The organism is Sphingopyxis microcysteis (genome assembly GCF_012274265.1).
Classification (GTDB): domain Bacteria; phylum Pseudomonadota; class Alphaproteobacteria; order Sphingomonadales; family Sphingomonadaceae; genus Sphingopyxis; species Sphingopyxis microcysteis.
This window is the reverse complement of the sequence record NZ_JAANYY010000003.1, coordinates 494,975-609,872: the sequence shown is the minus strand read 5'-3', so window position 1 is coordinate 609,872 and position 114,898 is coordinate 494,975. Positions and strand designations below refer to the sequence as shown.

General features: G+C 66.2%; 103 protein-coding genes and 1 tRNA gene. 49 read left to right on the top strand and 55 right to left on the bottom strand.

Features of this window, described 5'->3' with window-relative positions:
• Positions 1-105: 105 nt before the first annotated feature.
• The 6 genes from yihA to G9408_RS10650 form a co-directional block, all read right to left on the bottom strand.
• Positions 106-768: a ribosome biogenesis GTP-binding protein YihA/YsxC gene (yihA, locus tag G9408_RS10675; RefSeq protein ID WP_168453958.1), complete on the bottom strand. Its 663-nt coding sequence runs from the start codon at positions 766-768 to the stop codon at positions 106-108.
• A complete protein-coding gene (gene yidC, locus G9408_RS10670) occupies positions 765-2,519 on the bottom strand; it encodes a membrane protein insertase YidC (protein ID WP_168453957.1) in 1,755 nt (584 codons plus the stop codon). Before yidC ends, yihA begins: the two co-directional genes overlap by 4 nt.
• Positions 2,520-2,566: 47 nt before the next feature.
• On the bottom strand, positions 2,567-2,779 hold the full coding sequence (gene yidD / locus G9408_RS10665; protein ID WP_168453956.1) for a membrane protein insertion efficiency factor YidD: 213 nt from the start codon (positions 2,777-2,779) through the stop codon (positions 2,567-2,569).
• Between the two features lie 139 nt (positions 2,780-2,918).
• A complete protein-coding gene (gene rnpA / locus G9408_RS10660) occupies positions 2,919-3,257 on the bottom strand; it encodes a ribonuclease P protein component (protein ID WP_168453955.1) in 339 nt (112 codons plus the stop codon).
• 29 nt (positions 3,258-3,286) lie between these two features.
• Complete coding sequence (gene rpmH / locus G9408_RS10655) at positions 3,287-3,421, bottom strand: 50S ribosomal protein L34 (protein ID WP_037517054.1); 135 nt, start codon at positions 3,419-3,421, stop codon at positions 3,287-3,289.
• 101 nt (positions 3,422-3,522) lie between these two features.
• The gene (locus tag G9408_RS10650; RefSeq protein ID WP_168453954.1) at positions 3,523-3,858 is read right to left on the bottom strand and encodes a hypothetical protein; all 336 of its coding nucleotides are present in this window, start codon (positions 3,856-3,858) and stop codon (positions 3,523-3,525) included.
• A 209-nt stretch (positions 3,859-4,067) separates the two neighbouring features.
• On the opposite strand from G9408_RS10650, the gene G9408_RS10645 reads away from it, so the two are divergent.
• On the top strand, positions 4,068-4,202 hold the full coding sequence (locus tag G9408_RS10645; RefSeq protein WP_168453953.1) for an Entericidin EcnA/B family protein: 135 nt from the start codon (positions 4,068-4,070) through the stop codon (positions 4,200-4,202).
• Positions 4,203-4,244: 42 nt separating this feature from the next.
• Here G9408_RS10645 and G9408_RS10640 read toward each other — a convergent pair whose 3' ends face one another.
• From G9408_RS10640 to G9408_RS10595, 10 genes are all read right to left on the bottom strand, one after another.
• Complete coding sequence (locus G9408_RS10640; protein ID WP_168453952.1) at positions 4,245-5,039, bottom strand: alpha/beta hydrolase; 795 nt, start codon at positions 5,037-5,039, stop codon at positions 4,245-4,247.
• A gap of 87 nt (positions 5,040-5,126) precedes the next feature.
• Entirely contained in the window at positions 5,127-5,786 is a 660-nt protein-coding gene (locus G9408_RS10635) for a glutathione S-transferase family protein (RefSeq protein ID WP_168453951.1), read from the bottom strand.
• A gap of 4 nt (positions 5,787-5,790) precedes the next feature.
• Positions 5,791-6,273 (bottom strand): VOC family protein, encoded by a 483-nt coding sequence (locus tag G9408_RS10630; RefSeq protein ID WP_168453950.1) that lies wholly within the window; start codon positions 6,271-6,273, stop codon positions 5,791-5,793.
• Positions 6,274-6,297: 24 nt separating this feature from the next.
• Positions 6,298-7,095 carry a VOC family protein gene (locus G9408_RS10625; RefSeq protein WP_168453949.1) on the bottom strand — a complete coding sequence of 266 codons (798 nt, stop codon included), beginning with the start codon at positions 7,093-7,095 and terminating at the stop codon, positions 6,298-6,300.
• A 138-nt stretch (positions 7,096-7,233) separates the two neighbouring features.
• Positions 7,234-7,953, bottom strand: coding sequence for a DUF1428 domain-containing protein (locus G9408_RS16740; RefSeq protein ID WP_168453948.1), 720 nt, complete (start codon positions 7,951-7,953; stop codon positions 7,234-7,236).
• Positions 7,954-7,982: 29 nt separating this feature from the next.
• On the bottom strand, positions 7,983-8,651 hold the full coding sequence (locus G9408_RS10615) for a glutathione S-transferase family protein (RefSeq protein ID WP_168453947.1): 669 nt from the start codon (positions 8,649-8,651) through the stop codon (positions 7,983-7,985).
• Positions 8,652-8,680: 29 nt separating this feature from the next.
• A complete protein-coding gene (locus tag G9408_RS10610; RefSeq protein WP_168453946.1) occupies positions 8,681-9,658 on the bottom strand; it encodes an alpha/beta fold hydrolase in 978 nt (325 codons plus the stop codon).
• A gap of 28 nt (positions 9,659-9,686) precedes the next feature.
• A complete protein-coding gene (locus tag G9408_RS10605) occupies positions 9,687-9,905 on the bottom strand; it encodes a DUF4287 domain-containing protein (protein WP_168453945.1) in 219 nt (72 codons plus the stop codon).
• A gap of 71 nt (positions 9,906-9,976) precedes the next feature.
• Complete coding sequence (locus G9408_RS10600) at positions 9,977-10,414, bottom strand: VOC family protein (protein WP_168453944.1); 438 nt, start codon at positions 10,412-10,414, stop codon at positions 9,977-9,979.
• 69 nt (positions 10,415-10,483) lie between these two features.
• On the bottom strand, positions 10,484-11,170 hold the full coding sequence (locus tag G9408_RS10595) for a TetR/AcrR family transcriptional regulator (protein WP_168453943.1): 687 nt from the start codon (positions 11,168-11,170) through the stop codon (positions 10,484-10,486).
• Positions 11,171-11,346: 176 nt separating this feature from the next.
• Here G9408_RS10595 and G9408_RS10590 point away from each other — a divergent pair, with 176 nt between their 5' ends.
• Positions 11,347-12,855, top strand: a complete 1,509-nt coding sequence (locus G9408_RS10590; protein ID WP_168453942.1) for a YifB family Mg chelatase-like AAA ATPase — start codon at positions 11,347-11,349, stop codon at positions 12,853-12,855.
• Positions 12,852-13,151: a DUF1905 domain-containing protein gene (locus G9408_RS10585; protein ID WP_168453941.1), complete on the top strand. Its 300-nt coding sequence runs from the start codon at positions 12,852-12,854 to the stop codon at positions 13,149-13,151. The genes G9408_RS10590 and G9408_RS10585 overlap by 4 nt, the downstream gene beginning before the upstream one ends.
• Here G9408_RS10585 and G9408_RS10580 read toward each other — a convergent pair.
• Genes G9408_RS10580 through G9408_RS10570 form a run of 3 tightly spaced genes read right to left on the bottom strand, consistent with a single transcriptional unit; the run spans position 13,138 to position 14,993 of the window.
• Positions 13,138-13,359, bottom strand: coding sequence for a hypervirulence associated TUDOR domain-containing protein (locus G9408_RS10580; RefSeq protein WP_168453940.1), 222 nt, complete (start codon positions 13,357-13,359; stop codon positions 13,138-13,140). The genes G9408_RS10585 and G9408_RS10580 overlap by 14 nt on opposite strands.
• 22 nt (positions 13,360-13,381) lie before the next feature.
• Positions 13,382-13,792, bottom strand: a complete 411-nt coding sequence (locus G9408_RS10575; RefSeq protein WP_168454120.1) for a bactofilin family protein — start codon at positions 13,790-13,792, stop codon at positions 13,382-13,384.
• A gap of 1 nt (position 13,793) precedes the next feature.
• Complete coding sequence (locus G9408_RS10570; RefSeq protein WP_168453939.1) at positions 13,794-14,993, bottom strand: M23 family metallopeptidase; 1,200 nt, start codon at positions 14,991-14,993, stop codon at positions 13,794-13,796.
• A 286-nt stretch (positions 14,994-15,279) separates the two neighbouring features.
• Between G9408_RS10570 and G9408_RS10565 the strand changes: the two genes are divergently transcribed.
• Complete coding sequence (locus tag G9408_RS10565) at positions 15,280-16,632, top strand: methyltransferase family protein (protein ID WP_168454119.1); 1,353 nt, start codon at positions 15,280-15,282, stop codon at positions 16,630-16,632.
• On the opposite strand, the gene G9408_RS10560 is transcribed toward G9408_RS10565, so the two are convergent.
• From G9408_RS10560 to G9408_RS10545, 4 genes are all read right to left on the bottom strand, one after another.
• Positions 16,629-18,002, bottom strand: coding sequence for a glutamate--cysteine ligase (locus G9408_RS10560; RefSeq protein WP_168453938.1), 1,374 nt, complete (start codon positions 18,000-18,002; stop codon positions 16,629-16,631). The genes G9408_RS10565 and G9408_RS10560 overlap by 4 nt on opposite strands.
• A gap of 52 nt (positions 18,003-18,054) precedes the next feature.
• Complete coding sequence (locus tag G9408_RS10555) at positions 18,055-20,112, bottom strand: hypothetical protein (RefSeq protein ID WP_168453937.1); 2,058 nt, start codon at positions 20,110-20,112, stop codon at positions 18,055-18,057.
• A gap of 45 nt (positions 20,113-20,157) precedes the next feature.
• Positions 20,158-22,140: a proprotein convertase P-domain-containing protein gene (locus G9408_RS10550; RefSeq protein ID WP_168453936.1), complete on the bottom strand. Its 1,983-nt coding sequence runs from the start codon at positions 22,138-22,140 to the stop codon at positions 20,158-20,160.
• Positions 22,141-22,229: 89 nt separating this feature from the next.
• Entirely contained in the window at positions 22,230-22,979 is a 750-nt protein-coding gene (locus tag G9408_RS10545; protein WP_168453935.1) for a 16S rRNA (uracil(1498)-N(3))-methyltransferase, read from the bottom strand.
• 206 nt (positions 22,980-23,185) lie between these two features.
• Here G9408_RS10545 and G9408_RS10540 point away from each other — a divergent pair, with 206 nt between their 5' ends.
• From G9408_RS10540 to ubiA, 4 genes are all read left to right on the top strand, one after another.
• Positions 23,186-25,168, top strand: coding sequence for a TadE/TadG family type IV pilus assembly protein (locus G9408_RS10540; protein ID WP_168453934.1), 1,983 nt, complete (start codon positions 23,186-23,188; stop codon positions 25,166-25,168).
• Entirely contained in the window at positions 25,165-25,758 is a 594-nt protein-coding gene (locus G9408_RS10535) for a TadE/TadG family type IV pilus assembly protein (protein ID WP_168453933.1), read from the top strand. The genes G9408_RS10540 and G9408_RS10535 overlap by 4 nt, the downstream gene beginning before the upstream one ends.
• Positions 25,755-26,435 carry a TadE/TadG family type IV pilus assembly protein gene (locus G9408_RS10530; protein WP_235957683.1) on the top strand — a complete coding sequence of 227 codons (681 nt, stop codon included), beginning with the start codon at positions 25,755-25,757 and terminating at the stop codon, positions 26,433-26,435. The genes G9408_RS10535 and G9408_RS10530 overlap by 4 nt, the downstream gene beginning before the upstream one ends.
• Before the next feature lie 63 nt (positions 26,436-26,498).
• The gene (gene ubiA, locus G9408_RS10525) at positions 26,499-27,407 is read left to right on the top strand and encodes a 4-hydroxybenzoate octaprenyltransferase (protein ID WP_168453932.1); all 909 of its coding nucleotides are present in this window, start codon (positions 26,499-26,501) and stop codon (positions 27,405-27,407) included.
• A gap of 1 nt (position 27,408) precedes the next feature.
• Here ubiA and smc read toward each other — a convergent pair whose 3' ends face one another.
• From smc to G9408_RS10505, 4 genes are all read right to left on the bottom strand, one after another.
• Positions 27,409-30,852, bottom strand: coding sequence for a chromosome segregation protein SMC (gene smc / locus G9408_RS10520; protein ID WP_168453931.1), 3,444 nt, complete (start codon positions 30,850-30,852; stop codon positions 27,409-27,411).
• Between the two features lie 243 nt (positions 30,853-31,095).
• Positions 31,096-31,836, bottom strand: a complete 741-nt coding sequence (locus G9408_RS10515; RefSeq protein ID WP_168453930.1) for a thioredoxin domain-containing protein — start codon at positions 31,834-31,836, stop codon at positions 31,096-31,098.
• A 36-nt stretch (positions 31,837-31,872) separates the two neighbouring features.
• Positions 31,873-32,589 carry a thioredoxin domain-containing protein gene (locus G9408_RS10510; protein WP_168453929.1) on the bottom strand — a complete coding sequence of 239 codons (717 nt, stop codon included), beginning with the start codon at positions 32,587-32,589 and terminating at the stop codon, positions 31,873-31,875.
• A 17-nt stretch (positions 32,590-32,606) separates the two neighbouring features.
• A complete protein-coding gene (locus G9408_RS10505; protein ID WP_408021871.1) occupies positions 32,607-33,179 on the bottom strand; it encodes a DUF721 domain-containing protein in 573 nt (190 codons plus the stop codon).
• A 184-nt stretch (positions 33,180-33,363) separates the two neighbouring features.
• Between G9408_RS10505 and G9408_RS10500 the strand changes: the two genes are divergently transcribed.
• From G9408_RS10500 to nudC, 3 genes are read left to right on the top strand one after another with little or no spacing between them, the layout of a single operon-like run.
• Positions 33,364-34,383 carry an A/G-specific adenine glycosylase gene (locus G9408_RS10500; RefSeq protein WP_168453927.1) on the top strand — a complete coding sequence of 340 codons (1,020 nt, stop codon included), beginning with the start codon at positions 33,364-33,366 and terminating at the stop codon, positions 34,381-34,383.
• Entirely contained in the window at positions 34,380-35,666 is a 1,287-nt protein-coding gene (locus G9408_RS10495) for a serine hydrolase domain-containing protein (RefSeq protein WP_168453926.1), read from the top strand. The genes G9408_RS10500 and G9408_RS10495 overlap by 4 nt, the downstream gene beginning before the upstream one ends.
• A complete protein-coding gene (gene nudC / locus G9408_RS10490) occupies positions 35,666-36,535 on the top strand; it encodes an NAD(+) diphosphatase (RefSeq protein WP_168453925.1) in 870 nt (289 codons plus the stop codon). Before G9408_RS10495 ends, nudC begins: the two co-directional genes overlap by 1 nt.
• Positions 36,536-36,996: 461 nt before the next feature.
• On the opposite strand, the gene G9408_RS10485 is transcribed toward nudC, so the two are convergent.
• The 3 genes from G9408_RS10485 to G9408_RS10475 all read right to left on the bottom strand — a co-directional run bounded on the left by G9408_RS10485 (position 36,997) and on the right by G9408_RS10475 (position 39,680).
• Positions 36,997-37,419, bottom strand: a complete 423-nt coding sequence (locus G9408_RS10485) for a DUF2497 domain-containing protein (RefSeq protein WP_168453924.1) — start codon at positions 37,417-37,419, stop codon at positions 36,997-36,999.
• A gap of 77 nt (positions 37,420-37,496) precedes the next feature.
• Positions 37,497-38,978, bottom strand: a complete 1,482-nt coding sequence (locus G9408_RS10480; protein WP_168454117.1) for a TolC family outer membrane protein — start codon at positions 38,976-38,978, stop codon at positions 37,497-37,499.
• A gap of 36 nt (positions 38,979-39,014) precedes the next feature.
• Entirely contained in the window at positions 39,015-39,680 is a 666-nt protein-coding gene (locus G9408_RS10475; protein ID WP_168453923.1) for a protein-L-isoaspartate O-methyltransferase family protein, read from the bottom strand.
• Positions 39,681-39,931: 251 nt separating this feature from the next.
• Between G9408_RS10475 and G9408_RS10470 the strand changes: the two genes are divergently transcribed.
• Positions 39,932-40,005: transfer RNA gene (locus G9408_RS10470), tRNA-Cys, on the top strand.
• 210 nt (positions 40,006-40,215) lie between these two features.
• Here the strand turns inward: G9408_RS10470 and rtcR are convergent.
• Entirely contained in the window at positions 40,216-41,820 is a 1,605-nt protein-coding gene (gene rtcR, locus G9408_RS10465; RefSeq protein WP_168453922.1) for an RNA repair transcriptional activator RtcR, read from the bottom strand.
• Positions 41,821-42,133: 313 nt separating this feature from the next.
• On the opposite strand from rtcR, the gene G9408_RS10460 reads away from it, so the two are divergent.
• From G9408_RS10460 to rtcA, 3 genes are read left to right on the top strand one after another with little or no spacing between them, the layout of a single operon-like run.
• Positions 42,134-43,360: an RtcB family protein gene (locus tag G9408_RS10460; protein WP_168453921.1), complete on the top strand. Its 1,227-nt coding sequence runs from the start codon at positions 42,134-42,136 to the stop codon at positions 43,358-43,360.
• A gap of 33 nt (positions 43,361-43,393) precedes the next feature.
• Positions 43,394-43,864: a hypothetical protein gene (locus G9408_RS10455; protein WP_168453920.1), complete on the top strand. Its 471-nt coding sequence runs from the start codon at positions 43,394-43,396 to the stop codon at positions 43,862-43,864.
• Between the two features lie 9 nt (positions 43,865-43,873).
• The gene (gene rtcA, locus G9408_RS10450; RefSeq protein ID WP_168453919.1) at positions 43,874-44,896 is read left to right on the top strand and encodes an RNA 3'-terminal phosphate cyclase; all 1,023 of its coding nucleotides are present in this window, start codon (positions 43,874-43,876) and stop codon (positions 44,894-44,896) included.
• A gap of 553 nt (positions 44,897-45,449) precedes the next feature.
• On the opposite strand, the gene G9408_RS10445 is transcribed toward rtcA, so the two are convergent.
• The 4 genes from G9408_RS10445 to G9408_RS10430 form a co-directional block, all read right to left on the bottom strand.
• A complete protein-coding gene (locus G9408_RS10445; protein WP_168453918.1) occupies positions 45,450-45,902 on the bottom strand; it encodes a thiol-disulfide oxidoreductase DCC family protein in 453 nt (150 codons plus the stop codon).
• Positions 45,895-47,010, bottom strand: a complete 1,116-nt coding sequence (locus tag G9408_RS10440; RefSeq protein ID WP_168453917.1) for a saccharopine dehydrogenase NADP-binding domain-containing protein — start codon at positions 47,008-47,010, stop codon at positions 45,895-45,897. Before G9408_RS10440 ends, G9408_RS10445 begins: the two co-directional genes overlap by 8 nt.
• Positions 47,004-47,474, bottom strand: a complete 471-nt coding sequence (locus G9408_RS10435; RefSeq protein WP_168453916.1) for a DUF2269 family protein — start codon at positions 47,472-47,474, stop codon at positions 47,004-47,006. The genes G9408_RS10440 and G9408_RS10435 overlap by 7 nt, the downstream gene beginning before the upstream one ends.
• A gap of 65 nt (positions 47,475-47,539) precedes the next feature.
• The gene (locus G9408_RS10430; protein ID WP_210423312.1) at positions 47,540-48,169 is read right to left on the bottom strand and encodes a TetR/AcrR family transcriptional regulator; all 630 of its coding nucleotides are present in this window, start codon (positions 48,167-48,169) and stop codon (positions 47,540-47,542) included.
• 93 nt (positions 48,170-48,262) lie between these two features.
• On the opposite strand from G9408_RS10430, the gene G9408_RS10425 reads away from it, so the two are divergent.
• The 4 genes from G9408_RS10425 to G9408_RS10410 are packed head-to-tail and all read left to right on the top strand — an operon-like array spanning position 48,263 to position 52,518.
• Positions 48,263-49,399 carry an ABC transporter permease gene (locus G9408_RS10425; protein WP_168453915.1) on the top strand — a complete coding sequence of 379 codons (1,137 nt, stop codon included), beginning with the start codon at positions 48,263-48,265 and terminating at the stop codon, positions 49,397-49,399.
• Positions 49,396-50,124: an ABC transporter ATP-binding protein gene (locus G9408_RS10420; protein WP_328804442.1), complete on the top strand. Its 729-nt coding sequence runs from the start codon at positions 49,396-49,398 to the stop codon at positions 50,122-50,124. The genes G9408_RS10425 and G9408_RS10420 overlap by 4 nt, the downstream gene beginning before the upstream one ends.
• Before the next feature lie 4 nt (positions 50,125-50,128).
• Positions 50,129-51,127, top strand: coding sequence for an efflux RND transporter periplasmic adaptor subunit (locus G9408_RS10415; protein ID WP_120215109.1), 999 nt, complete (start codon positions 50,129-50,131; stop codon positions 51,125-51,127).
• Entirely contained in the window at positions 51,124-52,518 is a 1,395-nt protein-coding gene (locus tag G9408_RS10410; protein WP_328804441.1) for an efflux transporter outer membrane subunit, read from the top strand. Before G9408_RS10415 ends, G9408_RS10410 begins: the two co-directional genes overlap by 4 nt.
• Before the next feature lie 50 nt (positions 52,519-52,568).
• Here G9408_RS10410 and G9408_RS10405 read toward each other — a convergent pair whose 3' ends face one another.
• A complete protein-coding gene (locus G9408_RS10405) occupies positions 52,569-54,182 on the bottom strand; it encodes an N-acyl-D-amino-acid deacylase family protein (RefSeq protein ID WP_168454113.1) in 1,614 nt (537 codons plus the stop codon).
• A 216-nt stretch (positions 54,183-54,398) separates the two neighbouring features.
• Between G9408_RS10405 and G9408_RS10400 the strand changes: the two genes are divergently transcribed.
• From G9408_RS10400 to dacB, 7 genes are all read left to right on the top strand, one after another.
• Positions 54,399-55,283 (top strand): LysR family transcriptional regulator, encoded by an 885-nt coding sequence (locus tag G9408_RS10400; RefSeq protein WP_168453914.1) that lies wholly within the window; start codon positions 54,399-54,401, stop codon positions 55,281-55,283.
• A gap of 96 nt (positions 55,284-55,379) precedes the next feature.
• Complete coding sequence (dgcN, locus tag G9408_RS10395; RefSeq protein WP_168453913.1) at positions 55,380-56,414, top strand: N-acetyltransferase DgcN; 1,035 nt, start codon at positions 55,380-55,382, stop codon at positions 56,412-56,414.
• 11 nt (positions 56,415-56,425) lie between these two features.
• Positions 56,426-57,418 carry an N-acetyl-D-Glu racemase DgcA gene (dgcA, locus tag G9408_RS10390; protein WP_168453912.1) on the top strand — a complete coding sequence of 331 codons (993 nt, stop codon included), beginning with the start codon at positions 56,426-56,428 and terminating at the stop codon, positions 57,416-57,418.
• A gap of 22 nt (positions 57,419-57,440) precedes the next feature.
• Positions 57,441-58,679: a dicarboxylate/amino acid:cation symporter gene (locus G9408_RS10385; RefSeq protein ID WP_168453911.1), complete on the top strand. Its 1,239-nt coding sequence runs from the start codon at positions 57,441-57,443 to the stop codon at positions 58,677-58,679.
• Positions 58,676-60,256 (top strand): MFS transporter, encoded by a 1,581-nt coding sequence (locus G9408_RS10380; RefSeq protein WP_235957679.1) that lies wholly within the window; start codon positions 58,676-58,678, stop codon positions 60,254-60,256. Before G9408_RS10385 ends, G9408_RS10380 begins: the two co-directional genes overlap by 4 nt.
• Positions 60,253-61,266 (top strand): serine hydrolase domain-containing protein, encoded by a 1,014-nt coding sequence (locus G9408_RS10375; RefSeq protein ID WP_168453910.1) that lies wholly within the window; start codon positions 60,253-60,255, stop codon positions 61,264-61,266. The genes G9408_RS10380 and G9408_RS10375 overlap by 4 nt, the downstream gene beginning before the upstream one ends.
• A complete protein-coding gene (dacB, locus tag G9408_RS10370) occupies positions 61,263-62,741 on the top strand; it encodes a D-alanyl-D-alanine carboxypeptidase/D-alanyl-D-alanine endopeptidase (RefSeq protein WP_168453909.1) in 1,479 nt (492 codons plus the stop codon). Before G9408_RS10375 ends, dacB begins: the two co-directional genes overlap by 4 nt.
• A 148-nt stretch (positions 62,742-62,889) precedes the next feature.
• Here the strand turns inward: dacB and G9408_RS10365 are convergent, their stop codons facing one another.
• Positions 62,890-65,277, bottom strand: a complete 2,388-nt coding sequence (locus G9408_RS10365) for a penicillin acylase family protein (RefSeq protein WP_168453908.1) — start codon at positions 65,275-65,277, stop codon at positions 62,890-62,892.
• A 421-nt stretch (positions 65,278-65,698) separates the two neighbouring features.
• Between G9408_RS10365 and G9408_RS10360 the strand changes: the two genes are divergently transcribed.
• The 5 genes from G9408_RS10360 (at position 65,699) to G9408_RS10340 (ending at position 77,019) form a co-directional block, all read left to right on the top strand.
• Positions 65,699-68,740, top strand: coding sequence for a TonB-dependent receptor plug domain-containing protein (locus tag G9408_RS10360; RefSeq protein WP_168453907.1), 3,042 nt, complete (start codon positions 65,699-65,701; stop codon positions 68,738-68,740).
• A 152-nt stretch (positions 68,741-68,892) separates the two neighbouring features.
• A complete protein-coding gene (locus G9408_RS10355; RefSeq protein ID WP_168453906.1) occupies positions 68,893-69,504 on the top strand; it encodes a TetR/AcrR family transcriptional regulator in 612 nt (203 codons plus the stop codon).
• A 260-nt stretch (positions 69,505-69,764) separates the two neighbouring features.
• Positions 69,765-71,129 (top strand): PAS domain-containing protein, encoded by a 1,365-nt coding sequence (locus G9408_RS10350; RefSeq protein WP_168454111.1) that lies wholly within the window; start codon positions 69,765-69,767, stop codon positions 71,127-71,129.
• A 164-nt stretch (positions 71,130-71,293) separates the two neighbouring features.
• Positions 71,294-76,015, top strand: coding sequence for an NAD-glutamate dehydrogenase (locus G9408_RS10345; RefSeq protein ID WP_168453905.1), 4,722 nt, complete (start codon positions 71,294-71,296; stop codon positions 76,013-76,015).
• Between the two features lie 146 nt (positions 76,016-76,161).
• A complete protein-coding gene (locus G9408_RS10340; protein WP_168453904.1) occupies positions 76,162-77,019 on the top strand; it encodes an ATP-grasp domain-containing protein in 858 nt (285 codons plus the stop codon).
• Here G9408_RS10340 and G9408_RS10335 read toward each other — a convergent pair.
• From G9408_RS10335 to G9408_RS10295, 9 genes are all read right to left on the bottom strand, one after another.
• Complete coding sequence (locus tag G9408_RS10335) at positions 77,016-77,252, bottom strand: ribbon-helix-helix domain-containing protein (RefSeq protein WP_168453903.1); 237 nt, start codon at positions 77,250-77,252, stop codon at positions 77,016-77,018. The two genes, G9408_RS10340 and G9408_RS10335, sit on opposite strands and share 4 nt — an antisense overlap.
• Before the next feature lie 8 nt (positions 77,253-77,260).
• On the bottom strand, positions 77,261-77,428 hold the full coding sequence (locus G9408_RS10330; protein WP_168453902.1) for a hypothetical protein: 168 nt from the start codon (positions 77,426-77,428) through the stop codon (positions 77,261-77,263).
• 56 nt (positions 77,429-77,484) lie between these two features.
• A complete protein-coding gene (phbB, locus tag G9408_RS10325) occupies positions 77,485-78,207 on the bottom strand; it encodes an acetoacetyl-CoA reductase (protein WP_120215124.1) in 723 nt (240 codons plus the stop codon).
• A gap of 97 nt (positions 78,208-78,304) precedes the next feature.
• Positions 78,305-79,873, bottom strand: coding sequence for a DUF1963 domain-containing protein (locus G9408_RS10320; RefSeq protein ID WP_210423311.1), 1,569 nt, complete (start codon positions 79,871-79,873; stop codon positions 78,305-78,307).
• A gap of 82 nt (positions 79,874-79,955) precedes the next feature.
• Complete coding sequence (hemH, locus tag G9408_RS10315) at positions 79,956-80,951, bottom strand: ferrochelatase (protein WP_168453901.1); 996 nt, start codon at positions 80,949-80,951, stop codon at positions 79,956-79,958.
• Positions 80,948-83,236 carry a xanthine dehydrogenase family protein molybdopterin-binding subunit gene (locus tag G9408_RS10310; RefSeq protein ID WP_168453900.1) on the bottom strand — a complete coding sequence of 763 codons (2,289 nt, stop codon included), beginning with the start codon at positions 83,234-83,236 and terminating at the stop codon, positions 80,948-80,950. The genes hemH and G9408_RS10310 overlap by 4 nt, the downstream gene beginning before the upstream one ends.
• A 221-nt stretch (positions 83,237-83,457) precedes the next feature.
• The gene (locus G9408_RS10305; RefSeq protein ID WP_168453899.1) at positions 83,458-84,054 is read right to left on the bottom strand and encodes a hypothetical protein; all 597 of its coding nucleotides are present in this window, start codon (positions 84,052-84,054) and stop codon (positions 83,458-83,460) included.
• The gene (locus G9408_RS10300) at positions 84,051-84,473 is read right to left on the bottom strand and encodes a CoA-binding protein (RefSeq protein ID WP_168454109.1); all 423 of its coding nucleotides are present in this window, start codon (positions 84,471-84,473) and stop codon (positions 84,051-84,053) included. Before G9408_RS10300 ends, G9408_RS10305 begins: the two co-directional genes overlap by 4 nt.
• Positions 84,473-85,462 (bottom strand): Mrp/NBP35 family ATP-binding protein, encoded by a 990-nt coding sequence (locus G9408_RS10295; RefSeq protein WP_168453898.1) that lies wholly within the window; start codon positions 85,460-85,462, stop codon positions 84,473-84,475. The genes G9408_RS10300 and G9408_RS10295 overlap by 1 nt, the downstream gene beginning before the upstream one ends.
• Positions 85,463-85,553: 91 nt before the next feature.
• On the opposite strand from G9408_RS10295, the gene hflK reads away from it, so the two are divergent.
• The 4 genes from hflK to G9408_RS10275 all read left to right on the top strand — a co-directional run bounded on the left by hflK (position 85,554) and on the right by G9408_RS10275 (position 89,683).
• Positions 85,554-86,723 carry a protease modulator HflK gene (gene hflK, locus G9408_RS10290; protein ID WP_168453897.1) on the top strand — a complete coding sequence of 390 codons (1,170 nt, stop codon included), beginning with the start codon at positions 85,554-85,556 and terminating at the stop codon, positions 86,721-86,723.
• Positions 86,723-87,574: a protease modulator HflC gene (hflC, locus tag G9408_RS10285; RefSeq protein WP_168454108.1), complete on the top strand. Its 852-nt coding sequence runs from the start codon at positions 86,723-86,725 to the stop codon at positions 87,572-87,574. The genes hflK and hflC overlap by 1 nt, the downstream gene beginning before the upstream one ends.
• 127 nt (positions 87,575-87,701) lie before the next feature.
• Positions 87,702-89,195: a trypsin-like peptidase domain-containing protein gene (locus G9408_RS10280; RefSeq protein ID WP_120215132.1), complete on the top strand. Its 1,494-nt coding sequence runs from the start codon at positions 87,702-87,704 to the stop codon at positions 89,193-89,195.
• A 119-nt stretch (positions 89,196-89,314) separates the two neighbouring features.
• A complete protein-coding gene (locus G9408_RS10275; RefSeq protein WP_168453896.1) occupies positions 89,315-89,683 on the top strand; it encodes a VOC family protein in 369 nt (122 codons plus the stop codon).
• A gap of 30 nt (positions 89,684-89,713) precedes the next feature.
• Here G9408_RS10275 and G9408_RS10270 read toward each other — a convergent pair whose 3' ends face one another.
• On the bottom strand, positions 89,714-90,373 hold the full coding sequence (locus G9408_RS10270; RefSeq protein WP_168453895.1) for a hypothetical protein: 660 nt from the start codon (positions 90,371-90,373) through the stop codon (positions 89,714-89,716).
• A 606-nt stretch (positions 90,374-90,979) separates the two neighbouring features.
• Here G9408_RS10270 and G9408_RS10265 point away from each other — a divergent pair.
• The 3 genes from G9408_RS10265 (at position 90,980) to G9408_RS10255 (ending at position 94,569) form a co-directional block, all read left to right on the top strand.
• Entirely contained in the window at positions 90,980-92,575 is a 1,596-nt protein-coding gene (locus G9408_RS10265) for a helicase HerA-like domain-containing protein (RefSeq protein WP_408021870.1), read from the top strand.
• A gap of 116 nt (positions 92,576-92,691) precedes the next feature.
• Positions 92,692-93,141: a globin gene (locus tag G9408_RS10260; RefSeq protein WP_168453894.1), complete on the top strand. Its 450-nt coding sequence runs from the start codon at positions 92,692-92,694 to the stop codon at positions 93,139-93,141.
• Positions 93,142-93,282: 141 nt separating this feature from the next.
• Positions 93,283-94,569: a cytochrome P450 gene (locus G9408_RS10255; protein WP_168453893.1), complete on the top strand. Its 1,287-nt coding sequence runs from the start codon at positions 93,283-93,285 to the stop codon at positions 94,567-94,569.
• A 141-nt stretch (positions 94,570-94,710) separates the two neighbouring features.
• Here the strand turns inward: G9408_RS10255 and G9408_RS10250 are convergent, their stop codons facing one another.
• The gene (locus tag G9408_RS10250; protein WP_168453892.1) at positions 94,711-95,121 is read right to left on the bottom strand and encodes an acyl-CoA thioesterase; all 411 of its coding nucleotides are present in this window, start codon (positions 95,119-95,121) and stop codon (positions 94,711-94,713) included.
• Positions 95,122-95,166: 45 nt separating this feature from the next.
• The gene (queF, locus tag G9408_RS10245) at positions 95,167-95,637 is read right to left on the bottom strand and encodes a preQ(1) synthase (protein WP_168453891.1); all 471 of its coding nucleotides are present in this window, start codon (positions 95,635-95,637) and stop codon (positions 95,167-95,169) included.
• 111 nt (positions 95,638-95,748) lie between these two features.
• Between queF and G9408_RS10240 the strand changes: the two genes are divergently transcribed.
• The 4 genes from G9408_RS10240 (at position 95,749) to G9408_RS10225 (ending at position 100,363) form a co-directional block, all read left to right on the top strand.
• Complete coding sequence (locus G9408_RS10240) at positions 95,749-97,011, top strand: hypothetical protein (RefSeq protein ID WP_168453890.1); 1,263 nt, start codon at positions 95,749-95,751, stop codon at positions 97,009-97,011.
• A 183-nt stretch (positions 97,012-97,194) separates the two neighbouring features.
• Positions 97,195-98,037, top strand: coding sequence for a 3-mercaptopyruvate sulfurtransferase (sseA, locus tag G9408_RS10235; RefSeq protein ID WP_168453889.1), 843 nt, complete (start codon positions 97,195-97,197; stop codon positions 98,035-98,037).
• A 212-nt stretch (positions 98,038-98,249) separates the two neighbouring features.
• Positions 98,250-99,443, top strand: coding sequence for a cystathionine beta-lyase (metC, locus tag G9408_RS10230; protein WP_168453888.1), 1,194 nt, complete (start codon positions 98,250-98,252; stop codon positions 99,441-99,443).
• Positions 99,440-100,363, top strand: coding sequence for a mechanosensitive ion channel family protein (locus tag G9408_RS10225; RefSeq protein ID WP_168453887.1), 924 nt, complete (start codon positions 99,440-99,442; stop codon positions 100,361-100,363). The genes metC and G9408_RS10225 overlap by 4 nt, the downstream gene beginning before the upstream one ends.
• A 110-nt stretch (positions 100,364-100,473) precedes the next feature.
• On the opposite strand, the gene ppa is transcribed toward G9408_RS10225, so the two are convergent.
• Positions 100,474-101,010 (bottom strand): inorganic diphosphatase, encoded by a 537-nt coding sequence (ppa, locus tag G9408_RS10220; protein ID WP_168453886.1) that lies wholly within the window; start codon positions 101,008-101,010, stop codon positions 100,474-100,476.
• 203 nt (positions 101,011-101,213) lie between these two features.
• Positions 101,214-103,139, bottom strand: coding sequence for a M61 family metallopeptidase (locus G9408_RS10215; RefSeq protein WP_168453885.1), 1,926 nt, complete (start codon positions 103,137-103,139; stop codon positions 101,214-101,216).
• A 221-nt stretch (positions 103,140-103,360) separates the two neighbouring features.
• Between G9408_RS10215 and hisS the strand changes: the two genes are divergently transcribed.
• From hisS to G9408_RS10185, 6 genes are all read left to right on the top strand, one after another.
• Positions 103,361-104,704, top strand: coding sequence for a histidine--tRNA ligase (hisS, locus tag G9408_RS10210; RefSeq protein ID WP_235957677.1), 1,344 nt, complete (start codon positions 103,361-103,363; stop codon positions 104,702-104,704).
• Between the two features lie 270 nt (positions 104,705-104,974).
• Positions 104,975-106,042, top strand: a complete 1,068-nt coding sequence (gene prfA / locus G9408_RS10205) for a peptide chain release factor 1 (protein ID WP_168453884.1) — start codon at positions 104,975-104,977, stop codon at positions 106,040-106,042.
• Positions 106,035-106,886 (top strand): peptide chain release factor N(5)-glutamine methyltransferase, encoded by an 852-nt coding sequence (gene prmC, locus G9408_RS10200; protein WP_328804438.1) that lies wholly within the window; start codon positions 106,035-106,037, stop codon positions 106,884-106,886. Before prfA ends, prmC begins: the two co-directional genes overlap by 8 nt.
• A gap of 256 nt (positions 106,887-107,142) precedes the next feature.
• On the top strand, positions 107,143-108,048 hold the full coding sequence (locus tag G9408_RS10195) for a DUF4167 domain-containing protein (RefSeq protein WP_168453883.1): 906 nt from the start codon (positions 107,143-107,145) through the stop codon (positions 108,046-108,048).
• Positions 108,049-108,124: 76 nt separating this feature from the next.
• Complete coding sequence (locus G9408_RS10190) at positions 108,125-109,540, top strand: DUF4139 domain-containing protein (protein WP_168453882.1); 1,416 nt, start codon at positions 108,125-108,127, stop codon at positions 109,538-109,540.
• Positions 109,541-109,550: 10 nt separating this feature from the next.
• Positions 109,551-111,104 (top strand): DUF4139 domain-containing protein, encoded by a 1,554-nt coding sequence (locus G9408_RS10185; protein ID WP_168453881.1) that lies wholly within the window; start codon positions 109,551-109,553, stop codon positions 111,102-111,104.
• A 10-nt stretch (positions 111,105-111,114) separates the two neighbouring features.
• On the opposite strand, the gene G9408_RS10180 is transcribed toward G9408_RS10185, so the two are convergent.
• A complete protein-coding gene (locus G9408_RS10180) occupies positions 111,115-111,507 on the bottom strand; it encodes an acyl-CoA thioesterase (protein WP_168453880.1) in 393 nt (130 codons plus the stop codon).
• Positions 111,504-111,806 carry a hypothetical protein gene (locus tag G9408_RS10175; protein ID WP_168453879.1) on the bottom strand — a complete coding sequence of 101 codons (303 nt, stop codon included), beginning with the start codon at positions 111,804-111,806 and terminating at the stop codon, positions 111,504-111,506. The genes G9408_RS10180 and G9408_RS10175 overlap by 4 nt, the downstream gene beginning before the upstream one ends.
• Before the next feature lie 125 nt (positions 111,807-111,931).
• Here G9408_RS10175 and G9408_RS10170 point away from each other — a divergent pair, with 125 nt between their 5' ends.
• Entirely contained in the window at positions 111,932-112,357 is a 426-nt protein-coding gene (locus G9408_RS10170) for a CBS domain-containing protein (protein ID WP_120215151.1), read from the top strand.
• Here G9408_RS10170 and G9408_RS10165 read toward each other — a convergent pair.
• Together G9408_RS10165 and G9408_RS16580 are read right to left on the bottom strand one after the other, a co-directional pair.
• The gene (locus G9408_RS10165; RefSeq protein WP_235957674.1) at positions 112,342-113,859 is read right to left on the bottom strand and encodes a lipopolysaccharide biosynthesis protein; all 1,518 of its coding nucleotides are present in this window, start codon (positions 113,857-113,859) and stop codon (positions 112,342-112,344) included. The genes G9408_RS10170 and G9408_RS10165 overlap by 16 nt on opposite strands.
• Positions 113,856-114,872, bottom strand: coding sequence for a glycosyltransferase family 2 protein (locus G9408_RS16580; RefSeq protein WP_235957673.1), 1,017 nt, complete (start codon positions 114,870-114,872; stop codon positions 113,856-113,858). Before G9408_RS16580 ends, G9408_RS10165 begins: the two co-directional genes overlap by 4 nt.
• Positions 114,873-114,898 lie beyond the last annotated feature (26 nt).

Genomic DNA, 114,898 nt, shown 5'->3' with positions numbered 1-114,898 from the left:
TCCCCCTCCCGCTTGCGGGAGGGGCTAGGGGAGGGCCTGTATGGCCCTATGGGTGACGCAACATGCCCTCCCCCGACCCCTCCCGCAAGCGGGAGGGGAGAAGGATTATACCTCCACCGCCTCCAGCACTGCGGTGCGCAGCTCGGCGATCCCCAAGCCCTTCTCGGACGAAGTCACAATCACTTCCGGATGCGCCGCGGGGTGCTTGCGCGCCTCGGCCTCGGTCGCGGCATGGATCGCGGCGAGGTCACTCGCCTTGACCTTGTCGGCCTTGGTCAGCACGATGCGATAGCTCACCGCCGCGGTGTCGAGCATTTCCAGGAACTCGCGGTCGACATCCTTCAGTCCGTGGCGGCTGTCGATCAGCACCAAAGTGCGTTTCAGCACCTGCCGCCCGCGCAGATAGTCGTTCACCAGGAAACGCCATTTCTTGACGACATCCTTCGGCGCCTTGGCAAAGCCGTAACCCGGCATGTCGACCAGCCGGAATACCAATGGCTCGCCGACGTCGAAATAATTGAGCTCCTGCGTCCGCCCCGGGGTCACCGACGTGCGCGCCAGCCCGTTGCGGTTGGTCAGCGCGTTGAGCAGCGACGATTTGCCGACGTTCGAACGGCCCGCAAAGGCGATTTCGGGCATCGTCGGGTTCGGCAGATGCTGAAGCGCCGGGGCCGATTTCAGAAAATTGATCGGCCCCGAAAACAGCTTGCGCGCGCGTTCCGCCCTTTCGGGATCGGCTCCCGGCGCAAGGTCGTCGCGATCGCTCACGTCGTCGCCTGCGCCTTCAGCGCCGGGAACTTCTGGTACATCCACTGCTGCTGCGCGATCGACAGGATGTTGTTGGTGATCCAGTACAGCAGCAGGCCCGCCGCGAACGGCGCCATGATGAACATGAACAGCCACGGCATGATCTTGAACACCTGTTGCTGCACCGGGTCGGCCGGGGCGGGGTTCAGGCGGAACTGGAGCCACATCGTCACACCCAGGATCACCGCCAGCACACCGATCGCCAGGATCGACGGCGGGGTAAAGGGCAAGAGGCCGAACAGGTTCAGGATGTGCAGCGGATCGGGCGCCGACAGATCCTTGATCCACAGGATGAACGGCTGGTGGCGCATTTCGATCGCCAGCATCAGCACCTTGTACAGCGCGTAAAAGATCGGGATCTGGATCAGGATCGGCAGACAGCCGGCCAGCGGATTGATCTTTTCGTCCTTGTAGAGCTTCATCAGCTCCTGCTGCATCTTGGGCTTGTCGTCCTTGAAGCGTTCCTGCAGCGCCTTCATCTTCGGCTGGACGACGCGCATCTGCGCCATCGACGAGAATTGCCGGTTGGCGATCGGGAACATCAGCAGGCGGATGATCAGGGTCAGCGCCATGATTGCGACGCCGAAATTGCCGACCTGCAGGAACAGCCAGTGCAGCAGCTTGAAAATCGGTACCGCGAAAAATTCGAACCAGCCCCAATCGATCGCGTTCGACAGGCGGGTGATGCCCAGCTTGTCCTGATAGGTTTCCAGGATATCGACTTCCTTCGCACCGGCAAAGATGCGGCTGGTCGTCGCGATCTGCTGGCCGGGGGCGACCTGCGCGAAATCGCGCGCGAACAGGGTCTGGTAATTGTTGGCGCTCGGCGAGCTAATGGCTGCGGTCACGCGTTCGCCCTTGGCCGGAACGACCGCCGCGAGCCAATATTTGTCGGTAAAGCCGAGCCAGCCTGCCGAATTATAACGCACGGTGCGGTTCGGCGCCTCCTCCAGATCCTCATAATCGGTGTCGAACACCGACTTGCCGTCGAGATAGCCGGTCGGGCCGACATGGATCGTGATGCTGTCCTGCTCGTGCGGGTCGGTCGGCTTGCCCAGCCTGTCAAGCAGCGCAAAGCTGCTCGCGCTCACCGGCGCGGTGCCGGTGTTGGCGATCGTCTGCTTGGCGGTGATCAGGTAATTGGCGTCGATGCTATATTCGATGCGGAACGTCTGGCCGGTGCCATTGGCCCAGCTGAGCGTCACCGGCGTCGTCGGGGTCAGCTTGCTGCCGCTCGCGGTCCACAGCGTCGTCGGCCCCGGCACCTGAACGCCCTGCGCCGACCAGCCGATGCTGGCGAAATAGGCGGCCTTGGTACCGCCCGGGGCGAACAGGCGCACCGGCGGCGAATCCTTGGCGATCGTCTGGCGATATTTGGTCAGCGTGATGTCGTCGATGCGCGCGCCGACCAGGTTGATCGAACCCGCCAGCGCCGGGGTGGCGATCGGTATCCGGTTGCCCTCGGCCAGCGCCGCTTCGACCGGGCGGATCGCCTGCGTCGCGGGGGCAGCGGGGGCGGTGGCGGTCGGCAGCGCGCTCGGCTGGCCTCGCGCGGCGGGCGTGGTTGCCGGGGTGCCGTTGGCACCCGCGACCGTGGTCGTCACGTCGGGCTTGGCGGGGGTCGGGAAAAACTGCGCCGAGACGAAGTTCCAGCCGATCAGGATGGCCACCGACAATAAAATTGCCGCGATCAGATTACGCTTGTCGTCCACGCTCTACGGTCTCTCTTCGTCTCAAAAAATGTCGGGGAAAACGGCAGCTACGGCACCGGATCATGGCCATGCCCGCCCCAAGGATGGCAGCGCAATAGCCGCTTTGTCGCGAGCCAGCCACCCTTGATCGCACCATAGCGTGACAGCGCCGTGATCGCATAGGCGCTGCACGAGGGAGAATAGCGGCATGTCGGCGGCAGCAGCCGCGACGGGCCAAGCTGCCAACCGCGCGCGATCAGGATGAGCAGTTTGGCGATCATCGCAAAAGCCCGGAAAACTGCGTAACTTTACGCGCGATTTCGCCAGTTTCGTCACCCCGGACTTGATCCGGGGTCGATGACGTCGGGGCCGGAATGGACCCCGGATCAAGTCCGGGGTGACGAAGCAGGGGGGGCGGCCTCATCGCGCCAATTTCTTCGCCGCGCGCGCGAGCGCCGAATCGAGCTGCTCGCCGAGCTCGGCAAAGAGGATGTCGTTGCCGCCGGGCCGTCCGATCAGCACATGGTCGGCGCCCGCTATCCCCGATTCGGGCAGCGCGGCGCGGCTCAGCTCGCGCAGCCGGCGCTTCATCCGGTTGCGGGTGACGGCGTTGCCGACTTTCTTGCTCACGGTGTAACCGATGCCCATCGCGCTATCGTCGTCGCCGCGGGCGCGGACGAGCAGAACAAAGCCGGGCATGGGAAAGCGAAGGCCGCGGTTGGCGGCCAGAAATTCGCTGCGTTTTGAAAGCGTTCGCACCAGTTTCACTGGCGCCTAAGCGTCAGCGATCAGGCCGACAGCTTCTTGCGGCCCTGGGCGCGGCGGTTGGCCAGAACCTTGCGGCCGCCAACGGTTGCCTTGCGGGCGCGGAAGCCGTGGCGACGTGCACGCACGAGGTTGCTGGGTTGAAAGGTGCGCTTCATCGCGGTTGTCCCTAAATCTCTTGCAAGGCTTTAACAGAAAAGGGCCGCCAAACGTGGGCGGCCACCGATGGAGGCGCGGATAGGCGAGAGTCGAGGCAAAGTCAATCGGCATTGGCACGGATTTCCGGCGTTTCGCGGGCGCCCTTCGCCAGCGCCTCGCGTTCGCGCCGCCGGGCCGCGCTGGTTCGCCGCATCACCCGGTCGGTCCACGCGGCATAGCGCGGGTGGCGCCGCTTGAACCGGACATAGATGCGCTTTGCCCAGGCACTGTTCTGGAGACACAGCATCAATCCGATCGGGAACAGGATCAGAAAGCCCGGACCGGGCAGGACGCCGACGATCGGCGAAATCAGGATCAGCAACACGCCCAGCACGAACAGCGCCAGCCGCACCTGCGCGGTCGACCGCAATCGCTGGTAGAGGCTGCGCTTTGCCATGGGGGTCGATGTGGGGAGGAGGGCGCCGCGCGGCAAGACCAAAAGCTTTCGGGCGCGGCAGCGCCATACCCCCTATTCACCCCGGCCCAGCGGTCTTTTGGAACGCTTCGGCCAGCGCGCCACCGACACCAAGGAACGATCCTTTCACCCCACCGTTGCCGAAAGCATCGAAACGAGAGGGCGGTCGGCCCTTTTGTCGGAGAGAGAGAATGAAAAAGCTTCTGACGATTTTTGCGATCAGCGGGTCGATGTTTTTCCTGTCGGCGTGCAATACCATTGACGGTGCAGCGAAGGATGTTGAATCGGTCGGCGACTGTGCCGATGGTGTCCAGGGCAACTGCTAGGATCCTGACCCTAGGCCGCTGCGAGCGCCCTACCGCCGATGATCAGTGCAGCGTGACGAACCGCGCCATGTCGTCGCGGGTCAGGTAACGCACTTCGTCGAACGGGGTGCTGTTGGTCAGCGCGTAAAAGGCGCGCGCCTTGGCGTCATCCATCCCCAGCTCGCGATAAAGCCCGAGATATTCGGCATGTACCGGATCGTTCGCGGCATAGTCGTTTGCCTCGCGCCCGCTATCGTCGGCCCAGCTATGCACCCCGAATTCGGCGTCGGGCGCGGCGCGGCGGGTGCTGCCGGCGAGCCATAGCTCGACCGCGCCCGAGCGCACCGAACCGCCACTCGGCACGACGGTTTCCAGTCCCGCGCGGCGGATTGCGCGCGCCAGGATCAGGTTTGCATCCTCGTCGAGGCTGCCCGGACAGTCGATCATCTCGAGCCGCTTGAGCCCCGGGAAGGCGGCGAGCATCGCCGCGAACTGGCGCGGGGTCGCCGATGTCACGTCGCCAGCCATCCGCGCCGTGCTAGCGTCGATCACCGCAAAGGGACCATAATGCGCCTTGGCGCGGCCGAGTGTCGCGAGCGTCGCGCTCGGCGCATAGCGCCGCGTCGCCGTCAGGTCGGCGTCTTCGGCCAGCGCTTCGTCGTCGAGCAGTGCGGCCTCATCGTCCAAGACCTCGTCGTCAAAGGCGGCGTTTTCGTCGTCACCGCCCACCTCTTCCCACGTCCAGCTGACGGTCGTGGTGACGGTGATCCCCTGCTGCGCATGCGCCGGGGCGAACGCGAGCACCGCCGCGCAAAGCGCGACGCACAGCGTGCGAAACAAGGCGGTCGGCAAAACCATGCCCCCGCCCTCGCGCACGTGCGATGACCAAATCGCAAAGCGCCAGCGTCAGCGCGCCGTTAACCCCGTTGCGGGACGGTCATTTTGTCAGTCGCGGTCCGGCACCTCTAACGGGAAGAAGCTGCGATAGGGGCGGGCTTCCTCGATACACCGCGCCACGCTCGGCCGCGCCAGCAGGCGGGCACGATAGGCACGCACCCGCGCATGGCGTGGATCGATCGGATGCACCCAGTCGGCGTAGAAGAGGGCCGGTGCCGCCGAACAGTCCGCCAGCGAAAAGCCGTGCGGCGTCGCCCAGCCGTCATCAGGCAGCCTCGTCTCGAGCCAGCCATAGGCCTTCTCGAGCAGGTCACGCGCGCGCGCTATGCGGGCAAGGTCCGGTTTCTCCGTGATAAAAGGAAGATATTCGGCAACCACCGCCTGAAAACGCGCCTGAAAATGATTGTCGAAAATCCGGTCGAGGAAGCGGACGTCGAGTGCCACCTGCGGGTCGGCGGGGATCAATTGCGGTTCCGCGATTTTCTGGTCGAGATATTCGATGATGATCGACGATTCGAAATGTGGCACGCCATCGTCGACGATCAGCGGAAATTGCCCGACCGGCCAATGCGACCGCAGTTCGTCATAGTGCGTGAACGGCTCCGCGGTTTCGAGCGCGCGGTAGTCGAACGCGATGCCCTTTTCATAAAGCGCGATCAGCGCCTTCCACGCGTAGGACGAAAAGGGGTGGGCGTAGAGGATCAGCATCGGCTTACCCTTTTACAGCGGCTTCGATCGCCGCGATGTCGATCTTTTTCATCGTCATCATCGCCTCGAACGCGCGCTTGGCGACCGCCTTGTCGGGGTTGGTGGTCGCTTCGAGCAGGACGCGCGGGGTGATCTGCCACGATACGCCCCATTTGTCCTTGCACCATCCGCACACGCTTTCCTGGCCGCCATTGCCGGTGATCGCGTCCCACAACCGGTCGGTTTCGTCCTGCGTGTCGGTGTGGACGATGAAGGAAAAGGCTTCGTTATGCTTGAAGATCGGCGGGCCGTTGAGGCCAAGGCAGGGGGTGCCGAGCAGCGTAAATTCGACCGTCATCACATCGCCCGCCTTGCTGCCGGGCGAATCGGCGGGTGCGCGGTGGATGGCGCCGACATGGCTGTTGGCAAAGGTCTTGGCATAGAAATTCGCGGCGTCCTCGGCATCGCCTTCATACCAGAGGCAGAGCGTCAAAGGGGTCTTGGTCATCGTTTCTCTCCTGGGGATTGGTGATCAGGCTTTGCGTGGCCCGACAAAGCCGACGGCGGCGCCCTGCGGGTCGATCGCGTTCATCGCATATTCGCCGCCGGGAATTTCCATCGGTGCGTTGGTCACGGTGCCGCCGTTCGCGGTCACCGCGGCATGGGCGCGATCGATGTCGTCGACGCCGATATAGAAATTCCACACCGGCGCCGGATAGCCCGCCATCAACGGCATCACCGCGCCGATTGTGTCGTCGCCGCTCTGGATGAAGCGGTAGGCGCCGAGTTCGCCCATCGGCATCTCGCCCTCCTGTCGCCAGCCGAAATGCCCGGTGTAGAAACGCACCGCGGCATCCGGGTGCGACGTAGCCAGCTCGTTCCACCGGATGCGCTGCGGCTCGGTCACCGAAAACACATCGCTGGCCCCCTCCGGGACGCCTTCGGGCGGGATCGGGTCCATGATGTAAATGGGCGCGCCCTGCGGGTCGGTCACCATCGCGATCCGTCCGACCGGGATGTCCATCGCGGCCATCTGTACCGCGCCGCCATCGGCCTTGATCGCGTCGATCGCGGCATCGACATCCTCGACTTCAAGATAGCCCATCCAGATCGGCCGGGCGCCACCGGCGAGCATGTCGGCATTCAGCGCCAGTACGCCGCCCGCATTGCCGCCATCGCTGCGGCCAATCATGCGATAATCCATGTCGCCCGCCGCGGGGTCGGCGTGGCTGGCGATCGTCCATCCGACCACCGCGCCATAAAAGGCGGCGGCGCCGGCGGGATCGCTGGTCATCAGTTCATACCAGATGAAATGCGCTGGCTTGCTCATCGTTCTTCTCCTCTCGATCCTCCCTGACGCGTAGCGATGGGGAGGGGTGGAGGGGCTGCGGCGGTAGTGTCATGGCCCCTCCGTCAGCCCTGCGGGCTGCCACCTCCCCATGGCTTCGCCACAGGGAGGAGCATGGCGTCACGCCTCGACGATCGGGGCAAAGCCGCCGTAGATCATCCGCGCACCGTCGAACGGGGTGTTGTCGGGATCATGTTTCATCCGCTCGTCGGTCATCATCTTTTCCCAGCCCGCGACGCGCGCTTCCTTGCTCGGCCATTCGACCCAGCTGTACACGACGCTTTCGCCGTCCTTCTTGTGCGCGGCGCGCGCATAGTCGGTGACCTTGCCGTCGGGGACGTCGTCGGCCCACGCTTCGACGACGCGCGTCGCGCCATAGTCGCGGAACACTTCGGACGCCTTCTTCGCCATCGCGCGATAGGCTTCCTTGTTGCCGTCGGGGACGGGCACGAGATAGCCGTCGACATAGGCGGTTTCGCCCTCTGCGCGATCGTCGACGATCGAATCGAAGCCGCCGATGATCATGCGCTTGCCGTCGAACGGCATCTCGCCGCCCATCGACGCCATGCGCGGGTCGCTCATCATCTTTTCGTTGGCGGCGTCGCGAGTTGCCTTGTCGGGATATTCGAACCAGCTGAACACGACGGTTTCGTCGGGCTTGGCCTGTACGGCGCCCTTGAAATCATTGACCTTCCCGTCGGGGACGTCGTCGCCCCAGCATTCGACCATCCGCGCGACGCCGAATTCCTTGAACAGATGGGCCGCGTCGGCGGCGTGTTTGCGATAGGCTTCCTTGTTGGCGGTCGGCACCGCGACCACAAATCCTTCTACATAGGTCATCTTGTCTCTCCTTTAGGGGGGTGGGAAATTCAGGCCGTGACCGGCTCTTTTGTGAAGGATGCCAGCTGCGCGTCCATCGCGCGCGTGAAGGCGGGACGCGCCGTGCAGCGATCGAGATAGGCGGCGAGGCGCGGATATTCGGCGACCAATCCCGCCTCGACACCCTCGCGCAGCACCGTCGCCATCGCGATGTCGGCAATGCTGAAATCGCCGAGCAGATAGGGTTTGTCGCCCAGCGCATCGGACAGGCGGCCAAACCGGCCGCGGATAAATTCGATCAGGCCGGGGCGGCGCAGCTTCGCCCATTCCTCATCCTTCGAAAAAATATCGACATTGCCGAGCTCGAACATCATCGGTTCGACGCTGTTCAGCGCCGCGAACACCCAGGCGGTGGCGTCGGCGCGGCCTTGTGCATCGGTGGGCAGCAACCGCGCATCTTTTGCCGCCAGATACAGCATGATCGCGCCGCTTTCGAACAGGGTGATGTCGCCGTCGCGCAGCACCGGCACCTGCCCCCAGGGTTGCAGCTGGTAATGATCGGCCGGTCGGTCGACCGCGCTGATCAGTTTTTCGGCATAATCGACCCCCAGCTCCTCGCACGCCCAGCGCGGACGCAGGTCGCGGACGAAGCCGCGCGCGAAGTCGGGTACCCACTCAAAGGCGATGATTTCGATATCGGCGTTCGGGTTGACGGGCATAGTCTCTCTCCTTGGGGGGGGGCAGGGGTTCAGAAAAATCCGGCGGGCATCGGCGGGGTGGCATCGTCCAGAAAGGGGATGACCTGCGCCGCGATCGTCGCGGCTTCGGCCATGACGCCGATGTGCGATGTCGCGGGCAGGACCGACAGCCGCGCCTTGGGAGCGGCGGTCATGAAACCCTGCGTCGCGGTCGCGATGTCGCCGCCCCCGCGCAGCTTGAACAATTTGATCGCATGTTCGAGCGTCATGCCATCGGCGTCGCCCAGCACGACCATCGTCTTGCCCGGAATCGCGCGCAGCTGTGCGTCGCTATAGGCAAAGGGCGTGCCGTCGATATGCTTGATCGCCGCGACCAGGTCGGGAAAGGCGTCGGGGGTGGGCGACAGCCGCTTATATTCGGTCTCCATCGGCGTCCCCGCGAACATTTCGGGGGTCATTTTGGCGATGCCCTCCAGAACTTCGGGAACCCAGCCGTCGAGGCTGGCGGCGCCCGAAATCACCACCTGTTTGCCGACGCGTTCCGGGTGGCGCACCGCCATCGCGATCGCCGTGCTGCCGCCCATCGAATAGCCGAGGACATCGGCGCGCTCGACACGCAGCGATGCCAGCACCGCGACCGCATCGTCGGCCATCTGTTCATAACTGAAAGCACCGCCGACCTTGCCGGTGCGCCCGTGGCCGCGCGCGTCGATGGTGATGACGGGGCGCGAGGCGGCGAACAGGTTGACGAACGGCGCCATCGCCTCGCCCGACATGAAGGCGCCGTGCAGCACCAGCAACGGTGTCTGTTTCGACGCCAGGTCGCCATGCACCGCATAAGCGATGCGGACGCCGTTGACCGTGGCATGGCCCGTTTTCGCGGCGCTCGCGGCCGCGGGTGCGGGCTGCTGAGCATATGCGGGCTGGGGCTGTGCCGCGACGACGGCGGCGCTGGCGAGCAGGGCGAGCGCGGCGGCAATCCCCGGATGGCGGCGGCGGAGAATTTGGAGGGGAGGAAAGGCTGTCATGATATGTCCTCTTGGATCGGCGCGGCCTCTAGGTCCGCTTCCCTTTGATAAAGGCGAAGATCGACATCGCGTGGCCATGGCCCAGGTCGAAATCGCCCTTCAGCCAGTCGATCACCGCACCGGGCTTGACCCCGGGGGCGAGGCCGCGCTCGTCGGCCAGCCCCTTGGCGATCGCGATCGCTTTCAGTGCTTCGGCGGACTTGCCGGTCTTGGCCTCGACATTGTCGAGATAGGCCTGGAAACTCATCGTCGGTCTCCCGTCGGGAGGAGAACGGCGGCCGGCACAAGGGTGGCCGTCCGTTCCCCTCCGCGGCTCGGTCAGGCAGCGGCTTCGGCGGGCTCACCAGCGGGGATGGCAGCGGGGTCCATCCACATCACTTCCCAGATATGGCCGTCGGGATCCTCGAAGCTGCGCCCGTACATGAAATCGCCATATTCCTGGGTCGGGGTCGGGTCGGCCTTGCCGCCCGCGGCGGTCGCCTTGGCAACTTGCGCGTCCACATCGGCGCGGCTGTCGGCGGATACGCAGAGCAGCACCTGCGCGCTCGTATGCGCGTCGGGGATCGCCTTCGACGTGAAGGTCGCCCATTTTTTGTGGGTCAGCAGCATGACGTGGATCGAGCCTTCCTGCACGACCATGCACGCGGCAGTCTCGTCGGTGAAGGCGGGGTTGTTGACCGCGCCGACCGCTTCATAAAAGGCCTGCGACCGGGCAAGGTCGGTCACCGGCAGGTTCACGAAAATCATCTGGGGCATCGTCTCTCTCCTTGGGGATGGGATCGGGGTAGTCAGCGCCGCGGCGCGGATGGGCAATTACCTGCCGCGTCAGGGCGCGCCGGGCGGTGCAAATAACATGCGGATATAGCGCTTCAGATGCGTGACGCTCTCGCGCGCAATCGCCGGGTCGTTCGTCGTCTTGGCCAGGATGAAGCTGCCCTGCAGCACCGCCTGGATGTGCTGCGCGAGGCCGAGCGCGGTGACATCTTCGGGCGCATCGTAAACGTCGATCGCGGCGGCAATATCGGGGACCAGCGCCTCGCAATAGGCGGTGATGCTCGCCTCGCACGCGGCGCGGATCGCGTCGCTCGTCGCAAAGGCTTCCTGCACCATCGTGCCGACGAAACAGGTGAATTCCTCGACCGGGCCGTCGAGCATCGCAAAGCGGAAATCGATATGGCCGATGAGCCGCGCGAGCGGATCGTCCAACTGGGTGTGCGGCGGCATTTCGAACATCGGCCGCGCGCGTTCGGTCCACGCCTCGGCCGCGGCGACCGCCAGTGCCTCCTTCGACGCGAAATGGTGGAAAAAGGCGCCCTTGGTAACCCCGGCGGCGGCGCAGATCTGATCGACCGTGGTCGCGGCATAGCCCTGCTTGCGCACCATGCTGTGCGCCGCCGCGATCAAGGCCGCGCGTGCTTGGCCACGCGGCGCGCGCGTCGCCGCGATAGCGGCGCCGACGCCGCTGACGGCCTGGCCGTCGGCGCCGGAGGCAGGGGGATGATTCGGGCTCATGCGAATCTACATACCGACTGGTTGGTATGTTGTCAAATCGCGAGGCGACTCGCCGCCGCGCGGTGCCCCCGCCTTCGCTTGGGCGGGCCTTTCGCCACCATCCGAACCGGTGCGAAAAACGACTCGACGCCGCGCCGCTTTGCCCGCACAACGGGGAGGAACAAACAGGGGACAACATGGTCGCGATCGTTTCCACCGTCGCCTATCTGGGGCTCGAGGCGCGCGGGGTCGAAGTGCAGTGCCAGATCACCCCCGGCTTGCCGCGCTTCGTCGTCGTCGGCCTGCCCGACAAGGCGGTCGGCGAAAGCCGCGAGCGCGTCCGCGCCGCGATCGCCGCGATCGGCCTCGCGCTGCCGCCCAAGGTCATCACGGTCAATCTGTCGCCCGCCGACCTGCCCAAGGAAGGCTCGCATTACGACCTGCCGATCGCGCTGGCGCTGCTCGGCGCGATGGGGGTCGTCGATCCCGAAACGCTGTCCTCCTATGTCGTAGTCGGCGAACTCGGCCTCGACGGGCGGGTGGCTGCCTCGCCCGGCGTCCTGCTCGCGGCGCTGCACGCGGGCAGCCAGGATCGCGGGCTGATTTGCCCGGTGGCGCAGGGACCAGAGGCGGCGTGGGCGGGCAATGTCGAGGTGCTGGCGGCGCCCGACCTCCTCTCGCTGCTCAATCATTTCAAGGGCAACGCGCTGCTCCCGCCGCCGCGCCCGGGCGAAGCCGAACCGCCGCGGCGCATGGCCGACCTCGCGCAGGTGAAGGGACAGGAGGTCGCCAAGCGCGCGCTCGAAATCGCGGCGGCGGGCGGGCATAATCTGTTGATGGTCGGGCCGCCGGGGGCGGGCAAGTCGCTGATGGCGGCCTGCCTGCCGGGCATCCTGCCCGATCTCGACCCCGGCGAAGCGCTGGAAGTGTCGATGATCGCCTCGGTCGCAGGCGGGCTCGAGGGCGGGCGGCTGATCCGCGCGCGGCCGTTCCGCAGCCCGCACCACAGCGCGTCGATGCCCGCGCTGGTGGGCGGCGGTTTGCGCGTACGCCCGGGCGAGGTCAGCCTTGCGCATCTGGGCGTCCTGTTCCTCGACGAACTCCCCGAATTTCAGCGCACCGTCCTCGACAGCCTGCGCCAGCCGCTCGAGACGGGCGAGGTCAGCGTTGCGCGTGCCAATGCGCATGTAACCTTTCCGGCGCGGGTGCAGATGGTCGCGGCGATGAACCCGTGCCGCTGCGGGCATCTCGGCGATCCCGCGCTCGCGTGCAGCCGCGCCCCGCGCTGCGCCGCCGATTATCAGGCAAAGGTGTCGGGGCCATTGCTCGACCGCATCGACCTGCATGTCGAGGTGCAGGCGGTCAGCGCCGCCGACCTTGTGTTGCCGCCGCCTGCCGAGGGCAGCGCCGAGGTCGCGGGCCGCGTCGCCGCAGCGCGGGCGCGCCAGTCCGTGCGCTACGCCGATCACCGGGCGCGCACCAACGCCGAAATCGATGGCGAGCTGATGGAGGCGGTCGCGACCCCCGACGACGCCGGACGCAAATTGCTGGCGCAGGCGGCGGAGGCGATGCGGCTGTCGGCGCGCGGCTATACGCGGATATTGCGGGTGGCGCGGACGATCGCCGACCTCGCGGGCGCCGATGCCGTCGGGCGCATCCACATTGCCGAAGCGCTGAGCTATCGGCGGCAGGCGCCGCGTAATTGAAGCTCGCGTTCGAAGCCCCGATCATCGAATGGCGCGGCCCGCCGCCCTATCTGTTCGTTGCCGTCCCCGAGCATCTGGTCGGTGAAGTGGCCTATGCGGCGCGCGAAGTCAGCTATGGTTGGGGGATGGTGCCGGCGACGGTGCGCATCGGGCGCACCGACTTTACCACCGCGCTGTTCCGGCGCGGGGACACGTATATGCTGCCGATCAAGGTCGCGGTGCAACGCGCCGAGGGCGTCGGGTTCGGCGACCGCATTGCGGTGATCGTCGAGATCGGCAACGTCAGTCGCCGCTGAGTTCGCTGCCCAGCTTCAGCACCTCGCGCCCGTCGATCATTTCGATCAGATAGGCGGGGTTGGCGGGCGATCCGTTGCGGACGATGCGCGTGCCCTTGATGGTGCGCTCGACGCGCGTCTCGAAGCGCTGGACAATCCGGCCATGGCCTTCGCCGCGGCCCCACGCCCAATGGACATGGGCGTCGATGTCGAATTGATGCGCGGTCATCGCATCGCGGCGCAGCGCCGAATCAGATGCCCAGCGCCGATTTGTTCTCGACGACTTCGAGCGGCGGCGGTGCTTTGGCCGCGCCCGCGCCCGCGCCCGCGCCGTGGCGGCGGTGCGACAGCTTGCCGTCGACCTTGCCGCCGTTTTCGATCGTGATCGTTTCGTACGTCACGTCGCCGGTGATCCGCGCGGTGGCGTGGACGATCAACGTCCTGGCCTCGATCGACCCGTCGAGCAGGCCCGCGATCTTGGCGGTTTCGGCGGTGACCGCGCCCTTGATCTCGCTCGCTTCGCCCTGCACCAGATTGGCGCATTTCAGGTCGCCGTCGATCTTGCCATCGACGTGCAGGTCGACACTGGCGGAGACATTTCCGGTGACGACGACGTCCGATCCCAGGATCGAAAAGGTCGTGTGACGCGCGCCGGTCGCCATCTTAGCGGGCACCGCGGGCAGCGATGGCACCGACTCGCTGCCTTGCGTCGTCTTTGACTTCGAGAACATCGGCTTTGGCCTCCAGGAAGCGGCGCGGGTTGACCGCGACGCCGTTCAAACGGACTTCGAAATGCAGGTGGCTGCCGGTCGAACGGCCGGTCGAGCCCATTTTGGCGATTTGCTGGCCGGCGGCGACCTGCGCCCCGACCTTGGACGTAAAGCCCGACAAGTGGGCGTAGCGGGTCATGATGCCCTGGCCATGGTCGATCTCGACGACATTGCCATAGCCCGACTTGACCCCGACAAAGCTGACGCGGCCGGGCGCGGCGGCGAGGATCGGGGTGCCGATCGGGCCGCGGAAATCGAGCCCCGAATGCATTGCGGCGCCGCCGGTGAACGGATCGCTGCGATAGCCGAAGCCCGACGACATCATCAGCACGTCGGCGGGGTTGCCCGAAGGGACGGCGACGAGCGTGCGTTCCAGCACTTCCATGCGGAACAGGGCGCCTTCGAGCGCGGCAAACGAAGGACCGAGCGCTTTCGCCTTGCCCATCCGGCCCTTGTACGGGATGAACGGACCACCGCGGCCGGTTGCGGCGCCGCGAATGATCGCGGTGGGATTGAGCCCAAGCTGCGCCACCGCCGTTTCGGCATTGGCGGCGCGTTCATTGACCGCCGCGAGCAGGCGCGTGGAGAGCGCCTCCTGACGCGCGGCGACGCGCGCGAGCGCCTGCGCTTCGGGAGGCAGGCTGGGGTCGATGGCGCTGGTTTTCAGGGCCGGCTGGGCCGTTCCACCCTTTGTGTCGTTCACGCCTTCGGCTATCGCCGCGGGTTCGGACCCGAAATAGGTTTTCTGCCACTCTTCCAGCTGATCCTGCCGCTCCTCGAGATCGGCGGCGGTTTCGGCGACGCGATCGCGATATTGCGCAATGCGCTTTTCGGACGCGGCCGCCGCCGCCGATTGCTGCGCCACGGCGGCGCGTTCGTCGGCGGTGAGCAGCTGGTTGACCAGTACCGCGAGCGTGGCGCCCGCCCACGCGATCAGCACGACCGCGGCGATCAGCGCGACGCGCTTTTGCCAAACGGCGCTGATCCGCAGGAATCGAACATGACCATGCGTGCGAACGAAGATTTCATGGTCCTGAAACAGCGCGTTGAAGCGCTGGCGCCAGTGGCGCAGGCCCGTGGATTTCGATGACAAGTGGCGACCCCATCTTGTTGTTCTGTGGAGCCCTCCGCCCCGATTGATGCGCGCCTTAACAGGCCGTTTGCGGCGCGGCGAATCTTTGCGGGGCGACTCGCGCCGAGTCGAACCGGGCATGCGGTGAACGGTGTCAAACGGCGGGAACACTGCCATTTTGGCGGGAAAATTCGCTGCGAATCGGCAAATAATATTGACGGCTTGCTTACCAAATTTTGCTAGGGCCAAGCCGGTGAACGACGTCGCCAAACTCCCTTCCGCCGGCTCGCTGACGGCTGCCGACGACCTGCCGCCGACCGCGGCGCCGCGCCCCCGCTCGGCGGTGAGCGCTGGTGTGGGGTTTGTCGGTCTGGCGGGGCTCGTCACCTATCTGGTGCTGGCGCGCTATGCGCCCGACATCGCCGCCATGCTCGGCATCGACTGGGGGACGCGCGGACCGATGAGCGGTCCCAATTCGGCGGTCGCCAGTGTGCTCGCCTGCGGCATCCCGATGGTGTTGTGGTCGATCTTTGTCGACAAGGTGCACCGCAACCCGTCGACCGGGATCGACTGGGCGCAGCGCCGCCCCTGGCGCGAGACGATCGACATCAGCCTGACCAAGCTCGCCGGACTGTGGGCGACATGGGGGCTGATCGCGCTGATCTATGCGACGATGCGCTATTATTGGACCGGCAATTACGCCTTTTCGATGGATTTGCTCGAACGGGTGGCGCCGTGGCTGCTGCTGGTGTCGGTGCCCTATATGCTGTGGCTCGACCGAAGGATGATCGAACCGCGCGACGGATGTTATCAATTCGGCCGCTGGCTGATTGCCCCCGGACAGCCCGTCGATCGCCGCGCAATTGGCCACCACCTGCGCGCCTGGGCGGTGAAGGGGTTTTTCACCGCCTTCATGCTGTCGATCGTGCCGGGCAATTTTTCGGCGCTGGTCACCGTGCCGATGACCGATGTGCTGGCCAATCCGTACATGACCGGCATCTGGACGCTCAATTTCCTGTATCTGATCGACGTCCATATCGCGACGGTTGGCTACATCCTGACGCTGAAACCGCTCGACGCGCATATTCGCACCGCCAACCCCTATGGCATGGCGTGGGTCGCGGCGCTGGTCTGCTATCCGCCCTTCATCCTGATGAGCGGCGGGCCGCTCGACTATCAGGTGCATGGCGCCGACTGGGGGCATTGGCTGGCGGGGCAGGAGACGCTGCTGATCGTCTGGGCCGCGGTGCTGGCGCTGCTCACGATGATCTACAGCTGGGCAACGATGGCGTTCGGCATCCGCTTTTCGAACCTGACCCACCGCGGCATCATCACCCACGGACCCTATAAATTCACCCGGCACCCCGCCTATGTGTCGAAAAATCTGAGCTGGTGGTTTGCGGCGATGCCGTTTCTCGCCACCACCGGCGGCTGGGTCGAAGGTGCGCGCAACGTCGTGCTGCTCGGACTGGTGAGCTCGGTCTATTATTGGCGCGCCAAGACAGAGGAAAAGCATCTCCTCGCCGATCCCGCCTATGTCGCCTATTGGAATTGGGCGCAGGACAATGCGCTGGTCCCGCGGCTGTGCGCGCGGCTGACCGGGCGGAAGCGCCCCCTGATCCGCCTCGAACCCGACGAGCGGGTTGGCCCCGTCGCCTAAAAACTGAGCTCGTCGTAGATTTTCGACAGGTCGCGGTGCCACGGCCCTTCGTAGCGGTCGAGCAGGTCGTGCGCCGGGGATTTGCCGCTTTTGGCAATGCGGCGGAGCGGTTCGAGGAAGCCGACTTCATTGTCGCCCATCGAATTGACCTCGCCGCGCGCTGCGAGCCCTGCGGCGGCAATGTCGAGTACGCGGTGCGCCAGCTCGCCGACGGTGCCGCCGCCGGGGGCAGGCGCGTCGAGCCCTTCGCTGGGTACCGCATCGCGCAGCGTCTGCTGCTCCGCGATGCTCCAGCCCTTGACCAGATCCCACGCCGCATCGAGCGCGCCCTGATCGTAGAGCAGCCCGACCCAGAGTGCGGGAAGCGCGCAGATGCGGTTCCACGGGCCGCCGTCGGCGCCGCGCATTTCGAGGAAGCTTTTCAGGCGCACCTCGGGGAAGGCGGTCGACAGATGGTCGTTCCAGTCGCTGAGGCGCGGCTTTTCGCCGGGCAGCGCGGGCAGCTCGCCCTTCAGGAAATCGCGGAAGCTCTGCCCCGCGGCGTCGATATATTTGCCGTCGCGGAAGACGAAATACATCGGCACGTCGAGCATATAGTCGACATAGCGTTCGTATCCGAAGCCCTGCTCGAACACGAAGGGCAGCATGCCGGTGCGCGCGGGGTCGGTGTCGGTCCAGATATGGCTGCGGTACGACATATAGCCGTTGGGCTTGCCCTCGGTGAAGGGCGAGCTGGCGAACAGCGCGGTCGCGAGCGGTTGCAGCGCCAGGCTCACGCGAAATTTCTGCACCATGTCGGCTTCGGAGGAATAGTCGAGGTTGGTCTGGATCGTGCAGGTGCGCAGCATCATGTCGAGCCCCATGCTGCCAACGCGCGGCATATGGTCGAGCATGATCTTGTAGCGGCCCTTGGGCATGATCGGCAATTCGGCGCGGGTCTTGTCGGGCCACATGCCAAGCCCGAGGAAACCGAGCCCGAGTTCGGCGCCGACTTCCTTGACCTGCTTGAGGTGACGGCCGGTTTCGGCGCAGGTCTGATGCAGGTTTTCGAGCGGCGCGCCGGAAAGTTCGAGTTGTCCCGCGGGTTCGAGGCTGACGGTGCCGTCGCTTCCCGCAAGCGCGATGACCTTGCCGCCCTCGATGACCGGCTCCCAACCAAAGCGGGTGAGCGCCATCAACAGGTCGTGGATGCCGCCGGGTTCGTCATAGCTCGGCGCGCGGTGATCGGCGGTGCGATAGACGAATTTTTCATGCTCGGTGCCGATCCGCCAGCGGTCCTTGGGCTTCTCGCCCTTGATCATCGGGATGGCCAGTTCGTCGCGATGTTCGACGATGGGATCGTTGCTGTCCGAAGCGGTGCGCGTGCTCATATCGCGCATTTAGACTGTTCAGTACAGAATGCAATCGACTGTTGAGCAGGCGCTATTTGACGAGCCCGCGGAGGTTGATCGTGAAGCTCGAACCCGGCACCATCGACCCCTTCGGACGGATGCGGACATGGGTGACATTGGCATCGACGCCATCGGCATCGGCGGTCGGCGCATAGCTCCAGCTGGCGCCGCCATTGTTCGAAAATTCCAGATCGTCGGCCGTGCTGGTCAGGCTGGTGAAGCTGTAGGTCAGCCCGCTGCTGCCAGCGGTAAAACGTACCGGGCCGGGTCCGGGCGCGTAGGTCGCGACGAACAGGCTGAGGTTCGCGGGGAGCGCGTCGGTGACGATGACGCTGTTGTTGGTCGGGCTGGTGCTGGCCGGCGCGGTGACGGTAAGCGTGTAATTGGCAAAGCCGCCGGGGATCAGTTTCGGGTTGGTCAGCCCGTTGATCGGATCACTATAGGCAACCGACGTCTTGGCGATCGACAAGGGCGCGACATAGCTGTTGGTAAAGGTGCAGACGATCGCGGTGTCGGCGGCGTTCACCGTCAGGACGTTGCCCGCGAGCGCGGTGCCATTGCCGGTGCAGGCAAGCAGCTGCCCATAATTCGCGCCATTGCCGACGGTGAATGTCTCGCTGAGCGTCGCGCTTTCCCCGGCATAGACCGTCACAGCGGCGTTGGTGTCGGTTTCATTCGCGCTGTTGGCGACCGACGACAGGCTGGCGTTGTTGATGAGGCCGCTGGTCGCCACCGTAACCGCATTGGCCAGCACCGCATTGACCCAGCTTTTGCCCACGACCAGGCTGGCCGACCGGCGGCTGTTGGTCCAGGTGCAGGTGAGCGACGTGCCCGACGGCATGACGACGGTGCGACTGAGCCCGCTGCCGGCGGTCGCGACGACGACATTGTCGCTGTTGCGGCGGCACTCAATGCTGCTGTTGTAATTGGCCGCGGCGCCCGACGTATAGGCTTCGGTCAGGGTGAGCGTGCTGCCGGGGATCGCCACGGCGGTGGCGTTTGTCGCCGCCCCGCCGACGGTCGACGTTCCTGCGCTGGCGGCGAAACCGCCGCTGATCGCAAGGCTCACGGCGTCGCCCGCGATCCCGGTGACCCAGTTTTTGGTCAGCACCACCGGCGAATCATTGTCGGTGATCGTATAGCTGCTCGTGGTGCGCGCCGCGCCGCCGCAGCTCGATGTGCTCGATACGGTGTAGCCGGTGCCGGGGTTCAGCGCGATCTGGATCGTCTCGCTGCCTTCGGTCGCCGTGTCGTCGACGATCTGGATGCCAAGCGGGACGGCGGTGTTTTGATAAGTGCCCGCAGGGATTGTCACGTTGAAGTTCGCGCCGCCGCCCGGTGTCGTATAGTCGGTGCCGCGCACCGCGGTGCCGCCGGTGATGCTGACATTGACCGTCTGCGCGGTGAACAAGGTCCCGTTGACGATCAGCGTCGGGAGGTTCGCACTCGCCAGCGATTCGACGCCCGAGGCCGAGGCCGTCGACAGCTCGACAAAGGGGTTGAGCGTGATCCGGATGTCGTCGAGGAAATTTCCGTAACTGCCCGGATCGGTGGTGATGAACTGGACCCGCTGGATCCCCGATGCGCCCGTATAGGTCGTCGACCCGGTGTTGACGTTCCACACATTGTTGATCGTCGACGACTGTGTCGCGAGCGCCTGGATCAGGGTGCCGCCCGTGCTCGCCACCTGAAAGCGCGCGGTCTGCGTCGCTGGGCCGCCCGACCGGGCGCGATGAGCAAAGGTCCAGCCGATTGTCTCGCCGGTCACCATGCAGATATTCTGGTACAGCGCGCCCGGCACATTGGCGTTCATTTCGGCGAACACCGACCCGGCATAGGCAGGCACACCCTGAAAATTGCTGTCCCAAAGCTCGATCTCGCCCGATGCCGAGTCCCAGCCGATCACCGACCCATTGGCATAAATCTGGAAATTGGCGGCGCCCGGCCCCTGCGGATCGTTCGCTTCGAACGACGGGTTCACGATGACGCGCTGGGCCGAGGCCGGGGGTACCAGAACCAGCGCCGCCGCGACGACCGTCAACCCGCCAAAGCGGGCCAGCGTGCGAAGAGGGCAATCCTGGTGGGTCATTTGGGTTCGCTCAAATGCCGGCTGAGCGATTAAAGTTAATGAAAATCAATTGATTGTCACGTCAAAAGCAATCGCCAAGGCGGTTCCGGGAGCAAGCGTCGGTGCGGTTGCGGTGACAGTGGTACCGGTAATCGACGCGCCGAAGGGGTCGCTTTCGTCGCCGCCGCTGGCGTTGTCGTCCTCGATCGTCGTCGCCCCGGCGCAGCTGGTGCCGCTGCGCAGCGAACCGGGGACAAAGGTCGTCGCGGCGGGCAACGCGTCGGCGACGTTGACCGACGTTGCGGTTCCGCTGCCGTTGTTGGTCACCAGGATGCAATAGCGCATCGCGGCGCCCGGAATCGCCTTGGGATCGGTCGTACCATTCGTCGGGTCGCTGACGACGCTGCTGGTCTTGGCGATCGTCAGGTTGGCGGTCGGGCGGCAGAAGGTGACGTCGTGGATCGCGATCGCCTGCTGCCCCGGATTGGCGGGGGCAAGGCTGTGGTTGCCATACTCGACGGTGATCGTGTCGACGGGCGCGGTAAAGGTCACCACGACATTGCCGTTCGCGCTGGCGTCGGCGGAGGTGCCGTCGCCATAGGCGCTGTTGCCGATGACATAGTTGCTGACGCCATTGGTCAGCACCGGGGTTACCGGCGATCCGTTGAAACTGCCCGTGACGGTCACCCGGTCGGCGAACTGCCCGGCGGCATAGTCGATGTCGAACAACCGGAACTGCACCCCCGGCACCGCGGTCGGGAGCGTGAAGACACTCGACACGCTGCCCGCCTGGCTGGTCATGTCGACGATCTCAAAGATCGAAAATTGCGCGGGGGAAAATCCGCCGGTGACCACATTCTGCCGCGTCGGCGACTGGCCGCCATAGGTGGCGTTGTTCAGGAACACCCCGCCGCTGATCGAAATGTTGAAATTCATCGTCCCGATCGCGGCCAGCGCATAGCTGCCACTGGTCGTCCCCGCGGTCCAGCTGACGCTGTCCCAGTCGTGCACCGTGCTGCCAACCGGGCAGACCAGCGTCGGCGGTGTCCCCGCGACGCGGGTGCCGGACACGGTGAAGCTGGCCGTGTCATAATCATCCTCGCCCGCCGCGCCATTGCCGGGAGTCGAATCGAAATCGAATGCCGACGAGGCGCTGACTTCGGCAATATTGGTGATCGTTGCGCCGGCGGTCGCGGTGACGGTGCCGGTTATCGTGAGCGTCCGCGTCGTCCCCGGCGGAATGCTGCCGACCGTCCACACCCCCGTGCTGCTGTTGTAGCTGCCGAAACCCGATGCGCCGGTGAAGGCGAAGCCCGCGGGCAGCATATCCTGTACCGTCACCCCGGTGGCGGTCAGCGCCGAGCCGCTGGCGTTGGTAACGCTGAGCACATAATTGATGCTGGCACCGACAGCCGGAGCGGCGTTGCTCACCGACTTGGTCAGCGACAAATCGGCCGAGGGCGCCATCGGCACCGTCGTCAGCGTCAGGTCGGCGCGCGTGAAATTGCCCGTATCGCCGTTCAGCGAGTCGCAGATGGTGAGCTGCCAGGTTCCCGCCGAACCCTGGCCATTGAACGACGCGAGCGAGCCTTCGGGGCTGAAGGTCCGCTGATAGGGCGGCGCGGCGGCGGTGTTGTCGTTCGCGCTGTGGGTGGTGATGCTGGTCGCGGCGCTGTCGTCGAACAGCACGTTCAGATTGTCCGCCCCCGCCCCGAGGTTGGTGATCAGATTGACCACGGTGCCGGTCGGCGACACCAAAGTGGCGCGAATATCGCCGCGATAGCTGTGGCTGAACTGGACCCCGATGTTGACATCGGTGACCTGGGCGTTGGCGGAGACGGTGAAGTTGCGCACCATCGGGCTGGTACAGGTGGTAGCGGTCTCGCTGATCGTCCCGGTTGTCGTGTTGCTATAGGTCGTGCTGGTCTGCGCCGCCGCCGGATTGGCGACGAGCGACAGCGCCAGCCCAACGAGTACCGTAAGGGCTCGTATAAACTGTGCGTGCTGGCCCCCACGCCAGCAATATCGGCTCTGGTCCTGCCGTTGCATCGGGCCGCTATGCCCATGCATAGCTAATATGCGGTTAAAATCGGGCGCTTGGTGCACATTCTGTCCGGGAACGGAACAGAATGTCGGATTCAGCCGCTCGTCGTCCAGTCGCCATGCTGCGCCATCCACAGGCTGATCGCTGCAATCGCCGCGGTCTCGGCGCGCAGGATGCGCGGACCGAGCGCGATACGCCGCACCGCGGCGTTTTCAAGCAGCAGGGCGCGCTCGCGCGGCGTAAAGCCGCCCTCGGGACCGACCAGGATCGCGGCGGGGGCGGGGGCAGCGAGGGTGGACAGCGGCGCGCCGCCCGCTTCGTCGGCGAACAGCAAGGCGCGCTCGGCGGGCCAGTCCGCCAGCAGCTGGGTCAATTTGGTCGGCTCGCCAAGCTCGGGCAGCGCGGTGCGGCCACATTGCTCGCACGCTTCGATCACTTGCGCTTCCAGCCGCTCGCGCTTGACGCGCTCGACGATCGTGCGTTCGGTGATCACCGGCTGCAGACGCCGGACGCCAAGCTCGGTTGCCTTTTCGATGATCCAGTCGAGCCGGGCCTTTTTCACAGGGGCAAAGCATAGCCAGAGGTCGGGTACCGTCTCGATCGCGCGCGTCTGGCGCTCGATGCAAACGGTGAGCGAGCGTTTTCCTGCCTCCGTGATGTTGGCCAGCCATTCGCCGCTGCGATTGTCGAACAGCAGGATCGGCGCACCGACCTTCAGCCGCATGACGTTCAGCAGATAATGGGCGGCGGGGCCGTCGATCATCGGCGCCGTGCCGGGCGCCAGCGGCAGATCGACAAACAGGCGGGGGGTGCTGGCAGGCGGCCAGGCGGGCGTTGCGGGCATGGGGTGTGCGATAGCAGAGCAAAGGAACCTGCGCACCTATGCTGTCCCGCCCCAGCATATTGTCCCGATCCGGGGCAGATCGGGGCTTTTTGCGCCCAATCCGTCACCGGCCAATTAGCAGTTTGGTAAGCAGTTTCGCCCTAGTGCGAGGATACCAGCCACGCATCTGTAGTGGGCCGCGTGTCTGGACCAAGAGGGGTTAGACCATGCGAGGGACCGTTTTCAGCCGCATGCGGCTGGGCACCAACAGCCTGTTGCGCGACAATCGCGGCAACGCAATGTTCCTGACCGCGGCGGCGATTCTGCCGATCATCGGTATGCTCGGATCGGGCATCGACATCGGCCGCGCCTATATGGCGCAGCTGCGCCTGCAACAGGCGTGCGACGCGGGCGTCCTCGCCGGACGCCGCGCGATGGCGGGCGGCACCTACACCTCGGCGGCGCAGGCCGAAGCGAACAAGATGTTCAACTTCAACTACAGCCAGACTGCCTATGGCAGCAGCAACGTAACCTTTGCGTCGCAGGCCGACGGGACGTCGAACGTCAGGGGAACCGCCTCCGCGCGGCTGCCGACGGTCCTGATGCAGATCTTCAATTATCAGAAATTCGACCTTGCGGTGAATTGCACCGCGAAGCTGGAGATTTCGAACGCCGACGTGATGATGGTGCTCGACGTCACCGGGTCGATGGCACAGACCAATTCGGGCGACTCGGTCAACCGCATCACCGCGCTCAAATCGGCGACGATGGACTTTTTCGATACGCTGACCACCGCGGACGTCGGCGATGGCCGCCTGCGGTTCGGCGTCGTGCCATACAGCTCGACCGCAAATGTCGGCAGCATCCTCTACGCCAAAAATCCGGCCTGGCTGTCGGACAATGTGCTGTTGCCGTCGCGCACGCCCGTGTTCAAAGTGGTTTGGGGCAATGCCACGACCGAGCAGTCGGAGGAATATACCGACGGCAACACGACGTATGGCAGTTTTTCGAACGTCAGCACCGTGAACGGCCAGACAAGCTCGACTTGCGGCGATCTTGAGCCGCCGTCGGATACGACGCCGACACCGAGCGGTTCGCCCAATTCGAACCAGACGGCGCAATATGTCGATGGCAATGGCAATCGTATCACGACCTACGACACCAACCAGACCTACACCTATTACAACTATCGTTACACATGGTCGAGCAGCCGATGCCGCCTGCAACGCCGTGTCGCGACCTTTACGCGCACCTATACGACGACGGTGACCGAAACGCCGACCCAGTCGTTCGACAATAAATATACCTATCAGGACCGCGTGTTCGACGTGAGCCAGGCCAAGGCCGGTACCGCGATCCAGACCGACACCGGCGATTCGGGCGCGACCGTGTCGAACACTTGGGGTGGCTGCGTGATGGAACGCGGTACCGAGCCTTTCGGTCCAACCGAGACCGCGCCAGCGGACGCGCACGACATGGATGTCGATACCGCGCCGACCAGCGACGACGATACCAAGTGGAAAGTGCTGATTCCCGAGATTGCGTTCCCGCGGGCGAGCAGCCCGGGCGGCACGCCTTCGACGACGGGATCGATCACCGTCAACAGCAGCAGCGTGTCGAGCAACAGCAGCACCAACGGTAGCTGGCAGAATTATTCGCGCTACTGGTCCAACGGCTGGGGCGTCTGTCCGGTCGCGGCGATGAAGCTGACGACGCAGACGGCCAGCGACCGGTCGACGTTCAACAGCTATATTCAATCGCTTCAGCCGGTTGGCGGCACCTATCACGACGCCGGCATGGTGTGGGGCGTGCGCTTGCTGTCGCCCGACGGCATGTTCTCGGACGAGAATGCGACGGCGCCGAACAATCGCCCGATCAGCCGCCACATCGTTTTCATGACCGACGGCGAAATGGCGCCGAACATGGGCAACCTGTCGTTCCAGGGCTATGAGTGGTTGATGAAGCGCGTTGGCGGCACCAGCGACGCCAACCTGACGACGCGCCACAACAATCGCTTCGCGCAATTGTGCTCAAAGGCGAAGGCGAAGAATATCACCGTCTGGGTGGTCAGCTTCGGCGTGTCGCTGAACAGCTCGCTCACCAGCTGCGCCAGCCCGGGCAAGGCCTATCAGGCGAATAATGCGGCGCAGCTTAACGAGAATTTCCAGGCGATCGCCCGGCAAATCTCGAAACTGCGGCTGTCGCAATGACACGCGCGACGTTCTTCCGCCGCCTGCGCCGCGACCAGCGGGGCAACGCGATCGTCGAGTTCGCGCTGACGGCGCCGCTGTTCCTGATCGTGGTGTTCGGGATCCTCGACTTTTCCTGGCAATATTATGCCAAAACGGCACTCCAAGGCGTGGTCAACGATGCGGCGCGCGCCGCGACGCTCGAGGGCAATGCGCTCAGCCAGACCGCGCTCGACAATGAAGTGCGCCGCAAGGTGTTGAACGTCTTTCCCCAAGGCACCGTGACCTTTTCCCGGAAATCCTATGACAGTTTCAGCGAAGTCGGCGACCCCGAAGCGTTCACCGACGCCAACAACAATGGGAGCTACGATAGCGGCGAGTGTTTCGAGGACGTCAATGGCAACGCCAGCTGGGATTCCGATCGCGGCCAGACCGGCAATGGTGGTGCCGAAGACGTTGTACTCTACACCGCCTCGCTGCGGATCAATCGCGTGTTGCCGGTGTGGAAATTCCTGGGGCAGTCGCAGCAGAGTACGCTCGTTGCGTCCACGGTGCTTCGCAACCAGCCGTACAACGCCGCGACGTCCACGAAACAGGTGATCTGTTCATGACCAGCCTACTCAAACGTGCGCAGGCGCGGCTTGCGCGGCGATCAAAGATGCTCGGCCGTCTGGCGCGCGACGTCAGCGCGGTGGCGATGATCGAAGTTGCCTTTTGCGTCCCCATCCTTGCGATGATCGGCTTTGGCGGCATCGAATATGCCAACTTGCTCCTGTCGACGACGCGCGTGAACCAGATCGGCCTCAGTGCCGCCGACAACGCCGCCCGCATCGCCTTTGGCAGCAACCTGTCGCAGCCGCGTGTGCGGGAAGTCGACATCAACGAAGTGTTTGCCGGGGTCGAGGAACAGGCGAAGGGCATGAATTTCAAGGCCAATGGCCGGGTCATTCTGTCGAGCATCGAACGCAATGCCGACGGCGGGCAATGGATTCACTGGCAGCGCTGCTATGGTGATCTGCCGGTCAGTTCCGCCTTCGGTCCGCAAGGGACGGGGGCGACGGGCACAAGCTTTGCGGGTGTCGGCGCCACCGCCTCGGCGGGGACCGCGATTATGCTGGTCGAGGTCACCTACGACTATAAATCCCTGTTGTGGGGCAAATGGTTCCAGACGAAGCGGATTCGGGAAACCTCCGCCTTCCTGATCCGCGAGGCGCGCGACCTCCATGGCGACAATGGCACCGGCGTGTTCAATCCGGCGCCTGCGGTGACGCCCGCGCTCTGTACCTGATCGCGCGCTGCATCCGATAACCGTTTATCACGCGGGCAGCGGCTGCTACATGCGCCGCTGCCGATGACCACGACCCATCCTCCCGACAGCCAGTTGCGTGGTTTTGTGGCGCTGCTACCCGCCGCCGCGCGCCCTTATGCGCTGTTGGCGCGGTTCGATCGCCCGATCGGCTGGTGGCTGCTCTACTGGCCCTGTGCGTGGGGCGTCGCGCTCGGCGGCGGTGCGGTCGGGGATTGGCCGTTGTTCCTGTGGCTGCTCATCGGCGCGATCGCGATGCGCGGCGCGGGCTGCGTCTATAATGACATCGTCGACCGCGACCTTGACGCGCAGGTGGCGCGCACCGCGTCGCGCCCGATCGCGAGCGGTGCGGTGTCGGTGCGCAATGCCGCGCTGTGGGCCGTGCTGCTGTCGCTCGTCGGCCTGTTCGTGCTGCTCCAGTTGCCCTGGCCCGCGCAGATCGTCGCGCTCGCCAGCCTGATCCTGGTCGCGGGCTATCCGTTCATGAAGCGCATCACCTGGTGGCCGCAGGCGTGGCTGGGGCTGGTGTTCAGCTGGGGGGTGCTCGTCGCCTGGATTGCGGTCGGCGGCGGCGAGGGGATCGCGCTGCCGCTGCTCTATGCCGGGTGCGTCGCGTGGGTGATCGGATATGACACGATCTACGCCCTGCAAGACATCGAGGACGACATGCTGGTCGGCGTGAAATCCAGCGCGCGCGCGATGGGACGCCATGTCAAAGGCGGCGTTGCGCTTTGTTACGGATTTGCGCTCGCTGGCTGGGCCGGTGCGCTGTGGGCGGTGCGCCCCGATCCGCTGGTGCTGGTCGCGCTGGTTCCCGCGGCCGTGCATTTCACCGGGCAGGTGGTGACGCTGGAGCCCGACAATGGCGAGGATGCGCTGGCGAAGTTCCGCAGCAACCGCTTTGCCGGTTTGCTGGTATTCGCGGCGATGCTGGTGGTCGGAATGGCGCCTTAACTCACTCGGCCGCGAGCAGTTCCTCCGCCCCGCCGAGGTCGACCGATACCAGGCGGCTGACACCCTTTTCGACCATCGTCACCCCGAACAGGCGGTGCATGCGCGCCATCGTCACCGCATTGTGGGTGACGATCAGATAGCGGGTGTTGGTTTCGCGCGTCATGCGGTCGAGCAGGTCGCAGAAGCGTTCGATATTGGCGTCGTCCAATGGCGCATCGACTTCGTCGAGGACGCAGATCGGCGCCGGGTTGGTGAGGAACAGGCCGAATATCAACGCGACCGCGGTCAGCGCCTGCTCGCCCCCCGACAGCAGGGTGAGCGTGCCGAGGCGTTTGCCCGGCGGCTGCGCCATGATCTCGAGTCCGGCCTCGAGCGGATCGTCCGAATCGACAAGCTCAAGATGCGCCTGGCCGCCATCGAACAACGTCGTGAACAATCGCTGGAAATGGCCGTTCACCGTTTCGAACGCCGCGAGCAGACGAACGCGGCCTTCGCGGTTGAGATTTCCGATCGATCCGCGCAGCCGGTGGACCGCCTGCGTCAGCTCCTCGATCTCGGCCGCGCTTTTTTCGCGTTCGCTGTCGAGTTCGATCAGTTCGTCGGCGGCAACCAGATTGACCGGGCCGAGCCGCTCGCGGTCGGCGATCAGCCGGTCGTGCTGCGCCGATTCCGCGCCTGCGTCGCGGACGCTTTCGCCTTCGAAACCCGCCTTCTGGGGCAGCAGCGGCGGCGGGCATTCGAAGCGCTCGCCCGACAGACGGCCCATCTCGATGCGGCGCAGCTCGGCATTTTCGGAGCGGGCGATCGCCCCGGCGCGCGTTTCGCGCGCCGCGGCGACGCGCTCGCGGATCGCGTTCAGCGCGGTTTCGGCCTCGCGCAGCGCCGCTTCGGCGGCGCGTTCCTGCGCTTCGGCGGCGGCGACTTTGTCACGGAGCGTCGCCTGTTGTTTTTCCGCCGCGGCGCGCTGCTCGGCGAGTTTTTCGGGCGCATCGGCCAGCTTCGCCGCCTCGGCGGCCAGCGCGTCGGCGCGCTTGTCCATTTCGGTGACGCGCCGCGCGGCTTCGCCCGCGCGCGCTTTCCAGCTCTTGATCTCGGCGCTGACGACCGCCTGCCGCTCGCTCAAGGTCGCAAGGCGGCGCTCATGCGCGGTGAGGGTTTCGCGAGCGCTATTGGCGTCGCTGCGCGCGCGCTCCGCGGTCTGTTCCTCAGCGTCGAGCGCGGCGCGCGCGATGCTGTCGTCGGGGAGCGCCGCGAGCGCGGTTTCCTGCACCGCCAGCGCCTCGGCCGCTTCCTTTGCCGCGGCGGCAATCTCGCCGAGCCGCCGGTCGAACAGCGCCGCAGCGTCGCGATGACGGTCGAGCGCAGCTTGCGCCTGATCGGCGGCACGCAGCGCGGTGCGGCGGGTCTCGTCCGCCTGTGCCAGCGCCTTGCGCGCGGCGACCGTGGCTTCAGTCAGTTCGGCGGCCCTGGCGGCGGCGGCATCGCGGCGGTCGCGGAGTTCCTGCACCCCCAGCTCGACCTGCGGGCGCTGCGCCGCCAGCGCGTCGAGACGGTTCTGGCGTTGCAGCCGCTCGGTCGCGGTGGCGCCGTCGCCGCGCGCAACAAAGCCGTCCCAACGGCGCATCACGCCGTCGGTTGTGACCAGTCGCTGGCCGACCGCGAGCGGCTGGCCGCTGTCGGCATCGACCACTGCGACCTGCGCCAGGCGGCGCGCCAGCGCGGCGGGTGCCGTCACAAATTCGGCGAGCGGCCGGGTGCCGGTGGGCAGGGCAGGGTCATCCTTCCCGGGTTCGGCGCCGCCCCAGCTGCGCGCGGCCTCCTTGGCGGTCCCGGCGTCGAGATCGTCCCCCAGTGCGGCAGCGAGCGCGGCTTCATAGCCGGGCGCGACGCGCAGCTGGTCGAGGATGCGTGCCTCGTCGCGGCGTCCAGCAGCGAGTGCGCGTTCGAGCGTTGCCGCCTCGCCGTCGAGCGCTGCGAGCGCGGTGCGCGCTTCGGCCAAGCCTGCTTCGATTTCCGCAAGCTCTGCGGCGATCGCTTCGCGGTCGGCTTCCGACGTTTGCAGTGCGGTTTCGGCGGCGGCGATCGCGACTTCGGCGGCTTCGGCGGCTTCCACGCTGTCGGCATGCCGCGCCGTCAGCGCGGCGCTGTCGCCGAGCGCGGCAATGTCGGCATCGACGCGGGCGCGGTCGTTGTCGATCCGTCGCACCGCGGCCGCGGCGCTGTCGCGCGCCGACACTGCGATGCGCCGGTCGGCGGCTTCGCTCGCGGCCTTGGCGCGCGCCTGCGCCAGCGCAACCTCGGCATCGCGCAGCCGCGCCTGCGCCGCCAGATTGGCCTCGGCAAGCGCTGCCTTGCCGGCATCGTGCGTTGCCATTTCCGTTGCCAACGCTTTGGTTTCGCTATCGAGCGCGGTCAGCGCGCCATGCGCTTCGCGCGCCAGTTCGCCCTCATGCGCCCGGTCGTCGGCGATGCGTCGCTGCTGCGCCGCCAGGTCTTCGAGCCGCTGGCGCGCGGCGCGCTCTTCGCCCTGCAAGCGGACCTGCGTCGCGGTCGCCTGGGCCAGCGCGTCGCGCTGTGCCTGCGCGTCGTGCCGCGCGGTGGCGACGCGGGTAGCAACCTCGGTCTGCGCGGCGGACACGGTTTCCAGCTCGGTCTGCGCGGTCTTGACCGCCGCTTCGGCGGCATCGCTGTCGCGGCGCGCCTGGTCGGCGGCCTCGGCGGCGTTGCGCCAGCGCGCGTAGATCAGCCGCCCCTCGGCAATGCGGATCTCGTCGCTCAGCTTCTTGTATTTCTCCGCCGCACGCGCCTGCCGCCGCAGGGCATTGGCGCGCACTTCCATGTCGGCGGTGATTTCGGACAGGCGGGCGAGGTTGGTTTCGGTCGCGCGCAATTTCTGCTCGGCGTCCTTGCGGCGCACATGCAGCCCGGCGATCCCGGCGGCTTCCTCGAGCATCGCGCGGCGGTCGGTGGGTTTTGCCGCGATGACATTGGCGATCTTGCCCTGACTGACCAGCGCCGGGCTGTGCGCGCCGGTCGCGGCGTCGGCAAAGATCAGCGCCACGTCCTTGGCGCGCACGTCGCGGCCGTTGGCGCGATAGGCGCTGCCCGCCCCGCGCTCGATGCGGCGGATCACCTCCAGATCATCGCCATCCTCGCCGTCGGACAGGCCCGCGACAAGCGCGCCTTCGGTGTCGCAATGCAGCGCGACCTCGGCAAAATCGCGTGCCGGTCGCGATGCCGTCCCGGCGAAGATGACATCCTCCATCCCGCCGCCGCGCATCGACTTGGGGCTGGATTCGCCCATCACCCAGCGGATCGCCTCGAGCAGGTTGGACTTGCCGCAGCCATTGGGGCCGACGACGCCGGTCAGCCCGGGCTCGATGCGCAGTTCAGTGGGTTCGACGAAGCTTTTGAAACCGGTCAGGCGCAGGCGTTTTATCTGCACGGGGACGTCCCGTGCAGGTCAGCGAATCGCGGATGTTGCAACGCTGGTGTCACATATCCCCCTGCCAGCCGTCATGCCGCGCGGGCGGGGGAGTCGCAAGGGCTTTAGCCCCTCCCCTTCAGGGGAGGGGTTGGGGTGGGGGCTCGCCAGGTAGCGCAAGGCCGATGGCCCCCACCCGCTGCGACTAAGGCAGCAAGCTGCCAAGTCTCGCTGCCCTCCCCTGAAGGGGAGGGCGTTGTGAGCTCAGCGCGCGCCCATCGTGCGCAGGCGGTCGCGCAGCGGACCCCAGGTGTTGATGCCTTCGACGACCTGGCCGTTGAGCACGAAGGTCGGGGTGCCGGTGATCTGATATTTTTCGACCCCGGCGTTGGTGCCCTTTTCGATCGCCGAAACATTGTCGACCTTGCTCAGGCACGCCTGGATCGTCGCGGCGGGGACGCCGCGCTGCTGGTAGAATTGATCGATGCCCCAGCCTTTGGCGAGCGCGGTGAAGCGCTGTTCGGGCGGCAGCTGCATCGCGGCCTCGATCCCCGGCTGCGGCTTCTGCGCCCCGGCGATGAAGGCCTCATGCTCGAGGAAGGTTGCGTCGGCGAGCGGGAAGAAGCGGTCGGGGCCAGCGCACTTCGCGATCGCGCCCGCGATCGCGTCGACCGGGTGCAGCATGAACGGGGTCAGCTTGTACGACACGCGGCCCGTATCGACGAAATCCCGTTTCAATTCTTCGTGCGAATCCTTGGTGAACTGTGCGCAATGGCCGCAGGTGAAGGCACCAAATTCTTCGAGTTTGATCGGGGCGTCGGGGTTGCCCATCACCACGCCGTCGCCATCGAATCTGACGACCTGCGACCAGCTTTTGCCCGCGGGCGCCGCGACCTTGGCGACCACTTCCTGTTCCTTGGCGGGGTCGCTGGCGCCGCCGCCACAACCGGCAAGCGCGAGCGCGCCAAGCGAAGACAGAAGGGCGATACGAAGCGATGCGGTCATGATGTGCTGTTCTCCGGAAACAAGATGGGCAGGCTTTTACGATCCCTTGATCGCGAGGTCGAGTTTCGATTTGAGCGCGGGCCAGGCGGTGACTTCGGCGTTGCGGCCGTTGACGAAAAAGGTCGGAGTGCCGCCGACGCGGTCCGCGCTGCGCCCGATATTGGTCATCCCGGTCAGTTCGGCCTGCGCGACTTCGCTGTCGAGCGCGGCGTCGAGCTGCGCCTGGGTGTAGCCGCGCGCGCGCATCAGCGCGGCGAGCCCGGTATCGGCGGCGATCTTGCGCGCCCGCTGAGCGGTGGTGCCTTCGAACCAGCTGGTTTGCTGTGCCTCGCTCGCGTTCTTCACCTTGGCCATCCACGTATCGAAAGCGGCAAAAATTGCCTGATGATTGCGCGCGAACGCGGTGGGGCCGCCGCAGCGTGCGAGCAGCGCTGCGGTCATGTCAACGGGATCGCGGACCAGATTGCGATATTCGAACAGCACCAGCCCGCGGTCGATATATTGCGTCTTGAGCGGCGCCGAACCGAGCTTCGCGAAATCGGCGCAGACGTGGCAGGTGTAGCTGAAATATTCGACCAGCCGAACCTTGGCGGCGGGGTTGCCGACGACGTGCGCGCCGATCGAACTGGTGGTCACCTTCGATGACCAGGGCGCCGGTTTGGCAGGGGTCGCGGCGATCAGGGTCAGCGCGGCGCCCGACAGCGCCAGCACCGCGGTACGGCGATCGAGCGGGGAATCGTCAAATGCGGCCATCTGCAGCGGGTCTCTCTTCAACTGATCCGGGGAAGTTTGGGCGCGGCGGCCAGTCCCGATGCCATGCGTTCGAGCACGGTACGCAGTTCCGGGTCGCCGATGTCGCGCAAACTGTCCCCCAGCTCGGCGGGTACGGGTTTCAGCATGGCTGGCGGCTGAACGGGCGCGGCGCGCGTCACATGGCCGTGCGTCATGCGGACGTGCGCGACCGCAGCGTAACCAAAGAAGCGATTGACCGCGGTGATGATGTCGGGGGCGACATGTTGCAGCATCGGCGCGTGCGCGCCGCTGATCGTCAGGTGCAGCGTCCCGCCCGCCTTCGCCCCGACCGGAAAGCGGATCATCGCCGGCTGGGTGACGTCGGCGAGCCGGTCGCCGACGATCTCGCGCCAGCGGCTCACCACCGAGCTTTGGATGAAACCGAACTTGCGAAAGGCGGCGCGGCCGATTTCAGGGACAAGGTCGGAAATCATCCGCGCTTCGCCGCCACGCGGCCGTTCGTAAGCGCGCACCGGCGCCTTTGGCTTTTTCGCCCCTGCCTTCGCTGCCGCCTTTTGGGCGGGCGGGCCGTCGCCGCTGTCTTTCGTCATCGCGGGTGCCATGCCATAGGCGGGGGGTGAGCGTCCAGACTATCGACACTGAATCAGCCCTCCCCTTCAGGGGAGGGCAGCGAGACTTACGAACTTGTTCGTTAGTCGCAGCGGGTGGGGTCCATCGGCCTTGCGCAAGGCCGATGGACCCCACCCCAACCCCTCCCCTGAAGGGGAGGGGCTTATGAGCGTGAGCTTTCCTGCTCGCATCCTAGACTGGTACGACCGCGCCGCGCGCGTGCTGCCGTGGCGGATCGCGCCGGGCAGCGACGCCGTCCCCGATCCCTATCGCATCTGGCTCGCCGAGGTGATGCTGCAGCAGACGACGGTCGCCGCGGTTGCGGGCTATTTTCAGCGTTTCACCGCCCGCTGGCCGACGGTCGCCGACCTGGCGGCGGCGGACGATGCCGACGTCATGGCCGCTTGGGCGGGGCTCGGCTATTATGCCCGCGCGCGCAACCTGCTCGCCTGCGCGCGCGCGGTCGTGCGCGATCATGGCGGGCGTTTTCCCGACAGCGAGGCGGCCTTGCGCGCGCTGCCGGGGATTGGCGATTATACCGCGGCGTCGGTCGCGGCGATTGCCTTTGGCCGTGCGGCGGTCGTGGTCGATGCGAATATTGAACGCGTGATCGCGCGCCACCGCCTGATCGAAACCCCGCTGCCGCTGGCGAAGCGCGAGATTCGCGCCGCGCTGGCGCCGATCGTCCCCGCCGACCGCCCGGGCGATTTCGCGCAGGCGCTGATGGACCTGGGTGCGACCATCTGTACCCCGCGCGCTCCCACCTGCGCGGCCTGTCCGCTGATGGCGGATTGCCGCGCGCGCGGGCGCCCCGACCTCGAAAGGCTGCCCGTCAAGCCGCCCAAAAAGGCCAAGCCGCACCGCCACGGACTGGCGCATTGGATCGAACGCGACGCGCGGGTCTGGCTCGTCCGCCGTCCGGGCAAAGGGATGCTTGGCGGGATGCGCGCGCTGCCCGGCGGTGACTGGACCGATACGCGTCCGATCGAGTCGGCGGTTGCTGAAGTCGATCATGGTTTCACCCATTTCGACCTGACGCTGAAACTGGTGCGGCGTGACGCGCTTCCCGAAAGCGGCGATGCCGCAGCGGAAGGCGAATGGTGGCCGATCTCTGACCTTGACGCGGCGGGGCTGCCGACGCTCTATCGCAAGCTGATCGACAAGATGCTGGAGAGAGACGCATGAACATGATGGTTTCGCGCCGCACGCTGCTCGGCGGGCTGGCGCTGGGCGGCGGTGCCGCGCTGCTGCCGCGCGCCGCATTCGCGTGGAGAGAAAGCGGTGCGCAGCTCTACCCCGCAACCCACGCCTTCATCAAAGGCTTCGTCGATCGCCGCGAACTCGCGGGCACGCTTGCTGCGATCGGCAAGGGTCAGGCGCCCGCCGACTTTTTCGGCGCCGGGGTGCAATCGATCAGCGATGCGGTACCCGTCGGCCCCGATACCCTGTGGCGGCTCTATTCGATGACCAAGCCGGTCACCGGCATCGCCGCGATGCTGCTGATCGAAGACGGCAAGATGAAGCTCGACCAGCCGATCGCCGACTTCCTGCCCGCCTTTGCGAAAATGCAGGTGCAGACCACCCCCGACGGGTCGATCACCGACCTGCGCCCCGCGAAAACGCAGATTACGGTGCGCCACCTGCTCACCCACACCGCCGGGCTCGGCTATAATATCATTCAGAAAGGCCCGATCAAAAAGGCCTATGACGACAATGGCATCGTCGGCGGTCAGGCGAGCCGGATGAAGCTGCCGGGCTTTGCCGATGTGAAGGCCGCGCCCAGTCTGGCGGCCATGGCCGACCGTCTCGCGGCGCTGCCGCTGGTTTATGAACCCGGCACCAAATGGAGCTATTCGATCAGCCTCGATCTGCTGGGGCGGGTGATCGAGGTCGCATCGGGGCAGCCGTTCGACGCCTTTCTGAAGGCGCGATTGTTCGATCCGCTCGGCATGAAGAGCACCGGTTTCATGGTGGGCGCAAAGGATGTCGGGCGCTTCACCAGCAATTATGCGGCTCTCGGCGGCGCGTTGCTGCCCTTCGACCCGGCGACCAGCTCGATCTATCTCGATGCGCCGCCTTACCCCTTCGGCGGCGGCGGGCTGGTGTCGAGCGCGCGTGATTATGACCGTTTCCTCGCCATGCTGCTCGGCGAGGGCGAGACAGGCGGCAAGCGGATCATGAAGGTCGAAACGGCGCGGCTCGCGATGTCGAACATGCTGGATGATGCCGTCGATCGTAAAGGCACGTTCGTCGATGGCCAGGGCTTCGGCGCTGGCGGGCGGGTTTCGTTGCCGACCTCGCCGGGCGGCGAAGGCCTGTTCGGCTGGGCGGGCGCCGCGGGCACGATCGGTTTCGTCCACCGCAAGCTCGGCTACCGCATCGCCGGCTACACGCAGATCATGCCGCCCGAAACCGTGTCGTTCCAGGCGAAGTTCGGCGAAACGGTGATCAAGGACGTGCTGGCCTGATGCCCCTGCCGTTGGGATTCACCGGGGCGTGGCTTGACCGCGCCGACCAGCTGCGGGTCGATGCCGATGGTTTTGCGGCCGCCCTCGCCGACCCGCGCGCGCGCTGCCTGACGCTCGACGGGATCGATTTCGTCCCCGGCGAACGGGGCGGGCTGCGCTGGGAGGCGCTCGACCCCGCCGACGATCGCCCGCTGTTGCTGCTCGGTTTGGACGACTTGGGCGTGCCGCATTTCGTTCGCGAAGCGCCCGCGGGGGTGCGCATCGACGCGCGTTCGCGCACCGTGATGCGGTTGCTGCCGCTGCTGTCGGGGCCGGAGGCAGCATTATATGGCGGCGCGCGCAGCCTGGTCGACTGGCACGCGCGGCATCGCTTTTGTGCGGTGTGCGGTTCGCAGACGGCGGTGTTCCGCGGCGGTTGGGGGCGGCGCTGCGGCAGCTGCCAAGCCGAACATTTCCCGCGCGTCGACCCGGTCGTCATCATGCTCGCCGAATGCGACGGGCGCGTGCTGGTCGGGCGGCAAGGCGGTTTTCCCCCGGGCTTTTTCTCGGCGCTGGCGGGGTTCGTCGAACCCGGCGAGTCGCTGGAGGAGGCGGTGGCGCGCGAATTGTTTGAGGAAGCGGGCATTCGCGTAACGGATGTGACCTATGTTGCGAGCCAGCCCTGGCCCTTTCCGTCATCGCTGATGATCGGTTGCCGCGCGGTCGCTAGCGACCCGGCGCTGACGCTCGACACGACCGAGATCGAGGCGGCGATGTGGGTCGACCGCGCCGAGGTGCGCGCCGCGCTCGCGGGCGACATGGGCGCGCCGTTCCTGGCGCCGCCGCCACTGGCGATCGCGCGTTACTTGCTGGAGGATTGGGCGGGATAGCTACGGATTTGGCGGCAAAGACACGCTCTCCCCTTCAGGGGAGGGCGGCGAGACTTACGAACTTGTTCGTTAGTCGAAGCGGGTGGGGGGCAGCGGCCTTGCGCTACGCCGCTAGCCCCCACCCCACTACGACTAGGCAGCAAGCTGCCAAGTCTTCGTTGCCCCTCCCCTGAAGGGGAGGGGCTGGCTCTTGGCAACGTCCGCGCAGATATTGCAAAGTTCAGTAAAAGTCAGCCCAATGGCGTCGCGTTCGCGATCCGATGCCGTGCCGGACGCAGGCAATCGCCGCCGCATAGCTCGCGACGTCAAACCCCCGCAACACAGGCTGACACAGCCACAAAATGTAGGAAAGGCTCATTTGCGACGGGCGACTGTTGCGAATGGATGTCGGACGATAAAGGAAAGTCCGGGTTCGAGGGCGCGGCGCGTCGCTGCGCACCCGGCATTGCCAGAGATGCGGCCTAGATCCGCCGTCCGGTAATCCGGCTGATTTCCTTGGCCACCATGGCCTCGACCATGCCCGGCAGGTTGGCGTCGAGCCAGTCCTTCAGCATCGGGCGGAGCGCGTCGAGCACGACATCCTCCATCGTGCGGCCGGCCGCGGCGGGCGCGGCGACCGTCGCGGCGGCAACCGCGGGGGCGATCGCGGCGGTCAGCGCATCGAGCGATTGGCGCGCCGCATCGGCGCTGGCTTCGGAAACGAGCTCGTCGGCCGCGGGTGCGGCATCGGCCTCATCCTCTTCCTCGTCGTGCAGATCGAGAATATCTTCGGCGATGGCGGGCGTGATTTCGCGCGCCGTGCCGGGGGCTTCATCGCGTGCGATGACGCGCCTGATCGACGACAAGATATCTTCCATCGACGGTTCCCGCGACATATCGCCCATAACCAACCCCCTAAACCATCGCGATTACCGGATGGTTAACTATCCTCTTACCGATTTGGGGCGTGTTTTGCCAAGCCTTATTGTCGCGGCGGCGCGGGCGGTCCGACCGGAACGCTGGCGGTTGTCGCGGGAATCGCGCGCGTGTCGGTCGCCTGCTGCTGGGGCGCCGGATCGTCGGCCCAGTCGAAAATCTGGCCCTTGACGCGGTTATAATTGACCTCGGGGTCATAGAGCGCGCCGCCCTCGATCCCCAGATCGCGCGCTTCGGCCTTGCCCATCGCGGCGAGGACCGAGAAGGCGGCGACATAGGAGTTGCGCTGCGCCGACACGAGCTGGACCTGGGTGTTCAGATATTCCTGCTCGGCATTCAAAATGTCGAGGATCGACCGCGTGCCGACGCTGTTTTCGGCGCGCACGCCCTCCAGCGACAGGCCGTTGGCGCTCACCGCCTGCTGCGTCGCGGCGATGATCTGCTCGTTCGCGCGCCATGCGGCATAGGCGCCGCGCGTCTGTGCGATGACGCTGCGTTCGACCTCGACGTAATTTTCGATCGCCTGGCTGGTCCGCGATTGCGCCTGACGCACCTGCGCCGAGGGGCGCCCGCCCTGAAAGATCGGCACCGTCAGCGACAATCCCGCCGAAGCGCTCTTGGTCGTATTCTCCGACGCCGGATCATTCACCGAATTCAGGTTGTTGTTATAGCCGCCGCTCGTCGTCGCCGACAATTTGGGCAAGCGTCCGGCGCGCGCGACGCCGATGTCGGCGCGGCTGGCGTTGACCACCTGATTCGCCGCTTCGATGTCGGGATTGCTGGTCAGCGCGATCGCGACCGCTTCATCGGGCGAGGCGGGCAGGTTCGGCAGCTGCGGCGGCTGTTCCAGGTCGACCGGCGCATCGCCGACCAGACGGACATAGGATTCGCGGCTGGCGATCAGATTCGCTTCGGCGGTGCGCAAATCACCCTCGGCCAGCGCAAGCCGCGCTTCCGATTGCGCGACGTCGGTGCGCGTCAGGTCGCCGATCTCAAAACGGTCGCTCGTCGCCTGTAAATTGGTGCGCAGCACCGCGACATTCTTCTGGTTGAGCTGCACGATCGCCTGATCGCGAATCACGTCCATGTAAGCGCCGACGACCTGCGCAAAAATGCTCGCTTCGGTCGCGCGCAGATCGGCCTGGCCCGCCTCGACGCGAAATTTGGCGGCCTTTACCGCATTGCGCACCGCGCCGCCCTGATAGATCGGCACCGACACCTGACCGCCGACGCTGATGAACCGCTTGGGCGAGAAAAAGCTGTTGCCGGGCAGCACCAGATTTTCCTGGTAATCCACCCCCACCCCGACGTTCGGCAGTCCGCCCGATTTCTGGATCGGGACATTTTCGTCGTTCGCGCGCTGCCCGGCACGCGCGGCGGTCAGCGTCGGGTTGTTTTCATAGGCTTTTGCCAGCGCATCCTGCAGCGTTTCGGCGTGCGCTGCGCTCGGCAGCAGCAGGGCGCCGACGGCGAGGCCGGCAAGCCAGCGGGCGCGGGGGAGAGGCCGTTTCTTATCGGTATCGAACATCATCATGTCAGCCTGAAACGAGGAGGGGATTGGCTTTTAGAATGTGAATCCGGCCGCGGCGGCAAAGCCCGGCAGCGGCGCGGCGTCCATGTCGGCAAAGCTGCGGAGCGGCATGGCGCCGCCGGCCTTGACCCCCTGGACGAGCCGCGTCACCGCGCCTTCGCGGCGCGCCGCGACCAGCCTGCCGCCCTCGGCCAATTGCGCGGTGAGCGCGTCGGGCAGCGTTTCGATCGCGCCGTCGATGATGATGCGATCGAACGGAGCGGCATCCGGCGCGCCGCCGTTAAGCGGCCCTTTGACCCAATGGATGTTCGCCTCGGCAGGCGTCGCAGCTGCGGCCATCGCCATCAGTTCCGCCTGATCCTCGACCGCATGAACCTCGGCGCCAAGGCGCGCCAGCACCGCGGCGGTATAGCCCGTCGCACTGCCGATCAGCAGCACGCGCATGCCGGGACGGATTGCGGCGGCGACCAGCATCCGGCCGGTGACCAGCGGCGCGTTGAGTGCGCGGCCATGCCCCAGCGCAAGCGCGCGGTCGGTATAGGCGACGCTCGCCAGATGCGCGGGAACATGCGCCTCGCGCGGCACCGCCGCCATCGCGCCAACCACCGCCGCATCGATGACGTCGTTGGTGCGCAGCTGGCTGTCGATCATGGCAGCGCGCATGTCCGCCGCGGTGAATTCGCTAAACTTCGTCGCCATCAGCCTTTTCCGATTCCCTGGGGCCATGAACCTGTGCGGGGCAGCTCTAGCCCAACCGACGCTGTATTGCAATAGTAATACAGCCTGTGCCCGCATAGACGCGCATAGCTGGCAACGCCGGTGCCGCCAAGCCTGCATCATCGCATCGGGACGGCCGCGCGGGCGAATCCTTGACAAGGCGGCGAAACCCCCTCACTAGCGGCGCCGTCCAACCCCCGGCCCATCCCCGACGGATGCGGTATCTGGCATGAGGCCCGATGGCGGAGTGGTGACGCAGCGGATTGCAAATCCGTGCACGCCGGTTCGATTCCGGCTCGGGCCTCCACCAAGTTTATCATTTAAAAACAGCAACTTAGAACGGGAAATTTCTTCCCCACATTCCCGCAGGTTACAGGGATCTGGCGTCCTGATTGCGCGCCCGAGAGACTGAAATTACAAGGGAAATTTGCCGCGAATTAGGCTCCGAAAGAGCAGAGTCTCTGCCGCCGAAAGTGCATGTAGGGTTTTGATTTCTGAAAGCCGCGCTCGACGGGGACTATCGGTACCCGCCGACCGGTTGCTGAAGATCGGTCCACGTCAGATTAAAGCGAGCCAGATACTTGCGAAGGCGATCCGCGTCATTCGTGCTCGTACGCAGCTCGCGAGACGCCGCGAACAGTTGCCGCCCTGCTTCCGACAGCGATCGGCATGCACGACAGGTTTTAACGACGAAGGCCAGTTGCACTCGGTCAAATGGATCTATCTCGGCCAGCTGGTCTCTGCCGAGAATCCGGTCGAAAACATCAGCTTCAGATTTGTCGGTGTGCCAAGTAGTGCCCAAGCGCTTGATCTCAAGATCGACGGCGCCGACGTCGATCCGCCCGGTCGTGTTGAGCGTCGCCATTCGCGTGACGCTGGCGGCGAGATCGCGAAAATTTCCCTGCCACTTCGCGTCGTGGCCCTCCGCGAAGGCCAGATATCGTTCGCGCGCTTCCTTGTTGAAGGTGACCCGCGACCCTTCACGCTCGGCGAAGCGTTCGAGCTCGTAATCGAGATTGGGTGCGATGTCTTCGCGGCGTTCGGCGAGGCCGGGAAGCGAAAAGGTCCAGAGGTTCAGCCTCGCGAACAGGTCGTCGCGAAAGCGGCCTTTGCGCACCTGTTCGACGAGATCGCGGTTGGTGCCCGCGATCAGCTGGAAATCGCTTCGGGTCTCGCTGTCGGATCCGACCGGCAGAAACCGCCCTTCCTCGATCGCGCGCAGGATCATCGCCTGTTCGTCGAGCCCGAGCTCGCCGATCTCGTCGAGGAACAGCAAGCCCTTGTCGGCGCTCTTGAGAAGCCCGGGACGGTCCTGCGCGGCGCCGGTAAAGGCGCCCTTGCGATGGCCGAACAGCGCCGAGGTTGCGCTGTCGCCTTTCAGCGTCGCGCAATTGACCTCGACGAACGGGCCGCCGAGCTGGTGACGAAGCTTCTTCAGTTCATAGACCTTCCGCGCCAGCTGGCTCTTGCCCGCACCGGTCGGTCCCATGAGCAAGATCGGCGCGCGGCTACGGACTGCTACCTGTTCGATCTCCTCGATCATGCGGTTGAAGGCGGGGTTGCGCGTTTCGATCCCGCTTTTCAGAAAGCTCGCGCTCTCCGCGCTGGCCTCGGCGAAGCGCGTCGCGATACTGTCGTAGCGCGAGAGGTCGAGATCGATGCTGTTCCAGATGCCCACCGGTTGCGGTGCGCCGCGCTGTGGCTGCGTCTGCAGGAGACGTCCCGGCAGGTAGCGCGCCTCGGTCAGGAGGAAGAGGCATATTTGCGCGACGTGGGTGCCCGTCGTGATGTGGATCAGATAATCTTCCGCGTCGGGATCGAAGGGAAAGCCGCGCGCGAAGTCGAGCAGCTTGCCGTAGACCTCCTCGAAATCCCATGCGTCGTCGAAGTCGAGGGTATGCGGGACGACCGCGGTCTCAGGCGATACGTCGGCGATGTCCTTCGCGACGATTTCGGCCAGCCGGCGGTGATGGCTGCCGTGGAGCAGGATGAAGCGATCGACGCGCAGATCCTCCTGCATGCAGATGCTCACGCTCGGCCGCCACTTGTTCCAGCGTCCGGCGTCGAACTTGCCCGCGTCGAGGGTCGAACCCAGAAATCCAAGAACGGTCAGCGGCTTCATGTCATTCTTATATAAATTTATAATGAACGATACAATCATATCTCAAAATTCAGTTTGTTTCGCGGGACTGATTTTTTCGTTTCAGAAAATATTGCAATTTATCAAAATGATGATCCAAATTTTGGTATCGGCAAGCCGTTTGGCACGGCTTCTGCATTATGTTCGGTGCCGGGGTTCACGTCCCCCGGTACGACGCGGGAAGAGGGGTGGCCGGAATGGGCCGGTCGCCCCCAAGCGCCCAAACGACGTGGAAGGATTCAAGGGCTCGCCATTGCTACGGCGCTGCCCCAAGGAAGCGAAGAGGAGGTCAGCCATGACCCAGACGAGCTATGAAGTGCTGAACGTCGAGGGCGGACGCCCGGTCAAGATGTGGACCCGCGGGGTTCCGGTCGAGGACATGGCGCGCGCGCAGCTTCGCAAGGCGGCGCAGATGCCGTTCGTGTTCAAGCATGTCGCCGCGATGCCCGACGTCCATGTCGGGATCGGCGCCACGGTCGGATCGGTGATCCCGACCAAAGGCGCGGTGATCCCGGCCGCGGTCGGAGTCGACATCGGCTGCGGCATGATGGCGGCGCGCACGACGCTGATGGGGCACGACCTGCCCGACAATCTGGAGGGTATTCGCAGCGCGATCGAGGCGGCGGTGCCGCACGGCCGGTCGGTCGGACGCGGCAAGCGCGACACGGGCTCGTGGGGCGATCCCCCGCGAGCAATCGTCGACGCCTGGGCGACGCTGGCCGAACGCTTCGGCCGTATCGTCGCCAAGCATCCGCGGCTGAAGAACACCAACAACCTGACGCATCTGGGGACGCTCGGAACGGGAAACCATTTCATCGAGCTGTGCCTCGATACCGAGGGGCGGGTGTGGGTGATGCTGCATTCGGGGTCACGCGGCGTCGGCAATGCGATCGGCACCTACTTCATCGAACTGGCGAAGAAGGAGATGCGCAGGTGGTTCATCAACCTGCCCGACGAAGACCTCGCCTATTTCCCGGAAGGGACCGACCATTTCGACGATTATGTCGAGGCGGTCGGCTGGGCGCAGGACTTTGCGGCGCTGAACCGGCGCATGATGATGGCGAATGTCATCGCCGCGCTCCGACTCCAGATCGCCAAGCCTTTCGAGGCCGAGGCCGAGGCGGTGAACTGCCATCACAATTATGTGACGCGCGAGAATCACTTCGGCGAAAATGTGCTCGTCACCCGAAAAGGGGCGGTGCGCGCGGCGAAGGGCACGATGGGGATCATCCCGGGTTCGATGGGCGCGAAATCGTTCATCGTGCGCGGGCTGGGCAACGCCGAAAGCTTCGACAGCTGCAGCCATGGCGCGGGCCGCGTCATGAGCCGCACCGCGGCGAAAAAGCTCGTCACCCTCGACGAGCATATCGCCGACACCGCGGGCGTCGAATGCCGCAAGGACGAAGGCGTCATCGACGAGACGCCCAAGGCGTACAAGCCGATCGAGGCGGTGATGGCGGCGCAAGCCGACCTCGTCGAGATCGTCCATACGCTGAAGCAGGTGGTGTGCGTGAAAGGGTGATCCCCCTTCACGCCGCTATCGTCGGGGGCTGACATGCGCGATTGGGTGGCCGAGTGGCGGCAGGAGGGTCAGATATTCGTCTGGCGCTATCCGAAAAACAGCAAGCATGCGGGCGAATGGCATTTCACCGGCGATCCCGCCGGATGCCGTTCGTTCCGCAATCTCATCGACCGGATGGCGGGCGGCGAGACTTGTCATCGGACCTGGACGCTCGGACGGATGACTGACGCGATTTGGGCGGTTCCCAACTATGGTGAACCTCGGCACGATGGCTTCACGTCCATGCGAATTGTCTTCGATCCCGATAAGCGCGATTTGACCATGGAGGTCACCGAAGCGCGGCTGGTCATGTCGTTGGGCAATGCGCAGCTGCGCCATCTCCGCGCCGCGTTCAGCGACATCGAAGTGGGCCGAGGGGACTTCGGGATCGGAACATCGGACCGCCGCAAGCCCGACATTTGGATGTTTTGGCCGATGCCTTGGTCGGCAGGATTTTACAGGTAAGCAAAGAACATGATCACAATCGACGGATCGGAAGGCGAAGGTGGGGGGCAGGTGCTGCGTTATGCGTGCGCCCTGTCGCTGCTGACCGGCGAGCCCTTCACGATCGAGAATATTCGCGGGGGACGCGAGAAGCCGGGGCTGATGCGCCAGCATGTGACCGCGATCGAGGCTGCGTGCGTCATCGGTGGCGCCGAATGCTCGGGGCTCGCGGTGGGGTCGAACAGCATCTCGTTCCGGCCGGGGCGGATCACGCCCGGCGACTATCATTTCGCGGTCGGTACCGCGGGCAGCACCGCGCTCGTCCTGCAGACGGTCATGGTGCCGCTGATGCTGGCCGATGCGCCGTCGCGGCTCGTACTCGAGGGCGGGACGCATGCGATGGCCGCGCCGCCCTTCGAGTTCATCGAGCGTACGCTGCTGTCCGTCATCAACCGCATGGGACCGACCGTTACCGCGCGGCTGGTGCGCCACGGCTTCTTCCCGCGCGGCGGCGGGCGCGTCGAGATCGACATCGCGCCGGCGCCGCTGCGCGCGATCGAATGCGTCGAGCGCGGTGCCCTGCGCCGCGTCTCCGCGACCGCGATCATAGCGGGGGTTCCTTTCGACGTCGGCGATCGCGAGCTCAAGACCGCGGCGAAGACGCTTGCCGACTGGCCCGCCGATGCCTTCGGCATCCGCCAGCTTCCCGCTGATCAGGGGCCGGGCAATGCGCTATTGCTCGAAGCCGAATTCGATCATGTGACCGAGGTAATGTCGGCTTTTGGCAAAATCGGAATTCCCGCCGAACGCCTAGCCAAAACTGCGGCGCGGCGGATAGCGGGATATTTGGCGTGTGAGGCTTTCGCCGGCCCTTACCTGCAAGACCAATTGCTGCTTCCCTTCGCGATGGCGAGGGGCGGGTCCTTTTCAACGGTAAAACTGAGTCAGCATACGCTAACGGCGGCAGCGCTCGTCGAGCGCTTTCTGGGAGCGGGCTTTCGCTTCGTCGAACGACCTGACGGGGCAATCATGGTCGAGTGGGCAGGCTCGTAGCGATACTGCTTGCTCGACCGGGCGCGACAATGGCCAGAGTCTCTCGGCGGGGATCGGCAGCTACGTAACTGAAAATGGGGCTACCTTTGACCGATTGCAGCTCGGCAGCTTTCAGCGAGCAAACGGCAAGAGCGCAAGTTGCGCGGGGTGGGTCATTGATCTGGAGTGCGTCCATCATGCGGTCTCTATATGCTCAGCGACCGCCCGCGCGCATTGCGCAGGCAATTCTCGAGCGAAACCCGGTCGAAGCCGACGAGGCTATGAAGCGGCATTTCGGGCAAAATATCGAAGTTTTGTCCGGGATCGCGGGATCCGGCTCAAGAGGCTAGGATGCGTCAAGGAATTTGAGCCGGGATCCGGCGGTCGGGATATGCATCCATGGCCGTGACGCTGGCAGCGAGATGATTATTGCGGATCGTCGGGTCGCGGCTGACCTTTTCGGCAATCGCTTTGCTTGTCGCGCCCGGGGATGAGCTTGTGTGCATTTTTGGTGTGACGCAGCCAAAAGCCTGCAATCTGCTATCAGACGACGATAGAGGTGGGATCGCGCTTCCTAAAGCAATCGCTCGCGCTGCTCTTTGGTCAAAAGCGCGCAATAGTCGGCCTTGCCGAACCAGCGATATCGGTTGCGGGCGACCAGGGCGTAGAGCCAGTCGCGCAGGGGTTCAGGGATGACGGCGGACATGCGGAGGGCGTGCCACCAGCGCCCCAATATCCGGCAGAGCTCCAGATAGCCGCGCGACGCGGTATAGGCGGACCCATCTGCAATCAGCAGATAACTCTCGTCCATATCAATGCCGTAATGGGCATAGAGCGCCTGGCCCAGCGCTTCCTGCGCGGGCGTGAAATTGACGAGCCCCCTGCCGTCATTTCGCATGATCCAGCTCGCGCCGCCCGAGCACAGCACGCAGATGCCATCGAACACGAACAGCGCTTTGCGATCATCGAAATCGGGAACCGCCGGATCATGGCGATAGCTGAACGGCTGTTTTGAGACGTCAGGCATTGATCTCATCCCGAATGACCTCGATATCGAGATCTGACAGCGCGCCGAGGTAGCTGTCGAGATCGATCAGATCGACGCAGGGCGTTGCGCCGGGTCTTATCGCCCAACCCCTTGCCAGCCGCCTGGCCAGCAGGATTGCCGGCATGCACGGGATGTAGGGCCCATGGCCCGACCGCGCGACGATCCAGAAGCGTTGCTGCTGCGGATCGCCGCCATGACCTATGCCGCGCAGGAACATATGAAAGCCGCTTTGTCCCGAGCCGAAGCGATCGAATGCGAAAGCGAGCTTGAGCAGCGATCCGGCATGGTTGCTGAGCGATCCGATCAGCCCCAACCGGACCAGCGCGCCCAGCATGCGCGTGCCGATATGGAGCGTTTTCAGCTCATGCCCGGCGCAAAAGCGCATCGACCGGAGCGTGGGATAGCGTTCGGGAAACAATGCCAGGTCCGGAATATCGCAATTGCCGAAAAGACGGGTGCCAAGCCCGGGATAGCGGACGACATGCGTGTCTTCCCAGCCATGGACGGTTTTCATCGCGCCATCGCGCAGCATCTCGATCGGTTTGCCCACATAGCTGAGCACCGCCGAGGTTGTTGCCAGACCGCGATTGGTGTGCTGCGCCGCGCTGATGCCGTAATCGACCGCCTCGAGCCGTGCGAACGACGGGAGATAGGCATCGATTACCGCTGCCGTCAGACAGGGGACCGAGCTGGCTCCACTGACCACCAGCAGATTTTTCGCTCGTGCTTCGGCATCGAGCCGGCCGATCGTCGCCACGAACGCCCGCGCATCGGCGAGGTCGATATAATGACAGCGCTGTGCGATGCACGCCCGCGCGACGCGGTGATCCTGGGTCTGGAAAGGCCCGGTGGTGTGGATGACGATGTCTGGCGCGATTCGCCCCAGCGCTTCGGTGAGGTCGCCATCGATGTCGATCGCATGACCCTCGGCGACATGAGCGGGTTCGAGCGACGCCGAAAACGCCTTTGCCTTGGCCGCCGAGCGTCCCCCGATCAGCAGGCGGATGCTCGCGTCACTGGCAAGGCTGCGCGCGATATAGCTGCCGAAATTGCCATAGCCACCGATGATCAGGACGCGGGCTACCATGTCGGTTTGGTGACCATCAGCCAAAAAATGACGACCAGCCCGCCGAACGCCGGCCAGCCCAGGATGAACCATTTGCGAAACAGCCGATCATAGGCCGCTTCATCGATTGCCTCGCCCCGTGCGGACGCTTCCAGCAGCCGTTTCATGCGAATCTGAATGAACACGACCGGCACCCAGCACAGCGCCGCCAGCAAATAGAGGCCATAGGTGACGACCAGCCAATAATCGTCCCACCGGAAGCCGCCGTGCCACACCAGCCACGCACCGCTCAGCGGCTGGATGATGACCGCAGGCAGGGTGAACAGAAAATCCGCCTTCACCGTCAGGCGTGCGGCAAAGGCGCGCTCGACCGGAACGCGGCTACGACTTCCGAAGAACATGAAATTGGCGATCCCGATCCCCGTCCCGAACACGATCGTCGCACTCAAGATGTGCAGCGTTTTGACGAGCGAATAGAGATCCATGGAATGTCGCTACAGCACAGCGCGCCGCGCCGCCAGATATACGGGCATCCACGAAGCAGACTAGCCTACCGACCCCCGCCGTAGATATTCAAAAAGGCATCGACCGCAGCCTCGACCCGGCGTTGGGTTGATTGGGCGCTCGGCGGCGCGCCGAAGCGGAGTTCGACGTCGCCGAAGCCCTTGCACATGGCCGCAAATTGCTCGGCGGCGAGGGCGGGGTCGGGAATGGCAAGGGCTCCGCTTTGGGAAATGGCGGTCAGAAATGCCGCCATCGTCGCTTTCATCCGCCGCGGACCGGCGTTCAGGAACGCGAGGCCGATTTCCGGGTTGCGCTCGGTTTCGGCGGCGATGCGGCGTTCGAACTGAACCATCTCGGGCCGCGACAAAAAGGCCACCATGGCGTGGCCGATATGGAGCAGGCGATCGCGCAGCGAGGTCGTCCCGTCACGCTCGATCGAAAAATGACTGCGCATCCGTTCGCATTCGCGTTCGATCGCCGCGGTAAACAGCCCCTGCTTGTCCGAGAAATGATTATAGACCGTCACCTTGGACACGCCCGCGGCCGCGGCAATTTGTTCGATCGCAGCGGCGCCATAGCCATGTTCAAAAAACGCATCCCTGGCTGCGACCAGAATGGCCTCGCGCTTGGCGAGATCGGCCGGGCGGCCAAGATTCGTTTTGGGGGCGATTGACAAACTGTACGCTTCCGTTCACTTATACGCGACCGTTCAATAATGTTCACAAAGCGGAGCGGTTGCAAGCGGTGAGGAAAAAAGGGCTCTCCCCCGATGGTCTGGATCGCAATCCGAATGCTGACCGGCGACGCGACCAAATTTTATGGTCTGCTGTTCGGCATCGCATTTTCCACCCTGCTGATCACCCAGCAGCTGACGATTTTCGTCAACCTGATCGAGCGCGGCGCCAGCGGCGTTTACAACGTCCCGTCGGCCGATGTCTGGGTGATGGACCCGGTCAGCCGCACGACCGACGTCAATCTGCCGATGCCGTCAACGGCGCTCGATCGGGTGCGGTCGGTGGCGGGGGTCGAATGGGCGGTGCCGCACCTGCGCGCCGCGGCGTCGGTGCGGACGAAGGAAGGCGACCTTGAAGGCGTGTCGGTCATCGGGGTCGATGACGCGACGCTGATCGGCTTGCCGCGCCGGATGGCGTCGGGGGCCGCCGATGTGCTCGAGCGGCCCGATGCGGTGGTGATCGACGATGTCGGGACGACGCGCTTTTTCCCGGAAGGATATGACCCCGTCGGCGAGCGGCTGGAACTGAACGACCAGCGCGCGGTGATCATGGGGGTCGCCGATGCGATCCCCAGCTTTACCAGCCAGGTCACGCTCTACACCCGCTATAGCCGCGCGCTCAATTTCGTGCCCGGTACGCGCAACCGATTGAGCTTTGTGCTGGTCGGCGCCGCGCCCGGGGTGGACGCGAAGGCGCTCGCGACGCGGATCACCCAAGATACGGGGCTGCGCGCCCGCACCCGCGACGAATTCGCACGCGATGGGGTCGATTTCATCATCGAGAACACCGGCATTCCGCTGAATTTCGGGATTACGGTGCTGCTCGGCTTTGTCGTCGGGGTGGCGATCGTCGGCCTGACCTTCAGCCTGTTCATCCGCGACAATATCAAACAATTCGGGGCGCTGAAGGCGATCGGGGTGAATAATGCCAAGATCCGCCGCATGGTCGCGGCGCAGGCGGCGATGGTCGGCCTGATCGGCTATGGGCTTGGCGTTCTCGGCACCGTCGGCTTTATCTGGGGCTTTTCCAGCAATCCGACCTTCAAGGGCTTTTATATCCCCTGGCAAGTGCCGCTGATCAGCTTGGTCGCGGTCGCCCTGATCCTAGCGCTGACCGGCTGGATTGCGCTGCGCCGGGTGCTCAAGACCGAACCCGCGGCGGTGTTCCGGTGAGCGCCGCCGCCGACACAGCGACGGCGATCGCCGCGATTTCGACGCGCGGTGTCGCGCGCGACTTCACCGCGGGGCAGCAGACGATCCGGGTGCTGCACGGCATCGACCTCGACGTGCGCGCCGGCGAGCTCACCTATCTGGTCGGGGAGTCGGGATCGGGCAAGACGACGCTGATTTCGATCATGTGCGGCATCCTGTGGCCGACCGAGGGCGAAGTGCGACTGTTCGGTACCGACATCTATCGCCTCAGCGACAGCGATCTGGTCGATTTCCGGCTGCGCAACGTCGGTTTCATTTTCCAGCAATATAATCTGATCCCGGCGATCGACGCGGCGTCGAATGCCGCCGTGCCGCTGATCGCGCAGGGAATGGACCGGCTTGAGGCCCGCGAGCGGGCGATCGAATTGCTCGCCGCGCTGAACATCGCCGCTCAGGCCGACAAGCTGCCCAACCAATTGTCGGGCGGTCAGCAGCAACGCGTCGCGATCGCGCGCGCATTGGTCCACCAGCCGCGCCTGATCGTCTGCGACGAACCGACCGCGGCGCTCGACGCGCGGTCCGGGCGGCGCGTGATGGACTTGCTGCGCGAGGTGGCGCTCGCCGACGACCGATCGGTGATCATCGTCACCCACGACAACCGCATTTTCGACCTCGCCGATCGCATCCTCGTGCTCGAGGACGGCCGGATCACCCACGACGGCCGCGACATGCCGAAGGACCATTGACGCCATGACCCGACGCTTTGCCAATCTGAACTTCGCCCGCCAGATCCTGCCGGCGATCGCCTTGCTGGGGCTGGTGATCGCGGTGATCTTCATCGCGAGCGGGCTCCCCGACCGGCAGCTCGAACCGCCGCAGCAGACGCCGCCGCGGGCGACCGGGGCGCTCGCCAACAGCGCGCGCGTGGCGGGGGCGGGGGTTGTCGAGCCGTCGAGCGAGATCGTCGATGTCGGCACGGCCTTGTCGGGGCTGGTGATGCAGTTGAACGTGCAGCCGGGCGCCTATGTCGCCAAGGGTGACTTGCTGTTCACCGTCGACGATCGCGCCGTGCGCGCACGTTTGGCGGAAGCGGAGGCCGCGATCGGCGAAGCGCGCGCGGCGATCGGGGAGGCCGATGCGGCGCGCATCACTGCGCAGCGCCAGCTCGCACTGTATCGCCAGGTTGACGATGCCGAAGCGGTCAGCCGGACCGAAGTGGTGCGGGCCGAAGGCGAAGCCGCGGCAGCAACGAGCAGGCTCGCGCTGGCGCGGGCGCGCCTTGCCGCGGCGAGCGCGGCGGCCGGCAGCGCGCGCACCGAACTGGCCCGGTTGGCGGTGCGCGCGCCGATCGCTGGCGAGATCCTGGCGGTGAATATCCGCCCGGGCGAATATGTGCAGGCAGGCGGGCCGCAGGGCGGCAATGCCGAACCCTATATCCGCATGGGCGAAACGCGCCCGCTGCATGTCCGCATCGATATCGACGAGGATCAGGCGGCCGATGTCGCGTTGGGGGCCAATGCCATCGTGTCGCCGCGCGGCGCCGCCGAGCGCCAGGTCGCCGCGCGCTTCGTTCGCGCCGAACCGCTGGTGGTGCCGAAACGCTCGCTGACCAACAGCGCCGCCGAACGCGTCGATGTGCGCGTGATGCAGATCATCTATGCGCTTCCGGCGGGCAGCGACCTCTTCCGCGTCGGGCAGCAGGTCGATGCTTTCATCCCGGCGAAAGCCCCCTCCGGAGCCAGGAAGTGACGCGCAGCGCGCCCCTGTTCTTCGCCGCGGCGCTGCTGGCAGGGTGCGCCGCCGGGTCACCGCCGACGGTGGAGACGCCGACGCCGCCGATTCCTGCGACCTTTTCCGGCGCGCCCGATGCTGCTCGCGCCGGGTCTTTGGCGGCTTTGTTGCCGAGTGACGATCCTGCTTTTTTGGCGCTACAGGCCGCGGCGATCGCCGAAGCACCCTCGCTCGGTGAGGCGGCGGCGCGGATCGAACGCGCCCGCGCCGCCGCGCGCCGCGCCCGCGCCGAACGCGCGCCGCAATTGGACGCGTCGGCGTCGATCGAGACGAGCCGCAGCAATCCGGGGAGCTTCGGCGCCAGCCTGCCGCCCGGCATTTCGATCGATCCCGATCAGACGGCTTATGGCGCTTCGCTCAGCGCGCGCTGGGATCCGGACATCTTCGGTCGCTTGCGGTCCGAACAGCGCGCCGCATCGTTGCGGCTCGATGCGGCGACCGCCGACGCCGACGCGGTCCGGATCGCGCTGATCGCCGATATCGCGTCGCTGGTGGTCGATTGGCGAAGCCTTGACGCGCGTGCGGCATCGCTTCAGCGCGACCTGACATCGGCCGAGCGTCTGATTGCGCTGGCCACCGCACGATCGACCGCCGGCCTTGCGCCGGGCGCCGACCGCGTGCGCGCCGAAAGCGTGGCGAGCGCATCGCGGAGCCGTCTGGCGGGGCTCGATACCGAACGGGGCACCATCGTCGGGCGCCTGGTAACGCTCACCGGGCGCGATGCCGCATGGGTTGAGGCGCAGCTGGATGCGTCGCATGGTGAGCAGGCGTTGCCATCGGCGCCCGCCGCGCTGCCGTCCGACCTGCTCGTCCGCCGTCCCGATGTCGTGGCCGCAGCCGCGCGGCTCGCCGCGGCCGACGCCGATCTGGCGGCGACCGCCGCGCGGCGGTTTCCGCGCCTGACGCTGTCGGGCACGCTGGGCCTGTTGGCATTCAGCCCGGGCCAGTTGTTCGACGATGATTCGATCATCGGGTCGCTCGCCGCTGCAATCGCGGGGCCGCTTATTGATTTTGGCCGGATTTCCGCGGAGATCGATGGTGCGGCGGCGGACAAGAAGCTCGCCTTTCAGCAATATCGTGCGACGGTATTCACCGCCTTGGGCGATGCCGAGTCGGCTTATCGATTGATTGCCGCCGCCGACGCGCGCGCGGCGGCGGCGGCGCAGGAGGCGGCGCTGTTGGCGCGCAGCGACGCCCTGACCGCAAGCCGCTTTCGCGCCGGGCTGGCCGACTTGTCGGCGGCGCTGGAAACGCGGCGGCAAGCCGACGGCGCGGCGGAACGCGCCGCGGTCGCGGTGGGCGCGGCGCGGCGCGCGCGCCTGCTGTTGTGGCTGGCACTGGGCGGCTAGCGCACGCCGACTTCGCAAGAGGCTTGGCGCGAGACGGATTTCCGCTTCAACTAGCCGGGGCAGCCCGGCGGGCGGGGCCGGAGCAGCGCGCGGCCTGCGGTAACGCCGGTGGTGCGGCCCTCGTCGAGCGCCAGCGCGCCGTTGACGAACAGGCTTTGCACGCCGACGCTCAATTCGCGCGGGCGGACATAATCGGCGCGCGGCGCATATCCCGCAGGATCCAGCACGACGATGTCGGCGAAAAAGCCGGGACGCAGATAGCCGCGCCGGTCGAGCTTGTAGATGTCGGCGGTGCGGCCGGTCGATTGACGGATGAAGGTCGCCACGTCGATGACCCGGCGTTCGCGGACATAGCGCGCGTATTTTTCGGGAAAGGTCGCGAACATGCGCGGGTGTCCGTCCGACCCGTCGGACGATGTCACCATCCACGGCTGCTGCATCAGCACGTCGACGTCGGCCTGCGCCATGTTGAACGACGCGACCGCGGTACCGCCGCCCTTTTGGCCGCCGATCTTTGCCTCGATGCTCTGGCGGATGATGCGCAGCGCGGCGTCGCGGCTGTCCATCTTCCACTCGTCGGCGACCGCTGCCAGCGTCTTGCCGGTCCAGGGAAAGCCCTCGGCGATCAGCAGCAACGCGCCCGGCCCGCCGCGCCGCCGCAGATTTTCCTGCATTTCGTCGCGGATCCGCGCCAGCGTCGCCGGATCGTCGAGGCGTTTCAGCAGCGCCGCGCCGCCACCATCGACCGCCCAGCGCGGCAACAGCGATGCATCGAGGTTCGACCCCGACGCCAGCCAGGGATATTGATCGGCGGTGACCTCCATGCCCGTCCGCCGTGCCGCATCGATCGCGGCGATCACCGCCCCCGCCTGACCATGAACATCGACCCCCAGCGCTTTCAGATGCGCGAAATGCACCGGCATCCCGGCGCGCCGCCCGATCGCGATCGCTTCCTCCACCGACCCGAGCAGGCCGATGCTATAGCTCGATTCGTCGCGTTGGTGGGTGTCGTACAGCCCGCCGCGGATCGCTGCCTCGCGCGCCACCGCGACGACTTCGTCGGTCGTGGCAAAGCTTTGCGGGGCATAGAAGAGCCCGGCCGACAGCCCGACCGCGCCTTCGCACATTCCCTTCGCGACCAGCGCCTTCATCGCGTCCAGCTCCGTGGCGCTCGGCGCGCGCGCGTCCTGCCCCAGCACGCGCTGGCGTACCGGGCCAAAGCCGACGAAGGGGACGATATTGGTGCCGATTCCCGACGCCGCGAGTTTGCCGCTGTCCGCCGCGACGTCGGGGGTGCCATTGCCATCGACCCCGATCATCACGGTGGTTACTCCCTGATGCAGCCACGCGGCATTGACGCGCACCGCCGGGTCGGTCGAACGGAGGAAGCTGTCGGCATGCGTATGCGGATCGATGAAGCCGGGCGCGACGATCATCCCCTTCGCATCGATCACCCGCCGCGCCGCGATATTGCCGATGCGGCCGACTGCGACGATCCGGTCGCCGCGGATCGCGACATCGCCGACGACGGGCTTGTCGGGGCTGCCGTCATAGATGGTGCCGCCGCGGATGATGACGTCGACCGCCTTGTCGGTACGCGCCGTGGCGCCGGTCACGGCGATCAGCGCCGCGCCTGCCGCCAGTGCGCCGATGGCGCGGCGCATCGGGAAGGAGACAGTTGACGGCATCGGCGTGGTCCTTTGTACGAACGACAGGTGACGATGGCGAGCGCTGGCCACCGGGGACTATTCCGGCGCCGAAGATGTCCCGAACACCGCCCCGGCGTCCAGAGGAGGGTGTTGCGGCGCCTATAACCCAATGGCATAAGGCGTCAAATTGGGCTGGAGCGGCCCGCGCACGCAGCTTGGGACCGTCACGACATGAACCTTCGCCAGATCGAGATTTTCCACGCGGTGTTTCTGCACGGCACGGTCAGCGCCGCCGCGCGCTCGCTCAACGTGTCGCAGCCGTCGGTGACGAAGGTACTGCGCCACGCCGAACGATCGATCGGGCTGACGCTGTTCGAACGCTCGAAAGGGCGGCTGATCCCGACGCAGGACGCGCACACCCTGTTCGCCGAAGTGTCCGACATCCAGGACCGGGTGCGCTCGCTGCGTCAGGCGTGCCAGAATTTGCGCCACGGGCGCGGCGGGCTGCTGCGCATCTCGGCGCTCCCCTCGCTGGGGCTGGGCGCGATCCCCGCGGCGGTGGCGCGGTTTCTGGCCGATCATGAGGATATCATGTTCGACCTTCAGACGCTCCACCATGACGAGATGGTGCGCAAGCTTTATGAACATGAAACCGACATCGCGATCAGTTTCGAAGTGCCGCTCTCGGCCCCCGTCGCGCATCAGGTGATCGGCGAGGGCGAGCTGGTGGTGATCTACCGCGAAGAGGACATGCCCGCCGCGCCGCCGCGCCTGCATCTCGATCAGCTGCGCGGGCAGAAATTCATCAGCCCGGTGCAGGGCGGCCCGATCGGCCGGATGCTGTCGAGCGAGCTCAGCCGTCTGGAGGTCGAGCTGGACGAAGTGGTGTCGGCGCGCACCTATTATGTCGCGGCGGCGCTGGTCAGCGCCGGGGTCGGCATGGCGATCGTCGACAATTTCACCGCCCATGCGGAGCTGTCGCCCGGCCTCGCCAGCCGCCCGCTGCAGCCCGCGATCACATTCGACATCAACGCGGTCTATTTGCAGAACCGCCCGCCGTCAAAAACGGCATCGGCGTTTCTGGAGGAACTCGCCACGGTGATCGAGGGATTATAGCATCAGGCTATAGGATATGAGGCGCAGGATATTGGGGCAATGCGACGGGTGGCGGTAGAGTTGGTCCTTTCATCGTCCCGCAGGTTGCTCTGAGCCATGATCGACACACCCTATCTTCTTTACCTTGGCCATTCGCAGGATCCCGCCGATATCAAGACGTCGCGCGGTCTCGCCGTGTTCCGGCCCGACATCTGCGTCGGCGAGTATCGCCACGATGATTGTCCGCTGACGCTCGACCTGCCGCGCATGGATTTCGCCGCGGCGCGCGCGGCGGGGGCGCGGACGCTGGTGCTGGGGATTGCCAATGCGGGCGGCAAGCTGGGCGAGGACCTGGTCGTCGACGCGCTGGCCGCAATGGAGGCCGGGCTCGATATCGCATCGGGGCTGCACCACCGGCTGAATGCCGAACCGCGGCTGATCGCGGCGGCGGCGCGGCTCGGCCGCAAGCTCCATGACGTGCGCGACCCGCGCCCCGACATCCCGATCGGCAACGGCAAGAAGCGGGCGGGCAAGCGGTTGCTGACCGTCGGCACCGATTGTTCGGTGGGCAAGATGTACACGACGCTCTGCCTCGCCAGCGCGCTCGAAAAGCGCGGCGTTGCCGCCGATTTCCGCGCCACCGGCCAGACCGGCATCCTGATCGCGGGCGACGGCGTTCCCCTCGACGCGGTGGTCGCCGACTTCATCTCGGGGGCGATCGAACAGATTTCACCCGGGCGCAGCGACGATGGCTGGGACCTGATCGAGGGGCAGGGCTCGCTTTACCACCCCTCCTTCGCCGGGGTGTCGACGGGGCTGCTGCACGGGGCACAGCCCGACGCACTCGTCCTCTGCCACGATCCGGTGCGCCCGCATATGCGGGGCCTGCCGCATTATCCGCTGCCCGGCATCGCTGAAACGCTGGAGGCAAACGTCCGCGTTGCGCAGCTGACCAATCCCGATGTCCGCGTCGTCGGCATCGCGCTCAACACGTCGGCCATGGCCGAGGATGATGCGCGCGCGCTCTGCGCCGCGACCGCGGCCGAATTCGCCCTGCCGACCAGCGATCCCTATCGCTTCGGGGTCGAGGCGATCCTCGATCGGCTGCTCGGCGTGACTGCCCCTTCGCCTGCCGTCGCGGCAACCGCCTGACCTTGCCGACCATGCCGCGCACCCTCACCGTCTTTGCAGAGACGTTCAAGCTGCACGCCCCCTTTCGCATCTCGCGCGGGGTCAAGACCGCCGCCGACGTGGTGACCGTGACCATCGGCCAGGATGGCATGACGGGCCGCGGCGAAGGCGTTCCCTATCCGCGCTATGGCGAGAGCGTCGAAAGCGCGGTGGCCGCGATCGAAAGCCTGCGCGGTGCGATCGAGCAGGGGCTGGATCGGCAGGCCTTGCTCCAGCTGATGCCCGCGAGCGCGGCCCGCAATGCGGTCGATTGCGCGCTGTGGGACCTCGAACTGCAACTTGCGGGCAGCGATCTGGCGACGGCGCTCGATCTTGACCGCCCGCTGCGCCCGATTGTCACCGCAATGACGATCAGCCTCGACACCGCCGACCGCATGGCGGCCGCCGCCGCCGCGCTCGCCGATGCACCGCTGCTGAAGGTGAAGGTCGACCGCAACGACCCCGCGGCGCTGCTGACCGCGGTGCGTGCCGCGGCGCCGGGACCGAAGATGATCGTCGATCCCAATGAAAGCTGGACGATCGCCGAGGTCCGCGATTTGCAGGGTCTGCTGACCGATCTGCGTATCGATCTGCTCGAACAGCCGCTGCCCGCCGATGCCGACGGCGACCTCGCCGGGTTCCGTTCGGCGATCCCGATCGCCGCCGATGAAGCGGTGCACGTCGCCGCCGATCTCGATACGCTGCCCGATGGCTATGGCGTCGTGAACATCAAGCTGGACAAGACCGGCGGACTAACCGGGGCACTCGAACTGGCCGCGGCGGCGCGCGCGCGCGGGCTGGATGTCATGACCGGTTGCATGATCTGTTCGTCGCTGTCGATCGCCCCGGCGTGGGCAATCGCCGCAACCAGCAGCTTCGCAGACCTTGACGGACCGCTCTGGCTTGCCGAGGATCGGGCCGGGGGTGTCCGCGGTGCCAATGGCCTGCTGTCGCCGCCGCAGCCCGGATTTTGGGGCGGGATTTGACGGGATCGGGGCAACAGGGCCGATGACAGTTTTTCTTCGCGGCTGGTTTGCGGTGCCCCTGTGGCAACGCGTGTTGGGCGCGATGGTGATCGGCGTGGCGCTGGGGCTGCTGTGGCCCGCGGCGGCCTCGGCGATCGCGATCATCGGCGAATTGTTCGTCCGGCTGATCCGGATGCTCGTCGTCCCGATTGTCTTTATCAGCATTGCGTCGGGGGTCACCGCGCTTGCCGATCCGCGCAAGCTCGGCTCGGTTGGCGCGCGCACCGTCGGCCTGTTCGCCTTCACAACCTTTTGCGCGGTGTCGATCGGTATCGTCGTCGGGCTGCTGCTCGAGCCCGGACAGGGCGCCGCGCTGGGCAGCGCCGCGCCGCACGCGCTGGGGGAACCCAAATCGCTCCACGACCAGCTGGTCGGCATCGTCCCGGTCAATATCGTCCAGTCGCTGGTCGACGGCGACATGCTGGCGATCATCTTTTTCTCGATCCTGCTGGGCTTCGGCGTCATTCTGGCGGGCGAGCAGGGGCGTCCGATGGCCGATTTGCTGCAATCGGCGGGGCAGGTGCTGTTCCACCTGGTGCGCATCGTCATGGAGGTCACCCCCTTTGGCGTCCTCGCGCTGATCGCCAAGGCGGTCGCCGACAACGGCGTCGCGGTGTTCGCCAATATCGGCTGGCTGGCGGTCGCGGTCGCGGCGGGGGTCGTGCTGCAAATCCTGCTCGTCCATGTCCCGCTGATCGCCTTTGTCGTGCGGCGCCCGGTGCTGCGCTTCTATCGCACGATCGTCGACGCGCTCGCCGTCGCCTTCTCGACCGCATCCTCCGCTGCCACGCTGCCGGTGGCGCTGCGCATCGCGCTCGACGATCTGCGGATTGCGCCCGGGGTCGCCAAGACCGTGCTGCCGATCGGCGCCAGCATCGGCAAGGACGGCACCGCGATGTACGTCGGGCTGCTGAGCATCTTTGCCTTGCAGGCGGTGGGGGTTGAACCTGACCTGCCGATGCTCGCGATCGTCCTGCTCACCGGCGCGCTCGCGGCGTTCGGCACCGCGCCGATCCCTTCGGCGTCGCTGTTCATGCTCGCGGCGGTCTTGTCGGCGGTCGGGGTGTCGCCCGAACAGACCGCGCTCGTCGTCGGCTTTGTCCTGCCCTTCGATCGCCTGCTCGACATGACGCGCACCGTGGCGAGCGCGAGCGCGAACCTGACGGTGACCAGCGTCGTCGGCCGGTGGGAACAGGCGATCGAGCCCGAGGTCGGCAAATGACCGCCATGGCCTTCGATGCCGATGCGCCCGCGGCGGCATTTGTGAGCGATCACGACGCCCGGTCGGCACAGCGCCGCGCCCGCATCCTCTATCTGATGCTCGGCTTTTCCGCTGGGCTGCCGTTTTACATGTTCTCGACCGTGCTGGCGGTGCGGCTGACCGATCATGGCGTCGCGCTGGCAATCATCGGTTTCTTCGCCTGGGTCCAGTTGCTGCCGACCTTCAAATTCCTGTGGGCGCCGTTGCTCGATCGTTATGCGGTGCCGGGCTTCACGCGCTTCTGGGGCAAAAGGCGCGGCTGGATCATGCTGTCGCAGCTCGGCATCGTGACCGCTTTGGTGGCGATGGCGTTCACGTCCGCCGACGACAGTCTGGCGCTGACCGCGTTGTTCGCGGTTCTACTCGCCTTCTGGACGACGACGCTGGAGGTTGCCGCCGACGCCTGGCGGGTCGAACTGGGGCCGACGCCCGAATTGCAGGGGCCGCTCGCCGCCGCGAACCTGTGGGGCTATCGCACGGCGATGGTCGCCGCGGGCAGCGGGGCGCTGCTGTTCGCCGACGTCGGCGGCAGCCTCGCGCCGACGCTGCAGTCGTTCGGCATTGCGCCCGGCTGGACCGCGGCCTATCTGCTCATCGCGGTCGCGGCTTTCGTCCCGCTGCCGATCCTCGCCGCTCTCCCGCCCGAACAGCGCGGCACGCGCGGCCGTGCCGCCGCGCTGATGGGTGGATTGGTGACCAGCGCGGCGATCCTGCTCGCGCTCGCTGCGCTGGTTGCGGCGGTCGGCTGGGTGTTGCTCGGTGCCGCCGCCAATCTTGGCATCAGCGCCGCGACCAACGTCACCCCCTGGGTGCTCGGCATCGCCATGCTGCCCTTTCTGGCGATGGCCGCGATGCTGCCGCGCATCCGCGGCGCCGCGCCCGATTCGCCGCTCCGCAACTCGGCGGCGATTGGTCCCTATGTCGATTTCTTCTGGCGCTATGGCGGCCTCGCCATCGCCTTGATGGCCTTTGTGTCCATCTATCGCATGGGCGACGTGCTGGCGCTCAACCTGTCGAAGCCGATGATCCTCGGGCTCGGCTATACCAAGACCGAGATCGGCTGGGCCGACGGCGTGGTGGCGCTGGCCGCCAGCATCGTCGGCGTCGGGCTCGGCGGATGGATGACGACGCGTTGGCGGTTCGGCATCACCCTGACGATCGGGGCGCTGTTCGCGGCATTCGGCAATTTCGGCTTCGTCTGGCTCGCGCACCAGCCGCACGACCAGGCCCTGCTCTATATCGCGACCGCCGCCGACCAGTTCGGCAATGGGATGGCTGGCGCCATCTTTGTCGTCTATCTGTCGATGCTGGTGAACCCGCGTTATCCGGGCGCGCAATATGCCTTTCTGTCGGGCTTCGCCTTCCTGTTGCCCCGACTGTTGTCGGGGGCGGGCGGCACGGTGGTCGGGCGGCTCGATGCAGCGGGGTACAATGGCTTTGACCTGTTCTTCCTCGCCTCGGGCGTGATCAGCCTGGCGGCGATCCTGTTCCTGCCGCTGATCGCGCGGGCCAGGCCGCGCGCGGACGATCGGCCATGATCGACGCCGCCTTTGCGCCGGTGGTGGCCGCGGTCGACGCCGGGCGGATCCCCGGCGCGGCGCTGGGCATGGTTTCTATCGATGGCGACAGCGAGGTGCGTTTCGCGGGCATGGCCGCGCTTGTTCCCGAGCCCGAGCCGCTGACCCGCGAGCATTGGTTCGACCTTGCTTCGCTCAGCAAGGTCGTCGCGACGACGACGATGATCCTCAAACTGGCCGAACAGGGCCGCCTCGACCTCGACCGCCCCTTGACCGATGCGATCCCCGATCTGCGCCAATATGATGTCGCGAACGCAGCCGAGCGGCGGCTGACCTTTCGCGACTGCCTGATGCACCGCAGCTTCTTGCCCGCGGTCGAGCCGATCTACACCTATGGCGACGATCCGGCGCGGCTGCGCGCCTTTGTTCTCCAGCGCGAATGGCGGCACGGCCCGCCGGTCTATTCGGACATCAACTTCATCCTGCTCGGGATCGCGATCGAGCGGCTGACCGGCGCCTCGCTCGCGGACTGGCCACTCGGTGAAGGGCTCGGCTTCGGCCCGCCCCCCGGCCCGGCGGTCGCGACCGAGCATTGTCAATGGCGCGGGCGGGTGCTGAAGGGCGAGGTGCACGACGAAAACGCCTATGCGCTCGGCGGCGCGCCGGGCCATGCGGGGATGTCCGGCACTGTCGACGGCGTGCTCGGCTTTGCGCGCGCGCTGCTCGCCGGGGAGCTCTTGTCGCCCGCGATGCTGCGCGAAATTCGCACCGCGGATGAGCGCCACCGCACCTGCGGCTGGGAGCGCGCGTTCGCGGGCTGGCACGGCGGGAGCGGCTGTTCGGCCGATACCATCGGTCACACCGGTTTCACCGGCACCGGCCTCTGGATCGACTTCGAGCGCGGCCTTGGCTGGACGCTGCTCACCAACCGGGTCCATCCGACCCGCCACTTCGACAGCGGCATCGCCGCACTACGCCCCGTCGTCGGCGAACAGCTTGTCGCCGCATGGGATGCTCAGGAGAGAAGATGAAAACCGCGCTCAAACCGCTCGCTCCGGCCCTTGCCCTGGCACTGCTGATCGCCCCCGTTCACGCCCGCACGCCTGCTGTTCCCGCGCCCGCACCGCTGCTCACGACGGTCGAACAGACGCTGGCGGCCGCCCCGGCGGGGTCGCGGTTCGGGCTGCTGGTGACGACGCTCGAGGGCGAAGTGCTGCTGGCGATCGACCCCGACCAGCGCTTCATCCCGGCATCGAACACCAAGATGTTCACGACCGCGGTCGGCTATGCCCGGCTGCCGCTGCTCCAACAGAGCGCCAAAGGCACCGGGGTGCGACTCGAAACCGGCGGCGGCGCGACCGACGTCATCCTCCACGGACGCGGCGACCCGCTGCTGTCGAGCGCCGACGACTGCAAGACCGACTGCCTGCAGATGCTCGCCGATGCGGTGGCGGCAAAGACCCGCACGGTCCGCAACATCGTCGGCGACGACAGCTGGCTACCCGACGAGCGCTGGAGCCCGGGGATGAGCTGGAACAATATCGTCTCGCGCTATGGCACCGGCAATTCGGCGCTGACCCTCGACGACAATGAGCTGGTGGTGAAGCTGGCGCCGGGCGCGATCGGCGCCGCGCCGACGATCGAGACCTCTGGCTACTACGTCATCGACAACCGGGTCACCACGGTCGCGGGCAAGGCCGAAGCGATCGAGGCCGATCGCATGCCGAACAGCCGTGTCCTCCGCCTCACCGGCACCGTCGGCGCCGAGGCCGCGCCGCTGACGCTGCGCTATGGCATCGACGATCCGGCGCATTATGCCGCGTGGCGGCTCGGCGAACTGCTGAAGGCGCGCGGCGTCCGCGTCGATGGCGCGATCGAGGTGCGGCACCGGCCGCTGACTGCCGCCGACGATCCCGAAAAGCGCAACGGCGCCGCGGCCGCCGTGCCGACCGAACCTGCCATGCTCGCCGAACTGCCCGCGCCGCCGCTCGCCGAAAATATGGTGCGGATCAACAAGGAGAGCCAGAATCTGCACAGCGAACTGATGTTGCGCCGCGTGGCGCGGCAGGTGGGCAGCGGTTCGATCGCCGACGGTCGGGCGGCGGTGCGGCAGTTGATGACGCAGGCCGGGGTCGCCGAAACCAGCTACGACTTTTCGGACGGGTCGGGCATGTCGAGCTACAACCGAATGAGCCCGCGCGCCGCGGTCGGCCTGCTCAGCTGGATCGCACGCCAGCCGTGGAGCATGGCGTGGCGCGACACGCTGCCGATCGCGGGGCGCGACGGGACGCTGCAGAACCGGTTCAAGGGGACGATCCTCGAAGGCAAATTATTCGCCAAGACGGGGTCGCTCAACGCCTCGCGCGCGCTGTCGGGGTATCTCACGACAAAAAGTGGCAAGACGCTGATCTTTTCGGTGCTGGCGAACGACATGCCCAACGGCACCGACAGCCAGGCGACCGCAGCGGTCGACCGCGCGCTGGTGGCGATTGCCGAGGGGCTATAAAAACGCGAGCCGCTTAGCTTGATCCGTTCGTGTCGAGCGAAGTCGAGACACCCATCGGGACGGCGCCGGTTCGAGGGGCATCTCGACTTCGCTCGATGCGAACGGGGAATTGGGCGCAATAGAGTTGCTGTTTCAGCCTACGACGCCATCAATTCTTCGCAGGCGCCAATATCGTCCGCCCCACCGCATGACGATCCACCGCAGCCTTGCTGAACCACAGCGGCTGCATCGCCCCCGCTAGCCATTTGGGGTAAAAGTCGCGGTAACGCGGAGAACGCGGATCGGCGGACTGGCCGGGGAGCAGCAGGAAGCGGCTGTTGTCCCACGCGCCGACGTCGGCGACGAACAAATAGCTGGCGCCATGCGACACATTGAACCCGCGCCGCGAATTGAAGCCGCGCGCCATCGGCGTCGTGCCGTCGCCCCCCGACCGGCCGCCCTCGATTTTGGGAAATGCCGCCGCGATCGCCGGGATCGACGATGCCAGGGGGTGCGCGATCATCACGCGGTGCAGGTCGCCCCACTGCCACTTTGCGGGGTCGCTACCGCCAAGCTCGATTGCCTTTTGCCAGCCTGCCACCAGTGCGCGGTCGATCATGGCATCGCGCGCCGCGGCGGGATCTTCGCCCAGCCGCTGGTCGGGCGTTCCCAGGATGCGCAGCATCTCGGACAGGTTGACCGTCGGGATGAGATCCTTTGCCGCCGCGGGAACCACGCGGTCGCGGAAATCGGTCGCCAGCGCCACCATCACCATTTCGAACAACAGCGCCGCCGCGCTATCGGCCTCGATCCCGCAGTTCCAGCGCCTGAGCAGCGCCGCCGCTGGCGCCGCCTCGGCTGACATATTTGCGGGAAGCAGTTTCAACAGCGCGCGCGCGGGCAGCGACTGGACGTCGTGCTGCAACGCGATACTGTCTGCGATCCGGTGCTTCGGCTGACTACGCAGCACCTCGGCGCAGCGGTCGTAGCGATAGGGATCGCTCCAGTTGAAGCTGATGATCCGCTCGCGATAGGGATAGTTCGCGGGCAGATTCATCTGGTTTGCCGATGCGAACCAGCCTTCGGGCGGGTTATAGACGTGCGGCATATCCTGGACCGGCAGCAGTCCCGTCCAGTCGAAATCGCCATCGCCGGGGGCAGGAAACAGCCCGTCATGCTTCGGCCGCCGCGGGGTAAAGCCAATCGTCTGCCACCCGGTATTGCCGTCGATGTCGGCGTAATGGAGATTGGTCGGCGACACGTGCAGCTTGAAGGCCTGCTGAAGCGACGCCCAATCGGTCGCCAGATTGATCGCGATGATCGCGAATTTCATGTTGGCGCCCGGCAGCATGCTGACCGTGGCAAAAGCGACGGCGCGATTGCGCGCGGCGTCTTGCGACACGATCGGGCGGCCATCGGCATAGCGCAGCGTCACGCGCTCGGGCGGCGCGCCCTTGACGATGATCTCGTCCTCATGGGTTTCGAACGCGCGCCATTTGCCCTTGTGCCAATATTGGTTCGGGTCGTCCGGATTGGTGCGCAGGATGAACAGGTCGGTCTGGTCGATATGGAAATTGGTGCGACCGAACGCGAAGCGGTCGGTGTGCCCCTGCATGATCCCCGGTAGCCCCGGCGCCCCCGCGCCGATGATGTCGAGCCCCGGTGCGGTCATATGAACCATGTGCCGCGGACTGGCGCCGCCGATGCCCAGATGCGGATCGTTGGCCAAAATCGGCCGTCCGGTCGCGCTGCGCGAAGGCGAAACGGTCCAGGCATTGCTGCCGAGGGCAAAGCGGTCGCTGCCGCGCAATTCGGGATCGAGCGCCGCTTCCTGGATGGCGTCGAACGGCACCGGGCGGGCCGCGGGATCGAGCACGCCCAGATCGGCCTCGCTGACGGCGGCGACGTCGAGCCCCTCGGGTACGGTAAAGGCCCAGGCGGGGCGTAGCGGCGCAAACAGCTGTTCGGCGTCGAGCAGGCCGCGCGTGTGCAGTTGCGCGCGGCGCACCTCGTCGTCGGCGTCGCCCATGCCGATGCCGCGGCTGCGCACCAGGTCGCGCACGTCCCAGCGCAGCGGGCGAATCCCCAAAATGCCATATTCCAGCGGCAGCGCGGTGGGATCGGCGGCGAGTTCGTCGATCCGCGCATTGACCCCGGCGACATAGCCGCGCGCGCAGTCGAGCACGTCGGGCGGCAGCGCCGCCAGTTCGGCGTCGATGTCACCGCGATAATGGAACAGCCGCGCGGCGCGGTCGGCGGCGACGAAGCGCGGGCCGAAGGCTTCGGCCATCCGCCCCATCTCGCGGCGGCGTTCCATGTCCATCTGGAACAACCGGTCGCGCGCAACCAGATAGCCTTGCCCGAAAAAGGCGTCGTGGCGCGATCCGGCGCGGATGTGCGGCACGCCCAATTCGTCCTCGATGACCTCGATCGGCGCGCGCGACCCGGCGAGGTTCACCCGTTGCGTGCCGCCCTTGACCCGTGGTTTCGCGAGAAGGCTTCCCGGCATCGCGACAAGCGCGGCCGAGGCGAGCAGGAACGCGCGGCGCTGGATCAACGAAACTTCCCCGACAAAATGACCGATGACGAAGCGTCAGCCTATCGTAGCATGGGGTCGCCACCCCATAGCAAGCGGGGCGCCTCCTATAACTGCAAGCTATCCGCCGCCGCGCCAAGGCGTTCCGCGATGCCATGCCCTGTGGCTATAGGTCCATATCGTCAGGGTCAGCGCGAAGCGGTTGACCGCCCGTAACCACCCTGTAACCTTCCCGTCACGGACCCGGCTGTCGGCGCGAAGGACGCGCAGCGGCAATCGGGCCGTGAAGGTCGAAAGCCGGAAAATCATAACAAGACGGCATAAGCAGCCGTCAGGCAGTCAGGGCGGACATAGTGGGGGCGCGCCAGCCCGGTGCATCGGTGCCGGGAACCGCATCGAGCGATGCGCGGCGCGCCGTTGGGCAATGAAGGGGACGTTTAACATGCGCTATCTTGAACGAAATCGCCGGTCGCTGGGCCGCAGCAGCAGCTTTGGCGCGGCGATGACTGCGCTGGCGCTCGTTCACAGCGCGCCGGTGCTGGCGCAGGAAACGGCGGCGCCCGCCGATTCCATCGAGGCCGCAGACGCCGATCAGATCATCGTCACCGGTTCGCGCGTTGCGCGCGACGGGTTCCAGGCGCCGACCCCACTCACTGTGCTGAGCGAAACCGAGATCCAGAACAGTTCGCCGACGAACAACATCGCCGACTTCGTCAACACGCTGCCGTCGCTTGCAGGTTCGACCCGTCCGTCCAACTCGCGCCTCAACATCTCGAGCGGTCAGGCGGGCATCAACGCGCTCAACCTGCGCAACCTGGGGTCCGAACGCACGCTGATCCTGGTCAACGGTCGCCGTTCGGTGGGGTCGACGATCACCGGGCTGGTCGACATCAACACGATCCCGCAGGCGCTGATTTCCAGCGTCGAGGTCGTGACCGGCGGCGCGTCCGCGGCTTATGGTTCCGACGCCGTCGCGGGCGTGGTCAACTTCGCGCTCAACAACAAGTTCGAAGGCCTGAAGTTCGAGGCCGACAGTGGCATCACCCAGGAAGGCGACGGCTTCAACTATTCGTTCAGCGCCGCGGCCGGCATGGCGTTTGCGGGCGGGCGCGGTCACGTCCTGCTCAGCGGCGAAGTCGCGCACAATGACGGAATCCTGCAGGTCGATCGCGACTGGAACGCGATCGGGTTCCTGCGGTTCGAAAATCCGGCCTATCTGGCGAACGCCAATTCGGGGGCGCCGCAATATATTTTCGTGCGCGGTGCGGGGCCGACCAACTCGACCCCGGGCAGCATTATCACAAACTCCGCAGGCGGTGCCGCCAACCGACTGCGCGGCATTTATTTCGGCAGCGGCGGATCGGTAAACCAGTTCGTCTGGGGCGATCTGACCTTCCCTTCGCCCACCGGCACCGCGGTGCCGCTGCGCACGCGGGGCGGTGACTGGCGCGTCAATGATTCGGGGCGCAACATCGGCCTCGACCCGCGCGACGACCGTTACGGCGTGTTCGGGCGCCTGAGCTACGAGGTCGGTGACAATGTCGAGTTGTTCGCCGAAGCCGCGTACAACAAGCAGGAAGTGCTGTTCAACGCGGGGCCGAACCTGCAGACCGGGATCGTGCTCAACGCGACCGGCTGTACCCAGACCCCGGTTCCGATCACCTGCAACGCCTTCCTGCTCAACACGCTGGGTGCCGCAGCGCTGCAGGGCATCACGAGCGTCACCATCGCCACGACCTCGGCCGATCTGCCGTTCCGCGGGATCAACAACAAGCGTGAAGTCCAGCGCTATCTGATCGGCGCCGAAGGCCAGTTCGACGCATTCGGCAAGACCGCACGTTGGGACATTTACGGTCAATATGGCCGCGCCGACCTGCGCGAACAGCTGCGCGACATCCAGAATATCGCGCGCATCAACGCCGCCCGCGACGCGGCCTTCGCGCCTGCCGGAAGCGGCTTTCCGACCGGATCGATCCAGTGTCTGATCAACGTCGACGCCAATCCGAACAACAATGACGCGGCGTGCGTTCCGCTCAATCGCCTCGGCCTTGGCGTCGCCGATCCGGCGGCGATCGATTATGTGCTGGGCGATCCGTATCGCAAACAGCGGCTGGAACAGATGGTCGTCGGCGCCAACCTGTCGCTCACCCCGTTTGCGACCTGGGCTGGCGACGTCAGCATCGCGGTCGGCGCCGAATATCGGAAGGAAAAGATCAGCGGCTTCGTGCCCGACGAATTCCAGCCGGTACCGACGCGCGACGTGAACGGCAACGTCATTGGCGCCACCAACCGCTGGTCGGTGGGCAATTACCTGCCGAGCTTCGGGTCGTACAACGTCAAGGAAGCCTATCTCGAAACCGTGATTCCGCTCGGCTTCGGTCTGGAATTCAACGGCGCGGTGCGCGCGACCGACTATTCGACCGCGGGTTATGTGACGACGTGGAAGGCGGGCGCGACCTGGCAGCCGATCGACGACATTCGCCTGCGTGTGACGCGGTCGCGCGACATTCGCGCGCCCAACCTCAACGACCTGTTCCAGGCGGGTACCGCGAACAGCGATTCGGTGAGCAACCCCGGCTTCATCACCGGCACCAGCCCGTCCTTCGTCCCCGCCGGTCAACCGCCGCAGGCCGGTTACAGCTATTCGGGCTTTGCGACGGGCAACACCGACCTGACCCCGGAAAAATCCGACCAGTGGAACGTCGGCGCGATCTTCACGCCCCGTTTCCTGCCCGGGTTCAATCTGGCGGTCGATTATTTCGACATCCGATTGAAGAGCGGGATCAGCGCGTTCAGCGCCCAGCAGATCGTCAATCTGTGTTTCCTGGGCGAACAGGCATTCTGTAACGCGATCAGCGTCGACCCCGCACGCACGCAGAATCCGGCGCAGCCCTATCTCGTCATCCTGACGCGCCCGTTCAACGCGGCGAGCCAGAAGGTCCGCGGCGTCGATATCGACGCATCCTACCGGATCCCGATGGCACAGGGCAGCGGTGCGTTCACGATCCGCGGGCTTGCCACCCGGTATCTGGAAAACCGCTTCAACAGCGGCGTCCCCGGGACGGTGGTGCTCAATTCGGTCGGCGTCAACGGTGGCCAGACCACGACGCCGAAATGGATCTACCGCGTCAGCGCCGCTTACGACGATGATGATTTCAGCATCACCGCGGTGGGCCGCGGGGTGAGCGCGGGCAAATATGTCGCCAACGGCATCGAATGCCAGACGACCTGCCCCGTCTCGACGGTCAACGCGCCGACCTATGAACGCAATCGCATCAAGGGCGCCTTCTACGTCGACCTCAACCTGACGCAGAAATTCTCGGTCGGCGGCGACGATGGTCGCGGCGAGTTCTTCATCAACGTGACGAACCTGCTCAACGGCGACCCGATCCTGCTGCCCGAAACCGGGCTCGCGGCGAACAGCACCTATTCGGATCTGCTGGGCCGCGCCTTCCGCGTCGGGGTGCGCTTCAACCTGAAGTGATCGCCGGCGAACGAGCGAATATGGGGGAGGGCCGCCGCGGCTCTCCCCTTTTTCGTTGAGGCAAAGCCGAAAATGTCCACGCGGACGGTTGGCGGCGTACCGATCGGGCGCCGCTGGACATTTTTCAGCGTCTAACTTATATACCAGCCGTTATGGAAATCGAAGCCGCCACCGCCCCGAAAGGCCGTCCGCGCGAGTTCTGCGTCGATGCAGCGCTGGCGGCGGCGCTGCGCGTGTTCTGGTCGAAAGGCTATGAGGGCTCGTCGATGGCCGACCTCACTGAAGCGATGGGGATTACCAAGCCCAGCCTCTACGCCGCGTTCGGCAACAAGGAAGCGCTGTTTAACAAGGCGCTCGATCTCTATGAGCTCGAAAAGACCGACTATATGCGCGCCGCGCTCGACGCGCCGACCGCGCGCGGAGTGGCCGAACGGCTGATGCACGGCGCGCTCGACATGTACAGCTGCCCCGAAAATCCGGGCGGCTGCCTTGGCGTGATCAACTCGGTCGCTTGCGGCGCCGAGGCCGAATGCATCCGCGAAGCCGTGGTGGCGCGCAGCGCGGCGGCGAAGCAGGCGATGCTCGAACGATTTACGCGCGCCAAGGCCGAGGGCGATTTTCCCGACGATGTCGATCCGGCCGGGCTTGCGGCGTTTCTGACCGCGATGAATCAGGGGATGGCGGTGCAGGCGGGCGCGGGCGCGACGCGCGCCGAGCTTGAGCGGCTGGTCGAAACCGGCCTCAAGCTGTGGCCGGGACGCTGATAGAAGAAGTTTACTGACCGGTACAGAAAGCGCTTGACGCCGTCCCGGCTATTTATATACTTCTCAGTACATAAACGGGCTCTCCCCCCGGACCGGCCGCCGCGTGGCAAAGATCGCGCGGCGGCCGGAACCTTCTGCTTCCGCTCGGCGCCATCCTGTTTGGCAACGCCGCCGCCCGGCAGCGCGCGGGGCATCGTTTACGCGGCTTTTACCAGTTCTGGTGCATGACATTCCCCGATGTTTATGGCTGGGGATAAATGATGGACAGCATGCGCGGACTGCTTTCGGGCAGCCACGACCAGGATGACGGCGCGATCGATCCGCCGGCGTCGGTCGGTGTCGACGAACGGCGGATGCAGGTGCGCGCCTATAATTACTGGGCGTCGTTGCTCGCCGACCGCGCTTATCCCTCGGTCGAGGATCTCGATCTGGAGGGCGCCGATTTCGGGTCGCACGCCGTGCTGCTCGATTTTACCGCCGGCGTCGAAAACCCCGGCATCGCCTTTGTCGGCGACCGGCTCCGCGCGGAGTCGCAGATCGACGAGGATGTTCATTACATCAGCCAGATCCCCGGCCGTTCGCTGCTGTCGCGGCTGACCGACCATTATCTGCAGATCATCGCCAACCGGGCGCCGATCGGCTTCGAGGCCGAATTCGTCAACGATCGCGGCGTCACCATCATGTACCGCGGCATCCTGCTGCCTTTCTCGTCCGACGACGACACGATCGACTTCATCATGGGGGTGATCAACTGGAAGGAAGCGGTGCCTGCCGATCAGGCCGCCGAGTTGCAGCTGTCGGTCGAACAGGCGCTGCGCAGCGCGGCGCCGCTGACCGCGCCGGTGCCGGTGTGGGCCGACGGCCCCGATAGCGAACATCTCGACGATGATGTCGACGGCCATGGCGACGCAACCCCCGGCTTTGGCGCCCTGATCGACAATAAGGACGTGCCGATCGTCGTCGGGCCGACCGCGGACGATGCGTCGGAGAACGACCTCGACATCGGCGAGGATCCGGGCGCCGACGCCGAACTCGCCGACTGGCTGGCGCTGGCGCGCGAGACCGCCGAGCGCGCGATCGCCGCCGATAGCCGCAGCCGCGGCGCGCTGTATCAGGCGGTCGCGAAGGCGTGGGATTTTGCACTGGTCGCCGAACAGCAACCCGACGCCTTTGCCGCGCTCCTCGACGACGCGGGGCTGGCGGTGCAAGAGCGCGCGCCGATGACGCCGGTGGTCAAACTGGTATTCGGCGCGACCTACGACAAGACGCGCCTCGCCGAATATGCCTGTGTACTGGGCCATGCCAAGGACGAAGGCGTTGGCCGCGGCGAACTTGCCGCCTATCTCGATCGCTATCCGGGCGGGCTGAAAGGCCTGGTCAAGGATGCGCGTGCGCGCCGCAAACCCGCGCGCGAAGACGGCGCGCGGGTCGATGACAAGCTCGACGCGCTGCGCAGCGCGCACCCGGCGATCATCCTGGAACATGATGCCGGCGATGCCGAATTTGTCGTGCTGATCGCGCGGACCATGCCCGGCGGGCATATCGGCATCGTCGCCAAGGCCGCCGACGATCCGGCGCTGATCACCAAGCTCGCGCGCAAGGCGGTCCCGATCACCGGCGGCTGAGTCCGACCGCGTAACAGACAAACCAAGATTTGAAATAAATTAACATGGGCGCGCGAACGAGGCCTTGAGCCGCGCGCGCCACAGGCGCATAGGGTGGGGAGCGAACGGACCCCCGCCGATCGTCGGCAGGGATCCCCGTGTTTTGCTTCGGGATGCTGCACTTTATGTCTCAAAATTCGTCCGCCACGCCGGCAACGGACACGCCAACCACCGACACCCCCAAAGTCCCCGCCAAAATCGCCGCCGCCTATCTGGCGGCGCTGCACGGCAGCGCGCTGCCCGGCGAGGGCGACGATATGGACAAGGCGGCGCTGGCCGACGCCAGCCAGTTTGCGGGGCGCGCGTCGCTCGATCGCACCGCCGACACCCCGTCGCTGCTGCTCGAACCGATGGCGGCCGACGGCACCGACCGCCGCATGCGGCTGGTCATCGTCAACGACGACATGCCCTTTCTGGTCGATTCGACCTCGCAGATCGTCGCCGCGCAAGGGCTGGCGGTCCACCGCATCCTTCACCCCGTCGTCGCGGTAAAGCGCGACGCGCAGGGCCATCTGGTCGAAGCGGGTGAGGGGCCGACGCGCGAATCGGTCATCTATATGGAACTCGAACGCGGCGACGCCCGCGCGCGGCGGCGCCTGCTCGACGCGCTCGAAGCGGCGCTGCGCGACGTGCGCGCCGCGGTCCGCGACTGGCGGGCGATGCGCGCCGCGATGCTCGCCGACGCCGCGATGCGCGCCGAGGGCGAGGGCGCTGAACTGCTGCGCTGGTTCGAGGGCGGGGCGATGACCCAGCTCGGCCACGAATGGCGGACGCGCGACGGCAAGGTTCAGGAGCCGCTGGGCGTCAGCGAAAGCGGCGAGAGCCAGCTTTTGTCACCCGCGGCGCTCGATGCCGCCTTCGCCTGGTTCGACGCTCAAGAAAAGACGGGGGGCGGCCCGGCGCCGCTGCTGATCAAATCGAACCGCCTGTCGGCGGTGCATCGCCGCGTCCTGCTCGACCTCGTCATCGTCCCCGAAATGAAGGGCAAGAAGGTCGACCGCCTGTCGATCCATGCCGGTCTGTGGACCAGCGCCGCGCTGTCGACCCCGCCCGCCAAGGTGCCGGTGCTGCGCGCGCAGCTCGACACGCTGATGGCGAAATTCGGGTTCGATCCCGCGGGCCACGCGGGCAAGGCGCTGGCGCATGCGCTGACCGCGCTGCCGCACGACCTGTTGATCGCGTTCGACGGTGCGTCGCTCGAAGAGCTGGTGCTCACCTCGATGTCGATCACCGACCGGCCGCGGCCCAAGATCGTGACGGTGCGCAGCGCGCTCGGTCGTCACCTGTTCGCCTTTGTCTGGCTGCCGCGCGACGAAGTATCGACCGGCCGCCGCATCGCGGTCGAAGCGATGCTGGTGCGCGAGGCGAAGGCCGGGGTCATCGGCTGGACGATGGTGCTCGAGGATGGCGGCGCGGCACTGCTGCGCTACACGCTCGACCTGCGCAGCGGCGGGGTGGTCCCCGACACGGCCGCGCTCAATACCCAGCTGGAACAGATGGTCCGCGGCTGGCAGCCCGAGGTCGAGGCCGCGCTGGCGAAGCGCGGTGATGCGGGCCGCGCGGCGGCGCTGGCGGCGCGGTTCGCGCCGATGTTCCCGCCCAATTACCGCAACCTCTACAACCCCGAAGAAGCGGCGCGCGACATTCTGCGCCTGCGCGATCTGGATGCCGAGCGCCCGCGCAGCGTGCGGCTCGCGAAAAAGAGCCTCGACGGCGATGACCGGCTGCGGCTGAAGGTGTACAGCGCCGCGGGTCCGCTGGCCTTGTCCGACGTCGTCCCGGCGCTCGAACATTTCGGGTTCGAGGTGCTGGAGGAAATCCCGACCGCGCTCGGCCATGGCCGGGCGCCGGGGGCGGAAGCCGACGATGAATTGCCGATCGTCATCCATGATTTCACGCTGCGCCTGCCCGCCAATGTCGACGAACTGGCGCTGCTGCCCCATGCCGAAGTGCTCGAAGGCGCGATCGCCGCGGTGCTCGACGGCAAGGCGGAGAATGACGCGTTCAACGAACTGGTGCTGACCAACCAGACCGATCCGCGCGCGATCGTCTGGCTGCGCGCCTGGTTCCGCTATCTGCGCCAGGGCGGTTCGGCCTATGGCATGGACACGGTGGTCAGCGCGCTGCGCCACGCCCCGGCGCTGAGCGCGGCGCTCATCGAGCGTTTCACCGCGTTGCACGATCCCAAGGGCCGCGACGCCAAGCGCGCCGAAGCGCTGGAGGCAGAGATCCTTGCGGGCTTCGCCGACATCAAGTCGATCGACGAGGATCGCATTCTGCGGCTGTTCCACGCCGTCATCGGCGCGACCTTGCGCACCAATGCCTTTGCGCCCGCTGCGGCGGAAGCGCTGGCGTTCAAGATCGACAGCAGCAAGGTTCCGGGCCTGCCCAAGCCGCTGCCGTGGCGCGAGGTCTGGGTCTATTCACCGCGCGTCGAGGGCATCCACCTGCGCGCCGGTCCGGTCGCGCGCGGCGGGCTGCGCTGGTCCGATCGCCGCGACGACTTCCGCACCGAAATCCTCGGGCTGATGAAGGCGCAGCGCGTCAAAAATGCGGTCATCGTGCCGACGGGCGCCAAGGGCGGTTTCTATCCCAAGGCGCTCCCCGACATCTCGCTCGACCGCGACGCGTGGTTTGCCGAAGGCACCGAATGCTACCGGATCTTCATCCGTTCGCTGCTGTCGATCACCGACAATCTGGTGGCGGGCAAGGTCGTGCATCCCAAGGGCGTGGTGATCCACGACGGCGACGATCCCTATTTCGTCGTGGCCGCCGACAAGGGCACCGCGACCTTCTCCGACGTGGCCAATGCGCTGGCGATGGAGCGCGACTTCTGGCTCGGCGACGCGTTCGCGAGCGGCGGGTCGAAGGGTTATGACCACAAGGCGATGGGCATCACCGCCAAGGGCGCATGGCTGTCGGTGCGGCGCCACTTCGCCGAAATGGGCGTCGATGTGCAGAGCGACACGATCCGCGTCGTCGGGTGCGGCGACATGTCGGGCGACGTGTTCGGTAACGGCATGCTGCTGTCGAAGGCGATCCAGCTGGTCGCGGCGTTCGACCACCGTCATATCTTCCTCGACCCCAATCCCGACCCGGCGAAAAGCTGGAAGGAACGCGAGCGGATGTTCAATCTGCCGCGGTCGAGCTGGGAGGATTATAACAAGAAACTGATCTCGAAGGGCGGCGGGGTGTTCCCGCGCAGCCAGAAGAGCATTCCCCTGAGCGCCGAAGTGCAGGCGCTGCTTGGTCTGTCGGTGTCCGAAATCGACCCGAGCGGGCTGATCTCGGCGATCCTGAAGGCGCCCGCCGATCTCCTATGGTTCGGCGGCATCGGTACCTATGTGAAGGCCGCGAGCCAGAACAATGCCGAAGTCGGCGATCCCGCCAACGACGCGCTGCGCGTCGATGCCGAGGATCTGCGCGTCCGCGCGGTGGGCGAGGGTGCGAACCTCGGCACCACCCAGGCGGCGCGTATCGCCTTCTCGGCGAAGGGCGGCCGCATCAACACCGACTTCATCGACAACAGCGCCGGGGTCGATTGCTCGGATAATGAGGTCAACATCAAGATCGCGCTGAACCGCGAGATGGCCGAAGGGCGGCTGAGCCAAGAGGATCGCGACGCGTTGCTCGTGCGGATGACCGACAATGTGTCGGACCTGGTGCTCGAGGATAACCGGCTCCAGGCGCTGGCGCTGTCGATCGCCGAACAGGGCGGATCGGCGGCGGTCGCCTCTTACGTCCGTCTGATGGAGACGTTCGAAGCGTCGGGCCGCCTCGACCGCAAGGTCGAAGGGCTGGCGGCGAACGACGAGTTGCTCCGCCGCGCGGCCGAGGGGCGCGGGCTGACCCGCCCCGAACTCGCGGTGCTGCTGTCGACCGCCAAGCTGGCGCTGCAGGATGCGATCGAGGACAGCAGCCTGCCCGACGATCCGGCGCTGGGCAGCGACCTTGCCGCCGCGTTCCCGGGCGAGATGCAGCGCGATTTCGCGGGCGCGATCGCCGATCACCAGCTGCGCCGCGAAATCATCGCGACCAAGCTGGCGAACCGCATCGTCAACCGCATGGGTATCGTCCATCCCTTCGAGCTGGTCGAAGAGGAAGGGTGCGCGCTTGGCGACATCGCCGCGGCATTCGTCGCGGTCGAACGGCTGCTCGACCTGCCCGCGCTGTGGGACGCGCTCGACGCGGCCAAGATCGACGAGAGTGTCCGCCTGTCGCTATTCGGTCAGGCGGCGTCGGCGATGACGTCGCAAATGGCCGACCTGCTGCGCGTGACGCAGACGCTGGCGCAGCCGGGACCGGTGGTCGCGCGGCTCGAGCCCGGGGTCGATCGCCTGAACGCCAGCGTCGACGGACTGCTCAGCCCGTCGGTCAAGCGCCAGTGGGACATGCTGACCCAGCAATTGCTCGACGCGGGCGCGCCCGAGGCGCTCACTGCCGCGGTCGTGCGGCTGTTCAAGACCGACGGCGCGATCGGCATCGTCGACCTTGCCGAGCGGCGCGGCGACGACGAGGTCGCGGTGACCAGCGCCTTCACCCATCTGGGCGAAGCGCTGGGGCTCGACTGGGCGCAGACGCTGGCGGCGCACATGAGCCCCGGCGACCCGTGGGAACGCCTGCTGGTCAACAGCCTGGCGCGCGATTTCCAGCAGATGCGGCTGACCTTCCTTGCTGGTTTGCCGAAGGGCGATCTGGACGCGGCGGTGACCAAATGGCTGGCCGATCATGCGCCGCGCGTGGCGCAGTTCCGCGCGACGGTCGACCGGGCGCGGACGATTCCCAACCCGAACGGCGCGATGCTGTCGCATATCGCCGGGCAGGCGCGCGGGCTGCTGGGGCGGTAGGTAATACGCCCTCCCCTTCAGGGGAGGGCAGCGAGACTTACGAACTTGTTCGTTAGTCGCAGCGGGTGGGGGCCATCGGCGTCGCGCCACCTCGACAACCCCCACCCCAACCCCTCCCCTGAAGGGGAGGGGCTTCAGGAGAGCCCATGCCCTTCCAGCCCCGCGTCGCGATCCTTGTCCCCGCGCCCGACTATTATGAAAAATGGCAGCCCGCCTTTGCGCGCAAGGCGGCGGCGCTGACCGGCGCCGGGTTGATCGTCGAGCAGCGGGTGTGGTCCGATCCGGGCGTGCTTGCGGGTTACGACCTGATCCTGCCGCTGTTTGCCTGGGGCTATCAGCGCGATGTCGCCGCTTGGTATGGGCTGCTCGACCGGTTGGAGGCGGAAAGCCTGCCGGTCGCCAATCCGGTGCCGGTGCTGCGCTGGAACAGCGACAAGGCGTATCTGACCGAACTGGCGGCCAAGGGCGTCGCGGTGGTGCCGACGGTCGAGGTTGCGGCGCTCGACGATGCCAGCCTTGCCACGGCGCGCCGCGAGCTCGGCGCCGACGAAGTCGTCATCAAGCCCGCGATCTCGGGCGGTGCCGACGGCACCCACCGCATCGCCGCGGGCGACGCGGTTCCCGCCGACGCGCTGGGCCAGCGCCGCCTCGTCCAGCCGCTGATGCCCGGCATCCTGACCGATGGCGAATTTTCGCTGTTCTTCTTTGGCGGCAAATTCAGCCACGCGATCGTCAAGCGGCCCGCTGCTGGCGATTTTCGCGTGCAGGAACAGTTCGGCGGACGCGAGACGGGGTGGGAAGCGAACGACGCGGCGCGGGCGCTGGCCGCGGCCGCGCTGGCCGCGGCGCCTGCGCCGCCGGTCTATGCGCGTGTCGATATGGTCGGCGATGATGCGGGCAAGCTCCACATCATGGAGCTGGAGCTGATCGAACCCTCGCTGTTCCTGCACCACGCCGCAGACAAGGGCGCGGCGTTCGGGGCGGCGGTTTACGCGGCGATCTAATCGGCGCGTCCCCGCCACAGCCATTGCCGGATCGCCGAAGTCAGGTTCGGCGGTTCGTCCGCCTCCATCCGTTCGACGTCGATACGCGCAACGAGCGCGTTGACGGGGAGCGCCTGCCGCGCGGCTTCCGCTTCGAGCGCGTCCCAGAACATCGGCTCGAGGCTGATCGAGGTCGGGTGACCGGCGATGGTGACCGAGCGTTTGACGGGGGGGTGGAGGGGGTGGTCCGCCATGCCTCTCCCTAGCCGTTCGCATCGAGCGAAGTCGAGATGCCGATGTAACTGGCGCGGCGTGTGGCAGCGGCGGCAAAGCCGCCGCTGCTTGCCCCCGCGAAGGCGGGGGTCAGTCGGGTTCGGCGATCCTTTGGGATCGCCGCCCCGCTGGCCGTACCGGGCCGTGGCTGCGCCACCGGTTGCCAGCTCGCCGTTCGCTGACGCGAACGCCTTCGCTGGCGCCCTTGGCCCGTCAGTACATATGCTGCCCGCCATTGATCGACATGGTCGACCCGGTCACGAACCCCGCATCCTCGCTACACAGGAACGCCACGCCGCGCGCGATTTCGTCGGCCTGACCCAGCCGTCCGACCGGAATCTTCGCGACGATTTTTTCCAGCACCTGCGGCGGCACCGCGGCGACCATGTCGGTGTCGATATAGCCGGGCGCAATCGCGTTGACCGTCACACCCTTTTTGGCGCCTTCCTGCGCCAGCGCCTTGGTAAAGCCATGGATGCCCGATTTGGCCGCGGCATAATTGACCTGACCATATTGGCCCGCCTGCCCGTTGATCGACCCGATGTTGACGATGCGGCCCCAGCCGCGCTCGACCATGCCGGGGAAGCACGCCTTCGCCATGTTGAAGCAGCCGCCGAGGTTGATGCGCATCACGTCGTGCCAGTCGTCGTAGCTCATCCGCGCCAGCGTGCCGTCGCGGGTGATACCGGCGTTGTTGACGACGATGTCGACGGGGCCGACTTCGGCCGCGACGCGGGCGCAGCCATCGAGGCAGGCCTGATGGTCGCCGACGTCCCACTTATACGCCTTGATCCCGGTGCGTTCGGTGAATTCGCGCGCCTTGTCGTCATTGCCGCCATAGTTGGCGACGACGGTGACCCCCTGTTCCTGCAATTTAAGGCTGATCGCCTCCCCGATACCCCGGCTGCCCCCGGTGACGATTGCTACGCGTGCCATGAATCAAGCTCTCCCACACAATTGTGGCGCCAGACTAAGGCGCGGTGCGGGACGCTGCAAGTTGACCGGAACGTCAATCGCAAAGCTATTCAGCGGGCTAGTTACTCACCTGAACGCGCAGCCGGGAAAAGTCGCCGACGGCCAGATCGGCCTTGTCGATCGTCACCACCAGATTGTCGCCGTCGCCGAACATCCGGCTCATCAACCCGCTCGTCGGCAATTCGAGCAGCACCGCGTCACGGTCGTGATCATAGTCGTGGACATAGCGGAATGGTTCATGCCCGATCGCCGCCATCTCGCGCGCGGCAAGATCGCGCCACCAGGGTTCGTAGAAGGCGCGCATCGGCGCCGACAGGCTGTCGGGGTTGGCGCACCAGGCGTGCTTGGCGCGGTCGAACAGGATCGTCTGATAGTCGTGCACCCACAGATTGGCGTCGGCGCGGTGCGTGGTCAGCGGCAGGGTGATCGTTTCGTGCGTTTCGGCGCCGGTTTCGGGATCGATGCGGTGGATCGACCGCGCCCAATGGATGGCGTGGAGCGCCGCCATCACCGCGGTCGCGTCGCTGGCCGAAAAGCTTTCATGGGCGGCGCTATCGTGGACGATGGCGATGATCTCTTCGGCGCGGGCGCGCGCGTCGCGATTGATCGCGGCGCGCTGTTCCAGCTCGACGATCGCCTCGGCACTGGCGCCCGGCGGCGGGGTCGGGTCGGTCGCGAGCCGGTCGAGCCGCATTTCCAGCAGCGCGACCATCGCGGTCATGCTGCCCCAGTCGAACGGGTGAAAGGCGGGGTCGGCGATATCGTAACTGCGGTCGTACAGCGTCGCGGCAAGGTCCGCGGGATCGGCGTCGACGCGCGGGTCGGGATCGCCCGGACCGACCGCGACCAGATCGACCGGCCATTCGGGAAAGGCCCGTACCGTAAAGGGTTCTAGATCGCCGAAGCGCAGCCCGCCATGCGGGCCGAACCAGCCGCCCTGATCATCGAGCGCCAGCGGCGGCGCCACCGCGACATCGGTATCGCGCACATGCAGGACCTGCATGCGATAGCCGCGGCGATGGATGAAAAAGGCCAGCGCGCCATCGCGCGGCCCGAGTCCGTTCCACAATGCGGGGGGCAGGCTGGCGCAGTCGATCTGGGCGAGGAAGTCGGCGGGCTCGCCGTCGATTTGCGGCCATTCGGTACCGACCGGCAGGCGCGGGCGACCGCCGAGCCAGCTCGATGTCGAAATCGCGTCGCGCGGCGGAATTTGCGGCACCAGGCGAAGGGAAACAGCATCGGGCGCGGCTTCTTCGATCCGGTGTGCGGTATCTTCGACCTCGGCGACCATCGCGGCGAGCGCGCCCTCGTCGATCATCGTCTCGGTTTCGGCTTCGGTCGCGAATTCGAGGGCCGGATCGCGATCGAATTGATCGGCGTCCGGCGCTGCGGGCGGCCCCTTGCCGCTGATGCGCGCGAGCCGCGAAGCGGAGATTTCGACCGGTTCGAGTTCGACCTTTGCCGTGCGCGTCAATTTGGGCATCCGGATTTCGCGCGGCGCCTGCGGTGCGCGCGGCGCGGCGGGGGCGGTGCGCGGGCGGCGCAGCCACCAGACGGCAATAGCGAGCGCCGCAAAGGCGACCACAGCCGCGGCGAGCATCAGCGCTGCCGATTGGATCTGGTTCATGGCGTCTCTCCAAATTGCCGCGACCGCACCATTTCGGTGCCGCGTCGGAGCAATCTAGCGCATCGACCTAAACAGTTGGTAACTATAGCCAGCCCGACAGTTCTCGGCGTATCAGCGACGCCAGCATCGCCATGCCCGAAGCCTCTGCATTCAGGCAGGGCAGATAGGCAAAACGCGCTCCGCCTGCGGCTTCAAACTGCTCCTTGCCGCGGATCGCGAGTTCCTCGAGCGTTTCGAGACAGTCGGCGGAAAAGCCCGGGGCAAAGATCGCGACGCTTTTGCCGGCCTTGCCCAGCGCTTCGAGCTGGGTGTCGGTCGCGGGCTCGAGCCATTTGGCGCGGCCGAAGCGCGACTGGAACGCGACCTCGATCGGGCGCCCCATCGCTTCCGACAGCAGCCGCGCGGTCTTGTGGCACTGGCAATGATAGGGATCGCCGAGGTGCAAGGTCCGTTCGGGCATGCCGTGGAAGCTCGCGAGCAGCACTTCGGGGGTGAAGTCGAGCGCGGCGAGCCCCGTCTCGACCGATGCTTTCAGCGCGGCGATATAGGCCGGATCGTCGTGATAGGGCGGCAGGTAGCGCAGCGCCGGTTGCCAGCGCAGGGTCTTCAAATGATCGCCCATGGCGTCGACCACCGTCGCTGTCGTCGCGGCGCAATATTGCGGATACATCGGCGCGATCAGGATCCGCTGGCATCCCGCCGCGACCAGCGCGTCGACTGCATGGCCGATCGCGGGCTTGCCGTAGCGCATGGCATGGGCGACCTGCACATCACCGCCCAGCGCTGCCTGCAAGGCGGAGCTTTGCGCGCGGGTAATCGCGGCGAGCGGTGAGCCGTCCTCGGTCCACACCTGGGCATAGGCATGCGCCGATTTTTTGGGCCGGGTGGTCAGGATGATGCCGCGCAGGATCGGTTGCCACAGGATTTGCGGGATTTCGACGACGCGGCGATCGGACAGAAACTCGGCCAGATAGCGGCGCACCGAGGGCGGATCGGGCGCATCGGGGGTGCCGAGGTTGACGAGCAGCACGCCGATGCGCGGCGCGGCGACGGGCGGGTGATCGGGGGGCAGGGTCATAGGGGCTGCGCCGAGAGGGGCAGGCGGCGGATACGGCGCCCGGTCGCGGCGAACATCGCATTGGCGATCGCGGGCGCGACGACGGGCACGGCGATTTCGCCGAGACCGCCGGGTTCACGGTCGCTGTCGACGAACTCGACGAGGATCTGCGGGGTCTGCGACAGGCGCGGCAGGCCAAGCTGGCCGAGCTTGCGCGCGGTCGCGACGCCGCCCGCATAATCGGTCGTCGCGCCGACCGCGGCGGCGAGGCCGAAGATCAACCCGCCCTCGATCTGTTGCCGCGCGACCGCCGGATTGACCAGCCGCCCGGCATCGACGACCGCGACCAATTGTTCGACCTGCAAGCCCTTGTCGCTTTGGCGCGCGGTCGCCATCAGCGCGATATGGCTGCCGCGCATGCTGTGACACGCCAGCCCCTGCGCGGTCCCCGACACGCCGCCTTCCCAGCCGCCGAGGCTGGTCGCGGTGAGCAGGCAGCGCGCGAGCAGCGGTGCGTCGCCGAGCATCGCCATGCGATAGGACAGGCCGTCGGTTCCGGCGCGCACCGCCATTTCGTCGACGAAGCATTCGGTGAAAAAGGCGGTGTAGCTGTCGGCGTTGCCGCGCCAGCGCCCGGTCGGCAGCCCGATGTCGGCGGGGCAATGATCGACCGCATGGTGGGGGATGGCATAGCTGGTTGCCGCACCTTCGACCGCAGCGGCGTCGGCGCTGCCGACCGCGGCGCGCTGGGCGACGTCGGCGGGGACATTGTCGAACAGCCGGGCGCGGACCTCGTGGTTGGTCGGCGGCACCGCGATCCGCGTCACCAGCGCGTCGATCCCGCCCGCAGCGTTCAGCGTCGCGCTCATCCGGGCGCGCACCGGTGCGCGGGGCGGCAGGCGCATGATCTCTTCGGCGCGCGACCAGGCGAGCTGGACGGGGCGTTTGATCTGCAGCGCGATGATCGCCGCCTGCGCCGCGACGCTGTGGTCGAGGCAGGCGTCGAACGATCCGCCCGCCATCATCGGGAACAGCACCACATCGCCGGGCGACAGTCCGGTTGCCGCCGCGATCGCATCGCGGCACTGCGCGGGTGCCTGCGTTGCGACCCAGACGCGCAGCCGCGCGCCGTCGGGGGCAGCGGTGGCGCTGCGCGTCTCGATGGGGGCGTGCAGCGCGGGGGCGACGGCATATTCGGCGGTGATGCGGTTGCGCCCGGTCATCGCTTCGGCGACGTCGCCTTTGTGCGACATCCGATAACCGCCATCCTTCAAGGCCTGTTTGAGCGCGGCATCGATGCGGTCGGTCGACACCGGCGTCCCCGTGGTCTCGAACACCGGCGCAAAACGGTCGAGCGCGCGGTTGGCCGCCCACCAGTTGCGCGCGACGGTCGCGACCCAGCGTTCGTGGGTGACGACATGGAGCAGACCGGGCGACGCCATGCCCGCCTTGCGGTCGATGCTTTTGAGGCGGGTCGCGCCGACCGGGCCTTGACGGATCGCGGCGAACACCATGTCGGGCAGGCGGATGTCGCCGGCGTAATTGGCCGACCCGTCGACCTTCGCGGGCAGGTCGAGCCGCGTCAGTTCCTTGCCATAGAGCGGGTCGCCGCTGCTGGCACGATAGACGGGTTCGGCGGGCGGTTCGAGCAGCGCGGCGGCGGCGGCGACTTCGCCGAAGCGCAGTTTCTGCTTGCCGAGGGTGACGAAGCCGTCCTGCGTATCGCAATCTTCCCAATCGGCGTCCCAGCGCGCCGCGGCGGCCATCATCAACAGCGCCCGCGCCTGCGCCGCGGCGGCGCGGCACGGTCCTTCGAACATCCGCACCGACGAGCTGTTGGCGGTCAGCATCACCGCGTGACGCACCGCCCATTCGCGCCGCGCCCAGCCGCGCACGTCGGCGACGAAATCGGGGACGCCGGTGCGCGGCATGAACAGGCCGCTATCCTCGTCGACCAGCAAGGTGTTGGTATAGAGCGGGCTGATCGGCGCGGTTTCGACCGCGATCGTCCGCCAGTCGGCACCAAGTTCGTCGGCCATGATCTGCGGCAACAGCGTCGTGACGCCCTGTCCCATCTCGCATTGCGGGACGATCGCGCTGACATGCCCATCGTCGCCGATCTTGAGGAAGGCGTTGAAGACATGCTCGTCGGGGGCGGCGGTGAGGTTGGGCTGATAGTCGCGTGGCCACAGGCTCCACGCGATCGCGAGCCCGCCCGCCGCGGTGGCGCCGACCAGCATCTGGCGGCGGCTGACCTGCGGCAGGCGCGATTTGTTTTTCAAAGCCGTGTCGCGAATGCCCACCATCGGTCATGCTGATAAGCGGGGGGAGTCGGCGTGGCAAAGGCTTTTGGTGCAATGCCATCCTCCCTGTGGCGAAGCCATGGGGGAGTCGAAGACGGCGCGCAGCGCCAGCGGGACCGCTTGCGAAGCAAGGGGTGGAGGGGCCGTGACGTTAGCGCCATGGCCCCTCCGTCAGCGCTTCGCGCTGCCACCTCCCCATGGCTTCGCCACAGGGAGGATCATTGTCACCAACCCCAAGGTGCGGGTGGCGGCGCGACCGGCTGGCGGTAATCGAAGGTCACCCGGAAATCGCGGCCTTCGCGGCTGAGGCCGTAGGTGAAGCTGTCGGGCGTGGTTTCGACCGACCAGATGTTGGTGTTCGACACGCTGCGCCCTGTCCGCGTGAACAACGCGATCGATTCGGCGTCGACCGGAAAGGCCTGGCGCGTCGCCGTTCCGGCGTCGGCGGTGTCGCCGCCGTACATCGTCAGCTCGTCCTTGCTGCCGTCGGCGTGGCGGTGGTCGTGTTTGAGGCGCAGGCCGGTGGTGGTCCGGGTGATGACCCAGGTGCGCGAACGGTCCCAGCCGCCGTCGGGGCCAAGTCCTTCGATATGAAAGGGGATTTCGATCCGGTCGGCGGTGCAGCCGCGGACGTGCATCACCATCGCCTTGCCGCGCATGTCGGCGTCGGCGTCCTGGGTGCTGGCGAGTTTGCCCGCATAGGCCTTGCCGCAATGCGCGGTCAGCGCGGCGAAGAACGCGTCCTGCGGATTGCTGCTGGCGGCAGTGGTCGCGCAGCCGGCGAGCGCGGTCGCGGCGGCGAGGGTCAGGATCATCTTCATTTCAGGAGCCCCAGCCGCGGAATTTCGATCTTCGGGCAACGGTCCATGACGACCGCCAGCCCCGCCGCATCGGCGCGTTTGGCCGCGGCGTCGTTGATGACGCCGAGCTGCATCCAAACCGCCTTCGCGCCGTGGACGATCGCTTCGTCGACCGCCGCGCCGGCGTCGTCGCTGTTGCGGAAGATGTCGACGATTTCGGCGGGGGGCTCGACGTCGGCCAGCGTCGCGACGACGGGCGCGCCGTGGATCGTCTTGCCGGCATGGCCGGGGTTGACCGCGATCACGTCATGGCCTTGAGCGATCAGAAAGGCGAGCACGCCGTTCGATGCGCGCGCCGGGTTGGGCGAGGCGCCGACCACCGCAATGCGGCGTTTCTGACCGAGCAGGTCGCGGATTTCGCTTTCGTCGTTGATCGCCATCATTTGCCCTTTCGTGCGTCGAGCCAAGCCGCGACCTTTGCCGCTATCGCATGGAATGGCTCACCGGCGGGATCGGTTCCGGCGGCGGGCGGCACCCCGCCGTCGCTGGCAAGGCGGATGCCCATCGATAGCGGGATGCGGCCGAGGAAGTCGAGGTCCATCGTCGCGGCGGCCGCCTCTGCGCCGCCGCTGCCGAACGGGTCGCTGACCTCGCCGCAATGCGGGCAGGCGTAGCCCGCCATATTCTCGACGAGGCCGATGATCGGCACATCGGCCTGTTCGAACAGGCTGACCGCGCGCGTTGCGTCCATCAGCGCCAGATCCTGCGGCGTCGACACGATCACCGCGCCTGCGGGCTTGTGTTTCTGGATCATCGTCAGCTGGACGTCGCCGGTGCCGGGGGGCAGGTCGACGACGAGCGTGTCGATGTCGCCCCAGCTGGCATCGACCAGCTGTTCGAGCGCGCGCCCCGCCATCGGCCCGCGCCACGCGATCGCCTGACCCGGCGCGGCGATCTGCCCGGTCGACAGCATCGGGACGCCATAGGCATTGGGAACGGGGGCCAGTTTCGAGCCGCGCGCTTCGGGTTTGACGCCTTCGCTGTCCATCAACCTTGGTTGTGACGGCCCATAGATGTCGGCGTCGACCAGCCCGACCTTGACGCCCCGACGCTGGAGCGCGACCGCGAGGTTGGCGGCGAGGGTCGATTTGCCGACCCCGCCCTTGCCGCTGCCGACCGCAATGATCGTCATCGCCTTGCGTTCGGCGGTCATCGCGATTCGGACCTCGCTCACCCCCGGCTCGGCGAGCAGGCCAGCGCGCAGCTTGTCCTCGAGCGGCTTGCGGTCCTCGGCCGCCAGCCCCGACACGTCGAGCACGACCGCCAGCAATCCGTTGTCGTCGAGCAGGCGCAGCCCCGAGGTGCGGCCATCGCTGAGCGCGGCGGCAGTATCGGACAGGCGGGCGAGAGCGGTGCTGTGGTCGGTCATGTCCGCGGCAGATAGGCATCGCGCACCCGAATGCCAGCCATTTTCGCGCGCACCCCCTGTTAATCGCGCGCGCCGCCCCTATAAAAGCGTTATGAACGAGAAAATCGACGGCAGTATCGGACGCCGCAGCCCGAGGGGATTGCGGCAATTTTTCGAGGCGATCAGCCTGATGGCGAACAGCCCGTGGGGCAATGGCCCCAAAGGCGGCGGTGATGGCGACGGTTCGGGAGATGGCAAGAAGCCCGGCCCGCGCAACCCGTGGGTGACCCCCGATCCGATCGACATCAACCGCGGGCGCAAGCCGCGCGGCCCTTCGGCGCTCGACGAGCTGCTGCGCAAGGGGCGCGGCGGCTTTGGCGGCGGCGGTTCGGGCGGCGGCAGCGGTCAGTTCAACCTGGGCGATTCGGCGAAGTTCTGGAAATGGGCGGTGCTGGGCGTCGCGCTGTTGTGGGTGATCTTTTCGTCGTTCCATATCGTGCCGCCGGAAAAGGAAGGCGTGGTGACGCGCCTTGGCAGCTATTCGCGCACCGTTGGTCCCGGCGTGAAGCTGACCTGGCCGGCGCCGATCGAACGGGTACGGATGGAGGATGTGCGCGCGATCCGCACGATGGCGGTCGGGTCGCCGAATGCGACCGACGAGAATTTCGTGCTGACGCGCGACCAGAGCATCGTCGACCTCGCCTATGAAGTGCGCTGGTCGGTGCGCGATCCCGAATTTTTCTTTTTCCAGCTCGCCGATCCCGAAGGCACGATCCGCGAAGTGGCAGAAAGCGCGATGCGCGCGACGGTCGCCAATTTCGACCTGGTGCAGGCGATCGGCCCCGGCCGCGTCGAGATCGAGGCGCAGGTCCAGCAGCGGATGCAGGAATTGCTCGACCAGTATCGCGCCGGGGTGATGATCCAGGGCATCGCGATCCGGCAGGTCGACCCGCCGAGCCAAGTCGACGAAGCGTTCAAGGAAGTGACCGCGGCGCGGCAGGAACGCGAATCGGCGATCAACCTGGCGCGCGCCTATGAGCAGCAGGTGCTGGAGCGCGCGCGCGGCGACACCGCGGCGTTCGACAAAATCTATGAACAGTACAAGCTGGCGCCGGGCGTGACCCGTCAGCGACTTTATTATGAAACGATGGAGAATGTGTTGTCGAACGTCGACAAGACGATCGTCGAGGCGCGCGGGGTGACCCCCTATCTGCCGCTGAACGAAGTGCAGAAACGGATCCCGGCCACGCCGCCCGCAGCAGCGACGAAGGGAGGCGAATGATGTTTTCGTCGCTGACCCAGAACCCGGTGCGCCTGCTCGTCGGCGTCGTCGCGCTGCTCGTCGTGTTGCAGCAATCGCTGGCCATCGTACCCGAAGACAAGCAGGCGCTGATTCTGCGCTTTGGCGAGATCGAGCGGACGGTCAACCGGTACAAGCCCGATGAGGAATATGGCAGTTCGGGCGCCGGACTGGTGCTGCGCGTGCCCTTTACCGACGGCATCCAGTATATCGACAAGCGCATCCTGGGCGTGAACATGGAGCGCCAGCAGGTGCTGTCGACCGACCAGCAACGGTTGCAGGTCGATGCCTTTGCGCGTTTCCGCATCACCAACCCGGTGCGCATGTACACCGCGATCCGCACCGAGGAGCGGCTCCAGACGCAGCTGGCGACGATCCTGGGGTCGTCGCTGCGCAACGAACTCGGCAAGCGCACCTTTGCGACCTTGCTGTCGCCCGAACGCGGCGCAGTCATGGACAATATCCAGGTCGCGCTCAACCGCGAGGCGAACAAATATGGCGCCGAGGTCATCGACGTCCGGATCAAGCGCGCCGACCTGCCCGAAGGCGCGACGCTGGAGGCGGCGTACAACCGGATGCGCACCGCGCGGCAGCAGGAGGCGATCTCGATCCGCGCCGAAGGGCAGAAGGAAGCGCAGATCATCCGCGGCGGTGCCGACGGCGAAGCGGCGCGCATCTATGCCGCGAGCTTTGGCAAGGATCCCGAATTCTATGATTTCTATCGCGCGATGCAGAGCTATCGCCAGACCTTCCTGGGCGAGAACAATCAGGGCGGGACGTCGATCATCATGTCGCCCGACAATGAATATCTGAAGCGTTTCAGCGGCGGTTGATCGGGCCGGGTGCGCCGGTGAATGGAACCGAAAGCGCCCGTTCATGTTCAATTGGCGTTCAGCCGCCTCGCCGCAGACCATCGCGGCCGGGGTAGTGAGTTTTCCGAAGAGAAGAGGATTATCGATCGTGCGTTATGTTTATGGCATCACTTCGGCCTTGCTGGCGGGTGGCACCGCGCTGGCGCTGGTCACCCAATCGCCGGTGGGCGCGCAGGTCGCGCAGAATGAGCAGAGCGAAATTGCCAAGGTCGTGCCGCGGTCGGGGGCGCCCGAAAGCTTTGCCGACCTGGTCGAACAATTGCAGCCCGCGGTGGTCAATATCTCGACCAAGCAGAATGTGACGCTGGGCGTCCGGCTCAACCCCTTTGCCGGGACGCGCGAGCCGATCACGCAGGAACAGCAGGGCGGCGGTTCGGGATTCCTGATTTCCGCCGATGGCTATATCGTCACCAACAACCATGTGATTTCGGGCGGCCCGCGCGGCGAGGCGGTGAACGAAGTCACCGTGACGCTGACCAACCAGCGCGAGTATAAGGCGACGATCGTCGGCCGCGACGCCGCATCGGACCTGGCGCTGCTCAAGATCAACGCGACCGGCCTGCCGTTCGTGAAATTCGCCGACAGCAGCCGCGCGCGCGTCGGCGATTGGGTGGTGGCGATCGGCAACCCGCTCGGCCTCGGCTCGACGGTGACCGCGGGGATCATCTCGGCGGTGCAACGCAGCATCGGCCAGACCGGCGCCTATGACCGCTATATCCAGACCGATACCGCGATCAACCGCGGCAATTCGGGCGGCCCGCTGTTCGATTTGCAGGGCAATGTCGTCGGCATCAACAACATGCTGATCTCGCCCGTCGGCGCCAACATCGGCGTCAACTTCGCGATCCCCGCCGAAGCGGCGATCCCCGTGATCGACGCGCTGCGCGCCGGCGAGCGTCCGCAGCGCGGTTACCTCGGCATCGGCATCGCGCCGGTCGACGAGGATCTGGCGGCGGCGCTGGGCCTGCCCAAGGATCGCGGCGAGTTCATCCAGCGTATCGAACCGGGGCAGGCGGGCGAAAAGGCCGGGCTGCGCCGCGGCGACGTGGTGACCAAGGTCAACGGCAAGGAGGTCACGCCGCAGCAGACGCTGTCGTACATCGTGTCGAACACCAAGCCGGGGACGCGCATCCCGCTCGAGATCATCCGCGACGGCAAGCCGATGACGCTGAACGTGCTGGTCGGCACCCGTCCGCCCGAGGAAGAGCTGGCCGGAACCAATTTCGATCCCGAAGAAGAACAGACGATGCCGGAAGATGCGACCGGCGCGGCCGACAAGGCGATCCAGGAATCGCTCGGGCTGGCGGTGCAGGTTGTCACCCCCGACATCGCGCGCGCGGTCGGGGTCGATGCCGGGACCAAGGGGCTGGTCATCGGCGCCGCGTCGGCGAACAGCGACGCGGGCCGCAAGGGCCTGCGCCGCGGCGACGTGATCCTGAGCGCCAACCGGGTGCCGGTGGCGACCAGCGACGCGTTGGCGAAGGCGGTGGCCGATGCCAAGCGCGCCGGGCGCGACGCGGTGCTGCTGGAGATTTTGCGCCGCGGCAATCCGTCGGCGTTCATCGCGGTGCGCGTCAAGTAAGACGCGCGTTCTGCGGATCAATAAAGGGCGTCGGATCGCGGATCCGGCGCCCTTTTTGCTTGACAAGATGGAAAATATGTTCTTATTTTGTTCCCCTAAACACGAATCGGGAGACGGCAATGATCGGTTATGTGACGCTGGGGACGAACGACCTAGCGAAAGCCGCGGTTTTCTATGACGCGATCGCCGCCGAGCTGGACACGCCGCGGATGATGGAGTTCGACACCTTCATCGCTTGGGGCAAGCCGGGCGGCGCGGCCGGGATCGGGCTCACCAAGCCATTCGACGGCAATGCCGCGAGCGTCGGCAATGGTGTGATGGTGGCGCTGGAGGCCAAGGACAAGGATCAGGTCCAGCGCCTCTACGACATTGCGCTCGCCAATGGCGGCACCTGCGAAGGCCCGCCGGGACCGCGCGGCGATGGCTTTTACGCGGGCTATTTCCGCGATCCGGATGGGAACAAGCTGAACGCGTTCATCATGGGGTGATGGGTGGCGGTTTTGGGGTGGAGAGCGGACCTACTCAGCGAACGCTTCGTTCCCGATAAAACTCAGCTCAAATCCCGCAACAGACGCGGTTGCCATCAGGCACGATATCGCCTCGTCGTCTTCGGCTCTGGGTGGCAGAGGAATCTTTCGAAGCCATTCGGGACTGATGGTGCGGGGGCCGTATTCTGATTGCAAAGCGCCCTTGGCGGCGGGCCCACAAAACATCTCCATCTTTCCGGAGAATGCCATTACATCTGTCACGCCGGCTCGAAACTTTGGCACCTTATCAAGAAGGCCCCGCGAGGACAGCCAAGCGACCGCGTGATCTTGATAAACTGCTGAATATTTGGCCGCTCTTATCTCATCGAACGCTTTCTGAAGCTCCGGCTGCAACTCGACCTCGTGATATCCGGCAGCCGTTTCGACGCAACGGAGCTGCGCTTCTGTCGCATCACGAACGGTGAGAACATAAGACTGCAGTAGATCATCATATCGGATATCGACTGCGCCTGCGCCACATTGGGTGATTTGCTCAGCGGCGGCTTGGGGGCTGGTTAACGCAGCAGGTTCCCGTCCTTCAGAAACCATCGATGACCACAGAACAGCTATCGAAAATATCGTCGCCGAGTAGCTCATGACTGGAAGCATCGCACGGAAGACCAATGTCCGCAACCGGCCGACTGCCGTCATTTCAGCCGGAGAGGTACCGAAGGGCTGAAACGGAGTGGGGAGCTGCCGCAACCTCCTCTCCCCTTGAGGGAGAGGATAGCGCAGCTTGCTCCGTCAGGAGCTAGCGAAGCTTGGTGAGGGGGGTAGACGCCAGCACGCGCAAGCCCCCTCTCAACTGCGGCTAGGCAGCAAAGCTGCCAAGCCTTCGTATCTCTCCCACAAGGGGAGAGAGGAATGACGTACGTCCACTTCCGGTCATTTCCAGACTATCGTCATCCCGGACTTGATCCGGGATCCATGGCCGCGCCGTCGTCATGGATCCCGGATCAGGTCCGGGATGACGATGAGGAAATAATCCTCCCTGTCGCGTAGCGATGGGGAGGGGACCGTCCCCGCGAAAGCGGGGATGGTGGAGGGGCTTAGCGACGGCAGCGCCATTGCCCCTCCGTCAGCTCTTCGCGCTTCCACCTCCCCATGGCTTCGCCACAGGGAGGATCGGCGGCTTTGAATTTTTTGCTTCGCGCCGTTCCCGCGCCGTTTCGCATCGGCGCTTACACCCGTTTGGCGATTGCCTGACCTGCCATGCCATTCTAGACCTTTGAACGGACCAAAAATGGAGGACAGCGGGTGAGCGACGGCAGCACGGCGAGCGAAATCTATATCGGCCTTGGCGGCGGCGGCGCGCCGGACGGGCCGCGGCAATCGCTGGTGCTGAAGCGCGCGAACCGGCACGGGCTGATCGCCGGGGCGACGGGGACGGGCAAGACGGTGACCTTGCAGGGTCTGGCCGAAGGCTTCTCGGCGGTCGGCGTTCCGGTGTTCGTCGCCGATGTGAAGGGCGACCTCGCCGGGATGGCGATGGCGGGGAGCCCGATGTCGAAGCTGCACGACATCTTTGCCGCGCGCGCGGCCGAGATTGGCGACAGCGAATGGGCCTATCGCGACAATCCGGTGATCTTCTGGGACCTGTTCGGTGAACAGGGGCATCCCATTCGCACGACGATTTCGGAAATGGGACCGCTGCTGCTCGCGCGGCTGATGGGCCTCAACGAAGTACAGGAGGGCGTGCTCGCCATTGCGTTCCGCGTTGCCGACGAACAGAATCTGCTGCTGCTCGACCTTGGCGATTTGCAGGCGATGCTGGCGTGGTGCGCGGAAAATGCCGATGAGCTGACGACCAAATATGGCAATGTGTCGAAGGCGACCGTCGGCACGATCCAGCGCCAGTTGCTGACGCTCGAGAGTCAGGGCGGGGCGCATTTCTTTGGCGAACCCGCGCTCGATATTCACGACATGATCCGCTGCGACGACAATGGCCGCGGCTATGTGAATATCCTGGCCGCGGACAAGCTGATGGCGAGTCCCAAGCTCTACGCGACCTTCCTGCTGTGGCTGCTGTCCGAAATGTTCGAGACGCTGCCCGAAATCGGCGACCCCGACAAACCGAAGCTCGTCTTCTTTTTTGACGAGGCGCATCTGCTGTTCGACGACGCGCCGCCCGCGCTGACCGAAAAGATCGAACAGGTCGTGCGGCTGATCCGCTCCAAAGGCGTCGGGGTCTATTTCGTGACGCAGAATCCGATCGACATTCCCGAGGACGTCGCGGGCCAGCTCGGCAACCGTGTCCAGCACGCGCTGCGCGCCTTCACCCCGCGTGACCAGAAGGCGGTGAAGGCCGCCGCCGACACCTTCCGCCCTAACCCGAAGGTCGATGTGGCGCGCGAGATCACCGAATTGAAGGTCGGCGAAGCGCTCGTCTCGCTGTTGATGCCCGACGGCGCGCCGTCGCCGGTCGAGCGCACGCTGATCAAGCCGCCCTGTTCGCGCGCCGGGCCGCTCGATGCCAAGGAGCGCGCGATCATCAAGTCGATCTCGCCGGTCGAGGGCAAATATGACACCGTCGTCGACCGCGAAAGCGCCGAAGAGCTGCTCGCCGCCAAGGCCGAGCAGGCGCAGGCGGCGGCGATCGAGGCCAAGGCGCAGGCCGAGGCCGATAAGCAGGCGGCGATCGCAGCGAAGGAAGAGGCGAAGCGCAAGGCGGCAGAGGAACGCGAGCGGCTGCGGCTGGAAAAGGCGGCGGCGCGCGAGGCCGCCAAGCCGTCGATGACCGAGAAAATGGTGCAGTCGGCGGCGCGGTCGGCGGCGACGAGCATTGGGCGGCAGGTTGCGGGCAAGCTGGGCGGCCAGTTGATGCGCGGGATTTTGGGTAGCTTGTTCAAGTGATGTTTCCTGTCGGTCCTTTTGACGTCACCCCGGCGAAGGCCAGGGTCTCGCCGTCGCGATTTTACGCACCGGCGAGATCCCGGCCTTCGCCGGGATGACGAAGAGGGGTGTCGGCGGTGGATCGCGATGCCGCGTTGATGGAGGCGAGCCTGATCGCCGTCGCCGACGCGGGCATCGAGATACGCCAACCGCTGTTCGAGCGGTTTTTCGCGGCGTTCCCGGAACGTCGCGCCAGCTTCATTTCGGTCGACGCCGCATCGCGGCGGATGACCGACGAGACGTTGCAGATGATGCTGGGGCTGGCGCAGGGCGAGGGCTGGGTGTGGCCGCTGGTCGCCGAACTGGTGTTCACTCACCGCAGCTATGGCGCGCTGCCGATCGCCGAATATGATGCCTTTATCGATATGACGGTGGCCGAACTGGGCGCCGCAGCCGGCGATGCGTGGAGCGCGCCGACCGCCGCCGCATGGCAGCGCCATGCTGACGCGCTGAAGGCGATGATCCGCAAGGCCCGCGCCGAATGGGCCAGCGCGATGCCCGCGGGCGCGCCAGCGGTTGCGGAATAGCGCCTGACATATCCGCCGTAGCCCTGAGCTTGTCGAAGGGCGCCTCACCGAGAAGCGCCCTTCGACAAGCTCAGGGCTACGGTCGATTTGTCTGCCCTTGCCCCCTCGACAAGCCCCCCGAATCGCGGCAGCATCAGTTTCATGACAAAACCGATATTGCCTGGAGAGGTAGCCGCCGCCGTCGTCGACCCCGTCGCATACGGCCAATGGGACCCGCTGCACGAACAGTTGGCGTGGGCGCGCGCGAACATGCCGCTGGCGGTGGCGGAAAACCACGATCACGACCCCTTCTGGCTCGTCACGCGCCACGCCGACATCATGGCAATCAGCCGTGATCCGCAGCGCTTCGCCAACGGCATCCGCCCGACGGTGCTGACCAACCGCGATGGCGAGGCGCTGGCGCGCGCCGCCACGCCGAACAATGACGGCCACCTGATCCGCTCGCTGGTCCAGATGGATGCGCCCGACCATATGAAATACCGGCTGCTGACGCAGAGCTGGTTCATGCCGAAAAATCTGAAGATCGTCGAAGATCGCATCCGGCAGATCGCCCGCGAAACCGTGGATCAGATGCTGGCAGCGGGCGGGGAATGCGATTTTGCGCGCGACGTCGCGGCGCATTATCCGCTGCGCGTCATCATGGACATTTTGGGGGTGCCGCCCGAAGACGAGCCGCGGATGCTGATGCTGACGCAGCAATTGTTCGGCCCGACCGACCCCGAACTGAACCGCAGCCGCGAGGCGATCACCAGCGCCGAGCAGGCGATCGCGATGCTGAACTATGTCATCGCCGATTTCGAAAATTACTTCGGCGCCCTGACCGCCGAACGCCGCGCCAACCCGCGCGAGGACATCGCAACGGTGATCGCCAATGCGACGATCAACGGCGAGCAGATCCCCGATCGCGAAATGTCGGGCTATTACATGATCGTCGCGACCGCGGGGCACGACACGACCAGCGCGTCGACCGCGGGGGCGATCATGGAGCTGGCGAAGAACCCCGCGCTGTTCGAGCGCTTTCGCGAGGCGGAGGCCGACAAGGCGGGGCTGATCGAGGAGGCGATCCGCTGGACCACCCCGGTCCAGCATTTCATGCGCAGCGCGCGCGAGGATGTCGAGATCGGCGGGCAGACGATCCGCGAAGGCGACTGGCTGATGCTGAATTATGTGTCGGCCAACCGCGACGAGGATGTGTTCGCCGATCCGTTTGCGTTCAATCCCGACCGCGAGAAGAATCCGCAGATCGCTTTTGGGTTCGGCGCGCATGTATGCCTGGGCCAGCATCTGGCGCGGATGGAGATGCGGATATTGATGGAGGAGCTGCTGCCGCGGCTGAAAAGTCTGGAACTGGCGGGCGATCCGGCGCGGGTGGAGTCGGTGTTTGTCGGCGGACTGAAGCGGCTGCCGATCCGGTTTGTGGCGGCTTAGGGGGCGGGCGCTGCCATATCTCAACTCGTCATCCCGGCGGAGGGTGTCGGGAGGCACGTGACTCCCGGCACGATCTCACCGGCGCGTAAATTCGAGAGGGCGAGATCCCGGCCTTCGCCGGGATGACGGGATAGGGGGTATCTAACCCTTCTCGCCCGGGAAAAACCGCGCGATGACGTCGCTGGCGAGGCGCGCCGGGCGCAGCGTCTGGGCGTCGATGCAGCACCAGCTCGATTTGACCTCGGCCAGCACATCTTCGCCGCGCTTGATGATCGTTTCGTAGAAGGCGCGCGCGCCCTGGACCTTTTCGAGGATAACGGTCGCGATGACCTGATCGTCGAGGAAGGCGGGGCGGCGGTACGTGATCTCGTGCTTCAGCGCGACCCACAGATGCTGTGCCACCGCTTCGGGCGGCGCGATGTGGCGCCAGTGCGACAGCACCGCTTCCTGAACCCAGCTGAGATAATGGGCGTTGTTGACGTGGCCCATGAAATCGATCTGGTCGGAACCCACGGCGATGGCGTGGTCGTGCGGGAGCGAGGCGGCGGTCATATCGCTGACACTAATGTCAATATTTTGTGACGGAAAGATGAATCATCACCCCCGCCCGCGATAGGGTGCGACGCCCTGATCGGGCAGCCACAGGCCCGCAGGCGGCGATCCCGACTGCCAGAAGACGTCGATCGGGATCCCGCCGCGCGGGTACCAATAGCCGCCGATGCGCAGCCAGCGCGGCTGCATTTCGTCGAACAGGCGGCGCCCGATGCCCACCGTGCAATCCTCGTGGAACCCGGCATGGTTGCGGAACGAGCCGAGGAACAGCTTCAGGCTTTTCGATTCGACGATCGTTTCGCCGGGGGCATAGTCGATGACGAGATGCGCGAAATCGGGCTGGCCGGTGACCGGGCAGAGCGAGGTGAATTCGGGCGCGGCGAATCGGACCAGATAAAGCTCGCCCGCGCGCGGGTTCGGCACATAGTCGAGAATCGCCGCTTCGGGTGCGGCAGGAAGGTCGCTCGACTGGCCAAGATGTTTCGGCGCGAGCGGCGCAGGGGTAGAATCGGTCATCGAAACCATCTAGGGACGCGCGCGGCCGCTGTCATCCCGTGGATGGCCCGGTTCAGCGCCAATTCAGTGGCGCCGCTAGCATATCAGCAGTTTGGGATCGCGGACATTTCAATGACGGTGCGGAAATTTCGGCAGGGACGGTGGCGGGCGGCTTTGCCGCTGGCGGCTGCGATGATCGCGGTCGGCGCGGCGGCTCCCATCGCCGCGCAGCAGACCGAGTCGCCCGCGCCGACCCCGGCGCCATCGTCGATCTTTCGCCTGCCGCCCGCCAATGACGGCCGGACCCCCGGGGTGCAGGGTCCGTCGGACAACGGCCTGCCGCCGGTTGGCCCCAACGACAATCGCGCCCCCTCGCCAGCCCCGACGCCCGCGCCCGCGCCGACGCAGACCGCGCCCGCGACGCCGCCGCGCGTGACCCCGACCCAACCGACCACGACGACAGGGGCGTCGCCCGCCCCGACCCTGACCCGGCGCGACCCCGCGCCCGCACCCGCACAGACGCCGCAGGCGCCACCCGCGACCGCGGATGCGGTGCCCGATTCGCCGGGGCAGGGCGCCGCCGACCTGCCGCCGCTGCAAACGACGATCCCCGAGGTTGCGGCACCGCCCGTCGCGGCCGCGCCCGAAGCCGGCGACACCGCAGCCGCCGCGGCGCCCGATGAAGGGTCGTCGGGCACGCCGCTGTGGGCCTGGGCGCTCGCGGTGCTCGCCGCGCTGGGCGCCGGTCTTTGGTACTGGCGCCGACGTCCGGCGCTGGCGGGCCGGGTTGACGATGCTGTCGCCGACGCGCCGCGTCCGGCCCCCCCGCGGCCCGCGCCGCGCGCCGCGTCGCCGCTGGTCAATCGCGCCGCGGGCGAACGCCGCGCAGTGGTCGGCATGGCGCTCGATATTCGCGGCATCCGCTTTGCCCCCGATCATGTCGTGGTCGCTTTCTCGCTCCACCTGATCAATCAGGGCATCATGCCCGCGACCGGCCTGATGGTCCGCATCGCGCTCAACCAGGGCTCGGCGATGCCCGAGCCGGTGCTGAGCCGTTTCTTTGACGGGGCGGGGGGCAGCGTGCTGCGCGACGATATGACGCTCGATGCCGGGGCGGGCGAGGAATTGTCGACCGAAGTCATGCTGCCGCGCGCTGCGATCGAACCGCTGATGATCGGCGGCAAACCGATGCTGGTGCCGGTGATCGCGTTCGACGTCACCTATCATTGGGATGGCGAGGGTGAGGCTTTCGGCCAGAATGCCGGGAGTTTTGTGCTGGGCCGCGAACAGGGGACGGGGGCGAGCGACAAGCTGGCGCCGCTGCCGCTCGACCGCCCATCCTATCAGGTCGATGCGCCGGGCGCGCGCGCGACCGCGATCAAGCGCGCCCAATAGAATCGCGCGACGCGGTGGCGAACCGCGAATTATTGTTGCAGCGCAGCATGGGCTGAGGCACAGCGCCACCGTGCTTGAAAAAGAGCACGGCGGGGCATAGGCTTGGCCTCCCCGGAAAGAACGGCGCAGGATGACCGGCGAAGGGACGGGTAAAGTTCCGATCGGTCGTAACAGGAGCATGACATGGACGCCTTGGTCTCAACCGACTGGCTGGAACGCGAACTGGGGGCGTCGGACCTGCGGGTCGTCGACGCGACGAAATTCATGGATGACGCAGGCCGCGACGCGCGCGGCGAATATGAGGCGGGGCATATCCCGGGCGCGGTGTTCATGGACCTGGCCGAGCTGACCGACGTGTCGAACGCCGTCGACAATATGGCGCCGCCCGCCGAAAAATTCGCCAGCCGCATGCAATCGCTCGGTTTGGGCGACGGCAGCCGCATCGTATTGTACGACGACAGCCCGCTGAAAAGCGCGGCGCGGGCGTGGTGGCTGCTGAAGCTGTTCGGCGCGCATGATGTTGCGCTGCTCGACGGCGGGCTGGCAAAGTGGAAGGCCGAGGGCCGCGCGCTCGAAATGGGCAAGCAGACGCTGCGCCATCGTCACTTCACCGTGTGGCGCGACGCGAAAGCGGTGCGGACCAAGGACCAGATGCTGGCGAATGTCGCCAGCGGCGCCGAACAGGTCGTCGATGCGCGCCCCGCGGCGCGCTTCACCGGCGAAGAACGCGACCCGCGTCCGGGCGTGGCGCCGGGGCATATCCCCGGTTCGCGCAGCCTGCCGCACAGCGCGCTGTTCAACGCCGACGGCACGTGGAAGCGTGGCGATGATCTGCAGGCGGCGTTCGACGCCGCGGGAATCGACCTCGACAAGCCGCTCGTTGCGACCTGTGGTAGCGGCATGACCGCAACCGTCGTTGCCTTTGGCGCGCACCTGCTCGGCAAGGACGATGTCGCGGTGTATGACGGCAGCTGGACCGAATGGGGCGCTGACCCGGCGACGCCGAAGGCGACCGGCGCGGCTTGAAGCGGGTATCGTGAGGCGCGGGCGATCAATCGATGCCCGCGCGTAGCGCTATTTTGACTCACACGAAGACACAAAGAGGGCAGTTCATTCGCAAATCGCACGCGAATGAACTGCCCTCTTTGTGTCTTCGTGTGAGATAATGAAAAGCCCGCTGCGCGGGCGGAGCAAAGCCCACCTCTGGATTTTGTTCCGCGTGTCGTTAACAGGGGCGGATGAGCAAAAGTGACGACGAGAGCCTCCGCCCCGCCACCCGGCTGGTGCAGGGCGGGCGGCGGCCCGAGTGGACGGGGGATCCGCGGCTGGGCGGCGGCGTGGTCAATCCGCCGGTGTGGCGCGCCTCGACGATCCTTTACGACAATGTCGCCGATCTCGACGCGCGCGGACATGCGACGCACGACAAGCTTTATTACGGCCGCCGCGGCACGCCGACGGTGTGGGCGCTCGCCGATGCGCTGACCGGGATGGAGCCGGGGGCGGCGGGGACTTTGCTCTATCCCTCGGGCGTTGCGGCCAATTCGGCGGGGCTGCTCGCGCTGCTCGCGCCCGGCGACCATCTGCTGATGGTCGACAGCGCGTACGAGCCGACGCGGGCTTTTTGCGACGGGCTGCTCGCCCGCTACGGCGTGACGACGACCTATTATGATCCGCTGGTTGGCGCGGGCATCGCCGACTTGATCACCCCGCAAACTCGGCTGATCTTTCTCGAATCGCCCGGCAGCCTGACCTTCGAGGTGCAGGACATTCCGGCGATCACCGCGGTAGCGCGCGAGCGCGGCGTGCTGACGATGCTCGACAACACCTGGGCGACGCCCTTGCTGTTTTCGGCGCTCGCGCATGGCGTCGACGTGACAATGATGAGCCTGACCAAATATGTCGGGGGCCATAGCGATGCGATGATGGGGTCGCTGACCGCGACCAAGGCGGTGTGGCCGCGGCTGCGCAGTGCGGCGTATCAGCTGGGGCAGGCGGTCTCGCCCGACGATTGCGCGCTGATGCTGCGCGGGCTGCGCACGCTCGACGTGCGGATGGCGCGGCATGACGAAAACGGGCTGGCGGTCGCGAACTGGCTCGCCGCGCGGCCAGAAGTCGGTCGCGTGCTGCACCCGGCGCTTGCCAGCGATCCGGGTCATGCGATCTGGGCGCGCGACTTTTCGGGAACCAGCGGGCTGTTCGGCTTCACCCTGAAGGATGCCGACACGGCGGCGCGGGCGCGCTTTATCGATGCGCTGGCGCTGTTCGGCATCGGCTTCAGCTGGGGCGGCTATGAAAGCCTGGTCGTGCCGGGCAACCCCGTCCGCACCGCGACCCGGTGGACCGATCCCGACCCGCTGGTGCGCCTATCGATCGGGCTGGAGGATCCGGCCGACCTGATCGCCGATCTGACCCGCGGATTTGCCGCGCTATGAGCGCCGCGGCCAATCTGCGCGAGGGGTTCGACGGGATGGTGATCGCGATGAAGGCGATCGGGCTCGATGTCGGCGCGTACCGCCTGTCGCTCTACAGCCTGTTTTCGACCGTGGTTGTCGCCATCCTGCTGTATCTCGCGGTCAAGATCGTGCTGCGCGCGACGAAATGGCTGCTCCGCCGCAACACCCGCATCGACCAGACGCAGCGGCTTCTTACCGAAAAGCTGATCGCGATCGCGCTGTTCGTGTTTGCGATGCTGTTCGGCATCGACCTGCTCGGCATCGACCTGACCGCGCTGGCGGTGTTTTCGGGCGCCGCGGGCCTCGCGATCGGGTTCGGGTTGCAGAAAACCGTCGGCAACCTGATCGCCGGGATCATCCTGTTGATGGACCGGTCGATCAAGCCCGGTGACGTGCTGGTCGTCGGCGATGGCAGCAGCATGGGCGGATCGACGTTGCCGGGCGGGATGCCCAATGTCGGGCGCGTCGCCAAGATCGGGGTGCGCGCGGTCAATGTCGTGACCCGCGACGGGAAAAAGCACCTGATCCCGAACGAGCTGCTGATGACGCAGGCGGTCGAAAACTGGAGCTATGCGAGCCCCGAGGTGCGGGTGCGGATGCGGATTCCGGTGCCGTATGACGCCGACCTGCGGCTGGCGCAGCGGCTGATCGTCGAGACCGCGAAGGCGAACCCGCGCATCCTGGACGAACCCGAGCCCGCGGTGTGGATCACCGCATTCGGCGAACGCGCGGTCGAGCATGAACTGCGCATCTGGATTTCCGATCCCGAGGCGGGGCTGGGCAATATCCAGGGCGAGGTGTTTCTGGGGATCTGGGACCGGTTCCAGGAAGCGGGGATTCGGATACCCTATCCGCGGACCGATGTGCGGGTGTTGGCGGACGACGAGAGTAAAGACTGATCTTGTTTGGTATTCGTCATCCCGGCGAAGGCCGGGATCTCACCCTATCGTAACCACGCGGCGGCGAGATCCCGGCCTTCGCCGGGATGGCGATTCAATGGGCAATCGACTTAAAACCCGACCTTCTTCGCCCGCTCGACGCAGTCGACGATGATGCGCTTGGCTTCATCGACATCACCCCAGCCGTTGAGCTTGGCCCATTTGCCGGGTTCGAGATCTTTGTAATGGGTGAAGAAATGCTCGATCTGTTGCAGCACAATCGGCGGCATGTCGGTGTAGCTCGCGACATCGGCATAATAGGGGAAGGTCTTGTTGACCGGGACGCACAGCAGCTTTTCGTCGCCGCCGGCGTCGTCTTCCATCAGCAGCACGCCGATCGGGCGGCATTTGACGACCGCACCCGCGACAATCGGCGAGCGCGCGACGACGAGGGCGTCGAGCGGATCGCCATCCTCGCCCAGCGTGTGCGGGACGAAGCCGTAATTGGCGGGATAGCGCATCGGGGTGTGAAGGAAGCGGTCGACAAACAGCGCGCCCGACGCCTTGTCGAACTCGTACTTCACGGGCTCGCCGCCGATCGGCACCTCGATCAGGACGTTGAGGCTATCGGGCGGATTGTCACCGGCGGGGATCAGGTCGATGCGCATGGGAGAGTGGAGTCCTTTTGGTTTTTTGAATCGCGGGCGCCTTTAGCGCCGGGTGGCGGGGAAAGTCGAGGCTTTAAGCCCCTCCCCTTCAGGGGAGGGGTTGGGGTGGGGCCATCGGCCTTGCGCAAGGCCGATGGCCCCACCCGCTGCGACTAAGGCAGCAAGCTGCCAAGTCTCGCTGCCCTCCCCTGAAGGAGAGGGTGTTAGAGAGCCCGCCTCGGCGCCACCAGCCGGTCGAACCAGTCCGGTCCTGTCCCGACCTTTTCCAGATGCGGCCAGCGCAGCCCGCCATGATAGGCAAGGTCGATCTGGCGATAGCGGCCGCCGCGCTCGACGAGCAGCCGCACCGGGGTCTTGCCGTCGGTCGCGGCGCGGATCGCGGCCTCCAGCCGCTCCCGGCTATAGGCCGTGCCGTCGACCGCGACGATTTTGGTGCCATTGACGATGTCGGCCTTGAACGCCGGACCATCCCACAGGATCGCGCCCGCGACCCCGTCCTTGTCGATCGTCATCCCCAGCGAGTGCGTCAGGTCGAGGTTTTTTGCCTGCGCCATGCGGTCGCGGTCGTACACATTCGGGGCATCGCGCCACGCCAGCCGGTATCCGGCGCGCTCGATGCCGCGGACCGGCGCGCCCTGCCCCGGCGTCTGCAACCGTTCGCGCAGGAACCGCGCCCAATCATAAGGGTGCACGGCGTTCAGCGCCGCGACGACATCGTCGAAATCATAGGCGTCCTGCCCCCAATCACCCTCGCGCCCGCCGAAAAAGGCGCGCGCGAAATCGTCGAGGCTTTTGGCGTCGTTGGTGGCCTGGCGGATCAGCAAGTCGGCCTCGAGCCAGGTCAGCGATCCCTCATTGTAATAATCCTCGCCGCGTGCCCAGCTGGCGAAGGGCTTGGGCTTGCGCGCCGCGATGACCGGGTCGAGCGTCGTATCCTCGACCGCGCGCCATTCGCGCCCTGGCTGCGCGCTGTAAAAGCCCGCGTGCGTCGCCCATTCGCCGAGGATCATCTCTTTCGACTGCATCCCCGATCGGCCGGCAAGGACAAGGTCCCAATAGCTCGTCTGCCCTTCATAAACCCACAGCAGATTGCCCTGCATCGGGGTGCGGAAATCGGGCGTCCATAATTTGTCGGGGCGGCGATATTTGCCGTTCCAGCTATGGACGAGCTCGTGTGGGAGCAGGCCGCGGATATGGTCATTCTCGTCCCATTCGGTGAAATAGTCGGGGCTGCGGCTGTTTTCGCTGCTGCGATGATGTTCCAGCCCGATCCCGCCCATCTCGTCGGTCAGCGCGAGGAGGAATTCATAACGGTCGAACGGACGCGACCCGAAAAGCGCGACGGTTTCGGACACCAGCGCCGCGTGGCGCGCGATATGGTCGGGGCGGGCGTCGAGATATTTGGCCTCGTCGGCGACGACGTTGAGCGTGACATTCTGGCCGAGGTTCCATTTGCGGAAATGGCGCCCGGCGAACATCGGGCTGTCGACCAGCACCTCGTAATTTGTCGGGGCGAAGCTGTAGCGGTTGCCCGAAACTTTCAGCCCGTCGAGCGCCGCGGCGCCGGTCCACCCTTCGGGCAAGGTCACTTCCAGCTGCACCGGGATTTGCCGGGTGAAATAGCCGGCGGGGTAGAGGCTGACCTGTTCCCATTGCAGGTTCATCATCGCCGGGGTGACAACGACACGCCCCTCGCTGGTGCGCGTCGGCGACAGGAAGTCGAACGCGACGTCGACGGTCTTGACCCCCGGCGGGACATCGACGTCGAAGGCATAGACATCGGTCGGCTGGCGCGTCCACGTCAGCGGCTTGCCGCCCGCGCTCGGTTTGAACCCCGCCATTTCGGCGATCGCGCCGCGCGGCGCATGCTTGCCGGGCAGCCATTCGGGATAGAGCAGGGTCAGCTTGCCGGGCCTGGCGACCGGGATCGTCTGGCGCACGCGAAAGATCCCGCGCGCGACGTCGGTGGCATCGACGCGAAGCTGCATGGTCCCGGGATAGGGCTTGTCGGCGGGCAACGGGATGACGTGCGGCTGGACCACCGGCTGCGGGCGGCTGTTGCCGGTTTGCGCAAAGGCGGCAGGGATGGCGGCGATCAGGGCGGATGCGACGAGCAGTTGTTTTTTCATGGACGGGTTGTGGCGGGAAATGGGCGTGAGGTCCAGACTTAGCCCCTCCCCTTCAGGGGAGGGGTTGGGGTGGGGGCTGTCGAGGTCGGGCAAGGCCGCTGGCCCCCACCCCGCTCGACTAAGGCCCGGCAAGAGCCGGGCCAAGTCTCGCTGCCCCTCCCCTGAAGGGGAGGGGTTTGTCCCCTTTGCGCCTCCGCGAAAATCGATTAGACGCCGCGCGCATGAGCAAGGATAAATCCGCCAAGATCGCGACCCCGCAGGCCGTGCGCGGCACGCAGGACATGCTGGGTGATTTCGCCGATCGCTTCGCGCATGTGGTCGAGACATTTGAACGCGTACGGCGGCTGTATGGCTACAAGCGGATCGAGGTGCCGGTGATCGAACCGACCGCGGTGTTCGCGCGCTCGCTGGGCGAAACCACCGACGTGGTGTCGAAGGAAATGTATTCGTTCGATGACCGTGGCGGCGAATCGATCACGCTGCGCCCCGAATTTACCGCGGGGATCGCGCGGGCCTATATCACCAACGGCTGGCAGCAATATGCGCCGCTGAAGGTGGCGACGCACGGGCCGCTGTTCCGTTACGAACGCCCGCAGAAGGGCCGTTATCGCCAGTTCCACCAGTTGGATGCCGAAGTCCTCGGCAGCGACAGCCCGCTCGCCGACGCCGAACTGCTGGTGTTCGCCGATCAACTGCTGAAGGAATTGGGGATCGCCGAGGGCGTGACGCTGACGCTCAACACGCTGGGCGATGCGGCGAGCCGCGACGCTTGGCGCGCGGCACTGGTCGAGCATTTCATGGGCCATCGGGCGGATTTGTCGGAGGACAGCCTTGCGCGGCTCGACAAGAACCCGCTGCGCATCCTCGATAGCAAGGACCCCAAGGACCGCCGGATTGCCGACAGCGCGCCAGACATCGATGCGTTCCTCACCGGCGAGGCGCAGGACTTCTTCGGGGCGGTGACCGCGGGGCTCGACGCCGCGGGCGTAGCGTGGGAGCGCAATGCGCGGCTGGTGCGCGGGCTCGATTATTATCGGCATACGGCGTTTGAATTCGTCACCGACCGGCTGGGCGCGCAGGGCACCGTGCTCGGCGGCGGGCGTTATGACGGACTGATCGAGGCGCTTGGCGGCCCGCCGACCGCGGCGGTCGGCTGGGCGGCGGGGATCGAGCGGTTGGCGATGTTGGTGGAGGAGCCGGTTGAATATCGTCCCGCTTTGGTCGTGGTCGCCGATGATCTAAGTTCCGAAAATTTTGCCGTTCAGATCAGTTCACTTTTTCGGCGCAGCGGTATCGCCGTTGAGCAAATCGTCGCGGGCTCGGTCAAGAAGCGTTACCAGCGGGCACGGGGATTTAGGGCTGACTGGATTATCAAGACGGACATGCCACCTTCCGCTCCGCCGGGGGTGGTGTGCGCTCGACTTGCATTTGGGCGAGATGATCAGGACACGACCTTAACGGCAGAAGCATTGGACGCGATCATCCGCCAGAACTTTGAAGTAGATTTGTCCGATGGTCTGGTGCCTCACGCCACCGTTCTATTGACTAGAAAAATAGGCAATTAGGACCATCGTCACCCCGGACTTGATCCGGGGTCCATGCGGCACCGGCGGTCATGGATCCCGGATCAAGTCCGGGATGACGAAGAATTGAAATGATAGCGAATAGATGACGAGCGTTTCGACCAAGCACATACCAATCCTCCCCGCTTGCGGGGAGGTGGCAGCGCGTAGCGCTGACGGAGGGGGTTCCCGGTCTTCGACGTCGCGTGAGGCCGCGCGCCCCCTCCACCACCGCTTCGCGGCGGTCCCCCTCCCCGTTCCGGGGAGGATTAGATGACCTCCGTTTCCGAAAAGCAGATCGACGCCATCATCGAACGCCACGCCGCCTTGCAGGCGCGCATGGCGACGGGCGACATGGCGCCTGCAGATTTTGTTGCGGCGTCGAAGGAGTTTGCCGAGCTGGAGCCCGTCGCCACGGCGGCGCGCGAGGTTGTGCGGTTGCGCGGCGAACTGGTTTCGCTCACCGAAATGCTGACCGATCCCGAGATGAAGGCGATGGCGGCCGAGGAAATTGCGGCGGTCGAGGCGGCGCTGCCTGCGGCCGAGCATGACCTTGCGATCAAGCTGCTGCCCAAGGACGTCGCCGACGCGCGCGCCGCGATGCTCGAAATTCGCGCCGGGACCGGCGGTGACGAGGCAGCGCTGTTCGCGGGCGACCTGCTGCGCATGTACAGCCGCTATGCCGACGGACAGGGGTGGAAGGTCGAAATCATCTCGGCGAACGAGGCCGAAATGGGCGGTTACAAGGAAGTTGTCGCGTCGGTGAGCGGGCAGGGGGTGTTCGCGAAGCTGAAGTTCGAAAGCGGCGTCCACCGCGTCCAGCGCGTCCCCGCGACCGAAAGCCAGGGGCGCATTCACACGAGCGCTGCGACCGTCGCGGTGCTGCCCGAGGCCGAGGAGATCGACGTCGCGATCAACGACAATGATCTCAAGATCGACATCTATCGCGCGTCGGGCGCGGGCGGCCAGCACGTCAACACGACCGATTCGGCGATCCGCATCACGCATATTCCGTCGGGGCTGGTCGTCATCCAGCAGGACCAGCGCAGCCAGCACAAGAATCGCGCCAAGGCGATGCAGGTGCTGCGCGCGCGGCTCTATGACCTTGAGCGCGAGAAGATCCACAGCGCCGAGGCGTCGGCGCGCAAGTCGATGGTCGGATCGGGCGACCGTTCCGAACGCATCCGCACCTATAATTTCCCGCAAGGGCGGGTGACCGACCACCGGATCAACCTGACCCTCCACCGCTTGCCCGAAATCATCGAGGGGGCGATGGACGAACTGATCGACGCGCTGATCGCCGAGGACCAGGCGCAGCGGCTGGCGGGGCTGGGTGACTGACCGCCCGACTTATGCGGGGGTGGCCGAGTCGCTCCGCACTGCGACTAACCTGCTGACCGGGATCAGCGACACGCCGCGGCTCGATGCCGAGCTGCTGATGGCGCATGCGTTGGGGGTCGAGCGGCAGGATGTGCTGCTCGATCCGGCGCGGTACGACGTGCCCGAGCTTTACGCGCATCTGGTCGCGCGGCGCATGGCGCACGAGCCGGTCGCCTATATCGTGGGTTACCGCGATTTCTGGACGCTGCGGATCGAAGTGGGGCCGGGGGTTCTGGTCCCGCGCCCCGACAGCGAGACCTTGGTCGAGGCGTGTCTCGATCTCGCGCGCGAACGCGGGGCGGGATGGCCGTCGCGGGTGCTCGATCTCGGCACCGGGCCGGGGACCTTGCTGTTGGCCGCCCTGAGCGAATTTCCCGAAGCAACCGGGGTCGGGGTCGATGCGTCCGAACAGGCGCTGGCCTATGCGCGCGACAATGCCGGGGAGTTGGGGATGGCGGACCGTGCTTCCTTTCGCGCGGGCGACTGGGGCGCGGGTATCGACGGGCCGTTCGACCTGATCCTTTGCAACCCGCCCTATATCGGCGCCGATGAGCCGCTGATGCCCGATGTCGCCGATCATGAGCCGGCGGGGGCGCTGTTTGCCTGTGCCGACGGGCTCGCCGATTACCGCCGGATCATCCCTGATCTGCCGCGACTGCTCGCCCCCGGCGGCGCGGCGGTGCTTGAAATCGGGCATCGGCAACGTGCGTCGGTGTCGGAGCTTGCCGAAGCCGCAGGGTTTGCCGCCGCGTGCCGCCAGGATCTGGGTGGCCGCGACCGCGCGCTTTTGCTGACCCGCAGCTGAGACACACAAGCAAATATTGCTTGGTTTTCGCCGCAAAGCGGGGTAGGGGCCAGTCACAGACCCGGCTGGGACACCTTTGGCGATGCCAAGCATCGATACTGGTCCGGCGGATCTGCTTCCCACTTACGATGTTCGTACCGGGCCCGGGTCCAGACGAGCGGTAAAGGGCAAGAACCGCGCAAGGCGCGCGGGCACGACGCGCAAGATGCGCGGTCGGCCAAAAGGGGTTGGCATAGCTTATTAGCTTTTCGACAGGATGTCTCAGTTGAACATGAACAACCGGCAAAGCGGTCGCCGTCGCGGCCGCAACAACAACAGCAACAACAATAACAACCGGTCGCAATCGGGCGGCCGCGGTGGGGTCGATCAGGCGAACCGTATCGACAGCCGCGCTCGCGGCAACGGCGCCCAGATGATCGAGAAATACCGCAACCTGGCGCGCGACGCGCAGCTGGCCGGGGACCGCGTGCAGACCGAATATTATCTTCAGTTCGCCGACCATTATTTCCGCGTTGTGAGCGATTTTCGCGCGCGTCAGGAAGAAAAGGCGGCGGCGAACGGCCAGGAACGCGGGCAGGACCGCCAGCGCGAGATTCGCGGCGTCGAAGATTTCGACGGCCATGACGACAGCGATCTGGATATGGACGCCGACCGCGACGACAATGGCGACGACAATCGCGGCGAGCGGAATGACCGCAATGACCGCGGGGACCGCAACGATCGCGGGGACCGCCCCGAACGCAGCCAGCGCGAAGCGCGCGGCAATCGCGACACGCGCGGCGACCGCGACGATGATCATCGCGGCAACCGCCAGTCGCAGGACCGCCCGCGCCGCGATCGCGACGAAGGGCGCAGCGATGCGCGGAACAGCGATGGCGATGACGCGAGCGGTTACGACGGCGAAACCGTCGCCGAGGAAGCCCCGGCGCCGCGCGCCAGTCGCCGCAGCCCGCGCCGTCCGCGCGCGGTCGAGGCGGGCGGCAATGACGATAGCGGCAGTGCCGGTATCGACACGGCAGTGCTCCCCCCCGCCATCGGCCGCCCCGAACGCGGCGCCGAAGTCGACGCCGCGACCGGCGACGAGGAAGCGCCCACCGCCAAGCCGCGCCGCACCCGCCGCACGCTGGCGGCGCGCAACCCCGGCGTCGAAGCGGCCGAATAGAAGTACATCTTCGCGCTGGTCATCGACCACGACATGCCATAGCCTCCCCGCCGAACCATCTGCGGGGAGGCTTTTTATGCGCGCTTTGGCAAGGACTTGCGGGGCGATCGTCGTTGCCTTGGCGTGGGCAGGCCAACCGGCGACGGCGCAGGATCCCACGGCGGGCAATGCGCAGGGCCAGCTGTCGGTCACCATCTATAATGGCGGGCAGGCGCTGGTGCAGGACATCCGTCAGATCGCCTTCCGGACCGGGCGCTCGCGCCAGGAATTTCCCGACGTCTCGGCGCAGATCCGGCCGCAGACGGTGTCCTTTGCCGCCGACGGCACCGCGATCGTCGAGCAGAATTTCGACTATGACCTGCTGTCGCCCAACGCGTTGATGCAAAAGGCGGTCGGCGAGACGGTGACGCTGCTGCGCACCAACGTCGCGACCGGCGCCGAAACGCGCGAGCGCGCCAAGGTGCTGGCGGTCAATGGCGGGGTGGTGTTGCAGATCGGGCCGCGGATCGAGGTGCTGCGCGACGATGGCATGCCGGTGCGCGTCATCTTCGACAAGATTCCGACGAACCTGCGCGCCAAGCCGACGCTGTCGATCACGGTCGACAGCCAGCGCGCCGGTACGCGTCCCGCCACGCTGTCATACCTGACCGGCGGGCTCGGCTGGTCGGCCGACTATGTCTCGCTCTATGACGAAAAGACGGGGACGGTCGATGTCCAGGGGTGGGTGACGCTGAATAACAGCACCGGCACCACCTTTGACGAGGCGCGCACGCTGCTGGTGGCGGGAACGCCGTCGGGGCAGGCGGCCAACAGCCGCTATCGCCCGACGCCGCCGGGCAATATCCGCCGCGCCGGGACCGAAACCGCGCCGCGCGAACAGCTTGGCGACTATTATCTCTATCCGCTCGCCGAACGAACGACGATCGCCAACGCCCAGACCAAACAGGTCAGCTTCCTCGACGTCAGCGGGGTGCCCGCGCAGAAAATCTATGAATATAGCGTCGCGGGCTTTGACACGATGACCGAGCCGCGCAGCGCGGCGAGCGTCATCAAGTTCAACACCAGTGCGAAGGGCGGCGGGCTGGGCGATGCGCTCCCGGCCGGGACGGTGCGATTCTATCAGCGCGATCTGCGCGGCGATCCGCAGTTCATTGGCGAGAACAGCATCGGCCACACCCCGATGGGCAGCGAGCTGGGGCTGGCGACCGGCGAGGCCTTCGATGTGAAGGTGCAGTCGACGGTGGTGAAACGCGAGCGGATGTCGCCGCGCATTTGGCGCACCTCGATGTCCTATCTGCTCACCAACGCGCGCGCGCAGCCGGTGACGATCGACCTCGTCCAGCGCGGGCTCGACTGGTATTGGGACGACACGCGCATCATCACCGAAAGCCAGAAAAGCGAGCGGCTCGACAGCGACGGGACGAAATGGCGGGTCGCGATGCCCGCCAACGGTGAGGTGACGATCACCGCGACCTTCGAAACGCGTTACTGACAGCCGAGCGATGCGCCGCTGGCTGCTCTTGCTGCTGATGCTCGCCGCGTCGCCCGCCGCGGCGCAGTCGGTGGTGACCTCGGTCGCGCCCGATGCGGTCGCGGTCAGCGTCTTTCGCGATCCCGGGCGCAGCGAAGGCGGCGAAATCGAGCCGGGCTGGCTGAACGGCTTTGCGCTGATCTCTGAAACGCGGACGATTGATTTGCCCGCGGGCGAATCGGTGGTGCGTTTCGAGGGCGTTGCCGAAGGCATGATCGCGGTCTCGGCGATCGTCACCGGCCTGCCCGGCGGCGTGGTGCAGAAGAATCGCGACGCCGCGCTGCTTTCGCCCGCCAGCCTGCTCGACGGGTCGCTCGGCAATCGCGTCCATATCCGCCGCACCGATCGGGCCACCGGGCGGGTCAGCGAGGAGGAAGCGATCATCCGGTCGGGACCGCAAGGCGCGGTGGTGCTGCAAACGGCGGCGGGGTTCGAATCGCTGCGCTGCACCGGGCTGCCCGAATCGATCGTCTATGCCGGGGTACCGGCGGGGCTGACCGCCAAGCCGACGCTGTCGGTCACGACGCGCAGTCCGGTGGCGCAGCGGGCGGCGGTGACGCTGACCTACCTCGCGACGGGGTTCGATTGGGCGAGCAACTATGTCGCGCGGGTTGCGGCGGATGGCCGGACGCTCGACCTGTTCGCGTGGCTCACCGTTGCCAACAGCAATGCCGAAAGCTTTGCCGACGCCCGGCTGGCGGCGATCGCCGGGACGTTGAACAAGGTTTCCGATTTCAAGGCGCTGGCCGATGTGCCGCAGTCGCCGCCGCTGCGGCTCAGCTGTTTTCCGCTCGGGACCGGCCGTTATGGCACGCCGCCGCCGCCCCCCGCGCCGCCGCCAATGATGATGTCTGTTGATGAAGCATCGGATATCGTCGTGACCGGATCGCGCGTCGCCCGCTACGAGTTTATGTCAGCGCCCATTGCGGTGATGGCCAGTCAGGAAGATCTGGGCGATCTGAAACTGTACCGGGTTCCGATTCCCGTCACGGTCGCGGCCAACGGGCAGAAACAGGTCGCGCTGCTGGTCAAGGATCGCGTGCCGTTCAAGACCATCTATCGCCTGCGCAGTTCTCCGGACGACCGGTTCGAGTCGATGGAGACCGAGCGCGTCTTGCGCATGGAGAATAAGGAAGCGGCGCGACTGGGCGTTCCGCTGCCCAGCGGCCAGCTTGCGGTATTCGCGCCGCGCGGCGACGAATCGCTGCTCGTCGGCGAAGGGTCGGTGCGCGATCATGCAGTCGGCGAGAAGGTCGACCTGGTCATCGGCGAAAGCAGCCAGGTGCGCGTCGATATCGTCAAGGGCGGCGCGCCGAAGATGGCCGACGACGACTACCGCGTCACCGTGACCAACGCCAATCCGTTCGCGGTCGATTTTGAGCTGGGCTTTTACGTCGATCCCGATCCGAAGCTCGACAAGCGACTGCGCAAGCTCCCGCGCCGCGATGGCCTGCTGACCTGGGCGATCCGGGTTCCGGCCAACGACAGCCGCAGTTTCGACTATCGGTTTGTCGAGCCCGAATAGGGCTTTGACCTTAGACCGGCGGCAAGGCGCGCGGTCGGTGATTCTCGTCGAGCGCGACGAAGGTGAACAGCCCGCCGGTGACCTTGACCTCTTCCTGGCCGCGCCCGCGCGTCGCGATGACTTCGATGCGGATTCCCATCGACGTGCGCCCGCGCCGTTCGAGATGGGCATAGACCGAAATGATGTCGCGCAAGAGGATCGGCGCGATGAATTCCATCGCCTCGATCGCCACCGTTGCGGTCGGGCCTTGGGCGATCCGCGCGGCGACGATGCCGCCTGCGATGTCCATCTGGCTCAAAACCCAGCCGCCAAAGATGTGGCCATTGCTGTTGATGTCGGCGGGAGCCGGGACCACGCGCAGGATCGGGTCGCGCGCGGCGTTGGAGGCGCTGTTTTCGGTCATGGCTTCAAATCCGGATCATTTTCGAACGGATCTTCGATCGCCTCGTCATGCCCGCTGCCGCTCGACAGAAAGACCAGCCCCATCAGCGCGGCGCCGAGCATGACCGACAGGCCGACACCGGCCGCGGTCGCGATGATCATGTGGATGCTCAGCGCCTCGCCCATGCTGAAGCGCAGCCAAGCCAGCGCACCGACCACGGCGAGCAGCGACACCATCACCATGCCGCGCATCAGGCGGCGATAGCGCGCCCAGGCGGTTTTCGCGGTGGCGTCCTTGTCGAGCGGGGAGGGTTTGACCATCGCGCCTCCATGAACCAAGCCGGGGCCAAGGCCAAGCGCGAATGGAATGCGACCAGATGTTTCGGCTTTGCCGCGAATCATGATAGACTTTGTCCCTACAGAATCGACATGGGGAGCGGCATGGCATGACGATCGGAGCGATTCTCCGCGGGCGTACGGGCCCGGTAATCGCGGCGCGCAAGGAAGATACGGTCCGCGCCGTCCTCGATCTGCTCGCCCAGCATCGCATCGGCGCGGTGCCGGTAATGGAAGGCGAGGCGATCGTCGGCATTTTTTCCGAACGCGATCTGGTTCGGCTGATGTCTTCCTATGGCCCCGAGGCGCTGGATCGCCAGCTCGACGATGTGATGACGAAATCGCCCGTGACCTGCGAACCGTCGACCGCGGTGATGGGCGCGCTATCGCAGATGACGCAGCGGCGTATCCGCCATTTGCCGGTGGTCGAAGGCGGGAAACTCGTCGGCTTTGTTTCGATCGGCGATCTGGTCAAATATCGCATCGACCGCATCGAAGCCGAAGCGGCGGCGATGCGCGACTATATCGCTTCCTGAGTCGCGGCCTCCGCGGCGGGCGGTTGGCGGCGCACGACCAGCCGCACCACTTCGGCAATCGCGTCGCGTTCGAGCAGCCACAGCAGACCGGCATAGAGCGCGACGCCCAGGGCGACGAGCGCCACCAGCCGTAGCGGCGCGGCAATCCCGAACGGCGCCATCAGCTGCGCCGCCAGCCCGACGCCGACCGCCATCGCCAGCGCCGGGGTCAATCCCGGCAACATCGCGCGGCCGACCTCCCACACCGACACCCCGATCAGCGGCGCCGTGCGGTACGCCGTGATGAGCAACAGCAGCGGCGCGGCGACCAGCCACGCCCACGCCATGCCGATCAGGCCCCATTGTGCGCCGATCAGAAAGGCGGTCGGAAACAGGATGGCGCCGCTCAGCGCATTGAACATCGCCAGCGACGGCTTGCCGAGCGCGTTGGCGAGCGGCGCGAACAATATCTGCACCGTCATCAGCATCAGAGCCGGCGCGATAATCTGGACATAGGGGACCATCCCCAGCCATTTCGTGCCGAACACCGTTTCGACCATCGGCGCCGCGGTGACCGCGAGGCCGCAATAGAAAGGCGCGGCGACGAGCGTCAGCAGGCGCACGGTTTTCAGGAAGCTCCACCGCACCGCATCGCCGTCGTGCTTGATCCGCGCATAGGCGGGAAAGGCGACCTCGTTCAGCGGCGGCACAAATTTGGCCATGAAGATCTGCGCGAGGAACAGCGCCTCGGCATAGAGGCCCAGCGCGTGCGGATCGAAGCGACTGCCCGCGATCAGGATGTCGGACTGGCTTTGCACCAGCCAGAACAGCTGGCTGAAAAGGATCGCCGAGCCAAAGCCGATGATCTGGCCGCAGCCCTTGAAGTTGAAGCTCGGCCAGACGAGCAGCCGCGCGACGATGGTCAGCCCGATCGCGCGCGTCCAGAACAGGGCGATCGGGGCATAGACGAGCGTCCACACGCCATAGCCCGCGAGCGCGCAGGCGAGCGCGGTGCTGGCGCCCGCCAGCGCCGCGACCAGATTGACCAGCGCCTGCCGCCGAAAATCCAGCGCGCGGCTCATGATCACTTCGGGCAGTGCGATAAAGGGGGTGGCGAGAAAGATCAGCGCCTGGACGCGCAGCAGGTCAGCGACGATCGGCTGGCCATAATAGGCCGCGGCCACCGGGGCGCCGAAATATTGGATCGCCGCGAGCATCCCGTTGAGCAGCAGCAGCAGCCCGAAGGCCTGTCGCAGCCGGAATGGATCGACCGAATCGGACTGAACCAGGGCGCTCGCGAATCCCCAGCCGTTCAGGAAGGCGAGGAAGGCGAGCACGACCTGCGTCATCGCGAACAGCCCATAGTCGGCCGGGTCGAGCAGGCGAATCACCAGCAGCGTCGACGACCAGGTGATGATCTGCGCCAATATCTGGCTGCCCGACCGCCAGATGACGGCCGAGCGGACGCGATCGCCGAATTTCGCCGTATCGACCTTGCCATCCTGACCGTTGAAATCGCTCAAACGCGCTGCACCTGTCCCTGCGCCGTGCCGCGCACCGGGCGGCGGCGGCTTGACCCCTGATGTCGCCGCTGGCGCCAGGCCAGCATCGGCGGCGCGAGCCACGGAAAGACATTCCATAGTGCGAAGGCGAAGGACCACAATGGGTTGTTCAGATATTGGCGCCCGGCGCGCAATCGCGCGAGCCCGGGCCGGACGTCGCCGGCAATGACCGCTGCCAGCGCTTCCTCTACCTCCAGCCGGTCGAGGTCGGCGGCGCGCACGGCGGCGGCGACCGTGGCTTCATGGCTCCCCGGCATGGCGGCGATGACCTTGTCATAGACCCGGACGTTGCCGCGGATGTTCCGCAGCAGGCTGACCGACGCCGATCGCGGACGGACCCGATAGTCGGCGAGCGCCGAATCGACATAACGGACATGGCCGCCGTCCATCAGCAGCCGCACCCACAGGTCAAAATCCTCCGAATTTGTCATCAAGGTGTCGAAGCCGCCGACCCGGTCAAAGGCGGCGCGCCGGAATGTCGCGCCGATATAGATCATGAAGCGCCGGTCCAGCACATCGGCCAGGCTGGCCGTCGCGCCGCGATTCTGGTCGTCGCCGATCACCAGTTCCTCCTTTGCCACCGCGCCGAACACGCGCGCGTTGCACGCGGCAATGACCGCGAGGGAATCATCGTTCATCGCCGCGACCATGGACCCCAGATACGATGGTCGGAACAGATCATCGCCATCGAGCAGCGCGATCAGCGGCGCGCGGCTGGCAGCGATCGCGCGATTGCGGGCGGCCGACACGCCGTGATTCGCGGTCGCGAGGAAATGGATCCGCGGATCGGAGAGATAGGGTCGCACCGCGCCGGCGACGTCATCGGGCGCGCCGTCGTCGATAACGATCGCTTCCCAGTCGGCGAAATCCTGTGCGATCAGCGAATCCAGCGCGGCGCCCAGCCACCGGGCCACGCCATAGGCCGGGACGATCACGGAAATCTGGGGGGCAGGCTGGTCGCTTGGGCTTTTCATCACGCCGTTCCTAACAGGCATCCGCT

Bases quoted from the DNA above. Each gene is read 5' to 3' on its own strand.
- G9408_RS10310 (WP_168453900.1), bottom strand. From the start codon at position 83,236: ATGGTGGGCATTCGCGACACGGCTTTGAAAAACAAATCGCGCCTGCCG.
- G9408_RS10170 (WP_120215151.1), top strand. From the start codon at position 111,932: ATGACGATCGGAGCGATTCTCCGCGGGCGTACGGGCCCGGTAATCGCG.
- G9408_RS10485 (WP_168453924.1), bottom strand. From the start codon at position 37,419: ATGGGCGATATGTCGCGGGAACCGTCGATGGAAGATATCTTGTCGTCG.
- G9408_RS10580 (WP_168453940.1), bottom strand. From the start codon at position 13,359: ATGACCGCGCATCAATTCGACATCGACGCCCATGTCCATTGGGCGTGG.
- G9408_RS10295 (WP_168453898.1), bottom strand. From the start codon at position 85,462: ATGACCGACCACAGCACCGCTCTCGCCCGCCTGTCCGATACTGCCGCC.
- metC (WP_168453888.1), top strand. From the start codon at position 98,250: ATGAGCAAAAGTGACGACGAGAGCCTCCGCCCCGCCACCCGGCTGGTG.
- G9408_RS10600 (WP_168453944.1), bottom strand. From the start codon at position 10,414: ATGCCCCAGATGATTTTCGTGAACCTGCCGGTGACCGACCTTGCCCGG.
- G9408_RS10240 (WP_168453890.1), top strand. From the start codon at position 95,749: ATGACGGTGCGGAAATTTCGGCAGGGACGGTGGCGGGCGGCTTTGCCG.
- G9408_RS10510 (WP_168453929.1), bottom strand. From the start codon at position 32,589: ATGGCCGCATTTGACGATTCCCCGCTCGATCGCCGTACCGCGGTGCTG.
- G9408_RS10195 (WP_168453883.1), top strand. From the start codon at position 107,143: ATGTCTCAGTTGAACATGAACAACCGGCAAAGCGGTCGCCGTCGCGGC.
- hisS (WP_235957677.1), top strand. From the start codon at position 103,361: ATGAGCAAGGATAAATCCGCCAAGATCGCGACCCCGCAGGCCGTGCGC.
- G9408_RS10635 (WP_168453951.1), bottom strand. From the start codon at position 5,786: ATGCTGATCCTCTACGCCCACCCCTTTTCGTCCTACGCGTGGAAGGCG.
- G9408_RS10505 (WP_408021871.1), bottom strand. From the start codon at position 33,179: ATGACGAAAGACAGCGGCGACGGCCCGCCCGCCCAAAAGGCGGCAGCG.
- dgcN (WP_168453913.1), top strand. From the start codon at position 55,380: ATGATCGACACACCCTATCTTCTTTACCTTGGCCATTCGCAGGATCCC.
- G9408_RS10255 (WP_168453893.1), top strand. From the start codon at position 93,283: ATGACAAAACCGATATTGCCTGGAGAGGTAGCCGCCGCCGTCGTCGAC.
- rtcA (WP_168453919.1), top strand. From the start codon at position 43,874: ATGATCACAATCGACGGATCGGAAGGCGAAGGTGGGGGGCAGGTGCTG.
- G9408_RS10345 (WP_168453905.1), top strand. From the start codon at position 71,294: ATGTCTCAAAATTCGTCCGCCACGCCGGCAACGGACACGCCAACCACC.
- G9408_RS10535 (WP_168453933.1), top strand. From the start codon at position 25,165: ATGACACGCGCGACGTTCTTCCGCCGCCTGCGCCGCGACCAGCGGGGC.
- G9408_RS10530 (WP_235957683.1), top strand. From the start codon at position 25,755: ATGACCAGCCTACTCAAACGTGCGCAGGCGCGGCTTGCGCGGCGATCA.
- G9408_RS10605 (WP_168453945.1), bottom strand. From the start codon at position 9,905: ATGAGTTTCCAGGCCTATCTCGACAATGTCGAGGCCAAGACCGGCAAG.
- G9408_RS10385 (WP_168453911.1), top strand. From the start codon at position 57,441: ATGACAGTTTTTCTTCGCGGCTGGTTTGCGGTGCCCCTGTGGCAACGC.
- G9408_RS10630 (WP_168453950.1), bottom strand. From the start codon at position 6,273: ATGACCAAGACCCCTTTGACGCTCTGCCTCTGGTATGAAGGCGATGCC.
- G9408_RS10340 (WP_168453904.1), top strand. From the start codon at position 76,162: ATGCCCTTCCAGCCCCGCGTCGCGATCCTTGTCCCCGCGCCCGACTAT.
- ppa (WP_168453886.1), bottom strand. From the start codon at position 101,010: ATGCGCATCGACCTGATCCCCGCCGGTGACAATCCGCCCGATAGCCTC.
- G9408_RS10460 (WP_168453921.1), top strand. From the start codon at position 42,134: ATGACCCAGACGAGCTATGAAGTGCTGAACGTCGAGGGCGGACGCCCG.
- rtcR (WP_168453922.1), bottom strand. From the start codon at position 41,820: ATGAAGCCGCTGACCGTTCTTGGATTTCTGGGTTCGACCCTCGACGCG.
- G9408_RS10595 (WP_168453943.1), bottom strand. From the start codon at position 11,170: ATGAGCCCGAATCATCCCCCTGCCTCCGGCGCCGACGGCCAGGCCGTC.
- G9408_RS10550 (WP_168453936.1), bottom strand. From the start codon at position 22,140: ATGCAACGGCAGGACCAGAGCCGATATTGCTGGCGTGGGGGCCAGCAC.
- phbB (WP_120215124.1), bottom strand. From the start codon at position 78,207: ATGGCACGCGTAGCAATCGTCACCGGGGGCAGCCGGGGTATCGGGGAG.
- G9408_RS10185 (WP_168453881.1), top strand. From the start codon at position 109,551: ATGCGCCGCTGGCTGCTCTTGCTGCTGATGCTCGCCGCGTCGCCCGCC.
- hemH (WP_168453901.1), bottom strand. From the start codon at position 80,951: ATGACCCTGCCCCCCGATCACCCGCCCGTCGCCGCGCCGCGCATCGGC.
- G9408_RS10360 (WP_168453907.1), top strand. From the start codon at position 65,699: ATGCGCTATCTTGAACGAAATCGCCGGTCGCTGGGCCGCAGCAGCAGC.
- rpmH (WP_037517054.1), bottom strand. From the start codon at position 3,421: ATGAAGCGCACCTTTCAACCCAGCAACCTCGTGCGTGCACGTCGCCAC.
- G9408_RS16580 (WP_235957673.1), bottom strand. From the start codon at position 114,872: ATGAAAAGCCCAAGCGACCAGCCTGCCCCCCAGATTTCCGTGATCGTC.
- hflK (WP_168453897.1), top strand. From the start codon at position 85,554: ATGAACGAGAAAATCGACGGCAGTATCGGACGCCGCAGCCCGAGGGGA.
- G9408_RS10355 (WP_168453906.1), top strand. From the start codon at position 68,893: ATGGAAATCGAAGCCGCCACCGCCCCGAAAGGCCGTCCGCGCGAGTTC.
- G9408_RS10590 (WP_168453942.1), top strand. From the start codon at position 11,347: ATGGTCGCGATCGTTTCCACCGTCGCCTATCTGGGGCTCGAGGCGCGC.
- G9408_RS10495 (WP_168453926.1), top strand. From the start codon at position 34,380: ATGAACATGATGGTTTCGCGCCGCACGCTGCTCGGCGGGCTGGCGCTG.
- G9408_RS10625 (WP_168453949.1), bottom strand. From the start codon at position 7,095: ATGAGCAAGCCAGCGCATTTCATCTGGTATGAACTGATGACCAGCGAT.
- G9408_RS10300 (WP_168454109.1), bottom strand. From the start codon at position 84,473: ATGGCGATCAACGACGAAAGCGAAATCCGCGACCTGCTCGGTCAGAAA.
- dacB (WP_168453909.1), top strand. From the start codon at position 61,263: ATGAAAACCGCGCTCAAACCGCTCGCTCCGGCCCTTGCCCTGGCACTG.
- G9408_RS10175 (WP_168453879.1), bottom strand. From the start codon at position 111,806: ATGGTCAAACCCTCCCCGCTCGACAAGGACGCCACCGCGAAAACCGCC.
- nudC (WP_168453925.1), top strand. From the start codon at position 35,666: ATGCCCCTGCCGTTGGGATTCACCGGGGCGTGGCTTGACCGCGCCGAC.
- G9408_RS10190 (WP_168453882.1), top strand. From the start codon at position 108,125: ATGCGCGCTTTGGCAAGGACTTGCGGGGCGATCGTCGTTGCCTTGGCG.
- G9408_RS10515 (WP_168453930.1), bottom strand. From the start codon at position 31,836: ATGACCGCATCGCTTCGTATCGCCCTTCTGTCTTCGCTTGGCGCGCTC.
- G9408_RS10445 (WP_168453918.1), bottom strand. From the start codon at position 45,902: ATGCCTGACGTCTCAAAACAGCCGTTCAGCTATCGCCATGATCCGGCG.
- G9408_RS10645 (WP_168453953.1), top strand. From the start codon at position 4,068: ATGAAAAAGCTTCTGACGATTTTTGCGATCAGCGGGTCGATGTTTTTC.
- G9408_RS10320 (WP_210423311.1), bottom strand. From the start codon at position 79,873: ATGAACCAGATCCAATCGGCAGCGCTGATGCTCGCCGCGGCTGTGGTC.
- G9408_RS10480 (WP_168454117.1), bottom strand. From the start codon at position 38,978: ATGTTCGATACCGATAAGAAACGGCCTCTCCCCCGCGCCCGCTGGCTT.
- G9408_RS10215 (WP_168453885.1), bottom strand. From the start codon at position 103,139: ATGAAAAAACAACTGCTCGTCGCATCCGCCCTGATCGCCGCCATCCCT.
- G9408_RS10405 (WP_168454113.1), bottom strand. From the start codon at position 54,182: ATGCGCCGCGCCATCGGCGCACTGGCGGCAGGCGCGGCGCTGATCGCC.
- G9408_RS10270 (WP_168453895.1), bottom strand. From the start codon at position 90,373: ATGACGGCAGTCGGCCGGTTGCGGACATTGGTCTTCCGTGCGATGCTT.
- hflC (WP_168454108.1), top strand. From the start codon at position 86,723: ATGTTTTCGTCGCTGACCCAGAACCCGGTGCGCCTGCTCGTCGGCGTC.
- G9408_RS10425 (WP_168453915.1), top strand. From the start codon at position 48,263: ATGGTCTGGATCGCAATCCGAATGCTGACCGGCGACGCGACCAAATTT.
- yidD (WP_168453956.1), bottom strand. From the start codon at position 2,779: ATGATCGCCAAACTGCTCATCCTGATCGCGCGCGGTTGGCAGCTTGGC.
- G9408_RS10400 (WP_168453914.1), top strand. From the start codon at position 54,399: ATGAACCTTCGCCAGATCGAGATTTTCCACGCGGTGTTTCTGCACGGC.
- G9408_RS10540 (WP_168453934.1), top strand. From the start codon at position 23,186: ATGCGAGGGACCGTTTTCAGCCGCATGCGGCTGGGCACCAACAGCCTG.
- G9408_RS10545 (WP_168453935.1), bottom strand. From the start codon at position 22,979: ATGCCCGCAACGCCCGCCTGGCCGCCTGCCAGCACCCCCCGCCTGTTT.
- sseA (WP_168453889.1), top strand. From the start codon at position 97,195: ATGGACGCCTTGGTCTCAACCGACTGGCTGGAACGCGAACTGGGGGCG.
- ubiA (WP_168453932.1), top strand. From the start codon at position 26,499: ATGACCACGACCCATCCTCCCGACAGCCAGTTGCGTGGTTTTGTGGCG.
- G9408_RS10380 (WP_235957679.1), top strand. From the start codon at position 58,676: ATGACCGCCATGGCCTTCGATGCCGATGCGCCCGCGGCGGCATTTGTG.
- G9408_RS10615 (WP_168453947.1), bottom strand. From the start codon at position 8,651: ATGCCCGTCAACCCGAACGCCGATATCGAAATCATCGCCTTTGAGTGG.
- G9408_RS10305 (WP_168453899.1), bottom strand. From the start codon at position 84,054: ATGAAGATGATCCTGACCCTCGCCGCCGCGACCGCGCTCGCCGGCTGC.
- G9408_RS10475 (WP_168453923.1), bottom strand. From the start codon at position 39,680: ATGGCGACGAAGTTTAGCGAATTCACCGCGGCGGACATGCGCGCTGCC.
- prfA (WP_168453884.1), top strand. From the start codon at position 104,975: ATGACCTCCGTTTCCGAAAAGCAGATCGACGCCATCATCGAACGCCAC.
- G9408_RS10435 (WP_168453916.1), bottom strand. From the start codon at position 47,474: ATGGATCTCTATTCGCTCGTCAAAACGCTGCACATCTTGAGTGCGACG.
- G9408_RS10440 (WP_168453917.1), bottom strand. From the start codon at position 47,010: ATGGTAGCCCGCGTCCTGATCATCGGTGGCTATGGCAATTTCGGCAGC.
- G9408_RS10415 (WP_120215109.1), top strand. From the start codon at position 50,129: ATGACCCGACGCTTTGCCAATCTGAACTTCGCCCGCCAGATCCTGCCG.
- G9408_RS10555 (WP_168453937.1), bottom strand. From the start codon at position 20,112: ATGACCCACCAGGATTGCCCTCTTCGCACGCTGGCCCGCTTTGGCGGG.
- G9408_RS10350 (WP_168454111.1), top strand. From the start codon at position 69,765: ATGGACAGCATGCGCGGACTGCTTTCGGGCAGCCACGACCAGGATGAC.
- G9408_RS10650 (WP_168453954.1), bottom strand. From the start codon at position 3,858: ATGGCAAAGCGCAGCCTCTACCAGCGATTGCGGTCGACCGCGCAGGTG.
- G9408_RS10560 (WP_168453938.1), bottom strand. From the start codon at position 18,002: ATGAGCACGCGCACCGCTTCGGACAGCAACGATCCCATCGTCGAACAT.
- G9408_RS10275 (WP_168453896.1), top strand. From the start codon at position 89,315: ATGATCGGTTATGTGACGCTGGGGACGAACGACCTAGCGAAAGCCGCG.
- G9408_RS16740 (WP_168453948.1), bottom strand. From the start codon at position 7,953: ATGACCTATGTAGAAGGATTTGTGGTCGCGGTGCCGACCGCCAACAAG.
- queF (WP_168453891.1), bottom strand. From the start codon at position 95,637: ATGACCGATTCTACCCCTGCGCCGCTCGCGCCGAAACATCTTGGCCAG.
- G9408_RS10250 (WP_168453892.1), bottom strand. From the start codon at position 95,121: ATGACCGCCGCCTCGCTCCCGCACGACCACGCCATCGCCGTGGGTTCC.
- G9408_RS10225 (WP_168453887.1), top strand. From the start codon at position 99,440: ATGAGCGCCGCGGCCAATCTGCGCGAGGGGTTCGACGGGATGGTGATC.
- G9408_RS10180 (WP_168453880.1), bottom strand. From the start codon at position 111,507: ATGACCGAAAACAGCGCCTCCAACGCCGCGCGCGACCCGATCCTGCGC.
- G9408_RS10335 (WP_168453903.1), bottom strand. From the start codon at position 77,252: ATGGCGGACCACCCCCTCCACCCCCCCGTCAAACGCTCGGTCACCATC.
- G9408_RS10610 (WP_168453946.1), bottom strand. From the start codon at position 9,658: ATGACAGCCTTTCCTCCCCTCCAAATTCTCCGCCGCCGCCATCCGGGG.
- G9408_RS10500 (WP_168453927.1), top strand. From the start codon at position 33,364: ATGAGCGTGAGCTTTCCTGCTCGCATCCTAGACTGGTACGACCGCGCC.
- G9408_RS10455 (WP_168453920.1), top strand. From the start codon at position 43,394: ATGCGCGATTGGGTGGCCGAGTGGCGGCAGGAGGGTCAGATATTCGTC.
- G9408_RS10640 (WP_168453952.1), bottom strand. From the start codon at position 5,039: ATGGTTTTGCCGACCGCCTTGTTTCGCACGCTGTGCGTCGCGCTTTGC.
- dgcA (WP_168453912.1), top strand. From the start codon at position 56,426: ATGCCGCGCACCCTCACCGTCTTTGCAGAGACGTTCAAGCTGCACGCC.
- G9408_RS10575 (WP_168454120.1), bottom strand. From the start codon at position 13,792: ATGGCGACCGGCGCGCGTCACACGACCTTTTCGATCCTGGGATCGGAC.
- G9408_RS10375 (WP_168453910.1), top strand. From the start codon at position 60,253: ATGATCGACGCCGCCTTTGCGCCGGTGGTGGCCGCGGTCGACGCCGGG.